This window comes from Halopiger aswanensis, from assembly GCF_003610195.1.
Lineage (GTDB): Archaea > Halobacteriota > Halobacteria > Halobacteriales > Natrialbaceae > Halopiger > Halopiger aswanensis.
Genome location: NZ_RAPO01000002.1, coordinates 1,120,940 through 1,232,120 on the forward strand (window position 1 = coordinate 1,120,940; position 111,181 = coordinate 1,232,120).

Sequence of the window (111,181 nt, forward strand, 5' to 3'; positions counted from 1 at the left end):
TGCAGCGTTCCGGCGCCGTCGATCGCCAGCAGCGTCGGGTGGCCGACGACGTCGTACCGATCGCCGAGTCGCCGGTCCGGATCGTAGCCGAGGACCCACTGCCCGTCGTTTTCGGCCCACCAGTCGCGAAGTTGGTCGGGCATCCCCTGGGACGTGGCCGAGAGGACGGTCAGCGCGTCGCCGTAGTCCGCACGAAGTTCTTCGCGCGCCGCCGCGAGTTCGGGCAGCAGCGCCCGACAACGGCTACAGACCGGCGAGAAAATCATCGCGAGCGTAACGCCGTCGTTCGGAACGGACAGTGTATCGGTCGCGGCCGCGTCGCCGCGCTCGTCCTCGAGAACGTCGACGGCGAGGGGATCGATCCCGCTGTCGTCGCCGTCGTCCGCGGTCTCCTCTGCCGGCCCGTCGTCCCCGAACGGAAGCCCGCGCTGCAGGACCGCGACGCCGGTGCCGAGCACGCCGACGCTCGCGACGCCGGCGACGGCCTCGCGGCGATTCACGGACGGATCACCGCCGGCGCCGATGCCGTTCCGTTCCAGCGAACGCCTCGAGTCATCCTGCGGGGGGCGAGCGAACGAACGATCATAGGACCGCGGACCACGACCAGCGGAAAATAACCACGGGCGGCGGGAGCCGGGTCCCCCTGATTCGACGGCGGCAGTGCCGGAAGTATCTAACCTACAAGACCGCTCCGCCCATCTCTGGAACCGTGACCGACGATCGAGACGACCGCAAGCGGTGGAACGAGCGGTACAACGACGCCGACTTCGAGCTCCCCAGCGACCCGATTCCGGCCCTCGAGCGCCGCCTCGAGACGCTGCCGGACGGCCGCGCGCTCGACGTCGCGACCGGCACCGGGCGCAACGCCGTCTTCCTCGCCGCCGCGGGGTACGACGTCGACGCGGTCGACGTCTCGGACGAAGCCCTCGAGCGCGCGCAGCGGCGAGCCGCGGAGCGCGGCGTCGACGACAACGTCGACTGGGCCCGCGCCGATCTGGCCGAGTACGACTTCGAACGCGATACCTACGACGTCATCGCGATCGGCTTCTTCGCCGCGCTCGAGCACCTCCCCGACATCAAGGAGGCGTTGGCACCGGGTGGCGTGTTGGTCTACGAGCACCACCTCCGCTCGAGCGACCCGGTCGACGCGGGTCCGTCGGGCGACCGCTATCGGTATCGATCGAACGACCTCCTGCGGGCGTGTCTGGACCTGACGGTGCTGTCCTACGAGGAGCGGCGGCGCACCGTCACCGACGGCACCGCCGCAGTTGCAACCATCGTCGCGCGCAACTCGAGCGGCGGCGCGCAGTCGTATCCACACCTCGAGTCGGAGGGTTTCGAGTCGGGGGACGCCGATCCCGCGTAACGTCGACCCCAACCTCGCGGGCAGCCGACAAGCGGTAAGCCGCGCTCGAATCCGAACCCTTTCGCCGGCCAGCGGGTAACAACCCACCGTGACGTCGCCTCGAGAGCGCCCGGACGGTCGCCGGAGTTGGATCGTCGCCCTCGTCGGCGCGGTCGCGATGATCTTCACGTTCGGAACGCCGCTGTCCTACGGCATCTTCCGCGAGCCGTTCGCCGAGACGTTCGCCGTCTCGACGGTCGCGATGTCGACGGTCTTCTCCGTCATGCTGTTTACCTTCTTCATCGGCTCCGGGCTCGTCGGCGTCCTCGCCGCGCGGATCTCGGCGCGGGCCGTGCTCCTTACGTGTGCGGCGGCGTCGGCGGTACTCGCGCCGTCGCTGTACGTCGTGGACTCCTACCCGGCCCTCGTGGTCGTCTTCGCGGTGCTCGGCATCGCGTTAGGGACGGTATTCGTCCTGACCGCGTCGATCGTCCCGCGGTGGTTCGACGAGCGCCGCGGCGCCGCGACGGGGTTGATCTTCGTGGGCAACGGCCTGGGACTAACTGTTCTGCCGCCGATCTGGCAGTTCGCGATTTCGACGTTCGGCGTTCGCCGAGGCTTCCTCGCTATCATGGCGGTCACCGCGGTCGCGTTCGCCGTCGCGGGCGTCGTCTGCCGGCGGCCGGCGTGGGCCGAGCAGTCGGCGACGTCGATGGGCGAACTGCTCGCCTGGGTCCGCCAGCTAGCCGGCACCCGTACCTTTCAGCTACTGTTCGTCGGGATGAGCCTCGCGTTCGCGTGGTACCAGCTGCTGGCCGCCTACGCGGTCGACTTCTTCGCCGCGCGCGGGCTGACCGACGCGGCCGCCTCGACCGCGTTCGGCCTCATCGGCGGCGTCAGCATCATCTCCCGGATCGGCGGCGGGTACGTCGGCGACCTCGTGGGCTCGAGGCGGGGCTTTCTGGCCTCGCTGGCCTGCGCGGCCCTCGGGGTCGGCCTGCTGGTCGTCCCGCAGTTCGCGATGCTCGCGCTCGGCGTCTTCTTCGTCGGGCTGGGCTTGGGCGGCTCCGCGACGCTGTACATTCCGCTGTTGATGGAGATCTTCGATCCCGAGAAGGACACGGCGGTCATCGGGGTGTTCAACGTCGCCGCCGGCATCGGCGCGCTCGCGATGCCGCCGCTCGGAACGGCGACCGTCGCGTACACGGGCAGCTACACCGTCGCGATCCTGTTGACGCTCGTCGTCGTCCTCGGGGCCTTCTGGCTGGTCGTGACCGGCACGCGGATTCGGTGAGCGCCGGCGCCGGTGCATCGTCGAGCGGTACCGGGACGACCGCGCCTCGAGGTCGCCGTCCTTTTCACATCGCGAACCCCACTTAAGGGCGAGAACGCGTGTCGATACTCACGACTGCACTCGCAGGAATCGTCTTCGGACTGGCGCTGGCGGCGCCGCCGGGACCGATGAACGCCATTATCGCCGAGGAGAGCGTCGTCCGCGGCTGGATTGCAGGCTTCTGGGCCGGCCTGGGCGCGATGCTGGCGGACGCGCTCTTTTTCGTTCTGACGCTGGCCGGCGTCGTCGCCGTGATCGACCGCTATCCGTTCGTCCGGCCCGCGCTCTACCTCGCGGGCGGGCTGCTCATGCTGTACTTCGCTATCGGCGCGATCGAAGAAGCCCGTGCGACCGCGTCGTTTACCGACGAGGCCGAGCACGACGCCGCCGCGGCGAACGCGAAGGGGTTTCGCAAGACGTTCGTCCTCTCGCTGACCAACCCCTACCAGATCGGCTTCTGGCTCACGGTCGGCGTCGGTCTCCTCGAGACGGGGACCCTCGACGTCTTCTCGCACGTCCCGGCCGTCGGCGAGCAACTCGCCGGGACGCTGCTCGTCCAGACCGGTTCCCCGGCCCTGTTGGTGGGCTTTTTCGGCGGGATCGCGATCTGGATCGTCACCTACCCGGCGGCGCTGTCCTCGGCGGGAAAGCGCGTCGACGCGCTCGCGCCGGCGGTCGCCGCCGGAAGCGCGGCCGTCCTCGTCGGCTTCGGCCTGCTCTTTCTGGCTGTCGGCACGATGAGCGTCCTGTGAGTTGCACTCGTGTTTGATCGGGACGTACCGCCGCTCCGTAACTCGAGGAGTACCGATCGAGAAAAGCCACCGGAGCAAACCGCCAGTACCAACTCTTCGTCCGTGGCGTCTCCGAGGTCCGTCGAGGGCCTCCGCAGTCGAGTCGCGGATCCAGCGCCGAACTCGAGGCTCGCTGTCCGTCTTAGCCCATCGCCGCGATTTCGTCTTCCATCCACTCGCTGAACCACTTGACGCGCTTGAGCCGCTGGTGGGCGATGCCCTCGGCGGTGTCGCTTTGAACCCGCGAGGCGGCGTCGTACCCTCGCTCGAGGACCCGCTCGACCATCTCGTCGCAGTCCATGTGCGTGCGGGCCTCGTAGCCCATCCGCAACAGCATGAGGGCGGTGCCGTTTGCACCGACCTTGTCCAGCATGTCGGCCTCGATGAGACACTGGGTCTCCAGCGCCAGGTCGGTCAGGTCGCCCTGATACGAGTGGTGTTCGATCGCGCGACACACCTGCGTGATGAACGATTCCGGGTAATCGACGCGAGATTCGAGGTACTCTCGGGCGACGCGAGCGCCGGCCTCGGCGTGGAGTTCCTGATCGGTCTCGAGTTTGGCCACGTCGTGAAAGAGGGCGGCGACGCGGGTGACGTCGACGTCGGCGCCTTCCCCCTCCGCGATCTCCGTGGAGAGGTCGACCACGTTGAGGATGTGGTTGAACCGGTACTCCGCGGAGTGCCACGGGTACCAGCGCATGCGGCCGCCTTCCTCTTCTTTCTCGACGCTGGCCGCGAGATACTCGAAGACGAACTCCTTCATCGCCTCGAACTCGGCGTCGGTGACCCTGGTTTCTTTTATTTCGACGCCCACGAGAGATCCCTCCGCAATAGACGAACGATAGTCATTGACAGAATGTTCGGTAGTTTCGCTCTTTAGCCTTTGGTTCGTTCGAGTTACCGATTCGGCGAGCGTCGCGGGAACCGGAGAGTGACAGCCGTTGTGGGGTTCGTTCCAACTCGAGCAGTACCGAATGGACTCGACACCACCACCGGCGCAGGGATAGTCAGCCCCGGTCGCCTCGAACCGAGCGGACGGGTTCGAGTCGCGATAATGTTCAGTAACGTCCGTTAAAGTCAAACGGACGGGCGAGGAAGGGAGCGTATGAGCAGCCAACAGGAAGGGGAATCGATCCGGTGTCTCGTCGCCAAGGTCGGCCTCGACGGCCACGACCGCGGCGCGCACGTCGTGTCGCGGGCGTTTCGGGACGCCGGCTTCGAAGTCATCTACTCCGGCCTCCACAAGTCGCCGGAGGAGATCGTGCAGGCTGCGGTTCAGGAGGATGTCGACGTGCTGGGCATTTCCATTCTGTCCGGCGCCCACGATACGCTCGTCCCGAAAGTCATGGACGGCTTAGCGGAGTACGGCGCCAAGGAGGACACCCTCGTCCTCGTCGGCGGCGTGATCCCCGAGGAGGACCGCCCCGAACTCAAGGAAGCGGGCGTCGCGGCCATCTTCGGTCCCGGCACGTCGATCCAGGAGACCGTCGAGTTCGTCCGCGAGAACGCACCCCGCCGATGAGCGGTGACGAGTCCGATCGCCCGACGCAGTCGCTCAGTGACGACGACCGGGCGCTGCTCGAGGACCTGCTCGCGGGGAAACACCGCGCGCTGGCGCGGGTCATCTCGAAGATCGAGGACCGGTCGCCGGGCTACCGCGCGCTGGTCTCGGAACTCTATTCCCACACGGGCGAGGCCGACGTCATCGGAATCACGGGCAGCCCCGGGGCCGGCAAGTCGACGCTGGTCGACAAACTGGCCGAAACCTACCGCGAGCGGGGCGAAACGGTCGGCATTATCGCGATCGATCCGTCCTCGCCGTTCTCCGGCGGCGCGGTGCTCGGCGACCGCATCCGGATGGCCTCCACCGTGGGGGATATGGACGTCTTCGTGCGCTCGATGAGCGCCCGCGGGACGCTCGGCGGACTGTCGACGGCCACCGCGGACGCGGTCAAGGCGATGGACGCCTTCGGCAAGGACAAGATCATCATCGAGACCGTCGGCGCCGGCCAGAACGAGATCGACATCGTCCGCACGGCCGACACCGTCGCCGTCCTCGTCCCGCCGGGCTCGGGCGACGACGTCCAGACGCTGAAGGCCGGCATCCTCGAGATCGCCGATATCTTCGTGGTCAACAAGGCCGATCGCGACGGCGCCGACCGCACGGTCCAGGAACTGCGCGAGATGATCAACCTCGGCGAGGATGGCGGGGCCGGGCCCGGAGCGGGCGCCGGCCACCACGGCGTCGGCGCGACGACCGAGTCCGAGAAACCCAACGCAGGTGCCGACGAGGACGACAGCGACGGCGACGCCGACGACAGCTGGCGCCCCCCGATCGTCGAAACCGTCGCCACCACCGGCGACGGCGTCGCCGACTTCGTCGACGAACTCGCCGCCCACCGCGACTACCTCGTCGACTCCGGCACCCTCGCCGACAACGCCCGCCAGCGCTACGCCGAGGAGATCCGTACCCACCTCCGCGAGGACGTCCACGCCCTGCTCGAGGAGCAACTCGAGCGCGCCGGCGGCGTCGACGACCTCGCAGAGGCCGTCCGCCGCGGCGAGACGGATCCCTACTCGATCGTCGACGATGTCCTCGAGCCGGTCGAAGCCTGCGTGGGAGACCTCGAGACCGATCTCGCGGACGGCGAGCGCGGCGACCGCGGCGACGAGTAGGTCCGCAGACGGTGCGTGCCGACCGCACGCCTAAGGCCGATGCTATCGTACGGCCGTCTATGAAGGCCCGCACAGTCCTCGGAGCGGCGCTCGGAACCGTTGGTGCAGCCGTCCTCGGCAATCGCCTCCTGACGAGACGCGCCGGCGACCTCGAGAACCCGCTGGTCGGCGTCGAGCGAACCTACCGGTGGCGCGGGATCGAAACGGCCTACACGGTCGCCGGCGACCCGAACGATCCGGACATGCTCTTGCTCCACGGGATCTACACCGGCGCGAGTAGCCACGAGTTCGAGCCGGTCGTCGAGCAACTGGCCGAGGACTACCACGTGATCGCGGTCGACCTCCCCGGCTTCGGGCGCTCGGAGCGGCCGCCGCTTGTCTACTCGTCGACCCTCTACGCCGAGTTTATCCGGGACTTCGCGGCCGACGTCACCGACGAGCCGATCGTCGTCTCTTCCTCGCTGACCGGGGCGCTGGCCGTCGACGCCGCCGGCGAGGACGAAAGCGAGTTCGACCACCTCGTGCTCATCTGTCCGACCGACGAGACCACCGGGCAGCGACCGTGGGTCCGGACCCTGCTCCGGACGCCGATCGTCGGCACGACGCTCTACAATCTGCTGGCGAGCAAGCCGTCGATCCGGTACTTCTACGACCGCGACGGCTACTACGACAGCGACCGCATCGACGCGGAGGAGGTCCGGTACGCCTGGGACAGCGCCCACCAGCCCGGCGCGCGGTACGCTCCCGCGTCGTTCGCCGCCGGCATGCTCGATCCCGGCGCCGACTCGGCGTTCGACCTCAAGACCGAACTCGCGGCGCTCGAGACGCCGACCACGCTCGTCTGGGGCCGCGACGCCGAACTCGTCCCGCTGCGCGAGGGGCGGGATCTGGCCGAGGCCGCGGACACCGACCTCGTCGTCATCGATTACGCGACGCAGCTACCCCACGCCGAACACCCGGACAAATTCGTCGAGTACCTGACCGCGGAGCTGTTACACGCCGGTCCGAGCGCAGGTAGAGACGGCAATTTCGACGAGTAACGGCCGCGACGGTCGCAACGAGAAAGGGAAAGCGATAGCGGAATCGAACGCGACCGGTCAGTCCGAATCCGAGATATCGACCTCGAGGTCGTCCCGATCGACGGCCAGCCGGAACGTGGGGACGGTGCGGTACTCGACCTCGACGACGTCCTTGCGCCGCAAACTCTGCAGTCCCGAGCGGACGTCCTCGGCTTCGGGATCGACGTCGAACTCGTCGCGAAGCTTGTGCAGCACCGAGACGACGCTCTCCGATTCCTCGTCGGGGCCGGCCAGCACTTGCACGATCTGGGCCTGGAGTTCGGGGACGCGGATTCGGGAGGGCGCACCCTCGGCCTCCGGATCGCTCTCGATACCGGGCTCGACGTCGACGAGGTCGGCCGCCTCCGCCGTCGCACGGATCAGGCTGTTGTCGTCCCGGAAGTAGTAGTCGCTCAGTTCGTTCTCGAGGTACTGGTGGACCTCGCTGCCGCTTTCCATCCCCCACCGGTCCTGTAGCTCGGAATTTTTCGTCGGCTGTAGCTCCACCACGTCGGCCAACCGGTCCCTGGCCTCCTCGGAAAGGGTCATCGTCCGAGCGTATGCGGATCCGCTACTTTTGCGTTGCGTCCCGTCTCGCAGTTGCGGTCGCGCCGTCGTCTCTCGATCCTCGTCTCGAGTCGAGCGGACCGCTCGAGCGCCGCCCCCTCAATCGCCGCCGACGAACGGCAGCGACACCGACGCCGTCGTCTCGAGGGTTTCCTCGACCTGCGTGTAGACTAAAATCGCGCCAAGAGACGCGAGGACCGTTCCGAAGACGAACGGCGCGGCGAAGCCGTAGCCGACCAGCGCGCCCGAGGCGAACGGGCCGACGGCGATTCCGAAGCCGAAGGCCATCGTCAGCACGGAGAGCTTCGAGCCGGACTCGCCCTCCGGCGCGAGATCGCCCGCCAGCGCGAGCGCCGGCGCGAACACCATCGCCCCCGCAATTCCCTGGGCCAGTCGCGCCAGAAACATCGCCTCGGAGGTCAGCACGAACCCCTGTACGAGCGTCGAGGGGACGAGAACGATCATCCCGCCCAGAATGAACGGCCGCCGCCCGTACCGGTCGCAGGCCCGCCCGATCGGCGTCTGGAGGACGATCTGGGCGACGATGAAGGCCGCGAACTGCAGCCCGAACCAGGTCGAGCCCTGCTCGAGGCGGGCGTTGACTTGCGGCTGAATCGTCGCGAACAGGGCGATGGCCGCGGCCATGAACAGCGACACGACGCCCAGCGTGAAGATCGGGTCGAGCAGGTTCGAGCCCGATCGATCGAACACGTCGATCGAGAGGTCCGCGCCCGCGTTAGCCTGCGTGGACTCGGGATCGGTGATGAGGACGGTCACGAGCAGGAACCCGATCGTGGCCGTGACCGTGGCGACCGCGAACGCGGCGTCGAACCCGCCGAGCGTCAGGCCGCCCAGTCGGTAGGGGCCGAGGTTGACGACCGCACCGGCTGCAACCGGACCGGCGCCGAAGCCGATCAGCCGAAAGGTGTTGTAGACGCCCATGTTCCCGCCGCGGTCGTCCGTCGTCGCGAGTTCGTTGACCAGCGCGACCGACGCGGGAATGATGAAGGAAACGCTGACCCCCTGCAGCCCGCGGATGACGACCAGGGCGACGTACGTCTCCGCGAGGACGTACGCGAGATTCGTCACCGCGAGGCCGGCGAGCCCGACCAGAATGAACGGCTTGCGTCGACCGAACCGGTCCGAGAGCCGGCCCGTCAGCGGCTGAAAGCTGCTGTTGAGAAAGCCAAAGAGCGAGAGGATCACGCCGATGATCATCGACTCCGCGAGGCCGAAGGTTGGCCCGCCGACGACGTCGCTCGCGACGTACAGCGGGATGACGATAATCAGAAACGAGTTGCCGATCCCGTCGGCCATCCGGGCGAAGGCCAGCGCGAGGACGCGCCGGTCGACGGCGAACTGCGCGACCAGCCAGCCGACTAACTTCCGCATCGCCACGAACTGCGACGCCGCGTCGGATTATCGTTTCGAACCGAAACCCGAAACTGCGGTCGGAACGGGACCGGTCGAACGTATCGCGTATCGAGACTGTCGCCAGCGCCGGCAACGAGTTACAAGCACGCGGTCGGCGTACGATCAGGCATGGGTGGCGATACCACATCCGTGAAGCTCAACCAGGTCGAATCAGTCCTCGAGGACCTCGAGTACCCCGTAACGCGCGACGAGGCAGCAGCGGCGTACGACGACGTCACGCTCGTCCTCGCGGAGGGGGAGCGCAACCTCGGCGACCTCATCTCGAAAAGCAGTGACGACCAGTTCGACTCGGTCGACGACCTAGAGTCGGAACTGCACAACGTGTTGCCCCGAGAAGCCGTCGGCGAGCCGTACCAGTCGGAGGGGGAAGGTTGAGCCGCGGCCGCGAGTCGCCGCTCGAGCGGGGAGAACGACGAGCACGATGAGAACGACAAAAGCAACGAACACGACGACCGCTGCAGGCCCACCAAACGGGTCGCTTAAGTCCGTCGGCCAACGTATCCCGGACAACGATGGAATTCTGCGACGAATGCGGTTCGATGATGAAAGCCGACGACGGCCTCTGGAAGTGCGGCAGCTGCGGCTACACCGAGCCGAAAGGTGACGCGGACCAGTACATCGTCACCGACAGCCAGGAGGCCAGCGAGATCATCGAATCCTCCGAGGAAACCTCCCTGCCCGAAACCGACGCTCACTGTCCCGAGTGTGGCAACGACCGCGCCTACTGGTACATGCAACAGATCCGCTCGGCCGACGAATCCGAGACTCGCTTCTTCATCTGTACCGAGTGCGAGCACAAGTGGCGCGAAGACGACAACTAACAAACTTTTGCGCTGCGGGTGCGCTGCAGGCGCACCCTCGGCAAAACTTTGATGAAAAGCACTCCTCCTTCCGTTTCGTGACGCGTCGCGTCACTCCACATCAGTCGTCGGCCCGCTCGCAGCCTACGGCTGCTCGCGGTCGATAACGGTGCGGTAGCCTGCCCTTCCCCGAATCGCGGACTCCTCGCGGTGCTCGGAGCCCGCTCACGGCCAAAATGAGAGAACGGCTGCTACTCGTTGCGCGCGAACGTCAGATACCCCGTGTGGCCGACGGGCGCGGTCGAGGGCCTCGAGCCACGGTCGTCGAACTCCATCTCGCGCTGGATGGTCTCGCGCGTGCGGACGTTCGCGAGCCCGACCTCGCGAGCGGTCTCGGCGACCTCGCGAGTCGACTCGATGAACGGACTGTAGACGGCGACGAAGCCGCCGTCGACCAGCAACTCCGGCGCGCGGGCGACCACGTCCGCCGCGTCGGCCGTATCGAGCGTGATGACGTCGAACGACGAGGCCTCGAGTTCGTCGAGGTCCTCGCAGACGTCACCGGTTCGGATGTCGACCGCGTCGTCGACGCCGCCCAGCGCCATGTTCTCCCGGGCGACGTCGGCGAAGTCGGGGTCCTGTTCGTAGGTGACGACCTCGGCGCCGGCGCGGGCCATCGAGGCCGCGAGCACGCCCGTGCCGGTGCCGGCGTCGAGCACGCGGTCGCCGCGGGCGATGCCCGTCTCGCCGATCACCAGTCCGATGTCTCGCGGGACCATCGGCGCGCCGGTGCGCTCGAAGTGGTGGAAGAGGTCTGGCCCGCGCAGTCGGCGGACCTGAAATTCGTCGCCCAGATGCGTCTCGAGGGTGTCGCCGGGCTGGACGTCCTCGGGAACCTCGAGGACGCCGAGGTCGGTGCCCATCTCCGCGCCGGGTTCGACGAGGTACTCGCGGTCGCCCCGGACTAGCAGGACGGGAACGCGGTCGGGTTCGGCGTCACCGTCGGCGCTGGAATCGGCATCGGCGTCGCTGCTCTCGCCGCCGTCGGTATCGTGCTCGGTCACGCGAAGCCTCTACTCGAGGTCCTCGACCGCCGCGGCGAGGTCGCCGTCGTTCTCCTCGAGGGCGGCGCGGGCGTCGTCCTCGCTGACGCCGGCGCGGGTGGCGACGAGTTCGACGTCCTCGTCGGGGATCGACGCACCGGCGTCTTCGTCGGCGCCGGCATCAGCATCGGCGCTGCCTGCTGCACCGGACTCGACCTCCTCGGGCGAGCCGATGATCTGGTAGGTTTCCTGGCCGCGAGCGTCCATCTTCGTGACCTCAGGGTCGCTGAAGACGAGGTCGTGCTCGTCGGTCCGGATGATCACTTCTTCGGCATCGATGTCGTCGACGTCGATGCCCATCTGTTCCATCATCTGCTCCATTTTACGCGGATTGAGTCCGCCTCCGCCTCCTCCGAACATACCCGACACGTCGGCGTCGGCACTCTTTTACTCTGCGGTCTTTCCCGCCGGACGCTCGGCTGTAGTGACAGAACCGGGTTACTGCGTTACTCGCCGTCGAGAATCCCGCCGTGGCTGTGTTCGCCACGAATCGTATAGAGGAGGTAGTACGCCGCGATAGAACACACCGTCACGAACAGGAAGCCGGCGGCCAGCGCCGCGACGGTGACGGTCATGTTCCGGAACCAATCCGAGGCGGGGAAGCCGGCCACGTAGATGATCCCGACGACGGCCGCGCCGGACATCGTCACCGCCGTTCCGATGATCGCACTGGACGCGAGCACGTCGACGAGCCGGTGGGAGTACTCGAGTCCGGACTCGAGGAGCCGCTGTCGGTGCGAACGCTGGTCGTTCATCGGCTCACGGGTCACGGCGGCCGGTCGCGCCGAGGAGGGTAGTTTTCGCGCCTGACATTTTCGTACGCGAAACGTTCGCGTCAACTCATAATAAAGTCTAGCGTGAAGAATCAGCCTCAGCAAATACCGATGCCCGCGGGACGGCGGACGTTCGGCCGGCCGGGTACGGATCCGTCGTTGGAGACGACGCGGTACTCGTCACGGGGCAGCAGTCAGTACCGAGCGCTCAGTCCTCACTGCTCCGCAGGCGCACCTTCGCGAACGTTGACGGCCATCCCCGTCTCGAAATCGGCGATAGCCGCAGCGTCGAGTTCCGCACGCCCGACCGCGAGCAACTCGCCGCGCTCGTGGACGACCAGCACCTCGTCGCCCGGCCGGATCTCCGGCCCCGCCTCGAGGACGAACTTCGCGAAGACGTTCTTCTCCTCGCGGACGAACGGTTCGCTCTCGTCGTCGACGACGACGCGGTAGGCGGGATGCTCGAGGGCCCCGTCGAGTCGGCGACCGCCCTCGAGGCCCAGCGTGAACCGGCCGTCAGTGCCGAACGAGACGATACGGCCGGCCTCGGCGTGGACCTGCCGCGGCCGCCCCGACGACGTTCTGGTGATGTCGAGCGCGTCGGTTTCGGTGGGCGGAAAGAGCGCCGTTCCTGCCCCCGCACCGAACTGGTAGTCCGCGATCGTCCGAAGCGTCGCCAGATCCGCGTTCCCGTCAGCTACCTCGCTCATTGGGTCGCCGTTCGGCGCGGCCCGTCGAAAGCCCTTCGACCTGTCCCTGCGTCCGGTTTCGGAAGCCGATTCGCGCTCTGGACGGCCACTGGATTCAAACGGGATAGCTCTCAAACACCGTGCGAGTGCTGCTTCCCTCCGATTCCGGCGCTCGAGACGCATCATGACCATTATATACGGCGAGCGGATAGTCGAGGGCGATGGATCTGACGCAGATCGGCCTCGGACTCGGGCTGCTCGCGATTAGCGGCCTGACGTTCGCGGGGCCGGCGGCGCTCGACCCACCGCTCGTGTCGCTGCTGACGGGGACGGCGCTGGTCGCCGGGACGGGCGCAGTACTGACGACCGTCGCTCGAGAAGCGTAATCGGTCGGGAACTCGAGGGAGGCTGCGGGAAGCCGAAGACGAAACGGCGATCGATTGCGACGGATTGCGCGCTGTTCTCTCCGAACCTGAAACGCACACGAGCGACGCGTGGCTGCCGCGAGGACGACGGCCTTACAGCAGGAACGTTTCGCGCCGCTCGTCCAGATCGAGGAAGGAGTCGGCCGCGTCGATGAGTTCGTCGGCGGTCGAGGATTCGAAGGCCATCACTTCAACGCGGACGCCCTCGTGGCGCAGGTGCGAGCAGAGCCGCGAGAAGTCGCCGTCGCCGGTACAGAGGACGATCGTGTCGACGTGGTTCGCGAGCGTCACCGCATCGAGGCTCATGCCGACGTCCCAGTCGGCCTTCTTGGAGCCGTCGGCGAAGGTCTTGATCTCCTTGATCTTCGGCTCGAAGCCGATATCGACCAGTGCCTCGAAGAAACTCTCCTCTTCGGGGGCGTCCGCGCGGATCACGTAGGCGATCGCGCGGGTCAGCTGGCGGTCTTGGACGGCCTTCTCGAGCAACGACGAGTAGTCGATATTGCGGCTGTAGAGGCTCTGTGCCGTGTGGTAGAGGTTTTGGGCGTCGACGAGAACGGCGACGCGCTGGCCGGGATGAATTTCGGTCACGGCCTAACGTCCGGCGGCCACCCGTAAAAATCGCGGCGATCAGCGTCGGAGCGGTGGACCGCGGCGGCCCGAACGGGAAGAGTCCGAGCCAGCCGCGTTAGCTCCGGAGCTTCTCGATGCGCTTCTCCGTCGGCGGATGGGTCGAGAAGATTCGCTGGAGCATGCTGCGGTCGGCGTTGAAGATACACAGCGCGTTGACGCCGCTGTCCTCGACTCGCGACTCGCGACCCTCGGCGCCCGCGGAGATCTTCTCGAGGGCGCGCGCGAGCGGGTCGCCACTGCCGATGTACTGGCGCGCGGTGTCGTCGGCGACGTACTCGCGGTACCGCGAGATCGCCATCACGAAGAGCATCACGAGGAGGTTCGCGATGGTCGACGCGATCCACGCGACGATGAAACTCCCCGGAACGTCGTCGCCGAGCGCCTGGACGAGGAAGAACACGGCGTAGCTCACGATGGTCGCGATCGACTGCCCGAGGACCATCATAATCGTGTCGCGATTGTTGAGATGGGCGAGTTCGTGGGCGATGACGCCTTCGAGTTCGTCCTCGTCGAGCAGCCGCATGAGTTCGCTCGAGACGACGACGATGCCGGCTCCCTTGCGGCCGGTGGCGAAGGCGTTAGGGACGCCCATGTCGGCGACCATCAGCCGGGGCTTGTCCATGTTCATGTCCCGGCAGAGCGACTCGGTCATGTCGTGGACCCGTCGGTACTGCCCCTCTTCGGGCATATCCTCGGCGCCCGCGCTTCTGACCGCGAGCCACTTGCCGAGTTTGTACTGCCCTGCCGGTAGCAGCACGATGCTGATCAACAGGATGGGGAGCAACGAGACGCCGAACAGCGTCGAGAAGAACACTGCTGCGGCCAGATAGAGGCCGAACAGGATCGTCCCGACTACCGCCATCCGCAGTTGCAAGCCGGTTTTGTTCATGTGCGACGGCTAGTTCGTACTCACACCTATAAAATTCGTGCATCTTCAGCGAAAATGGCCATTACCGTTCCTTACAGCCGGGAAGCGGCGAATTACGCGTACAGTCACAACGGATAAGTTGGTTCGGCGTCGTCTATCGCGTATGCGCCGCGTCGCTCACTCGACCGTCGGTCGCGCCGTGAGCGGCGCCGCTCCTCGTTTTCCGAAACGCTCGAAACGGAAACGCCCGTGAGTGCGCTCGAGGCGAGCGTGGCGGCTCGTCCCGGGTGCGACCGCGATCGGGGTATCGAGCGTTCGATCGGCGTCGAATCCGGCACGACGGAGTTCGAATGCCGGCTGCCGGCGTTCACGATCGATCAACAACTACTACACGACCGCCGACCGACACACGAGACAACGACTACCACGACACATGAGTTCCACCGACATCGACCTCGAGGGCGTCTTCCCGGCGATGTGTACGCCCTTCGACGACGACGAACGCATCGACTTCGAAACACTGCAGCAGGACGCCCAGCGACTCGAGGCCGCAGGCGTCGACGGGCTGGTCCCCGTCGGCTCGACCGGCGAATCGGCGACGCTGACCCACGACGAGCACGTCCGCGTCGTCGAGGCCGTCATCGAGGCCGTCGACGATGTCCCCGTCATCGCGGGGACGGGGTCGAACAACACCCGCGAAGCGCTCGAACTGTCCGAGCGCGCGGCCGACGCGGGCGCGGACGGCCTGCTGCTCATTTCGCCGTACTACAACAAGCCCGAGCAGCGCGGCCTCGTCGACCACTACCGGACGATCGCCGACGCCGTCGACCTGCCCCAGATCGTCTACAACGTCCCGTCGCGCACGGGCCGCAACATCGAGCCCGATACGGCCGTCGAACTCGCCAGCCACGAGAACATCGCGGGCTACAAGGCCGCAAGCGGCGACCTCGGCCAGATCGGCGAGGTCGTCGAACGCACGCGCGACGAGGACTTCGCCGTTCTCTCGGGCGACGACGCGCTCACCCTGCCGATGCTCTCGGTCGGCGCCTCGGGCGCGATCAGCGTCGCCGCCAACATCGAACCCGAGCGCACCTGCGCGATGGTCGGCGCCGCACTCGACGGCGACTACCAGCGCGCTCGAGAACTCCACCACGAACTCGGGCCGCTGTTCCGCGAACTGTTCGTCGAGACCAACCCCATCCCGGTCAAGGAGGCCATGGAGATCCGCGGCTACGGCCCCGCGCGCCTGCGTCCGCCCCTGACGCGGCTCTCCGAGGAGTACCGCGAGGATCTCGAGGCCGTCCTCGCCGACCTCGAGGACTCCTCGACGGAGGTCGCCGACACGGGCACGGAGGGTGATCGATGACGACGCGGATCGGCGTCACCGGTTCGACCGGCCGCATGGGCCGGGAAGTGATCGCCGCCGTCACCGAGCGCGAGGACTGCGAGGTCGCCTTCGCGGTCAACCGGGACCCCGGCGGCGAGACGATTCAGGGCGTCGAGATCGAGCCTGCGGCCGAGTTCGACTCGCTGGTCGTCGACCGCGAGCCGACCGCCGTGATCGACTTCACCGGTCCCGAGTCGGCCGTCGACTACGCGCGGACCTCCGCCGACGCGGGCGTCGCCTTCGTCACCGGCACGACCGGCTTCGACGACGACCAGTACGAGGCCCTCGAGGCCGCCAGCGAGGACGTGGCCGTCCTCCACGCGCCGAACTTCGCCCGCGGCGTGCAGGCGCTGGTCAACGTCGTCGGCGAGGCAGTGCAGAACCTGCAGGGGTACGACGTGGAGGTCGTCGAGACCCACCACAACGCCAAGCGCGACGCGCCGAGTGGCACCGCCAACCGGCTGCTCGAGGAGATCGAGGCCAACGGCGACTTCAGCGAGCGAACGCACGGCCGCGAGGGCGAAGCCCCCCGCGAGGAGCGCGAGATCGGGGTCCACGCGCTGCGCGCGGGCGATATCACCGGCGAACACGAGATCGTCATCGCGGGCAACCACGAGGAGGTTCGGCTCACCCACCGCGCGGAGGACCGCGGCGTGTTCGCCGCGGGCGCGGTCGACGCCGCGGTCTGGCTCGTCGGCCGCGACGCTGGCTGGTACGAGTTCGGCGAGGTCGTCGACACGTAGCCGGTCGACCCGGTTCGGTTTACCCGGGCGGGTAGTCGCCTCGCCGAGACGAAAAGAGAGGACAGTCAGCGGGAGCGAAGAAGATCGGAGACGCGACGGCGTTTCGAGTCGCCTACAGCTGTTCGAGAGTCCACTTCTGGTTGTCGGCGCCGACGTACCCGTACTGGTGGACGTTCGCGCCGTCGCTGGTCGAGGCACCCTCGACGTCCAGGGCTTTCCCGCTGTGACGGGCGAGCAATCGGTAGCTGCCGTCGGCGTTCTCCTCGATGGCCCACTGCTGGTTCTCGCCGCCGCCGTACTCGTACTGGTGGACGTTCGCGCCGTCGCTGGTCGAGGCACCCTCGACGTCTAACGCCTTTCCGCTGTGGACGGCCTCCAGCTTGTAGTAGCCGTTGCCGAGGTCTGTCACGACCCACTGCTGGTTCTCGCTGCCGACGTACCCGTACTGGTGGACGTTCGCGCCGTCGCTGGTCGAGGCGTTCTCGACGTCCAGTGCCTTGCCGCTGTTGACGCTCCGGAGGACGTACGCCTCGCCCGAGACGATGTCGTTCGAGTCGCTGCCGTCCGAAGGGACGATGCGCATCGCCGTCCCGCCGCTGGCCCCCATCGAGAGGGTGACGCTGTCGCCGGCCGAGACGTCGTAGTCGCTGATCACGACGCTCGTCGGGTTGTTGTCGACTCCTGTCTCGCCAGCGTCGGCGTACTCGGTGACGGTCCAGCCGCCGTCCAGGCTCGAGAGGAAGTCGAGCGAGACGGTGACGTCGCGAGCGGTCTCGTCGGTCATCGCGCCGAGGTACCACTCGTCGCCGCTGCGCTTCGCCGTCACGATGTAGTCGCCGATCTGTCCGTCGACGGCGACCGTTTCGTCCCAGCTCACGGGGACGTTCTCGATGTAGTCGAAGGCGGGCTCTGTGTCGTAGTTCTCGTTGGCGGCGTGGCTCTCGGTGAAGTTCGTGTAGGCCGCGGGGAACGGTGCGCCAGCGCCGCTCTCGGTGACACCGACGGTGTTAACGTTGAATCCGCCGACGTCGTTGGCGCCGAGCTTGATCCCGATGCGGTTCGTTCCGGCCTCGAGATCGACAGAGACGGTGTGGACGCTCCACGTGTCCCAGTAGTCCGTGAACGCCGGCGTGAGAGACTGTTCGGTCCCGTTGACGATCAGCGTCGCCTCCGGGCTACCGTTGTCCTGAACCGCCGTCGAGTTGTCTTCCTGGTCGGCGGCGTACCGCAGATGCAGGTCGTACGTGCCCGCGCTGGAGACGTTCTTGACCGTGAACCAGACGGTCGCGCCGTCGGGTTCGCGGTTCGGGTCGACGGGGACGTAGTGAGCACCGAAGGCATTCCGCCACCGGTCGGCGGTGATCATGTCGTTCAGCGTCCCGGATTGGGCCTGGACGAACTCGCCGACTTCGAAGGACTCGTCGACGTAGGCTTCCATCCGATCGGCGGCCATCTGGATCCCCCCGAGGTAGTTGGGGTACATCGCCAGCTGCTTGGCCTTCGTCGTCTGTATCTGGTCGCCCTCGCTGTCGTTGAACGTGATGTCGAAGATGCCGGGCTGGTAGCTCGTCGGCCCCGCCAGCATCCTGGTAAAGGGGAGGAGGACGTGGTGATCCCGGCCGACGTTCGACCCGAGCGCGTCGAACCCGTCGTACTCCTGGGCCTTGACGACTTCGCGAGCCGCGACGTTCGGGTAGGTGCGGATCTCGCCGGTCGGCTTGATCCCCTCGTGGATCTCCAGCAGCTGGCGGTTCGCGGCCGCCTGCTCGATGACGAACCGGTGGTGGTTGACCGCCGTCTGGCAGTGCTGGTTATGCGATGCCGTGGAACCGTCACCCTCGAAACCGAGCCCCGGGTCAGAGACGTAGCCGTTCTTGATCGACCGGATCCCGGCGTCCTCGTACCCCGGGAAGATGTTGTCGTTGTTGATCTCGTCCTCGTAGTTGACGACGTTCCCGGCCGTCTCGTTGTGCACCGTCATCTCGACGGGATTCGAAAGGGTCGCGCCGTAGTCGGTGACCTCGACGACGTCGAAGTCCGGATACGACTCGCCGACGGCCATCTCCAGGCCGGTCCCGTCGCCGGGATAGGTGTCCCACCCCTTGTTCCACCCTTCCGCGAGCACGCTGTCGAACCCGTGTTCGGCGGCGAACTTCATGTACCGCTTCATCCGCTCGGTTCGCGCGCCGTGGATGTACTCGGCGGGGTCATTGCCGTTACTCTCGATCTCGCTGTCGCTCTTGTACTCCCAGTTGGCGCTCCCGGCGATCATCGTCCACCAGATCCCGGTGTACTTCCGGCCGTTCTCCAGCCAGCTCGTGTCGGTGTTGCCGTTCGAATCAGTCGGGAACACGCTCTCTTTCAGTGGATCGGCCAGCAGCGGGATCAGCTGTGATTCGACCAACTCGCCGGGCGACGTTCCGATCTGGACCGTCCGCCACGGTGTGACGTGTGGCGCCGACGCCGACACCTTGTTGCCGTCCGGGAGCGGTGCCAGATCGACGGCCATCTCCTTGCTCCCGCTGTCGGATTGTGCGGCCAGTGCCATCGTGGCGTAGTCGTCGAGGTTCGACTCGTGGACGCTGAGATACGTGCCGTCGCCGGCCCGCATCGTCAGCGGCGTGTGCGCACCCGCTCGTACGACGTTGTCGTTCGGCCGGATCGTCTTGTCGCCGGCGGGGATGTCGCTGAGCGGCGTCTCGCTGTACTCCTGCTCGAAGCGGGGATTGACGTACTCGTTCTCGATCCACCAGGACGTGTAGTCCCCGCTGAAGTTGAACTCGGTCGTCTCCGAGGCGATCGTGAAGTCGCCGAAGTCGTCGTCGAAGGCTACCCGGAACCCGAGTCCGTCGTTGAACACGCGCACCTCGAAGTTGGCTGATCGACCGGGGCTCTCCGTCTCTTCGAGCCCCAGCTTCAGGTAGTTGTAGTCTTCCGAAACGGACGCGAAGTCCCCCCACTCGGGCTCCCAGGTCTCGGTCTTGGTGCCGCTCTCGCTGCCGGTGACTGTGATATTCGGCCCGGAGCCGCTGACGGCCGTCCCGAAGGCCGCCTGGTTCGCGAACTCGAAACCGATCGGCGACGGGTCAATGTACGTCGTCCCGCCGAAGACCACGTCGTACTGCGGAACGCCCGAAGAGACGTCGACCGTCACTTCGATCGATCCGTCCGGAGACGTCACGCTCTGGACGTCCGAGTCGTCGCCGGAGGTTACCTGTGCCGCTACTCCCTCGGGTACTTCCATCGAGTAGGCCGCTGCTGCCAACAATCCCGAAATGCCACCGAGGAAACCGCGTCGGTGGACTGTCTCCCCGTAACTGTAATCGTCGAACATCCAAATAGCACATTTACAATGATAATAATAAATTCTTTTTAGATTGATTGTCATTAACGCGCCACATACCATGGAAACCTACAAAAGATAACACCACATGATTGTCACTTCCGTGGCCGACCGAGAGCACCTCGCTCCGCGCGGTCCGAAACCCCGACAATAATACCCTCCGGGAACTACGGGCGTGCATGAGTCTCCAAGCGGACGTTGAAGATCTGTGGCAGCGCAAGCAGGGCGGACTGACGGCGGTCGACGCGACCGACGAACACCTCGCCGTGCTCGACGAGTTCCTCGCGGCCCTCGAAGCGGGCGACGTGCGGGCGGCCGAAAAGTCGGGCGGCGAGTGGGAGGTCAACGAGTGGGTCAAGCAGGGGATTCTGCTCAACTTCGGCCTGCGCGAGACGGTCGCTCGCGAGCACGGCGGCGTCGACTACCACGACGTCCTGCCGCTGCGAGAGACCGGCGACCTGGGCGATCGGGGCACGCGCAACACGCCCGACGGGACGACGATCCGCCGGGGCGCCTACCTCGGCTCGGACTGCATCATGATGAGCCCGAGCTTCGTCAACATCGGCGCCTACGTCGGCGACGGGACGCTCGTCGACTCCTGCGACACCGTGGGATCGTGCGCCCAGATCGGCGAGAACGTCAAGCTCGGCGCCAACACCCTCATCGGCGGCGTCTTAGAGCCCGTCGAGAACGCGCCGGTCATCATCGAGGACAACGTCTCGCTGGGCGCGGGCTGCCGCGTTACCTCCGGCTTCGTCGTCGGCGAGAACAGCGTCGTCGGCGAGAACACGCTCCTGACGCCGCGCATCCCGGTCTACGACCTCGTCGAGGAGGAGGTGCTCTACGGCGAACTGCCCGCGAACCGCCGCGCGTTCACCCGGTTCGTCGAGTCCTCGATCAGCGACCACGACCTCTTCGACGGCGGCGCCTACAAGCCCGCCGTCGTCGCGACGGACCTCGAGACGGAGACGCTCGAGGCGACCGAGCGCGAGGACGCGCTGCGGGAGTAAGCGACCGCGGCGTCTCTCCCTCTGTGCAGCGCAAGTCGGAAGGTGCATCCGGTCTCTTCGAATACGTATCCATATATACTGTTCTCTCCCGGTACGTGTGAACCGATATCACTCCTAGCAAGGCTTTTCGGTCGCTCGAGTCCCTGTCCACCCATGGGAGAACGGATCCGCCGGGGATCGAACGAATCGACGCCGGACCGACTGTCCCCGACGGAATCGACCGGTACCGATCCGGCCACTGCGACCGAGTTAGACGAGCTGTTTTCCCTGCTGTCGAACCGCCGTCGACGGCGGCTACTGTACGCGCTGGCAAGCGCTGACCAGACGGTCGTCGAACGCTCGCAACTCGTCGCGTGGCTCGCCGACGTCGAGGCGAGTGGCGAGGCCGCGTCCAGCGAGACGCTCGAGGATCGGATCGCACACGACCTGCACCACAACCAACTGCCATGCCTCGAGGAAGCGGGAATCGTCGACTACGACCCGCGCCAGGGGACGATCCGAGACGACGGCCTGCCGTTCCGGACGGAGTGGCTCGAGCACGCCCATTACAAGGAAACGGGTGAGTTGCTGTCGGAAGCTGAAACGCGTCGATAAACGGTCATCGCCGTCGCGTAGTCTGGCGGATGGAACCGGAACCCAAACCCTTGAATTCTCGCGGTCACTTGCAGTCGACAATGACCGACCGCACGGATTCCCCGGCCGTTCGCCGGCTCGACGACTGGGATCTCGATCGCCTCGAGGCCCTCGCCGACGAGTACGACACCCCCCTGTACGCGATCGATCTCGATCGCGTCAAGGAGAACTACAGCCGCTTTTCGGCGGCGTTCCCCGACGCCCACGTGATGTACGCCGCGAAGGCGCACACGGGCAAGGCCGTCCTCGAGGCGGTGCTCGAGGCCGGCGGCACGATCGAGTGTGCGGCCTGGGGCGAACTCCAGCGGGCGATCGACGCCGGCGCGGACCCGAACGAACTCCAGTACACCGCCGTCAATCCGCCGGATCACGACCTCGACTACGCGGCCGACCTCGGCGCCGAGAATCCGGGCCTGACGATCACGATCGGCGCGACCGACACCCTCGAGCGCCTCAAAGAGCGCGGTTACGACGGCCGGATCGCCATCCGCATCAACCCCGGCATCGGCACCGGCCACCACGAGAAGGTCGCGACCGGCGCCGACGCGAAGTTCGGCATTCCCTACGAGCGCGTCCCCGAAGTCGCCGACCGCGTGCGCGAGGAGTTCGACCTCGTCGGCATCCACGCCCACGCCGGCAGCGGCGTCCTGACCGACGACCTCGAGGATCACTGCCGCGCAATCTCCCGCGTCGGCGACATGGCCCGCCGCGTCGGCGATTCGGACCTCGAGTTCGTCGACGTCGGCGGCGGCTACGGCGTCCCCTACCGCGAGGACGAGGAACCGCTGGACTTAGAGAAGACCTCGGACATGGTCCGCGAGGCCGTCGGCGACCTCGACGCGCAGCTCAAGCTCGAGCCCGGGCGCTACATCGTCGCCGATGCCGGGCTCATCCTCTCGGAGGTCAACACGATCAAGGAAGCGCCGGACACCACCGTCGTCGGCGTCGACGCCAGCCTCGCGACCCTCATTCGGCCCGCGATGTTCGGCTCCTACCACCCGATGTTGAACGTCAGCGCGCCCGACCGCGAGCCCCGTGAGGTAACCGTCGGCGGCCCCGTCTGTACCAGCGCCGACGTCTTCGCCCACGACCGGCCGATCGCCCGCCCGGAGCGCGAGGACGTCATCGCGATCGGCAATGCGGGGTCGTACGGCTACGAACTCGCCAGTCAGTTCCACTCCCAGCCTCGCCCCGCCGAAGTTGCCCTCGAGGACGGCGAGAGCCGCGTCGTCCGGCGACGCGAGACGCTCGAGGACGTGACGCGCGTGGAGCGGGAAGCGGAGCAGTCGGAGCGGTAAGATGGCCGGGGACGCAGACTTCGATCTCGCCGAGTTCCACGCCGAGGCCGTTCGAACGCCCTCCCACGAGGACGTCTCCGAGATGCGCGAGTTGTTGCTCGAGACGCTTCGGGATACAGGTCTCGAGCCCGAAGTGGACGAGTTGGGCAACGTGCTCGCGACTCGAGGCGGGCGCACGGACGGAGACGGCACCCACATCGTCCTGAACACGCACATGGACACCGTCGCTCCGCACGTCCCCTACGAGCGCGACGGCGACGTCGTCCGCGGACGCGGTGCCTGCGACGCGAAGGGACCGCTGGCCGCTCTGCTCGCCGCCTTCCTCCGGGTCGAGCCGACCGCCGGTCGGGTCACGCTGGCGATCACCTACGACGAGGAGACGCTGATGACCGGCGCCGCGGGGCTGCAGGAGCGACTCGAGGCCGACGGCTTCATCGTCGGCGAACCCACCGACCTCGACGTCTGCATCGCCGCCCGCGGCCAGTGCGAGGGGACGGTCACGATCCGCGGCGAGGGCGGCCACGCCGCGAAGGTGCCCGCCGAGCGCAACGCCGTCTACGGGCTCGCGAGCGTCCTCGAGGCGCTCCGAGCGTACGACGACGCAGCGGGGCCGGGCGCGGACGAGGTGCTCGGCGAGCCGAAACTGACGGCAACCATGCTCGAGGGCGGCGAGGCACCGAACCGCGTCCCCGAGGAGTGTCAAGTGACGTTCGACCGCCGGAGCGTCCCGCCCGAGACCGCCGACTCGTTCCGCGAGGATCTCGAGGCGTTCCTCGAGGCCGAAGATAGAGTACCGGACGACCTCGAGGTCGTGGTCGATCTCATCCGCCCCGATACCCCGTTCCCGAAAGCGTTCGTGACTGACAAGGACGACCAACTGGTGCGGACGCTGCAGGATGCGAGCGGCGGAACGGTACGGCCGTTCGGCGCGGCCACCGAAGCCGGCTTCTTCGCCGCCGAGGCGCCGACCGTCGTCTTCGGCCCGGGCGTCCTCGAGGACGACGAGGGCGGCGTCGCCCACTCCGAACGCGAGTACGTGCGGCTCTCGGACGTTCAGGCGGCGGCGGATGCGCTCGAGGAGACGCTCGTCGAACTCGTCGGCTGATACTGGGTTTTGACCCCTTAGATCGACATTAGTGCGATCGCGACCACGCTCAGTACGATAGCCGCGACCTTCCGCGGCGTGACGGTCTCGTCGAAGGCGACGATGCCGACCAGCGAACTGACGACGATGAACAGCCCGTAGATCGGGACCACGACGCTGACCGGACCGAGTTCCAGCGCCCGGTAGTAGGTGAGCAAGCCGACGCTCAGCAACACGCCCATCGCGACGATGTGCGGCGTTCGCGGGTGTCGGAGATAGGTTCGGATCGAGAGCCCGCGGTAGACGATCACCAGGCCGACGACGACGAGCATCACCGAGTTCGAGAGGAAAACCGCCACCGTGCTCGGGAGGTCGGTCATCGCGATATCGAGCAGCGGCGCGACCAGGCTGTAGGCCAAGCAGGCCACGATCGAAAGCGAGAGGTAGCGCCGCATCACTCCTCACCCCCGGCCGCGAGGTAGATCGCAAGGGCCGCCACGCCGATGCCGGCGGCGCGGGTCGCGGTTAGTTCTTCGCCCAGGAAGACGATGCCGATGATCGAACTGCCGACGATAAAGAGCCCGTAGATCGGCACGACGATGCTCACGGGGCCGATCTCGAGCGCCTGGTAGTAGGCGAGGATGCCCGTCGAGAGGAACAGGCCGGCGACGTAGACGTAGCCCGCGGACGGACTGACGGCGTCCGCGGGGTTGCCGGTCCCCGTCACGGCGAGCACGCCGGTGGTGACGCAGAGGAAGATCGTCGTGGAGAGAAACAGCGCGACCGCGGGCGGCACGTCGTTCGTCACCGAACTCGTCAGCGGGGCCATCAGCCCGTAGGTGAGAAACGCGACGACAACCCACAGCAGATACTCCATACCAGACCTCGGAACAGCGAGCCCAATACTGTCACGATTTCGAGATTGTGGCGCGGGGCGGAACTGCGCCGCTCCGGTAGTACCGTCCCGGTCGGGTTCTCGAGTGCGACCTGCCGTCGATTCGCTTACTCGGTCCGCTCGCGGTGCTGGAGGTCGTCGACCAACTCGTCGGCGACGCCGGTGTAGCCGGCCGGCGTCAGCTTCCGCAGTTCCTCGCGAACGCTCTCGTCGACCTCGAGGTCGTCGAACAGGTCGCGGAAGTCCGCGAGCGTGACGTCCTTGCCACGGGTGAGCGCCTTGACCTGCTCGTAGGCGTCCTCCTGGCCCTCGCGGCGGAGGATCGTCTGGACGGCCTCGCCGATGATCTCGGGGGTCGACTCGAGGTCCTCGCGCATGACTGGCTCGTTGGGGACGACCTTCTCGAGGCCGGCCCGCGTCTTGCCGTAGCCGATGAGGCAGTGCGCGAATGCCGCGCCGATGTTGCGCTTGACCGTCGAGTCCGAGAGGTCCCGCTGGAGCCGCGAGGTGGTGATATAGTCGGCGAGGAACTCGAGATCCGAGTTCGCTTTCGAGAGGTTGCCCTCGCTGTTCTCGAAGTCGATCGGGTTGACCTTGTGGGGCATCGTCGACGATCCAGTCTCGCCCTCGACGGCCTCCTGGCCGAGGTAGCGGTCGGAGACGTAGAGCCAGACGTCCAGATCCAGATCGAGCAGGACGTTGTTCGCGCCGCGGACGGCGTCGAAGACCGCCGCGAGGTCGTCGCAGGGGTTGACCTGCGTGGTGAGGGGTTCGAACGCGAGGCCCAGCCCGTCCGTGACGAACGCCTCGGCGAAGGCCTGCCAGTCGACGTCGGGGTAGGCCGCGACGTGGGCGGCGTAGGTTCCCGAGGCGCCGCCGAGTTTCCCGCTGAGGGCGTCGGTCGCTCGCCGAATGCGACCGGTCGCCCGGCCGAGTCGCGAGGCGTACACCGCCATCTCCTTGCCGAAGGTGGTCGGCGTGGCCGGCTGGCCGTGAGTGCGGGCCAGCATCGGAAGGTCGCGGTAGTCCCGCGCCATCTCAGCCAATTTGTCGCGGACCTCGTACAGTTCCGGCAGGAGCACCTCGTCGACCGCACCGCGAACGAGCAGCCGGTGGGCGAGGTTGTTCACGTCCTCGCTGGTCAACCCGAAGTGGATCCACGCCGAGGCGTCGCTGCCCTCGGGCAGCCGGTGGCGGACGAAGTACTCGACCGCCTTGACGTCGTGGTTGGTCGCCTCGAAGCCGGCGTGGCCCTCCGTCTCGAGTTTCTTGATGAGTTCGGCGTCCTCTTGGGCGAAGTGCTCGTACAGCCCCCGCAGGTGTTCGCGTTCCTCCGGATCGATTTCCAGCGGCGTGGCCTCGAGGTCGGCCAGCGCGATGAGGTACTCGACTTCGACGCGGACGCGAGCGCGCATGAGCGCGGCCTCGCTCGCGTACGGCGACAGCGGGGCGGTCCGGCTGCTGTACCGGCCGTCGAGCGGCGAGACGGCGTACAGTGCGTCTGTCTCGGTCATTGTGCGCATCTTTCCGGGGCGGTGCAAAAGCGTATCGAAACCGCAGCCCGGAACTATCACGAGCGTGCATACCTCGAGGGAACTCCGATCGATTACAGCTGTAGTAATGCGTATTCGTGTATACATCGGCGTCCGAGACCGCAACGGCTTTCCCCTTCGCGGGTGGGCATACGCCTATGACGCGAATCGCCGGGATGGCCGGCAACCGAGGGCGTAATCTGTTGAACATCGCCGACAGACGGCCGGGCGGCGCCGAACTCGCCGTCGTCCTGACGAACGACGCGGACGCGCCGGTGCTCGAGGCCGCCGCCGAGCGCGGGGTTCCGACCGAGGTCGTCCCGCTCGAGGACGGTATGAGCCGCCGCGAGCACGAGGAAGCCGTGCTCGAGGCCCTCTCGGAGTACGACTTCGACCTGGTCTGTCTCGACGGCTACATGCGCATCCTCTCGGACACCTTCCTTTCGGAAGCGCCGACGACGCTGAACGTCCACCCTGCCCTGCTACCGTCGTTCCCGGGAACGGACGCCTGGGGCGACGCGCTCGAGGCTGGCGTCTCGGTCACGGGCTGTACGGTCCACGTCGTCACTGACGCGACCGACGAGAACGGCGAGGTCGTCGAGTCGGAGGTCGACGCCGGCCCGATCGTCACCCAGGAGCCGATCCCGGTCTACGAGGGCGACGACGAGGAGACGCTGAAGGAACGGGTCCTCTACGAGGGCGAGTTCCGCGCCTATCCGCGGGCGGTAAAGTGGTTCGCCGAGGACGCCGTCGACGTGGATCTCGAGGCCGGCGAAGTGACGGTGGCGGCCGACGTGGCCGGCGTCGAGGACGCCGATCACGACGGCCTGCCGAATCGCCGTCTCGTCGCCGACGATCGGGCGGACACCCTCCGCTACGGGGAGAACCCTCACCAGGACGCCGCCGTCTACGCCGACTACACCTGCGACGAGGCCAGCGTCGTCCACGCCGACCAGTTGAACGAGGGCGCGAAGGCGCTGTCGTACAACAACTACAACGACGCCGACGGCGCCCTGAACCTCATCAAGGAGTTCGACGAGCCCGCGGCGGCGGTCATCAAGCACACCAACCCGGCCGGCTGTGCGACCGCCGATTCGCTGGCCGAGGCCTACGAGAAGGCCCTCTCGACGGACCCGATGAGCGCCTTCGGCGGCATCGTCGCGCTGAACCGCGAGTGCGACGCCGCGACGGCCGAGCAGATTATCGACTCGTTCAAGGAGGTCGTCGTCGCGCCCGGCTACACCGACGACGCCCTCGAGGTGCTCTTCGGGAAGGAGAACCTGCGCGTGCTCGACGTCGGCGAACTCGGCGAGCGAACGGAGCGGTTCACCGAGAAGCCGTTGGTCGGCGGCCGACTCGTGCAGGAACGGGACCTGCAGTCGATCTCCGTCGACGACCTCGAGATCGTCACCGAGCGCGAGCCGACGGAGGCGGAACTCGAGACGATGGTGTTCGCGTGGCAGACCCTGAAACACGTCAAGTCTAACGGGATCCTCTTCGCCGACGGCACGGAGACGGTCGGCATCGGCATGGGACAGGTGTCCCGCGTCGACGCGGTGCGGCTGGCGGCGATGAAGGCCGACGAGCACGCCGAAGGGAAGGACGCCGAGGGCGCGGTCATGGCCTCGGACGCCTTCTTCCCGTTCCCGGACGGCATCGAGGAGGCCGCCGAGGCGGGCATCGAGGCGGTGATCCAGCCCGGCGGCTCGGTCAACGACGAGGACGTGATCGAGGCCGCGGACGAGCACGGAATGGCGATGGCGTTTACGGGCCAGCGGTCCTTTAGACACGACTGAGCGTCAGCGAAGCGACCGAAATTCGCGCGTCGCACCTCTCGTCAGTCCGAAAGCACTTAGCTCTCCTTTCCGACGTCGCCGTATGAAACGCCGCCCGCTCCTCGCGACCGCCGGCGCCGCTGCGTGCAGTTTCACCGGTTGTCTCGGCGCGCTCTCCCGCGAGGAGGACGTCGAGTACGAGACGTGTCCCAACACGATCGTCCGCGTCGGCTCGCTCCCCGACCCCGCGGAAACGGCGGTCACCGCCGCCCTTGAGGACGGCAGCTACGAGACCGACGGTGAACTGGTCCTCACGAGGGCGATCGACGTCGACGAGTCGTACCTCCGATGGCACGACCGCTATTACGCGGCCGTGGTCGAACGCGACAACGGCACGACTCGGCTGCGACTCGAGGAGACCGCGCCGCCGGCCGATCCCGTGCGACTCGAGAACGGAACTGACGAGGACGCGACCCTCGAGGTCCGGATCGAATACGAGGGCGAACCCCTGCTCGAGCGGACGGTCACGGTTCCGGCGGACGAGTCGATCGCACTCGAGGGCCCGGACTACCGGTTCGGGAGCTACCGCGCCGAGATCGAACTCCCGGCGCGCTCGGAACGGATCGTCGACACCTGGACGGTCGACGAAGGACGCTTCCAGGCGTTCGTCGATATCGACGACGACGACCTACGGGTGGCACAGGGATACGCCCAGGTCGCCGGCTGCGAGTGGAACGAGAACGGGGATTTAGTCGACTCCTGAGTCCCCGCTCGTGCTCACTCGAGGTCGTAGAGGTCGGTCGAAAGGTACCGTTCGCCGGTGTCAGGCAGGACGGTAACGACCAGTTCGTCCGGGTGTTCGGCCGCGTAGTCGGCGGCGGCCGACAGCGCCGCGCCGGCGGAGATGCCGACCAGCAGCCCTTCGGTGCGACCCAGCGTCCGAGCGGCGTCCTTCGCGTCGGCCGCCTCGACCGCCCGGACCTCGTCGATCAGTTCGGTCCGGAGGATGTCGGGGACGAATCCGGGGCCGATCCCCTGGATGTCGTGGCCGTCGCTACTGAGTTCCGAGAGCGTCGGCGACTCGGCCGGTTCGACCGCCACCGATGTGAAGGCGGTTTCGCCCCGGTCCTCTTTTATGTACTCCGAGACGCCGGTGATCGTCCCGCCGGTGCCGACGCCGGCGACGACCGCGTCGACATCCCCGTCGGTCGCCGCCCATATCTCGGGGCCGGTCGTCTCCCTGTGGGCCGTCGGATTCGCCTCGTTCTCGAACTGGCGCGCCATGATCGCGTCGTCGCGCTCGGCGACGATCGCCTCGGCGCGCTCGTTTGCCCCGCCCATGCCGTCCTCGGCGGGCGTCAGTTCCAGTTCCGCGCCGAGCGCCCGCAGGAGCTGGCGGCGTTCAGTCGACATGGACTCGGGCATCGTCAGCACGCAGTCGTAGCCGCGGGCGGCGCAGACGGCCGCCAGCCCGATCCCGGTGTTGCCGCTGGTGGATTCGACGACGGTCCCGCCGGGCTCGAGCGCGCCCGCTCGCTCGGCCGCCCCGATCATCTCGCGGGCGATTCGATCCTTGACCGAGTAGGGGTTCGCCGCCTCGACCTTGCCGAAGAGGTTGTCGGCGAAGGCGTCCAGTCGAAGCAGCGGCGTGTTTCCGATCAGTTCGTCGACGCCGTTCGCGACCGCGAGGGTCGTCGCGGTATCGCTATCGTCGTTCATCGGTCGGACGGAGACACTGATCGGGAGTCCGACTTGTCCCGAACGCGTTCGCCGTCGCGACGGGAGCCGGGAGTTCGACGGTGAAAGCAACGTTTCACCTATCCAAGGTGCTTTTTGAGTGCCCGTCGATGGATCGACTATGGCTACGAATCGACGACAGTTCCTCGCGGCGTCGGGTGTCGGCATCGCAGCGGCGATGGCAGGGTGTGCGAGCAACGCGATGAGCGACGACGAAGGGGCACCGTCGACGAACGGAACCGGTTCCGACGACAGCGACGGCCGGGAAATTACCGTCAGCGCGAGCGGCGAGGTCGAGGCCGAGCCCGATAAGGCGACGATCTCCGTCGGCGTCGAAGCGCGCGGGGAAACCGCCGAGGCCGTCACCGACGAACTGGCGGCCGGCGCCGAGCAGCTACGGCAGGCCTTCGACGACCTCGAGATTCCGGAGGAAAACGTCGAAGAGGGCCGGTACCGCGTTAGACCCGAACCGAGTCGGGACGGCGAAAGCGAGGTGATCCGCGGCACCCACTCGTTCGAGGTGACCCTCGAGGACGTCGAGCGGGTCGGCGACGTGATCGACGCCGCCGTCGAGGCGGGGGCCGACGACATCGGTCGCGTCAACTTCACGCTGCAGGAGGAAACGCGCGACCAGCTCCGGAAGGAAGCGATCGATCAGGCGCTGGCGAACGCCGACGACGAAGCCGCGTACATCGCCGACAACCGCGGCGTCGAACTCGCCGGGACGAAATCGGTGACGACCAGCGACATGCAAGTCCACGGGGTGAGCCACGCCGTCGGCTACAGCGCGGGCGCTGCAGAGGACGCCGCAGCACCGCGGACCGAGATCGATGCCGACCCCGTGACCGTCTCCGCGAGCGTGACGGTCACCTACGCGTTCGACGAGGGCGCGTAGCGCCCGAACCTCTTCGGATAGTCGACGGGGGACCGATCCCTAACTGATTTCGCCGCTCTGAAATCGAACTACTTTTGCAGTATTAGGCCAGCCTAAACCACATGGACTCGCATCGGAACGGAGGACCGAGTCGGAGACAGTTCGTTGCAACGGGGATCGCACTCGGCGGCGCAGCACTCGCCGGGTGTGCAAGCGAAAACGACGGAAATGGGGAGAACGGGGATGGTAACGGCGACACCGACGGAAACGGTGGCGAGCAATCCTCGAGCGGCAACGGGTCGGAGAGTGGCTCGTACACGGCCTCGATGGCACCCGTCGGCGAGGTCGAGTTCGATTCCGTTCCCGAGAACCTCTTCGTCACCTACCCGCAGTACGCCGACATGGCGGTCGCGCTGGGCCACGACGAGGGCGTGAACACGCTGTTTGCGCCCGAGATGGCCGGCACGACGATGAACAAGTTCTACGAGCACCTCGAGGGCGTCTCCTTCGAGTGGGAAGGACTCTCGAACCCGCTCGAGGACGGACTCACTAAGGAGCAACTGTACGAACTCGACAGCGACATTCACTTCCTCGATCCGTCCTACCCGGTTAAGCACAACGACGACTGGGACGAAAGCGACGTCGACGAGATCGCTTCGTCGCTCGGCCCGTGGTTCGGGAACTTCCACAGCGGCGTTCACAGCGATCCCGCGGACGCCTACGCCGACGACTACGAGTACTACACGCTCTGGCAGATCTTCGAGCGCGTCGCGGCAGTCTTCCGGGAACAGGAGCGCTACGAGGAACTCAAAGCGGTCCACGACGACCTGCTCGCCCGGATCGAGTCGGACCTGCCGCCGGAAGAGGAGCGGCCGACCGCCGCACGAGTGACGCTGGGCGACGGCCAGTTCTTCACCTACCACCTCAACACGCCGGGCTTCTGGCAGGCCGAAACGCGGCCGCTCGGCGCCAACGACGCGCTGGCCGACCACGAGTGGTCCGGCGACTGGGGAACGATCGACTACGAGACGATGCTCGAGGAGGACCCGGACGTGATCCTCCACCTCTGGGGAATCACCTCCCGCTACTCGATCGACAACGTTCGCGAGACCCTCGAAGACCACCCCGTCGGGAGCGAGCTGACGGCGGTGCAAAACGACCGCGTCGTCGCCGGCGGGATGCGCTATCAGGGACCGATCATGAACCTCTTCCAGCTCGAGATGACGGCCAAGCAGCTCTATCCCGACCAGTTCGGCGAGTGGCCCGGCTACGAGCCCGGCCAGCCGTACCCCGACATCCCGAGCGACGAACAGCTGTTCGACCGCGAGCGCGTCGCCGAAATCGTCCGCGGGGAGTTCTAGGATGCCCGGAGGCGGGACCGACGACCGCGCGGCCGACGCGGATACGGACGCAGATACGGATGCGGACGACGATGCCGCGATCACTGCCGCCGAGACCGATGTCGACGTCGCCATCGTCGGCGGCGGCCCCGCCGGCTGTGCCGCCGGCGTCTTCACCGCCCGATACGGCCTCGAGACGGTCGTCTTCGACCGCGGCCCGTCCTCGCTCCGACGGTGTGCATCCCTCGAGAACTACCTCGGCTTCCCCTGCGGGATCGAGATCGAGACGTTCCTCGAGCTCGCGCAGGCCCACGCCGAGCAGGCGGGCTGTCAACTCCGGAACGACATGGTCGAATCGGTGTCGGCGCTCGAGGACGGCGAGGGCTTTCGAGTCGTGCCCCAGGATGGCGAGGCCGTCACGGCGCGGTTCGTCATCGCCGCCTCGAAGTACGACGGCTCCTACCTCCGCGGGTTGGACGACGACGAAACGATGTTCGTCACCCAGGAACACGACGGCGAGACCTCGGAGCGGTTCGACCGCGACTACCCGGACGACGACGGCGCCACGCCCGTCGACGGGCTCTACGTCGCCGGGCCGCTGGCCGGGAGCGGCGACCAGGCGATCATCGCGGCCGGTCACGGTGCGACGGTCGCCCGCACGCTGATCCGCGGGCTGCGAGAGGACGAGGGGTTCTGGGGCAAGTACGCGGGCAACTACGACTGGCGACGCAAGGTCGAGAACCGCCGCGAGGAGTGGATCGACCCCGAACGCTGGGTCGAACTGTTCGAGGAGAGCGCCCCCGACGACTACGATCACGTCACGGTCCGCCGCCTCGCAGAAACCTACGCCGACGAGTACGGCAGCGACTACGTCGAACCCGACATCGCCCAAGAGCGAGCCGAGCGCGGGCAGCGCCGCCTCGCCGCGGCCCTCGAGGACGAGATCGTTCTCGAGGCGGTCGACGACGACGCGATCCTCGAGCGAGCGCGGGCGCTCGAGGAATCGGCGACAAACGACTGATCCGACCGGCGATCGGGCAATCGGCCGCGAAACGCCGACCGATACTGTTTTTAGGTCTGCCTAAAACCAGGGGACGATGCGAGGGATCGAACCGACACGCAGGGAGCTCGTGGGCAGCGGCGCGGCGCTGGGCGGCGCGCTGCTGGCGGGCTGTCTCGGTGGCAGTGACTCGAGCGACGGAACCGACGAAACGAACAGTGACGCGAGCGATGGGACGAGCGAAACCGCGACCGCCTCGAGCGACGGCGACAGCGGGACGTACACCGTCGCGATGGAACCGATGGGGGCGGTCGAGTTCGACGGCCCGCCCGAGCGCTGGACCGCGCTGCTGCCGAGTTACGCGGACATGGCGTTCGCACTCGGCGGCGGGCAGACGCTCGGCATTCAAGGTCACAAGCGGTACGCGACGGAGGCCTACGACGAACTGCCGGGCATCGAGTACGACGAGAGCGAAATCCGGGATCTGAACCAGCAGGGCATCGACAAGGAACTATTCTACGAGATGGACGCCGACGTCCACTTCATGGAGCCCAACCAGCTCATCCACTGGTACGACTGGGACCGCTCCGACGTCGACGAGATCGCGAGCAACGTCGGTCCGTTCTTCGGAAACTTCGGTCGCCGCCGCAGCGACGAGTGGCACGACTACCGCTACTACGATCTCTACGAGGCGTTCGACCTGATGGCCGACGTCTTCCAGGAACGGGAGCGGTACGAGGCGTTCGTCGACCTCCACGAGACGATGCTCGAGACGGTCGAGCAGCGACTGCCGCCGGCCGACCAACGACCGAACGCGATGCTCGTTTACCCGGCCGACGAACCGCCGACGGAGTTCTATCCGTACCGGTTCGACGACGGTGGCATCAGCACCAAACAGTGGCGCGATCTCCGGCTAAACGACGCGCTCGCCGCCGAGGACGTGGGCCACTACACCGGTGACGGCGGCACGATCGACATGGAGACGGTGCTCGAGGTCGACCCCGAGATCCTGCTGGTGCGCGGCCAGGAAGGCGCGTCCGAATCGGCGTTCCGCGAGTCGATCATCGAACCGATGCAGGACGATCCAGTCGCGAGCGAGCTACAGGCCGTCCAGACCGAGGCCGTCTACAACGCCGGCTACCTGGATCAGGGACCGATCATCAACTTCTATCAGACGGAACGCGCCGCGAAGGACATCTACCCCGATGCGTTCGCAGACGCGACGCTGTTCGACCGCGAGCGGGTCGCCGAGATCGTCACAGGCGAGTTCTGAGCCGCTCGATTCCGGCGTAGGACCGGCCGTCAAACACCGCGGTTCTCGCTCGGAATGCGACCGGCTGTTTCATAACCGGGGTGTTCGATATTTTCGCCATGAAGCGGTTGGCACTCATACTAATTTTCATCGCTGTACTGGCGACGGCTGCGGGCTGTGCCGGCGTTCTCGAGGAGGAAACCGGCGCCAGCGGCGAGGTGGACGGCGGGGGAGACGAGACGATCGACCCCGAAACGAACGGCACTGATGCGGCGGACTATCCGTACGAGACCGACGACGAAGGGCTCGCCGTCGGCGACCTCGCGTCTCGGCAGGCGGCGATTTTCGACGGGGAATCGTACGTGATCGAAACGCGAGAGACGATAGAATCGGGAGACGGGGCCCACGAGGAGGTGACCACGCTGACCGTCGACGGCGACCGAACGCTCCAGAAAACGCAACGGGGATTCGAACCGGCGCCGAACGAGACGTGGCTCGACTCGACGACCGAGGAGACCTGGATCTTCGCGGAGTCGTCGGATGAGCGACTCGTCCGTCGAACCAGCGGTTCAGCGGAACGATACCGCGTCGTGACCGACAACTGGAGCTACGCGACGGACGAGCAGGACGTCCGCGACGATCTCGCTGCCGTGCTCCGAGTGGCAGGATACGAACGGACCGCGGTCGAGCAGGCCGACGGTGAGACGGTCGTTACCTACGAAGGCGCGGAGATCAGTCGCGATCTCGAGCGAATGTACCCGGCCGACGAGTACGACGCGTTCAACGCGACGATCACCGTCTCGGACGACGGGATGGAACGCTATGCCTACGAGTTCGACGCGACGACGGACGGCGTTACCGAGTCGATCGCGGTGGAAACGACGTTCGCGGACGTCGGCGAGACCGACCTCGAGCGGCCGGCGTGGGTTGACGACGGGTACGAGAAGGCTCCAGCGACATCGATATCGATCGACGAAGAGGCCATCGCAGTCGCGTTACACTCGGGCGACCCGCTTCCCGAAAACGCGACGGTCTCGCTGTCCATGCTCGAGGGAACCTACTACGGTGGGCAGCTAAACGAGTCGCTCGAGCCCGGAGAGACGCTGTATCTCGCCGTTCAGGACGACGGGGTAGTGGCGAACGTCGGCACTGAACCCGACGCCGGTGAGCCGATCGAGACAGAGTGGGTGACGATCAGCGTCCGGACCGAACACGGACTCGTTGCGTACAAAGACACGTACGAGACGTAACGACGGCGAGCCCGCCCGTAGAGATCGATGGAAAACAGGCGATTACCGACGATCGCCCTCGAGAATCCGAGCCGAACCGCTTAGTCGTCGGCGGGAACGGCCTGCGTCGTCGTCCGCTCGTCGGCCATCGCGAGGACGTCGTCGAAGAAGTCGAGGGTGTCCTCGGGGCCGGGATTGGCTTCGGGGTGGTACTGGCGGGTGATGACGTCGTACTCGATGCCGTCGATGCCCTCCGGCGTGTCGTCGTTGACGTTGATCTGGGTGACCTCGAGGTGCTCGCCCGGATCGTCGACGGTGTAGCCGTGGTTCTGCGTGGTCATGACGACCTGGCCGGACTCGAGGTCGAGGACGGGCTGGTTGACGCCGCGGTGGCCGAAGTCCATCTTGGTCGTCGTGCCGCCCAGAGCCTCGGCGACGATCTGCTGACCGAGGCAGATGCCGGCGACGGGCGTGTCCTCGACGAATTCCTCGACGAGGCTGATCGCCTGCTCGTAGTTCGCCGGGTCGCCGGGGCCGTTCGAGATGAACAGCACGTCGGGGTCGACGGCCTCGACGTCGGCGACGCTCGCGTCGTAGGGGAGGACGTGGACCTCGGCGTTGCGGGCCAGCAGCGAGTCGACGATCGAGCCCTTCGCGCCGCAGTCGACGAGCGCGACGGTCTCGCCGTCGTTGTCCGCGCCGTAGACTTCGACCTCGTCGACGCTGACCTGCGCGCCGATGTCGGTGTGTTCGCTCATCGCCTTGCACTGCTCGAGTTGCTCGAGGGCGTCTTCCTCGGTGACGTCCTCGCCGACGGCGATGCCGCACTTCATGGCGCCCTCGTCGCGGATGTCGGTGACGACCTCGCGGGTGTCGAGGTGGTCGACCGCCGGGACGCCCTCGGACTCGAGCCACGCGGCGACGTCGTCGGTGAGTTCCTTGGCCAGCACCGCTCGCGGGTGGACGCGGTCGTCCTCGAATCGCTCCTCTCGGACGCCGTAGTTGCCGATCAGGGGGTACGAGAAGGTCAGGACCTGCTCCTCGTAGGAGGGGTCCGTGAGACTCTCCTCGTAGCCGGTATAGGCTGTCGTGAAAACCAGTTCACCGCGAGCGGTACCCGGAGCGCGACCACGTCCCTCGATTACGTGGCCACCCTCCAGTGCAACGTAGGCCTCTGTCATTACGAACTACGTATTGAACCCACGACTATAAGTGTTGTCTTCGAAGCTCAGTTACGAAATTCGTAATCGGTAAGTCCCCGGTCCGCGTAGCCCCGTATCTCCATGGACGACCTGGACCGACAGATCCTCGATATCCTGCGGCGAGACGCCCGGACGCCCTACACCGAGATCGCCGACGAGATCGGGACGAGCGAGGGGACCGTCCGCAACCGCGTCGAGCGGATGATGGACGACGACGTCATCGAACGGTTCACGATTTCGACCCGCACCGGCAACGTACAGGCCATGCTCGAGATCAGCGTCGAGGTCGACGTCGACACGAAGGCCGTCGCCGATCGGATGGCCGAGTGGGACGAGATCGACTTCGTCTGGATGGTCTCTGGCGAGCAGGACATCGTGCTCGTCGTCGACGCCGCGGACACGCGCGGGGTCAACGATCTCATCACGAAGGCCCGCAACCAGGACGAGGTTATGAGCACGAAGACGCGGCTGATTCTCGAGGAACAGCTCGGCTGACGCGACCGTATTGGATCGGATCGCTCCTGACGGCGGACGAACGCGCAGCAATCGCCCTTCGCGCTAGTCGCTCGACTCGGGCGTCTCCTCCCCGGGCGGTTTGCCGACGCCGGGTGTCGGCCGTTCGATCGCGTCGATGACGCCTTTTCGGTTATGGATCGCCCGGTAGCCCCGCCGGAGGAACCGATCGAGCGGCGACCGGGAGATGCGAGCGCTGACGCGCCCGTCACGGATCGCGTCGACGACCGCCGACGGCGTGAGGTGATCGGCGTCGGTCTCGAGGACCGTGTACGCCCGGCCGACCTCGAAGGGGTAGTGAGCGTCGCTGCCGCCGACCAGCGGTAGGTCCCGCTCGCCGGCTAACTCCTCGACCAGCGGCTGCGAGCGCGGGTGTTTACCGTTGACCTCGATCGCGTCGAACGGGAGGTCCTCGAGTTCTCGAACCGTGCTGTTCCGAAACGGGTGGGCGACGATCGCGGCGCAGTCGCGGTCGTGGGCCAGCGCGACCGCCTCGCCCGGGGAGAGCGCCCCCGGCTTCGTCTCTCGCGGCGGATCCGGCCCGATGACGAGAACGTGGCCGCGGTCGGTCGTGATCTCGATACCGGGCAGCGTTTCGATATTCACAGCGGGGGAAAGCGGGGTGTAGTAGTCGTGGTTCGTCGTCGCGACCCCGTCGAGGCCCCGTCGCGCGGCGGCCTCGGCAAGCAGGCGAACGCCGAGGGGGTCGAACCGGTCCCCGAGTTCGCGGCGACCGTGGAAGAACCGCGTGTGTGCGTGAAGATCGACGGCGACGGTGTGCATACCGAGGCATACGCCGGGGTGGCCCTTTTGCGCAGGGCCGGCATAAACGGGGGTATGGACTCGGACGCCGCGGAGACCCCCGATGCCAGCGACGGAACCGGCGATCGCGTCCTCGTTCTCAACCCCGTCAGCGGCAGCGGCGATCACGTCGACGACGTCATCGAACTGGCCGCCGACCGCGGTTTCGAGATTCGAAGAACCGAGGAACGCGGCGACGCGAGGCGGTTCGCTCGAGATGCCGCGCCGAACGCCTCGCTCGTCGCCGCGGCGGGCGGCGACGGGACCGTCAACGAGGTCGTCAACGGCATCGCGGCCGCCGACGAACTCGAGACGACGACCCTCGGCGTCGTCCCCGCGGGCACGGGGAACAACTTCGCGTCGAACATCGGCATCGAGGGCCTCGAGCACTCCTTTGCGGTCATCGACGGTGGACGACGGCGCCAGATCGATCTCGGGACCGCGAACGAGCGGGCCTTCGTCAACTCCTGCGTCGGCGGCGTCACGGCCGAGGCCAGCAGCGAGACCTCCACGGAGAGTAAGGCGGAACTGGGGGTACTGGCCTACGTCAAGGAGACCGTCGATACGATCGGCTCGTTCGACGCGCTCCCGCTGCGGGTAAAGACGGCGGAAGGGCCGAACGGCGAGGCGGCGGGGATGTGGGAAGGCAACGCGCTGTTCGTCCTCGTCGGGAACTGCCGGCGTTTTACCGGCGCCCGAACGGCACAGGCGAACGTCGAGGACGGCCTGTTCGAGGTGACGATCGTCGAGGATGCCGCCACGACGGAGCTACTCGGCGGGGCGGCCCTCGAGGCCTTCGAGGGACTGTTCAGCCGGGACAGCGGGAGTATCGTCCGCCGGCGAACCCCATCGCTGGCGCTCGAGAGCCGGAAGGATGCCGTCGAGTACAGCCTCGACGGCGAGATGCTCGAGACCGAGCACCTGACCCTCGAGACGGATCCGAGCGCGCTGACGGTTGCGGTCGGGGACCGCTATCAGTCCGATCCCGACGACGGCGGCCGATGGCCGTTCCGCTCGTAGCCGGGGCACCGCGGCGACCAAGACGATACTGGTTTCAAGAGTCACCGTAATTGTGGAGGTATGAGTTCGCAGCAGGACAACCTGCAACACGAGAACGCCGGACAGGACGTGATCGCCGTCGACGCCGACGACAACGAGATCGAACTCGTCAACCGCCTCGAGGCCCACACCGGGGACGGAATTCGACATCGCGCGTTCACGTCGCTCGTGTTCGACGGCGAGGGCAACATCCTGCTCGCACAGCGAGCGCCCGACAAGCGCCTTTGGTGTACCTACTGGGACGGCACCGTCGCCTCCCACCCCGTCGAGGGCCAGAGCCAGGAGGAAGCGACCCGACAGCGACTCGAGGAGGAACTGGGCATCACGCCGGACCAGTACGACGACCTGCGCCTGACCGACCGCTTCGAGTACAAGCGCTACTTCGAGAACGAAGGCGTCGAACACGAGGTCTGTGCCGTTCTCAAAGTGACGCTGAACGACCGGAGCCTCGATCCCAACGAGGACGAGGTCGCGGGCCTGATGTGGGTCCCCTACGAGCGACTCCACTCGAATCCGGAGTGGTACCGACAGCTTCGACTCTGCCCGTGGTTCGAGATCGCCATGCGGCGCGACGTTCGAGAGTAACGCCGACGGTTCGCGACTGCGCACCGTTTTCCGCGCGACCCACTGCTCGAGCCGGAAACCGATCGACTGCGTCGACCGTGTCAATGGATAGCAAGCAACAAGGCTTATTACACCCCCGTTCGTAGCGTCGGACGAGGACCAACGGAATCGGTCCGTGTGACGAAATGAGTTCCCCATCACCGGAAACCGAGACGCACGAAATCGAGCTCGGAACGGACGAGCAATGGATCGCCCACCACGCCATCGTGACCCGCGTCGACGAACTGATCGACGAGGGCGACGAGCCGCCGACCTGGGCGATCGACGTATTCGATGCCCTCGAGTCAGCGGGTGAGACCGCGACGCTCACCGGCTATCAGGCACGACGGCTTCGGGAGCTACTGACCGACTACCTCGAGCGCGCGGACGCGCCGGACGAGGACGTCGAACACGGATCGAACGCGATCGAGCAACTCGAATCGGTACTCGAGAATCGGGCCTAACGGCGGGCTGAACTCGTTTTTCAGAAGCAGCGCAACGAATCAGGGACGGACTGTCGCCCAGACCGCCGTCAGCGCGAGCAGGACGGCCGGCGCGAGCGGCAAGATGAGCAGCGCGAACCGGTAGTTCGACGGCGGCAGCAGGATGATCGTCGCCGGCGCGATCAGGAAGGCGAAGACGATGACGCCGACGAGGGTCCAGCCGCGCCAGTCGAACTCGCGGTCGACCATCCCGGGGTGGATCGGGTCCTCGACCCAGTCGTCCCGGTCGGCATCGGGCGCGCGCTCGCCGGCCGCAGCGTCGGTATCGGCGGTACCGGCGGGCTCGCGGCGCTCGCCGTCCTCGTCGAACGCCCCGGGATCGTGCACGTAGCCGCCGTCGTCGCTCGAGGTCACAGCGGGAGTTGCGGAGGCGTGGTGAAAGTCCTCACGGTTCCGGTGCTACTGGAGGCCGACACCGAACCGATTCGGGGGTGGTGTTCAGGGTCGATACTCGAGCGCGCCAGGGGACCTGCCAGCCTTACAGTTCACTGTCCGGCCGCACGACGACCTTGCCGAATCCTTCGCGTCCCTCGATGATCTCGTGGGCGCGGGCCGTCTCGCTCATCGGCAGCACCTCGCGGATCGCGGGCTCGAAGGTGCCGTCCCAGACGAGTTCCATCACGTCGTCGACCTGGCCCGGCGATCCCATCGTCGAGCCGATAATGTGGAGTTGGTTCCAGAAGATGCGCGGAATGTCCGTCTCTGGGTTGCCGCCCGCCGTCCCGCCGCAGGTGACGAGCCGCCCGTTCTTGGCCATGCTCTTGATCGAATCGCGCCAGGTGCCGGCGCCGATGTAGTCGACGACGACGTCGACGCCGCGCTTGTCCGTCTCCTCTCGGATCCAGTCCGCGAAGTTTCGCTCCTCGTAGTTGACGACGTGATCCGCCCCGTGCTCGCGGGCGTACTCGAGTTTTTCCTCCGTGCTCCCGGTCGCATACACTTCCGCGCCCGCGTAGTCGGCGATCTGGAGGGCCGCGTGGCCGACGCCGCCGCTGGCGCCGAGCACCAGCACCGACTCGCCGGCCTCGAGGTCCGCGCGGTCGATCAGCATCCGCCAGGCGGTCTGGAAGACCAGCGAGGACGCGCCGGCGGTGACCCAGTCGACGCCGTCCGGCACGGGGATCAGGTTGTCCTCGGGGACCGCGGCGTACTCGGAGTGGACGCCGGTGACGTGCTCGCCCAGCAGGTGGAAGTTGACGCAGAGGGTGGGGTCGCCGTCGCGACAGAACTCGCACTCGCCGCAGCTGACGCCGGCGGTGACCGCGACGCGGTCACCCGGCTCGAACCGGGAGACGTCGGGGCCGACCTCCTCGACGACGCCGGCCGCGTCGCTGCCGGGGACGTGGGGCATCTCGAGGGACAGCGTCGGCAGCCCGCGGCGAACCCAGACGTCGAGGTGGTTGAGCGCGCCGGCTTTGACGTCGACGAGTACCTCGTCGCGACCGACCTCCGGGTCGGGGTACTCGCCGTACTCGATGACATCAGTATCGCCGTGTTCGGTAATTTTTACCGCCTGCATATACGGTAGCAGACGGATTCGTCATTTATAATTGTGGGTAGAAGAACTCGCCGCCGCCGCGCCGGACGGTCTCCCGTCGCTCGAAGCCGCGGGACAGGGAGGGCAGCGTTTTCCGCGCGGCTGCCGAAAGCGGGGTATGAGCGAGCGCGAGTCCGAGTCGGATGCTGAGCCCGCAAGCGAGACGGCAATCGAGAGCGAGGAGTCGTCCCTCGGTGCGAGTATCGTAACGATCGCCGCGGATCGGTCCCTCGACGACGACCCGGCCGGAACGGCGGTCGAAGACGCGCTCGAGGGGGCCGACTTCGACCTCGCGACCCGGGAGCACGTCGTCCCGAGTCACGATCGGGTGCAGTCGATCGTCCTGCGCATGATCGAACGGGACGACGTCGACCTCGTCATCACGGCGGGGGCGACGAGCGTCGAACCGGACGACGTCGTCATCGAGGCCGTCGAATCGCTGCTCGACAAGGAACTGACCGCCTTCGGGGAGCTGTTCACGTCGCTCGCCTACGAGGCGGTCGGCACCCGCGTCGTCGCCGCGCGGACCCTGGCCGGCGTCGCCGAGGGAAAACCCGTGTTCTGCCTCCCCGGCAGCGCCGATGCAGCCCGACTCGCGACCGAAGAGATCATCCTCCCCGAAGCGGGGCATCTCGTCGACCTCGCGCGCGTTGACGAGGAGGAGACGGACGAATCCGAGGAAATCGACCGGAACGGCGACGGCAACTCCCGCTAACTCGTCGCTGCACGTCGGCTCAGCCGCACTGATCCCTCGAGGTACTAGTAGCAGCGGCCACAAGGGCCGGTATGGACAAACAGGCGCTCCGCGAGCGCATCTGGGACGACCTCGAGGACAGCGGCGAGGCGCGGTTTCCGTTTCCGCCCCACGGACGCATTCCGAACTTCGCCGGCGCGGACGACGCCGCACAACGGCTCCAGGAGACCGACGCCTGGCAGGAGGCCGACGTCATCAAGGCCAACCCCGACGCACCGCAACTGCCCGTGCGACGGGCCGCGCTGCGGCAGGGGAAGACGGTCTACATGGCGGTCCCGCGGCTCCGCGACGAACAGTGTTTCCTCCGACTCGATCCCGACGAAGTCGAGGATATCGACCACGCGACGACGGTCGGCGGCTCCTCCGAGGTCGGCGTTCCGGTCCATCCGGCGGACGTCGATCCGATCGATCTGATCGTCTCCGGCAGCGTCGCGGTCACCGAGGCCGGCGCGCGGGTCGGCAAGGGCGAAGGATACAGCGACCTCGAGTTCGCGATCCTCGGCGAGTTCGACCTCGTGGACGACGCGACGGCCACCGCGACGACGGTCCACGAACTACAGGTCGTCGACGAGGACGTCCCGTTGTCGTCGCACGACGTGCCCATGGATCGGATCGTCACACCCGAGCGGACGCTCGAGACTGACGCGGCAGGGGGCGCGAAACCGACGGCTCTCGAATGGTCGGAATTGAGCGAGGAGCGACTCGCCGAGATTCCGATCCTCGAGCGGCTCCAACCGTCGGCCGACTAAGAGCAACGGAAGCGCCGTCGCTCGCAAGGAGTGAAAGTTCCCGAGGCGCGGTGGCGCCTCGGATGCCAGAACCGCAAGGAGTGACCCAGGCCGGTGCAGCAGCCCGCGTCGGAACGGTACGGCAATGGTGGGGGAAGGGTGCTGTGGTGGGATTGCTGGAAGTCACGGGAACAGGCGTGGGTGCCTACGGTGGAAGTGACCCGTCGACCTCCACTCGTTCGTAGGGGGGCGACCTACTTGAACGGGGGCGACGGTATACCCTTCTTACGCCGAATTCCGCCGAATTTAACTCGGATTTAATCCGCCGATATCGACCTCGAGACCGTTCACTACCGGCATCTAACTGCAACTGACGATTACGGCACGCAAAAACGGCAGTCGGCGACGACCGGCGGCGTGACGATCAGCCGAGCAGTTCCTCGGCGACGATCGCCGGCGTCAGCAACTTCGGGTCGACCGCGATATCGAGTTGCGCCTTGACGAACTCCGGGATCGAATCCTCGGTGTAGACGACGGTTCGGATCTCGTCGGTGAGATCGCAGACGATCGGAATCGTCGTCGCCTGCCCGACGTCGGTCAGGACGTACAGATCGGCGTCGACGATCCCGGCCTCCTCGAGTTGCGGGCGCGAGATAACGCCGTCGAGGCGCGTGACGTCGACGCCTTCGTTCTCGAGGGCTTCGCCGAGGCCGTCGGCGTCGGGGCCGGCGACGATCGCTCGCGTGGGCTGGGACTCCTCGCTCATTCGTACTCGATCGTCGCGGGCGGTTTGTGGGTGACGTCGTAAACGACGCGCGCGACGTTCTCGTTGGTCCCCGTGATCCGCGACTGGATGCGCTGGAGGGTCTCCCAGTCGATTTCCTGTGCGCGGGCGGTCATCCCGTCGCGGGACTCGACCGAGCGGACGGAGACGACCCAGCCGTGCACGCGGTTGTCGCCCTTAACGCCCGTCGCCTTGCCGATGACCGCCGCGAGAGCCTGCCACGGCTCGTACTCCTCGAGTTCCTCCTCGACGACGTGGTTGGCCTCGCGGGCGACCTCGAGTTTCTCCTCGGTGACTTCCCCGATAACCCGAACGGCGAGGCCGGGGCCGGGGAACGGCATTCGCTCGGCGACGATCTCCTCTAAGCCGAGGTGGCGTGCGACCTCGCGGACTTCGTCCTTGTAGAGGTCGCGAACGGGTTCGACGATCCCCTCGAAGTCGACGACGTCGGGGAGGCCGCCGACGTTGTGGTGGGACTTGATCCCGCCCTCGCTCTCGATGCGGTCGGGGTAGATCGTCCCCTGCACGAGGTAGTCGGCGTCGGCGTCTTTGGCCTCGCGCTCGAACTCGCGGATGAACTGCTCGCCGATGATCTCGCGCTTTTCCTCGGGGTCGGTGACGCCCTCGAGCGCCTCGAGGAACCGATCCTTGGCGTCGACGATCCGCAGCGACTCCATGTAGTCGAAGGTCTCGCGGATCTGGTCGGTCTCGCCCTTGCGCATCAGACCGGTGTCGACGTACACGGGCGTCAGGCGGTCGCCGATGGCCTCGTAGGCCAGGGCGGCCGCGACCGAGGAGTCGACCCCGCCCGAAAGGGCGATGACGGCGTTTTCGTCGCCGATTTCGTCTTCGATCTCTGCGACTGCTTCCGGAACGAACGTGTCTGTGTCTACCATCAGTGGGTGACCTCCGTTTCGGCGTCGGTGTCCGCGTCGGTCTCGCTTTCAGCCGCTACTCCCTCGTCGCCGCGCTGCTCGAGCACGGACTCGACGAGGCCGACGAACGGCGGGCTCGGCTGGCCGGGCCGGGACTTGTACTCGGGGTGGAACTGCGTCCCGAAGAAGAACGGATGATCCTCGTGCTCGAGGATCTCCATCCGGTTGCCCGCGGTGCCCGAGAACGTCAGCGGTTCGTCCTCGAACTGGTCGAAGTACTCGGGGTTGACCTCGTAGCGGTGGCGGTGTCGTTCCGAGCAGGACGTGTCGCCGTACAGCTCGTAGGCCAGCGTCTCGGGTTCGATGACGGTCGTGTGCTCGCCGAGCCGCATCGTCCCGCCCATATCTTCGACCTCGTACTGCTCGGGCAGGATGTCGATGACCGGGTGGGGCGTCTCCTCGTCCATCTCCGCCGAGTGGGCGCCCTCGAGCCCGAGGACGTTGCGCGCGTACTCGACGACGGCCATCTGGAAGCCCAGACAGAGTCCGAGGAAGGGGACGTCGTTCTCGCGGGCGTACTGGACCGCGCGGATCTTGCCCTCGGTGCCGCGCATGCCGAAACCGCCGGGGACGATGATCCCGTCGACATCGTCGAGTTGGTCGTCGTACTCGTCGGCCATCCCGTCGGCGTGGACCCAGTGGACGTTGACGTCGACGCCGAGTTCGAAGCCGGCGTGTTTCAGCGACTCGTGGATCGACATGTACGCGTCCTCTAAGTCGTACTTGCCGACCAACGCGATGTCGACCTCGGCCGTCTGGTCGGTGGTGACGATCTCGCGCCACTCGTTGGCGCGCTCACCCTCGGGCAGGGCCTCGTCGGCCAGCCCGAAGTGCTCTAAGACGTACTGGTCGAGTCCCTCTTCCTCGACCATCAGCGGGACGTGGTAGACGTCCTCGACGTCCGGGTTCGAGAAGACGGCGTCGGTGGGAATGTCACAGAACAGCGCGATCTTCTCCTTGGTCTCGGGATCGAGGCGGTCCTCGCAGCGGCCGACGATGATGTCGGGCTGGAGGCCGATCGAGCGCACTTCCTTGACCGAGTGCTGGGTCGGCTTGGTCTTTTGCTCGCCGTTCTTCGAGTACGGGACGAGCGTCACGTGCGTGAAGAGAACGTTCTCCTCCGGTTCCTCGTGGGCGAACTGGCGCAGCGCCTCGAGGTAGGGCATCCCCTCGATGTCCCCGACGGTGCCGCCGACCTCGACGATACAGACGTCGGTGCCTTCTGCCGCCTCCCGAATGCGGCGCTTGATGTCGTCGGTGATGTGGGGAATGATCTGGACGGTCTTGCCCAGGTAGTCGCCGGCACGCTCCTTCTCGATGACGTGCTGGTACGTTTTCCCCGTGGTGATGTTGTGATCCGAGGTCATGTCGACGTCGAGGAACCGCTCGTAGTTCCCCAGGTCGAGGTCGACCTCGCCGCCGTCCTTGAGGACGTACACCTCCCCGTGCTGGTAGGGGTTCATCGTCCCCGCGTCGACGTTCAGGTACGGGTCGATCTTCACGGCGGTCACGTCGAAGCCGGCGTTTTTCAGGAGTCGGCCGGTGCTCGCGGCTGTAATCCCCTTGCCGAGTCCCGACATGACGCCGCCGGTGACGAAGATGAACTTGTTCCCCAGTGTGGGGTCATAATCAGTGTCCGATTCCGTCGGCATACCGAGTGTCCGCGCGACCGATTGAAAACGATTTCGGGACCGTATCGCCTCCGACAGCCCTTGGCACGGTACGGCGTCGCTACTGGCTCGAGAGCCCTACACGGACTAGAAAAGGAGTTGCCGACCGGCGTCGCGACTCGCTCCCTACGGCTCCTCGTCCATCCTCGCCTTCCCGTGGGGTTCGTCCTCCTTCGAGACCTTTCCCTCGGCTTCGTCTTGAGGATTCAGATCCTGCACCTCGACGATCTCCGCCTGATCGAGGTACTCGATGCCGCCGCCCATCCGCAGCTGGATCGTTTTCCCGGGGAGGTCCGGGTCATCCGCGTCGGTCTCCTCTTTCGGGACGGAGACTGCGGTTACCCCCTCGATCGACACGTCGCGCTGCTGGATCGGATCGTCCTCGTACTCGATCGTCTCCCACGTCTCGAGGTTGAACTCGTCGATGCTTTCGCCGAAATACTCCTCGGGTTCCTTGTCGACCGTATCCTCCGTCTGGGACTCGCCGGTCGTCCGGTTGTCGTCGAACTGGACCTCTTCGTGTTTGTACTGGCGGAGATGCACGAGCATACGCGGACCAACCGGAACCACCTAGTTAATCGTTACAGTGGAAGTAGCAACCGTTTCATCACCCGACTGCAGCAGTTCGGCGGCGACCCGAATCCGGATCGGCCGTTCACGACCCGAACACTGTGATCAGCGCCGAACCCAGCCGTTCCCGGGCGTATTTATAGCTGGCCATGCAGAGTATCGAGCGTGGTGTCTCGCGACCAACACGTTTCCGACACCGACCTCGAGCCCGATCCGGACGACGTCGGCGAGCCCGACATCGGCTTTCAGGCCGGGTTCGGGTTTTACCTCGGGATCGTCGCGACCGGAACCGCGGCGATCGGCGGCCTCCTGGCGGGTGCGACCACGGCGACGCTGCTGGGGCTCCTTCCGAGCGCGCTCACCGCCGTCGCGGTCGTGGGACACATCCTCGCGAAGCGAGCCCACGGATTGCCCGAGCGGATCGGCGGGAGTCGGTGGCGACAGCTCGCGTCGTACCTCCCCGCCGCGGGGTTCGGCGCCGTCCCCTTCGGTCTCGGGGTCATCCCTGGTCTCGAGGGGAGCGGGCGGCTTGCCATCGCTGCGAGCGCGTTCGCCCTCCTGACCGGCGTCTCGGCGTTCGGCCTGAATCGCCTCTCTCGAAAGCGATACGCCGATGCAATCGCAGCTGACGAGCCGACCGCACGCTGGACCTGGCAGCGCTCCGGGTTCTTCTCCGGCGAAACTGCCACGGCCGCGCTCACGGCGGTAACGGTCGGCGGCGGCCTCGCGATGGCGGTAACCGGCTACTGGGTCGGGCTGTTCTGGGTCGTCTACGGGATCGCAATGTTCCTCGCGGAGCGCACCGACTGGGGCGGCTTGGACAGTATCGATCCGAACGAACGGTGGAATCCGCCCGAGATCAGCGCCCACGACGCCGGACTCGTAATCGGCGATCGAAAGTTTATCCCGTGGGACCAGATCGGTGACGTCCGCTTGACCGACGACGAACTCGTCCTCGAGCGCGAGGGCTACCACTTCGACATCCGCTGCGATCGCTCGGTCATCGACGACCCCGAAGCGGTGCTCGAGGGGATCGAACGCGCCCGGGCTCGAGCGGGTACCGACGCACCCGCGCACGACCGGCCGGATCAGCGCGAGCGCGACGCCGCCAGCGAGGGCGAGTCCGCGACGGAAACCGAGACCGAGACGCCCGACCTCGAGACCGAAACCGAGACTACGTAACCCGTCGCCGCCGTAGTCACGCTGTCGGCAGCGGTCAGTACTGCAAAGTATCGAGTGTTCGTTGCCCACCGTATGAGCGATCTCTCCGTCACCGTCGACGACCTCGAACTCGAGGCGGTCTGGACCGACGACGCGCCCGAAACCGAGCGGGCGCTCGCGGACGCGTTGCCGGTGGCCGGCGACGCCGTTCGGTGGGGCGACGAACTCTACATCGACGTCCCGCTCGACGCGCCGCTCGAGGACGCAAGCGAGGTCGTCCCCGAGGGTGCGATCGCCTACTGGCCCGCGGGGTCGAAACTCTGCCTGTTCTGGGGCCCCACGCCCGCCAGCGTCGAGGACGAGCCGCGGGCCGCCGCCCCCGTAACCGTCGTCGCGCGCGTCAGAGACACCGCTTCACTCGGTGCGATCGACGGTGGCGCACGATTCGGGCTCGAGATCGCTGAAGAGGACTGAGCTCGAATACGAGACGAAGAACGCAACGACGTCGTCTCCGAAGACCACCCGTCCGAGACGATCAGGACCGCTCCTGGGCCGTCGACTCGCTCTCGAGCACTCGCCCGTTACGCCGCGAGAGAATGAGCCACTGCGGGACGGCGAGGACGAGCAATACCGCCGCCAGCAGGACGAACAGATCCGTCGCCCCGATCGCGAGCGAGTAGAACAGTCCGGCGGCGAGGCCGACGTACGCCGCGACGAGCACCCAGACGAGACGGTTCATACTTCTTATAGGTGAGCAGCTATGATAAGAGCATTGGCCGGTGTCGTCGTCGGACGCGGCTTTCGACGAGTAGCGACAGAAAAGACGAGTACCCGATAGTTCTCGAGCGACGGAAAGAAAGCCGCGTTACTTGCCCCAGAAGGGATCGCGGCTGCGCTGCTTGTCGAGGTACATGTTCAGCGCCTCGAGTTCGTCGGCCGGGATGTCGTCGGCCAGTTCCTGCTCTAAGATCTTCGCGTGCTTTTCGGGAATCTCGATCCAGAGTTCGTCGTCCTCCTCGATCTGGCGACCGACGGTCGGACCGTCGATCGCGACCGAGACGCGGTCGCCCGCGCGGGCCTCGTCGACGTCCTCGCCCTGCTCTTGAATGCCCTTGATCTGGCCGACGCGGTCGGGTTCGTTGCCCTCGAACTTCACGACGTTCGCGTTGTTCTGGACGGTCCCGGAGTTCACTTCGACGCCGACGACCGCCGGATCGTTCTGGCGGAAGGTGTGATCCGGCAGGATGCGGAACCGGGCCGGCCGCGAGATGTTCTCGAGGATGGTCGACTGCTGGGCCTCCTCGATCTCCTCGACGTACTCCTCGTACTCCTCGATGAGTTGGTAGATGACCTCGTCGGTGAAGATCGTGACGTCGTCGGCCTCGGCCCGGCGCTCGGCGTCGGAGAGCGTGTCGACGTTAAAGCCGAGGATGACCCGCTGTTTCGGATCGTCGGCCGTCGAGGCGACCGAGACGTCACGGGGCGCGACGTCGCCGACCTCCGCGCGGACGATCGGCACCTCCGCCTCGTCCAAGGCGTCGGCCATCGCCTCGAGGCTGCCGAGGGTGTCGGCCTTGACGACGACACCCTCTTCGGCGGTATCGACGGCGATGTCGGCGAGTTCGGCCTCGACCTCGTGGACGACGTCGTCGAGGTCGCGGTCGCGGACGACCCGCACCGGCGCGCCGGCCATCGCCTCGTCGAGTTCGGGGGCGGCGACCTTGATACCGGCCGCGGCGCCGACCTCGTCGACTTTCTCGAATCGGCTCTCGGTTCGAATTTCGGCGAGCGGCCGGGGCTGGAGCAGCGCGCGGACGTCGGTGACGATCGGCTCGTTCTGTCCGCCGACGACGAGCTGGTCGTCCGCGCGGATCGTCCCGTCGTACAGCACCGTGTCGATCGTCGTCCCGAATCCCTTCTCGTCTTTGACCTCGAGGACGGTGCCGACGCCCGGCCCCTGGACGTCGATCTCCATCTCCTCTTTCATGTACCGCTGGGAGAGCCCCATCATGACGGCCAGCAGGTCCGGCACGCCCTCGCCGGTCATCGCGGAGACCGGGACGACGCCGACGTTGCGCTGGAAGTTCTGGACGCGCCAGTAGAGGTCGGCGGAGAAGCCCTCGTCCGAGAGGTTGCCGATGATCTCGTAGAGTTGCTCGTCGAGCCGCGAGCGGACGCGGTCGGACTGGGACTCGTAGGTGTCGTTGATCGGCGAGTCCTCGTTTTCGTTCCAGCCCGGCACGGTGTCGATCTTGTTCGCGGCGACGATAAACGGGGTTTCCGACCGTTTGAGGATGTCTAAGGCCTCGAGCGTCTGGGGCTGGAAACCGTCGTTGACGTCGACGACGAGAATAGCGATGTCGGCGAGCGCGCCGCCGCGAGAGCGCAGCGTCGTAAAGGAGTGGTGCCCCGGCGTGTCGATAAAGAGGAGCCCGGGCAGATCGAAGTCGTCGGGATCGACGAGATCGCCGGCGATCGAGGAGATAATATCGAGCGGGACGGCCGTCGCCCCGATGTGCTGGGTAATTGCGCCCGCTTCGCCCTCGATGACTGCCGAGCCGCGGATCTTGTCGAGCAAGCTCGTCTTGCCGTGATCGACGTGTCCGAGGACGGCGACGATCGGCGTTCGAAGGGATGTAGATGCGGGGTCGCGTGCGTTCGTCTCTGTATCAGTATCCGTATCCGACATGGTGAACCACCCGAGAAGGTCTTGCCTAGAGCGTCCGCAGGACGGTAGTTAAACCCATCGTCACGCCGGTCACCTCGATCGATTCGCAACGCAGGGTTGCGTCGCAGCGATCGAGCAACTCGCTCGAGTTACGGCGTCGCCTCACGAGACGGCTCGCCTCGAATCAGACGGTGCTTCGCTCCTCGAGCAACGATCGAACGATATGTCGCCGACGGGACGGCCGCGTCCCCGACCGAACCGACAGCCGTGCAACTCGAGTTCGCGATCGCCGATGTAATTGCACGCAATCCAGTTTAGCAAATCGTTTAATACCGATTAGTAAATACGGGTATGCATGAGCGATATACTCGCTGAGAACCTCTCGGGCAAATCCGTCATGGGTTCCGACGGGACGGAGCTCGGGCTGCTCTACAACATCACGATGGATCTGAAATCCGGAGAACTGCACGACCTCGTTATCGAGCCGGACGAAGAACTGCCGACCCGCTCGGTTGATTTCAACATCAACGAGGACGGTCGCTTTCTCGTGCCGGTCAGCCGCGTCCAAGCGGTGAAAGACTACATCGTCGTCCAGCGCTAACGGTATGTACGTTCTCGACTCCTCGGCTTTTATCCACGACTTTCACACGTCAGAACAGACTGCAACTATCCCCCTCGTCCGCGAAGAACTCGAGGACGAGAGCGCCTATCGCTACGACGCGATGGAGGGCTCGGGGATGCACATCCACATCCCGAACGACGACACCACCGAAAAGGTCCAGCGCGCGGCCCGCGAGTCGGGCGACCTCGAGGTCCTCTCGGAGACCGACGTTCGGCTCATCGCGGCGAGTTTCGAACTCGACGGGACGCTCGTCACCGACGACTACGCGATGCAAAACGTCGCCGAAAAGCTCAACGTCGCCGTCGAAGTGATCGCCCGCGAAGGCATCGACGAACAGCGCCACTGGCACTGGCAGTGTCAGGGCTGCGGCCGCGAGTTCGACGAGGAAAAGGATCGGTGTCCGATCTGTGGCTCGGAGTTAGCACGAAAGAACCCCTCGTAGTCGTCACCGACGAGCGAGAGGTCAATTTCTCGAGTACGGTCAAGCAGGGTCGATAAGCGGCGGGTGCGTGGTGTCCGTGGTGGCAGCAGCAGTTGCAGCGGTTAGACGTAGTTGAAGTAGAGGTTCGCGAAGACGACCGCGTTGTAGATGCCGTGGACGAGCGCCGGCACCAGCAGGTTGTCCGTGCGCTCGTAGACCGTTCCGAGAACGATCGAGAGACCGAAGACCGTTCCGAGGCTCGCGGCGACCTGCCCCGGGCCCGCGGTCCAGTAGGCCTGCGTGTGGATGATCGCGAAGATGACGCTGCCGACGACGACGGCCCCGTACCGCGAAAAGGTGCCGTACAGCGACTTCTGGATCACGTTCCGGTAGAGCAGTTCCTCGAACGGGCCGATGACCAGAATCGATGCCGGAATCAACACGAGCAGGATGGTCGGGTTCTCCGCGGCCTGCTGGGTCGTCCCGTGCTCGGCGCTCTCGACGCCGGCCGTCTGGAACACGAACGTGATCGCCATGATCGCGCCGAAGATGACGACGACGCCGCCGACGATCCACAGTACGTCTCGCTTCGAGGGGACGGATAGATCGATGTACGAGAAATCGAGATCCGACGCCGAGAGGTAGCCGACCGCGAGGACGGCCGTCCCGAGCGCCATCCCGAACTGACTGACCACGGTCAGTTGGACGTCCGACAGCGATTCGAAGGAAACACCGAGCACCATGATGACCGGAACGAGCAGCAACATCGTGGCGATCTGCGCGGCGAACAGTCCGCCGAAGCCGAGCAAGCTGAAGATCGCCGTCCGGAGGGACCTGGCTTTGAGCCCGCCGGGGCCGACGCCGAAATAATCCGCGACGCCGACACCGATGGAGAGCCCCGCCGTCACGAACGCGGTAAACACCAGTGAGACGGAGAGTCCGACGCCGGGAAGCTGAACTGACGCGGCGACCCCCTGATTGAGTGCGTAGCCGGCACACAGGAGGACGACGACGCTCGAGACGGCGGCGACCGCGGCGACCCGGCGGCCGACGGCGCGGTGACGGCGCGCGAGGAAGGCGAGGACGGCGGCGACGGCGAACGCGGCGGCTCCCCAGACGGCGGGGGAGTCGACGCCGCGGGTGACGGGAACGAGCGTCGCGGCCATCGTCACGGCTGCGAGCGCCATCCCGATACCGGGAACGGCGTCGGACGCGACCGGCGCGGCGTCGTCGGCCCGTGCAGTCTCTGTCATACCTACGTGTTCGTGCGAGCACTCATAGGAGCACCGCTACCGGACGATCCGAAGGGCGGCGACGCCGCCGTCAGCGGGACGGGCGACTCCGTCCTACCGTTCGACGCGCAACTCCGTCTTCTCGGCGACCGCCTCGGCCTCCTCGAAGTCGCCGCCGCCGAGCAGCCCGCGAGTCGCCTTCTTCGCCCACTCGACCGCCGGCTGCTCGAAGGTGTTGACGCCGTAGAGTTCGCCCGCGAGCACGCACGCGGCTTCCATCCCGTACAGCAGGCCGCCCAGTTCGTACTCGTCGACGCGGTCGATCTCGAGGCGGACGTTCGGTCGCCCGGCCGCCGCGAGGCTCGCCTCCGTCGCCTCGAACTCGGCCTCGAGCAACTCGCCGAGCGTCGAATCGCCGAGGTAGGCGAGTTCCTCGACGTCGGTGTCGGGGATCGACCGGTCCGACCGCTCCTGTGGGACGACGAAACTCACGAGCTTGTCCCGCGGTCCCGCGCGGTAGAGTTGCAGTTGCGAGTGCTGGTCCGTCACGCCGAGCGCGCGGGCCGGCGTCTGCCCGAGGTCGTCCTTCCCCAGGCTCTCAGCCCACAGCTGGGCGAACCACTCGGCCTGGGTCTCGAGCGACTCCGCGTAGGGCATTACGGCGTTGATCCCGGCGCCGCGCGCGTCCAGCGCGTAGGTCGTCGCCCCGTAGGCGTAGGCCGGACACTCGAACAGCGAGCCGGTCAGCGTCTCGCGCTCGGCGGCGGCTCCCTCGAGCAAGGCCTCGAGATCGTGGTCGCAGACGGCCGCGGCGACCATCCCCACGGCGGAAAGCGCGGAGAAGCGGCCCGGCACGCCGTCGGGGACCTTCAGCGACGGGAGATCGTGGCGGTCCGCGAGGTTCCGAAGGGGGCCGGACTCGCCGGTCGTGACGATCGTGCGCTCCGTCCAGTCGACGCCCGCCGACTCGAAGGCGTCGCGGACGACGAGGAAGTTCGCCAGCGTCTCCGCGGTCGTCCCCGAGCGCGAGACGACGTTGATCGCCGTCTCCTCGAGCGGGAGCGACTCGAGTCGTCGGGTGACCCACTCGGGGTCGACGTTGTCGAGGAAGACGGTCTCGGTGTCGCTCTCGTCTGCCAGCGCGTTCGTGATCGTCGCCGCACCCAGCGCGCTGCCGCCGATACCCACCGTGATCAGCGCCTCGGCGTCGGCGACGGGCTCGACCGCCGTCCGGATCTCGTCGGGATCGGTCCGTTGCGGAAGGTTGAGGGCTTCGTAGCCGTGCTCCGCGTTTTCCATGCCGCGCTCGATGCGCTCGTGGGCGTCCGCGACCTGTTCGTCCAACCGCTCGAGCGACTCGCGCGAGACGCCCGGCGAGGCGACCGACGCCAGGGCGTTGCCGATGTCGACGTTCATGGGCGAGACCGCAACTGCTTGGGACAAAGGCGTTCCGTCATCTCTCCGCGACTGGAGCCGCGGGCTCGAACGCCGATCGAACGTCGATCGAACGTCGATCGAACGCCGTCGGAAGCCGAAACCCGGAAAACGACGCTGCGCCTACGACCGTCCATGACCGAAAAGACGAGCACGTTCGTCGTCACCCACGCCGAGAGCGAATCGGCGGTCGTCCGGGACGTCGAGACCGCACAGGTCCACACCCTCGGGTCGAACCCCGGCCTCGAGGTCCACGACGTCCTCGAGGCGACCGTCGCGCCCGAGCCGCCGCTGGAAGTCACCTGGCAGGTGATCGACGTCGAGAACCGACGCTCGATCGACCTCGTCGACAGCGACCTCGAGCCGACCCAGCACGCGAAGGAACTCGCGGCGGACGCCGAGGTCGGCGATCTCATCCAGGAGGAGCGAGCCGGCACCGGCGAGATCCACGTCTTCCGCGTACCGGGCGAGGAGGCCGAAGACGCCGCCGAAGACGTCCTCGAGGACGAGGAGACGATCGCCCGCGCGGCCCGCCTCGAGGCGGTGCGCGTCGAGGTGCGACGGTCGGCCGACGACGGCGTGTTGAGCGTTCGGTACCTGCCGGACTGAGGGCCGTTCTCGACCGCGACGAGTAGTGACGCCCGGCGCGGGCTCAGGCGCTTTTCGGCCCGCCTTCGCTCTGTACCTGCCAGCTGCCCTCCATCTCGCAGGAGTCGCGGGTCTCGTACTCGATTTTCGTGTCCCGATCCGGCCGCGAACCGCCGTCGACGCGCTCGACCCGCAGCGGAACGTCCATCGCGCTGCCACAGCAGCCGACGTCGACGAACTCCTCCCAGACGTCCCCCACGCGGGCCTCGTCGTGGACCTTGCCCAGGTACGTCCGGAACGACGACATCTCGAGTTGATCGCGTCCCCAGTCGGAGAGATCCGCGGGGTGAGAGAGGACGATGCGCTCGGCGCGGTCGGACGTAGCGGACTCGGGATCGGTCGTCTCGTCCGCGCGTTCACGCCCGCCGGTCGGCGGCTCGGATTCCTGACTCATGGTCGAGAAAACGGACTCGAGCGGCTTCAAGCCACCGTAATGCCCGATAGTATTCGTCAGCGAACATGCTGGTGAAATTGAGAAGGCTTACCTCGAGTCGCTACGAGTGCTCGAGTATATGGGGTATTTCGACGTACCGGAGATCGATTACACCCGGTACACGGACCGCCAACTCGCGGCGGTACCGCTTGCGGTTCTCGCGGTTGCATTGCTCGTTCTCAGCGGGTCGTTTCTGGTGTACGGAACGCCAGTTCAGCTGGGAATGGACTTCGCTGGCGGCGCCGAGTTGACGGTACAGACGACGGCCTCGGAGGAACAGATCCAGTCCGCGTTCGATCGCGAACCGGACTCGATCCAGGCAGTCCAGGCGCCGGGCGCCGACAATCAGTACACCGTCCAGTTCAGCGGCGTCGACGACAACGCGGTGATTCAGGACCTGGCTACGCAGGCGGAAGATGCGGGGATGGACGTCCTCCAGCAGTCGACCGTCTCCCCGAGCTTCGCCGATCAGGCCCAGCAGACGGCGTTGCTGGGACTGGCCGTTGCCTTCCTCGGCATGAGCGCCCTCGCCTTCCTGCTGTTCCGGACGTTCGTGCCGTCGATCGCGATCGTCATCTCGGCGTTTTCGGATCTGGTGATCCCGCTTGCGTTCATGTCGATCGCGGGCATCTCGCTCTCGCTGGGGACCGTCGCCGGCCTCCTGATGTTGATCGGGTACTCGGTCGACTCCGACATCCTGTTGAACAACCACATCTTGCGCCGGCAGGGTGACTTCTACGAGAGCACGCTTCGCGCGACGAAGACCGGCGTCACGATGACCATCACGTCGATGACCGCGATGCTCGTGATGGCCGTCGCCGCCTCACTGTTCGGCGTCGAGTTGCTGCGGTCGATCGGTATCATCCTCTTCGTCGGCCTCGCGGCTGACCTGATGAACACCTACATGCTGAACCTGAGCTTACTTCGCTGGTACAAGTTCAAGGGGGTGCGATCGTAATGGGACCGATCGCCTTCGTCAAGGAGTACTGGCGGATCCTCCTGCTGGTCGTGTTCCTCACCGCTGCGCTCGTCGCGCTGTTTATCCCCGGCGGGATCATGGCAGACGACGACGCCATCGAGGCGAACCAGACTAGCGCGACGAACATCGAGTACGGAATCGGACTCGACGGCGGGACACGCCTCAGCGCGCCCGTCGTCGGGCTAACCGCGGAGAACCTCGACGCCGGCGCCGTCAGTGACGACGGACAGGTCGATCAGGACCGACTCACGGAACTCGAGACTGCCATCCGGGAGGACTTAGGCGTCGACAGACAGAACATGAGCATCTCCGTCAACGACGACGGCACGGTGTCTGCCGAAGTGTTCACCCGGGACGTCACCAAAGCGGAGTTCGCAGGCGTCCTGCAAGATCAGGGAATCGACGTCACCGAAGACGACATCCGCAACGGCGTCACGGAACAGACGCGCAACCAGTTGGTCCAGACGATTCAGGATAAGATCAACGCGGCGGGTCTCTCCGGCGGGAACGTCTACGTAGAGGACCGCGTCGGCGAGGGCAATTACATCGTGACTGAGGTGCCCAATATGGCCCCCAGCGAACTGCGGGAACTCCTCTCCGAGCGCGGGACCGTCGAACTCTGGGCCTACTATCCGGCCGAGAACGGCACGCACACGAACGAAACGATCCTCCTCGGCGAGAATATCGTCAATGTCGATCCGCCGACGCAGCGCGAACGCGGCTCCGGCTATCAGGTACCGGTCCAGGTTAGCGAGGAGGCCGCACCCGGCTTCCAGTCGCGGCTGAACGAACTCGGGTTCACGGGCGTCGGCCAGGGCCAGTGTAATATTCGCGGTGACGGGCAAGGGGTCAACTTCAACCACGAGGGGTCCCAGTACTGTCTGATCACCGTCGTCGACGGTGAACCCGTCGACGCACACAGTATGGGGCCGCGCCTGGCCGACAACATGCAATCAGGCACCTGGCAGGACGATCCGAGCTTCTTCATGGGCACGCCGACCTACGAAGAGGCTCAGTCGCTGTCGATCAACCTCCGCGCCGGGGCGCTTCCCGCACCGCTCGATTTCAACAACGAGCAGGTCTACTCGCTCCAGCCGTCCCTCGCGGATCAGTTCAAGCTCTACTCGCTGTTCATCGGCCTCCTGTCGGTAGTGGCCGTCAGCGGCGTCGTCTTCCTTCGGTACCGGGACCCGAAGGTCGCCGCGCCGATGATCCTGACCGCGACGGCCGAGGTGGCCATCCTGCTCGGCTTCGTGGCGGCGATACGCATGCCGATCGACCTCTCTCACGTCGCCGGGTTCATCGCCGTCATCGGGACCGGGGTCGACGACCTGGTGATCATCGCCGACGAGGTGATGGACGAGGGCGACGTCAGCTCCCAGCGGGTGTTCGAATCCCGCTTCCGCAAGGCCTTCTGGGTCATCGGCGCCGCAGCGGCGACGACGATCATCGCGCTGTCGCCGCTGGCCGTCCTCAGCCTGGGCGACCTGCGCGGGTTCGCCATCATCACGATCCTCGGCGTGCTGATCGGGGTGCTCATCACCCGGCCCGCTTACGGTGACATCCTTCAGCGGCTGCTGACGGACAAGTAACCGCTGGACGAGGCGCTTTCCGCAGAGCGCTACTCGAGCCGTCGTCTCTACAGTTTTCGCACCGCCGATGGAGAACAGTCCGGGTTCTGCGTTCGATACTCGTCGCTTCTCGCTCAGTAGACGTCAGTCACGATCGACAGCGCGGACACCAATCTACGGTGCCGTCGTCGCCGTGTGCGCGCACGAAGTCGAGCGAAACAGGGGTGTTGCAGTTCGTACAGACCGGCATACCAATTGCGGGAATACAGCGATGGCAAAAAGCGGCCGACCTGCCGTTGCAGGTCGAAGCAGGGTCGCGGCGCTGTCGCCACCGACTACAAGCAGCACTTCCCGGGCTGCTACCAGTCGATCGCGTAGTAGCCGAACGCAGCCAGGCCGGCGATACTTCCGACCGTGGCCAGGCCGGCAGTGATCGTCCCGGCGACGGACCGCGAGAGACCGATCGAGACGAGTAGATCGGTCCCGCCGGCCAGCAGGGCAACGACGGCGAAAGCGGGAATGCCGAGCACGAGAAGCAAGAGCAGTCGGCCGAACAACACGTCCACGAACGCACCCACGATCGATCGAAGCATAGCCCTACGATCCTACCACCGGATTGAAAAGTTTTCGAACAGTAAAATTATCCGAAGCGTCGGATCGTCAGAACTGCTCGAGGCCGGTCTGTTGGGCCGCCGCGAGCACGTCCTCGCAGGTCGACCACGACTCGCGGGCGAAGGGCGGCAACTCGCCGTGCTCGTCGACGTACGACTCGAGGAACTCGCGCGTGGTCGGATCGCTCGGGTAGCCGCTGCCGATGTCGCCGTACTCGTCGGCGATGGCGTCGATGTGGGCGTCGCGTTCGACCTTGGCGACGATGCTGGCCGCGCCGACCACTTTCGAGTCGTCGTCGGCGCCGTGGCGGGCGTCGATCTCGAGGGTCGCGTCAGGATCTCGCTCAATCTCGAGCGCGGACGCGCAGGCGTCGGTGACGCGGCGCGCGAACCGGTCGGCATCGGTGTCGCAGGCGTCACAGAGGCCGGCGATTTTGTCGCCGGAATCGGGGACGGCGGTCGCGATCGCCTCGGCGTGGGCCTGCACGGTCAGCGAGTTCATGTCCGTCTCCGGATCGTCGATCAACTCGGGCGGGATCTCGGCGACGCCGACGCCGATCCGGTCGTTCGCGCGGATCGTCGCCGCGAGTTCCTCCCGGCGCGCCGGCGCGAGTCGCTTCGAATCCGCGATCCCCTCCGGAAGCGCGTCGAGGTCGGGGTCCTCGAGGTGGACGGCCGCGGCGAACATCGACCCGAGAGCGGGCCCCTTGCCGGCTTCGTCGACGCCGAATGGCATACCACGATGTGCGGACGGGCGTCGAAATAACCGTTGTGACTCCGGGTTGCCGCGGCGAGCCGTCACGGACGACAGTCGCACACCACCCTGACGTTCATATGATAACGCGCTGAAATGAGTGGTATGGCTGCAGCCGAACTGCCGCTCGAGGCGTTCTACGATCTCACGCGTATTACGGACCTCGCGGTCTCGCCCGACGGTGATCGGGTCGCGTTCACCGCGACCGAGTACGACCAGCACGAGGACGAGTCCGTCGCCTCGCTGTTCGTCGTCCCGACCGACGGGAGCCGCGAGCCCCACCGGCTGACGACCGTCGCGGGCGCCTCGAGTCCGGCCTGGAGCCCCTCGGGCGAGGAACTGGCGTTCCTCGCTGCACGCGAGACTGACGTCGAGCGACGAGTGGGCTGGCAGCGAGATGAGGAGGAAGACGGCGAGGATGCAGACGCTGACGACGGCTCCGACGAACCGGATAGCGACACCGGCGACGACGGCAACAACGGCGCGGACGACGAACCGAAACCGCAGGTGTGGACCTTCGACCTCGTTCGCGGCGGCGACGCCCGTCAGGAGACCGACCGCGAGGAGGGCGTCTCGGGGTTCGACTGGTCGCCCGACGGCGACCGGTTCGTCGTCGCCGCGCGCGACCCGACCGACGAGGAACAGGAGCAACTCGAGCAGCGCCGCGAGGGCGGGCCGATCGAGACGACGCGGCTCCAGCACAAGGTCGACGGCGTCGGCTGGACGGACGAGGTGACGACCTACCTGTTCGTCGTCGACCGCGACTCCGGCGAAACCGAGCGCCTCGACGACGCCTACGGCGGCGGATCCTTCCAGGACCTGTACGGGATGGACCCGACCTGGGGCCCCGACGACCGCATCGCCTTCACCTCGTGTCGGCTCGAGCACCCCGACGACACGCACGTCCGGGACGTCTACGCGATCGATCCCGACGGCGACGGACTCGAGCGCCGGACCGACGGCGAGTTGCTCTGTACGGGTCTCAGTTGGCGGGACGACGGGGCGCTCGGTTTCGTCGGCAAGGATCCGGACGACTGGGTGCGCCCGGCGGCGGCGTTCGTCCACGACGGCGAACGGGTGCGGTCGCTGACGGCGTCGCTCGATCGGACCGTCGCCCAGCAGGGCGGGGTCAATTGGGTCGCCGACGATCTCTACGCGCTCGTCGGCGACGAGTCGCGGACGCGGCTGGTTCGCGCGACCGACGACGGAGACGACGGCACCGTCGAGCGCACCTTCGAGGCGCAGGGCGACGACCGCGCCATCGCCGCGTTCGAGGTGTCCGCGGACGGCTCGACCGCCGCGCTCGCGTTTTCTGATCCTCGAGAGGGACTGGACGTCTACGCCGTTGCCGTCGACGACCTCGCTGCCGCCGACCGGCCCGATTCGCTGCGACGCCTCTCGCGGGTCAATGCCGCCCTCACCGACGAGTATCCGATGCCGACCGTCCGGCGCGTCGAGTGGGAGTCGGACGGCTGGACGATCGACGGCGTCCTCTACCACGATCCGGACGTCGACCTCGATGCCGACGACCCCGAGCCGCTCGTGGTCGCGATCCACGGCGGCCCGCTGTCGTACGACGAGCCGGTGTTCCGGTTCGCACACGCCGCGCTGACGAGCCGCGGCTACGTCGTCTTCCGGCCGAACTACCGCGGCGGCGCGTCTCGCGGACGGGCGTTCGCCGAGGAATTGTACGGCCAGTGGGGCACGGTCGAAGTCGAGGACATCGTCGCCGGCGTCGACGCGCTCGCCGACCGCGGCTGGGTCGACCCGGATCGCGTCTTCGGCTACGGGTTCTCCTACGGCGGGATCGCGCAGGGCTACCTCGTGACGCAGACGGACCTGTTGACCGCAGCGGTGCCCGAACACGGCATCTACGACCTTCGGTCCGCGTTCGGCACCGACGACTCCCACAACTGGCTGGAAACGGAGTTCGGCCTCCCGTGGGAGAACCCCGACGCCTACGACGACGCGTCGGCGCTCCTCGAGGCGGACGCGATCGACACGCCGCTGCTGGTCGTGGCCGGCGGCGAGGACTGGCGCTGTCCGCCCTCGCAGTCGGAACAGCTCTACGTCGCCGCGCGGAAGCAAGACGTCGACGCGAAACTCGTCGTCTATCCCGACGAACACCACAACATCGGCGATCCGGATCGGGCGATCGACCGCCTCGAGCGGCTGCTGGAGTGGTACGAGCGACACGATCCGGCGCTCGAGGAGTCGGGCGGCTCCGAATCGAAGACCGAATAAGAGGAGGTTAGGCGTCGTCTTCGCGGGGCTCGTCCCGGAAGTACTCCTCGAGTTCGAAGGGTTCGTCCTCACCCTCGACGCCGGTGACGTCCAGCGCGGTCACCTCGGCGTCGGTGCCGACCAGGCCAGCCAGGCTCGGCTCCGTGCGGCCGTCGTCGCTGCTGATGAGTTCCTTGACGTAGAGGCCCCCCTCGCCGTGGAGTCGGACCTCCGCTTCGGTCGGCTCGAGCAGGTCGCCCTCGATGTCGTAGACCGTGCGCTCGCGGGTGAGACTCGCCCGCCGGTGGTCGACGCGCTGGGGCGTGTCCTGCTGGACGGTCGTGCCGGCGAGTTCATCGAGCGCGGCGTCGAAGGTGTCCTCGTCGACCGGTTCGGCGAATTCGACGTCCGCCCGGTAGCGTTTGCTCGCGTCGTGTTCCTTCACGCGCTCGACCATCTCGTAGGTCGCGAGTCGTAGCCCCTCGACCTCGACGCTGCCGTCGGCGGCGTCGTTGATCTCGCGCTCGAGTTCGGCGGGATCCGGATCGCGCACGCGGGGGCGCTTGACCTCGAGGACGAACGGGCGGCCCTCGCCGAGCATGCGGGCGTCGACGTCCTCGCGGCCGGCGCCGTGGAAGGTGCCCTCGTCGCCGTCCATGGCCGCGACGACGTGGGGTCTGACGGTCTGCTCGACGCTGGTGTCGTACATGTAGCCCGAGCCGCCGCAGTAGTCGCAGGGTTCCTCGCCCTCGTCGCCCAGTTGGACGCCGCTGCCGCCGCACTCGCGGCAGGACCACTCGGTCTGGGGAATGTCGCGCTCGAGTTTGCGGTAGCGGCCGTAGACGAACGCCGGGTTGATCTGGACGTCGACCGCGTGGCTCGTGACGCTCTCGTCGGCCGCGAGGTCGAGCGGGTCGAACGCCTCGAGGTCGATGACCGCGAGCACGTCGGGCCGGTCGAAGTCGACCTCGGCACCAGTTTTGGCGCCGACGCGACGGCCGACCTCGCGGTTCAGTTCGCGCTTGAGCGACTCGCCGGCGTCGGGCTCGAGACCCGCGTCCTCCCGCAGCAGGCGCTCGTTCTCCTCGGCCAGCGGCGGGACGCGGGTCCCGACCTGATAGGTCTCGAAGTCGACCCCCTCGAGGGCGTCGACGATGGTGTCGGCGATGGCGTCGAAGGCGCCGCAGTAGCCCTCGCAGACCCAGCAGTCGGCGGGGTCTGTCGGGTCGAAATCGGCGTCGTCCTCGAGGGCGATGGTCGTCCGCAGCGCCCGGCCGCGCTCCCCGTTGGTCAGGCCGAAGCTCCGGTCGGCGAAGGGGCGGCCGAGACAGGAGTCGCAGAGGGCGCCCGTCGCGAGCAGCGCGCGGGCGTCGTCCGTGATCATACCCGAACCGTCGAGCGTCGCGGGTAACACGTTTTCCCTTCGTCGGTCGGCGGCGCGCCGGCACTCGAGCGGTCGCCGTCGGGACTCGAGCCGGCCGCGCGAGCGGGATTCGACAGTCGGCCGCCGGGAACAGCCGGGGCGTTCAAATGGGTAGGGTCCTAGCCGTCGGCTATGGATACCGATCGCTGCGCTCGACGGCGCGTCCTCGCTGCGGCCGGCGCCGGCCTCCTCGGCGCCGTCGCCGGCTGTTCGGAGCCGAGCGGGACCTCGTCGATCGAGGGCGGCTCGACGCACGATATCGATCGCGACAACGTCGCGGACGGCTCGACGTACACCGACGTCTACGAGTCGATCATCGACTCGGTGACGCAGGTCCGGGTCTTCGGCGTCGAGGACCCGCTCACGCAGGCGGAAGGTCGCGGCCAGGGCTCGGGCTTCCTCTACGACGACTCGCACGTCGTCACGAACGAACACGTCGTCGCCGGCGGCGAGGCGGCCGACCTGCAGTACATCAACGGCGACTGGACCGGCACCCGCCTCGTCGGTACGGACTACTTCAGCGACCTGGCGGTCCTCGAGGTCGATCACGTGCCCGACGCCGCGACGCCACTCTCGCTCGCCGACGCGCGCCCCGCCGTCGGCCAGCAGGTGCTCGCGATCGGCAACCCCTACGGCCTCGAGGGGTCGATGTCCCAGGGGATCGTCAGCGGCGTGGAGCGAACGCTCGACTCGGGGCGGCAGTTCTCGTTCCCGGACGTCGTCCAGACTGACGCCGCGCTCAACCCCGGCAACAGCGGCGGACCGCTGGTGGACCTCGACGGGAACGTCGTCGGCGTCGTCAACGCCGGCGTCAACGGCGCGGACAACATCGGCTTCGCGATCTCGGCGCAGTTGGCCGACCGCGTCGTTCCCGCGCTCATCGACGACGGGGAGTACGAGCACTCCTACATGGGCATCGGACTGCGCTCGGTGGATCGGCTCGTCGCGGAGGAGAACCGCCTCGAGGAGGCGACCGGCGTCATCGTCAGCCGAGTGGTCGACGGCGGCCCGGCCGACGGCGTCCTCGAAGAGGCGGATGGGACCGTCCGCCGGCGGGGCGAACCGATCCCCGTCGGCGGCGACGTTATCTTCGAACTGGACGGTAAGCCGATTCCGGACCGGCACGCGCTCTCACGATTCCTCGCTCTCGAGACGAGTCCCGGCGAGACGATCGACATCCGACTGTGGCGCAACGGCGCCGAGACGCAGGAGTCGCTGACGCTCGGGACGCGAACGCCGCCGGAGTAAGGGAGGGGGTAGAGCGTCATTTCGGTTCGAGGCGCTGTCTCAACCCGTCCGTGACTGTAAGGAGTCGTTTCCGCCGCATCCGGACTGTAGCTCGTTCGTACAGGTCACCGCCGATTAACTTCTTTTTCAGCCGATGAAAGCGGCCGAATCGAACCGTGGAACTGCGCTACTGCAACCGTTCGCCCCGTTAAGAACTCGATAACTATGGGGGAGCGACCACGACGAACGGACGGCGAACCCGACCGTCGCCTGTCCCCCATGAGCTCCGATATCGATACCGACTCCCGATCGGCTCCGACCGCGTCGTCGTCGATCGCCCTCGAGTGCGTCGTCATCGAGAACGAGGACGCCCCCAACGAGTGTGCGGTCTATCCGCGAGACGCGGACAAAGACGAACTGATGACGACCTGGATCACCGCCCACGACGACGCGTTCGTCGAACTCGAGTCGATGCGCTGAGCCCATGACCGTGCACCTCGGCAGCGTCGTCAGCGCGCTGGGCTTTTGGGTCGGGGCCCTCTTCCCGATCGCGTACCTCCCCGTCTTCGTGGCCGGGATCGACTCGCTGGGCCGGCTCTCGCTGTTCCTCGGTCTCGTCGCGATCAACGTGCTCGCGCTGGTAGTCGGGCACGATTATCCGGCCTCGCGCACGAACGAGCGGCGCGGGTGAACGCAGGGTCGGCTCCGAAGCGCAAGCATCGACTCGCGTCCGCACCGATCGCTCGGGGTCGATCGATCGCTGCGAAAAATCGACGTCGCGAACCTCCCGATCAGGACGTCGTCCACACCTGCGCCCGCGGCGTGCCGCACTCGGCGCAGACGACCGCGTCCTTGTCCTTGTAGACGTCGCGCTCGAGTTCGCCGCCGCAGGACGGACACGAGCGTCCCTCGAGAATCGCGAGTACGGCCCCGCCGTCCTGCTGTTCCGCCGTCGACTGTGATTTCGCCATATCAGTACCGCCGCCCGGATCGGGGGAAACGGTTCGCCATGGCTGTGCAAGACCGCTACGTGTCTCGAGTCGAAGCACCTATTTCCCGGTCCCGAAAACCCCCGTTGAATGTGGCCCTGGGGACACCTCGCCGTCGCGTACCTGTTATACACCGCCTACGCGCACCGCCGGTTCGATCGCCCGCCGCTCGCCCTGCCGGCGCTCGCGGTCGCCGTCGGCTCGCAGTTCCCCGATCTCATCGATAAGCCGTTCGCGTGGAACTTCGACGTGCTCCCCGGCGGGCGGACGCTCACGCACTCGCTGCTGTTCGGTGCCGTCCTCTCGGTGCTCGTCCTCGCCGCTGCGGACCGGTTCGAGCGCCGCGACGTCGGCGTCGGCTTCCTGATCGGGCACTACTCGCATCTCGTCGCGGATATCCCACCGAGCGTCCTGCGCGGCGACCTCTCGGGTACCGAGTACTTCCTCTGGCCGGTGCTCGAGCCGCCGGCCGAGGACCCCGTCGCCGGCTTGCTGGACGCGATTCTCCACTACTACGAGCTGGGCCCCTACGAAATCGTGCAGTTCGGCCTGTTCGCGATCGGCGCTCTCGTCTGGTACCGGGACGGCATGCCCGGGCTCGCGTACGTGCTGGGGCTGCCCCGTCGCGCGCTTCAGGCGGCGACGTCCTGAGTCGCAGCGGCCGACTCGAGGCGCTCGAGCCCTGGAAACGGCCACTCGAGGCGACAGGTGCGGGCAAAACGGCAATCGGAAACCGTGGCGGCTATCCCTCCGGTCCCCCTCCCTTCGCTATGCGCCAGTTCGTACTCCTCGGTCACGACGTGCTGACCGAGCCCGACTTCTCGCTGGACGACCTCGCGAGCGGAGCCGGCCGCCTCGACGCGCTCTGTCGGTCGATCACCGCCTCCTTCGTCACCTCCCACGGCATCCGCGAGGACGTTTGCACCCACCTGATCGCGCAGGACGAACTCACGATAACCTTCGACGGAAGCGAGCTGCGGCGGCTCAACCCCGACGAGCGAAGCACCGCCGCGCTCGTCCGGAAGGCTCTCGAGCACCGCGACGAGGCCATCGGCGCGTTGCCTGCGGAGCCGAGCCCCGGCATCGAGGTCTACCGCCGCGGGTTCGAAGGAACGCTCGAGGAAATCGCCGACGACGGCCCGGTCGTCCAGTTGCACGAGGACGGCGACGCCGTGACGGACGTAGCTGCGTCAGAGCTTGCGGACGGGGTTTTCGTGCTCTCCGATCATCGGGACTTTACTGACGAGGAGGAAGGCCTGCTCGAGGACGCGGTCGACCAGCGGCTCCGCCTGGGGCCGGAACTGTTGCACGCGGATCAGGCGATCACGATCGCGCACCACTATCTGGACACGGACGGCTACGAGAAATTTTAGGGTGCCAGCGGGTCGTATGAGAGTGATCGAATCGCACGCCTGCGGCCCGACGATGCGCTTTCGGAAGCGTTAAACGATCGGACGCTCACTATCCGAGTGCGGGCCGGTGGGGTAGCTTGGTATCCTTCGGCCTTCGGGTGGCCGTAACCGCAGTTCGAATCTGCGCCGGCCCACTTTTCCCGCATTTCACGACGACGAGCGATGCGTGGCGCGGTAGCGTCACGGCAACGCGAACGGCGAAGCCGTGAGCGAAGCGAGCGGTCTTCGATGCGGGGAAATGGACCCAAGCAGATTCGAATCAGGGAGGAGCTTCGCTCCGACCGTGGTTCGAATCTGCGACGACCGACCTTACTGACTCTTCGTCATCGGTTCTTCCCGTTCTTCACCTCTCGGTTGTTCGTCGGTATCGACCCCTCTGTCGAGTATCGCATCACGTACCACCTCGTCCGTAACGCTGGTGGGTGGCACTTTCGGCGTAACCTCGAAGGTGCTAGTCGGTCGAACAATCGCCCAGAACGCACCTGCCGCGTGGAGTATCGCAACGACTGGAAGCGTGAGAAACAATCCAAGGAGCACTCGGAATCGTTCTGCATAGTACCAGTAGCCGAGGAATCCCCACGCGAAGAGGCAGACAACCTGAACGAGGATCCCGAGTTGATAGATACCCGGAAGGAAAACGACTGAAACAGGCGTCACTGCCGGAACCAGAAGTAGTGGAGAGAGCACCACGAGTCCCCACGCGGCGTTCCGGAGAAGCGACAGCGCTCGGTACCGCCTGGGCAGCAAATGTGAGTCGAGCGCCGCCCCCGAGATCCATCGCCGCCGTTGTGTGATCATAGCGCGTATCGAGGGCGGAGCCTGATTGAGTAACTTTACCGGCAACACTGCCATTTCGCGATCCGGGTCGGCAAACGCACGCCAGATAAAATTCGTGTCCTCCGTGACCGTCGGAACATCCCAGGTAACCTCGTTTTCTACGTTGGCTTTGACGGCGAAGCCACCGCCCCAAGCATATAGCGGATAGCAAAAGCGGGGGAACGTTCGTTGTTCAATTTGAAAGCCCATCCGGAATATTTCTGCAAAATAACACAGCCACGACCCGGTTCGGACCGGTCGCTCCATCAACTGAACGACATCGACGTCGGGGAACGGAGGCAGTGACGGGACGATGGTATCTTCATCGAGATAGAGAACGAATTCCTCGTCTACCGGAGCGTTTCGACGCGCCCACTCGACCGCTCTGGCCTTCCGTCTGGCTTCGCAGGTAAACTCCTCGGGAACGACGTGAACGGTCGCACCGTCGACATCGATCTCTCGTTCGGCAATCACTTGAACACCTCCAAGCCCGTCGGGAAGCGAATCCACGGTTCCCTGAACGACGTCCTGGGCGTCGATCGTGAGAACTCGAGCGTGAATTTCTGAGTGGTCGTACTCACCCGGACGTTTTCGTGCCTGTCCAACGACGAGTACTTCGATAATCCAAATCGCCGTTGCGGCGAAGAAGATCACGAGAACAGTCCAAGCGATTACCGAATATACAGTGTCGAGCAAAATAATACACCTAACCCACCATTCGTTTCGACTCCATCTAGATATAGCTATTTTGATATCCCACGAATTACCGACATTCGTACGCTCTATCCGAAGGGCAGAGCTGTATACGACAGTATGGGCGCTGCGGGTGACGCAGAGTTCACTCCACTACACCTACCAGGAGCGAAGGGACACGAGGTAGCGATGCGGTACTCGGGAACTGAACGGTACGAGACGGAACCAGATCTCTCCTGAAAGGGATGTTACAGTAACTTTATCCCGACAATGGGTGACAGACGTTAGCATGACAAATATCGCGTTCATCGGCGCCGGCAGCATGGTCTTCGCGAAGAACCTCGTGGGCGATATCCTCTCCTTCGAAGCCCTAAACGACAGCACCATCTCGCTGATGGACATCGACGAGCACCGCCTCGAGCAAACTGCCGAAGTCGCAACTGCCATGGTCGAAAACGGCCGCGTCGACGCGACGATCGAGGCCACGACCGATCGGCGCGAAGCGCTCGAGGGGGCCGACTACGTCCTGAACATGATCAACGTCGGCGGCACCGAGCCGTTCGAGAACGAGATCCGCATCCCCGAGAAGTACGGCGTCGAGCAGGCGATCGGCGACACGCTCGGCCCCGGCGGGATCTTCCGCGGACTCCGGACGATTCCGACGATGCTCGAGATCGCCGCGGACATGGAAGAACTGTGCCCCGACGCGCTCCTGCTGAACTACACCAACCCGATGGCGATCGTCTGCTGGGCGATGGACGAGGCGACCGATATCGAGACCGTCGGCCTCTGTCACAGCGTTCCCCACACCGCCGAAGCGATCGCCGAGTACGTCGGCGTCCCGAGCGAGGAACTCGAGTACTGGGTCGCCGGCATCAACCACATGGCCTGGTTCCTCGAGTGCGAGTGGCAGGGCGAGGACGTCTATCCGATGCTCGAGGACGCGATGGCGGACGACGAGACCTACGAGAAGGACGCCGTCCGGTTCGAACTCCTGAAACACTTCGGCGCGTTCGTCACCGAGTCGAGCCACCACAACTCGGAGTACCACCCCTACTTCCGCACCGATCCGGCGCTGATCGAGGAGTTGACCGGCACGAACTACGCCGAACGGATGCCGACCGCGACCTACCTCGAGGGCTGGAAGACCCGCTCCGCGGAGCGCGACGACGCGCTGGCGGACGTCGACCCCGCTGACGTCGAAATCGAGCGCTCCGAGGAGTACGCCTCGCGGCTGATCCACTCGCTCGAGACCGACACGCCCCGGCGACTCAACCTGAACGTTCCCAACGGCCCCGGACACATTCAGAACCTCGAGAACGACGCCTGCGTCGAGGTCCCGTGTCTGGTCGACGGGACGGGCGTCCACCCCTGCTCCGTCGGCGAGCTCCCGCCGCAACTGGCCGCGCTCAACCGCACGAACGTGAACGTCCAGCGACTGGCTGTGAAGGGTGCGCTCGAGGGCGACCGCGAGGCGGTTCACCAAGCGGTCAAACTCGATCCGCTCACCGCGGCCGAACTCTCGCTCGACGAGATCCACGAGATGACCGAGGAGTTGCTCGCGGCGAACGAGGCGTACCTGCCCGCGTTGAACTGATCGCTCGAGCGGTGACCGGTTCGGCTTCCGGCGGTTCGGCGACTCGAGCGCCGATGCCGGTTCACGCGCCGTCCCGTGCGCCATCGAACCGCGGGCGTGAGACGGTATCACTATATATCGAGGTGCAGGATGGACGCGTATGTCAACCGACTCCGACGGCGATTCGGCCGACCGAATCGTCGACTACGAACTGTTCGAGGTGCCGCCCCGTTGGCTGTTTCTGAAGGTCACGACCGCCGACGGCACCGTCGGCTGGGGCGAACCCGTCGTCGAGGGCCGCGCGAAGACCGTCCGCGCCGCCGTCGAGGAACTGATGGAGAACTACCTGCTCGGCAAGGACCCCTCGAGGATCGAGCACCACTGGCAGCGCCTCTACCGCGGCGGCTTCTACCGCGGCGGCCCCGTCCTGATGAGCGCCATCGCGGGCATCGATCAGGCCCTGTGGGACATCAAGGGCAAGCAGTACGGCCTCCCGGTCTACGAACTGCTGGGCGGTGCGGCCTGCGACCGCATCCGCGTCTACCAGTGGATCGGCGGCGACCGGCCCGCCGACGTCGGCGAGGCGGCCGCCGAAAAGGTCGACGCCGGCTTCACCGCGCTGAAGATGAACGCCACCCCTGAGATGCGCCGGATTGACAACCCCGCAGCCGTCGAGGCGGCCCAGAAACGGCTCGCCGAGGTTCGGAACGCCGTCGGCGACGAGGTCGACATCGGCGTCGACTTCCACGGCCGCGTCTCCAAGTCGATGGCCAAGCGACTCGTGGAAGCGCTCGAGCCCTACGAGCCGTTCTTCGTCGAGGAGCCGGTCCTGCCGGAGCACAACGACGCGCTCCCCGAAATCGCCCAGCACACGACGATCCCGATCGCCACGGGCGAACGCATGTTCTCCCGGTGGGATTTCAAGTCGCTGTTCGAGCAGGGCGTGGTCGACCTGATCCAGCCGGACCTCTCCCACGCCGGCGGCATCACCGAGGTCAAGAAGATCGCCAGCATGGCCGAAGCCTACGACGTCGCCATCGCGCCCCACTGCCCGCTCGGGCCGATCGCGCTGGCCTCGTGCATCCAGGTCGACGCCTGTACGCCGAACACGCTCATCCAGGAGCAGAGTCTGGACATCCACTACAACGAGACCAGCGACGTGCTCGACTACCTCGCCGACCCCTCGGTCTTCGAGTACGAGGACGGCTACGTGGACCTGCCCGACGAGCCGGGACTGGGCATCGAGGTCGACGAGGAAGTCGTTCGCGAGCGCGCCGAACAGGAGGTCAACTGGCACAACCCGGTCTGGGAGCACGACGACGGCAGCGTCGCCGAGTGGTAGCGGACGGACGTCTCGGCTTCACGACGCCTCGAGCCGAGATCTCGTCTCTGTTTTCGGGTTCGAATCGAGCGGAACCCTCGCTAAATCCGACGGTACCGTGAACACCTATATGCGAGAGTTCGAAACGAACGAGCAATGTCATCGCTGCTGACGTTCGGCGAAACGATGCTGCGGCTCTCGCCGACCCCCGGCGACCGCCTCGAGACGGCCCGACAACTGGACTTCCGCACCGCCGGCGCCGAGAGCAACGTCGCGATCGCGGCCTCGAACCTCGGCCTCGAGGCGACGTGGGCCTCCAAACTCCCGGACTCGCCGCTCGGGCGCCGAGTCACGCGAGAAGTGCAGAGCCACGGCGTCGAGACCAACGTCGCCTGGGACGACGACGGACGCCAGGGCGCCTATTTCATCGAACAGGGCGGCCAGCCGCGGGGCACGAACGTCATCTACGACCGCGCGGACGCGGCGGTCCAGACTGCGACGCCCGACGAGTTGACCGACGGGATCGACCTCGAGTCCGTCGACGCCCTCTACACGAGCGGGATCACCCCCGCGCTCTCCGACCGCCTCGAAGAGACGACCGAAACCCTCCTCGAGCGCGCGCAGGACGCGGGCGCAACGACCGTCTTCGACCTCAACTACCGCTCGAAGCTCTGGTCGCCCGCCGAGGCGCGAGCCTGCTGCGAGGGCCTCCTCGAGTCGGTCGATATCCCGGTCGTCGCGGCCCGCGATGCTCGCTCGGTCCTCGAGTTGTCTGGCAGCGACGAGGAGATCGCGGAGGAGATCGCGACGACCTACGACGCCGACGTGGTCGTCGTGACCCAGGGCGAAGACGGTGCGCTCGCCCTCGAGGCCGACGGGACCGTCCGCGATCAGCCGGCGTTCCCGGCGGAGACGACCGACCCGATCGGCACCGGGGACGCCTTCGTCGGCGGCTTCCTCGCGAGCTACCTCGCGGGCGAGGACCGCGACGTAGCCGACGCGCTCGAGTACGGCTCGGCGACGGCGGCCCTGAAGCGCACGATCAACGGCGACCTCGCCGTGCTCACGCCCGACGAGGTCGAGGGCGTGATCGACGACGCCGACGGCGGAATCGACCGCTAACGCGGCGAAAAGAGCGATTTTCGAACCGACGCGGCGCTACTGCGAGCGCGCCGCTTCGACGGCCTCGACGAACTCGGCCGCGTGCTCGCGGACCTGGTCCATGTCGCCGGCCTCGATCGCGTCGTAGTCGACGATCGCGCTGCCGGCGCCGACCGCGATCGCGCCAGCGTCGAAGAAGTCGTCGACGTTCTCGGGCGAGACGCCGCCGGTCGGCATGACGTCGACGTCGCCGAGCGGGCCCTGCAAGGCGCCGATGTGGCCCGGTCCGACGGTCGTCGCGGGGAACATCTTCAGCATGTCCGCGCCGGCTTCCATCGCCGTCACGGCCTCGGTCGGCGTCATCACGCCCGGAATCGAGAGCGCGCCCTGCCGGTTGCAGAGCTCGATCATCTCCGGGTTGCAGTCGGGCGCGAGGACGAACTCCGCGCCGGCGTCGATGACCGACTGGGCCGTCGGCGCGTCCAGCACCGTTCCGGCGCCGATGACGGCGTCCGTGTCGGCCAGTTCGCGGTCGACGGCCGCGATCTTCTCGCTCGCGCGCTTCCCGTCGGCGGTCACCTCGAGCGCGGTGACGCCGGCCTCGTGAATAGCCGTCGCCACGTCGGTGATCTGGTCCTCGTCGATGCCCCGCAGTACCGCGACGACACCGCTGTCAACGATCCGTTCTCTGACGGCGTTTGCCTCGGCCATGGCGGGAGTTGGCGTATCACCCCCTTTATGGCTTCGAAACTGCGGACTCGTTGGCGGCCAGCTCGGCGGTGATCTGCTCGGCGGCGGCCGATTCGCTGTCCGTCGACGCCCAGCTCCTCGAGCGCGCCGCTCGAGCGGGTACGAAAACGCGGGAGGGAATCTACGTCGCTCGCCGTTCGCCCGTCTCAGGGGTTGATGACGCGATCCGGCCGGATCCGCAGGATAACCCGCTCGGTCTGGATCGGGTTCGGATACTCGTCCTCGCCCATGTAGCGCTGGGCGAGTTCGTCGATGTGCTCGCGGGCACCCTCGGTCGTAATCTCGTCGACCTCGCCGATGATCGAGAGGTGCTGATACGGGTTGTCCGGATCGACCATGCTGATGCCGACGCCGGGGTTTTTCTGCACGTTGCGCTCCTTCTGGCGGCCGCGCTCGGTGTTGACGAGTATCCGATTGTCGTCGGCGTCGTAGTCGATCCAGACCGGCGTGACGTGGGGCAGTCCCTCGTCGGTCAGCGTCGCGACGTGCGCGAACGTTTCCTTCTCGAACAGGTCGTGAAACTCCTCGGGAATGGCAGCCATAGTGCGGCGGGAGGTTTTCCCGCGCCACACTTCTGTCTAGGGCCTACACTCGGTGGGTCTCGGCGGGCGCTGAGAAGCCGTCCCGCTGGGTCAGAGATCCTGCAGCCGAATCCCGTCCTGGACCAGCCGCGCGTTGCGCTCGCGCTCGAGGTGCTCGGCGAGTTCCTCGTGGTCGTACAGTTGGGCGACTACATCCGCGTACAGCGTCCGCCACGTGAGCGCGTAGATCGGCGACTGCCCCCACGCGCGCAGTTCGGGCACCAGTTCGTCGTAGGTCTCGTAGCGCTCCTCGAACCGGTCGATCGCCTCGAGCACGCGGCCGGCCGCCTCGCGGTCGTCGTCGGCTGCTTCGATCGCCTGGTTGAGCTTCTCTTCCCAACTCGCGACCGCCTGCTGCATGTCCGCCGCGGCGGCCTCGTCGTCGTCGGGCAGTCGCTCGAGCAGCGGTTGCGGAACGCCGAGTGAAATGTCTTCCATGCCAAAGGGTAGCGCGGCCACCGAAAAGAAACCTGAGGTCCCGGACGGCGCGGAACGGCTACTGCGGCGCGACCGTCGTCGACTCGTCGTTCGCGCGACCGGCGCCGTCGGTCTCCGACGTCTCGAACCGATCCAGCCGCGACGAGAGCGTCGCGGCCTGCTCCGCGAGGTCGCCGACGCTCTCGGAGACCTGCGTCAGCGAGGCGGTCTGCTCCTCGGCCGCCGCCGAGACGCTCTCGGCCTCGCTGGCGGACTCCTCGCTGCTGCTGGCGACGTCGTCGACCGCGGTGACGACCTCCGCCGTGGAATCGGCCTGATCCTCCGTCGCCGCGGAGATCTCCTGGACGCCCTCGTTCGTCTCGTCGGCGTACTCCGCGATCTCCTCGAGCGATTCGACGGCCGGCCTGACGGTCTCGGTCCCCTGCTGGACCCGCTCGCTCGTCTCCTCGACGACGTTGACGGACTGGTCGGTCCGCTCGCGGATCGTCTCGATGCGGTCCTCGATCTCCGCTGCCGCCTCCTTCGCGTCGGCCGAGAGGCTCTTGACCTCGTTCGCGACGACGGCGAACCCGTCGCCCTCCCCGCCGGCGTCGGCCGCCTCGATCGAGGCGTTCAGCGCCAGCAGGCTCGTCTGGTCGGCGATCTCCGCGATCGCGTCGACGAGTTCGTCGACCTGTTCGACCTCCGCCTCGAGCGAGCGGATCGTCTCGACGGCGTACTCGGCGTCGCTCTCGACGGCGGTCATCTCGTCGATCGCCCGCTCCGCGGCCTCGCTGCCGCGCTGGCTCGCCTCGACCGTCCGCTCGGCCGCGGTCGCCACGTTGGTCGCCGTCGACGCGATCTCCTCGGTGCTCGCCGAGAGGTCCGACATCTCCGACTCGATCGTCTGGAGTTGGACGCTCTGGGTCTCGGCGACCTCCGAAATCTGCTGGACGGATTCGGCGACCTGCTCGCTTGCGGTCCGGACCTGTTCGCTCGAGGCCGTGACCTCCTCGCTCTGGGCCGCGACGTCGACGGCGAACTGCTTGACCTCCTCGACCGCGCGCTCGATCTCGGCGAGCATCGCGTTGAACTCCTCGCCGATCGCGCGCATCTGCTCGTTGTCGGTGTCGACGGTCGCCCGGACGGTCAGGTCGCCGTCCGCGGCGGCCCGCATCGTCTCGCTGTACTGGTCGGCCGTCCGCTCGAGTTCTTCGGTCACCTCGGCCATCCGCTCGCGCTCGGCTTCGGCGTCGGCCTGCGCTTCCTCGGCTTCCGCCTGCGCGCGTTCGGCCTCTTCCTGCGCGGCCTCGGCGTCCTCCTTGGCCTCCCTGGCCTCGGTGATCTGCGCGTTGAGCGTCGTCCGCATCTCGTCGAACGCCCGGTAAAGGCGACCGACCTCGTCGATCCGATCCGTCTCGAGGTCGACGGTCAGGTCGCCATCTTCCATCCGCTGGGCGCGGTTGCGCAGGTCCTGCAGCGGCGTCACGGTCTGTCGCGCGAGGACGAGCCCGCCCAGCACCAGCGCGACCAGTCCCGTCCCGATGATCGCCAGCAGACTCTTCCCGACGGCGCTGCTCGCGGCGAACGCCTGTTCGGTCGGGACCGTCGTGACCGCGACCCAGTCGTTGTCCGCCGTCGCCCCGTAGGCGGTGACGAGGTCGCCGTCCCGCTCGAATCGCGTCCCGTCGCGGACGGTGCCGAGTTCCTCGACGATCTGCTCGTCCGGATCGCCCTCGAGATCGCTGCTCGCGAGGACGGTCCGGCCCTCGGTGTCGACGATCATCGTCTCCTGATCCTCGTGGAGCTGGCGGAGTCCGTCGACCCGATACTCGATCGTCCCGACGACGACCGCGATCCGCGCCTCGTCGCCTGCGACGGGGCTGGCGAACGAAATCACCTGGTCGTCGAGCGTGCCGTCCCGATAGGCCGTCTCCGACTGCCAGACGTCGTTGGCCGCCGTCAGATCGACGCCCGGTTCGATCTCGGTCCAGGGCTCGTCGACGCTGCCGAGCGACTGGCCGCGAAGTTCGCCGTTCGTGCTGGTCAGTACCTGATCGTTATTCGTGTCGACGACGTGGATCGCACGGATGTCGACCGGTAACGCGGCCTGGGACTGAATCACGTGCGCTTCGGTCGTCTCCGCGTCGGTCCCGGCTAACTCGGACGACGAGGAGAGCGACCGCGTGTGCGACTCCATCGAAATCGTCCACTCGTTGATCGAGTCGGCGTGCATGTCGACCGTCGCCGTCAGCTGCTGTTCGGCGTCGCGCTCGACGGTCCGCTCGGCGTCGACGTAGCCGGCTGCGCCGACGGCCGAGAGAACCACGATGATCGCGACGACCGAGATGACGAACTTCGCGCGGTAGCTCCCCCGAACCACCGACGGCACGAGCGGCTGGACGCGCCGCTCGAGGCTCGAGACGAACCGGTCGATCGAGCCGGATTCGGTTCCGGAGTCCGCCGTAGCGTCGGATTCGGCGCGATCGCCGGCGGGATCGTCGCTCATCGGGCCACCTCCTCGGGCGTCCGCTCGTCGATAACGTCGATCCCGTCGCTGCCGAAGGTGAAGTACTCGTACTCGACCGAGCCGCCGTCGCCGTTCTCGTCGAACTCGATCTCGCCGGCGGCGCCCCGGTACTGAACCGGCTCGCCGGCCGCCGCACGTTCGATTCCCGCGGCGAGGTCGCCCGGAAGAACCGCCTCGCCCTCGCCGGACGTGACCTCGCGCATCCGCGCCGCGATAGCGGCGCCGTCGTTCGCCCCTGCAGCGGCGTTCGCCAGCAGGATCGTCGCCGCGGCGTCGTAGCAGTTCGCCGCGAACAGGCCCGGATCGGCGCCGTACTCGTCGCGGTACAGCGAGACGAACGCGTCGCGACCGGGTCCGTTCGACCGCGGGGCCGTCCCGTAGACGTCGGTCATCGAGTGATCGACGCCCTCGAGAACCGCCTCGTCCTGCAGCCCGTCGCTGACGAATAGAATCTCGTCGCCGGCGTGGTCGCTGTAGTACTCCTCGAGCACCGGAATCCCGCTCTCGGGGTAACAGATCAGGAACAGGATGTCGGGATCGTCCGACAGCGCCTCGGACAGCGGGTCCGCGTACGACTCGCCTGGCGTGAACGACACCTGGTGCTGGATCTCGCCGTCGAACGACGCCGAGAACGCGCCCGAGAGCTGTCGGCCGTAGTCGCCCGCGGCGTACAGCGTCGCCGCCGAGTCGGCGCCGTGTTCGATGACCGCAAGTCGCGCCGCGATGACGGCCTGCAGCGAGTCGTCGGGTGCCGTGCGGAACGAGTAGCCCCGATCGTTCAGGATCGACATCGTCGGGGTCGTACTCGCCGGGGAACAGGAGACGACTTCGGACGGAATCGTCGCCTGCTGGGTCATCTGCAGCGTCACGTCCGATCCCGCCGCGCCGACGATGGCCGGATACGACTCGTCGGCCAGTTCAGCGGCGGCGTCGACCGCCGCGGACGGCGACGTTTCCGAATCGGCGACCGTATGGTCGATTTCGACCTCGATCTCGGACGCTTCGAGTTCGGTTGCCGGTAACGCCGCGCCGTTCGTCAGCGTCTCGCCGAACGACTCGAGTTCGCCGGACAGCGGCAGTACGGCGCCGTAGCGAAGCGTCCGGTCGGACAGTGCCGGCCGATCGCTGCCGTCGTCGTCCGCGCTACACCCGGCAACGACCGTCGTCGCACCGCCGGCGAGCGCTGCGAGGTACTGCCGTCGCGATGGGTCGTCTCTCATCGTCTCCCTCCAGGAATAGGTACAATGATCGCACTCCTCGTCCAGTCCATGGTCAACCGTCTGCAGTCGCGATTTTCAACGTTTTGGCCATTTGGGTGGATGGTTACCCAGTCACGCTCCCATAATACGGAATATGTTGTCCGAATGTCCGGATAGTATAATGAATTTCCACGAGTGGCGTTACCACGAGGTTTGCGGTTCAGTCGAGTATCGACGTGGATGCAGGACCGTGAGTGGACGAAAATCCGGCGGTGCCGACGATCAATCGGTCGAACTGGGTTTGTTCGCCCGATCAAATTCGATGCGGCCTGGGGAGCGGAAGGTGGCGATTCCATATCGCATTATGAGGTTTATGTGCTCGCCGATGGCGGAGCGCCAGTACAGCGACAGAGCAACCCGACAGGGCGTCAGGCGGCTGTACGACCTCAATCCGGCGCTCGTCGGTGATGACACAGTGCTCGAGGCGGGTGCATATCGCGCCGCAAGCGAGTCGACTCGAGATCGTGCCGGGAGGCTACGTCGAACGCAGCCGCCGAGAGACTTCAACGGTGGCACTACCTGTAATCAGCGCTGGCACTGACCGGTGACCTACGTACCGGGCCTGTCGGGCTCAGTGATGACTCACATCGTGAGCGCACTCGAGAGTATCTGCCCGGTTCGCGTCTCAGGCGGGAAGAACCGTGGCAGCGGCTCGTCCCTCACGATAGGCAACGGCCGTATCCGGCTGGTCGAACCAGATGAACGGCCGTCGGACGGTGGATCAGCTCGAGCAGCGCATCGAGGATGACACCGAGTCCAAGTCCGTGGGAGACCCAGCCAGTTCGGGACTGGAGCGCCGTCCAGTGTCACAATTCGGTCAGACGGTTCGCTCGAGCAGCCGGTACTCCAGCGGTTGATCGATCAGGTGCAACTGCGACGAAGCGGTCGCGGACGAGATGTCGTTCGCGCGAACGCGGATACCGCCGACAGCGCGGTGAGTACGTCTGCTTGTCCGGCGTTCGAAAGCGACGAGCGGCCACTGGTAAACCCTATAACGAGATATAAAATCTTGCTGTACTGTCTCGATCGGCACAACGTGAAACGTCGACGAGTTCCGTTACTGCCGGATCAGTCGGGGGCGAACCGTCCCGGTTCCCAGCGAGGAACTTGACGGTCGGTCAAAGATACAGTTCGAGCAGCCTGAAACAGTCCTCGCGTGATGTTTTGAGCATTACATTTATACTCGACAGCGGACTTGTGAGTAGCAATCGATTCATGGAAACCTCCGATCCCTCACCAGGCCGCCTTCGGTCCCGCGTCCGGCAACAGGAGGTCGTCGCCGAACTCGGGCAGCAGGCCCTCGAGACGGGCGATGTCGACCGGTTGCGCCGCGACGCGGTCGACGGCGTTCGAACGCAACTCGAGGTCGCCTACTGCGGCGTCTTCGAGGTGAGCGACCCCGAAACGCTGCGGCTGCGATCGGAAAGCGGGCGGGAGACGCTCGCGGTCGGCCCGACGGCGTCGGCCGAACCGGACTCGTTGCTGGGCCGAGCACTCGCCACCGACGACCCGATCGTCGAACACTCGCCGAGCGAGGCGGAAATCGGCGTGGTAGCGTGTCCCGAAAGTGATATCGAGACCGGTCTCGCCGTGGCCATCGGCCCTCGGGAGGAGCCGTGGGGCGCGCTCGGCGTCTATACGACCGAGCGTCGTGAGTTCGCAGCCGATACGCGCGAGTTCGTCAAAAGCGTCGCCGCCGTGCTCGCGTCGGCGATCGAAAACGCAGAAACTGAACGACGGCTCCGCGAGGAAGCCGCGCTGAACGATCGAATCGTCGAGACCAGTCCCGTCGGGATCGTCGTCACCGACGTAGACGGCACCGTCCGGTTCGCTAACGAGCGCGCCGAAACGATCACGGGCCGGGACCGGAGCGACCTCGTCGACCGCCCGCTCGCTGCGGGGTGGGACCCCGTCGACGACGATGGCGAACCGCTGTCGAACCGTCAATTACCCGTCGCCCGGGTGCTCGAGACCGGCGAGCCGGTCTGGGACGTCGAGTTCGGCATCCGAACGCCGGCCGGGGAGCGGGTCTGGATCGCGGCGAACGCCGCGCCGATGACCGCCGGCGACGCGTACACCGGCGTCGTCACGACCTTCGAGGACGTCACGGACGAACGTCACCATCGGCGCGAGAGTCGGCACATCTACCGGGCGCTCGAGACCGCGAGCGAGGGGATCAGCCTGCTCGACGAGGACGATCAGTTCACGTACGTCAATCAGGCCTACGCCGAGATGTACGGCTACGAGCCCGAGGAGATGATCGGCGAACACTGGGGGATCCTGTATCCGGACGGCGCGGCCGAGGAGGCTAACGAGGAGATCGAGGCCGAACTGGCAGAAACGGGGACGTGGTCGGGCGAAACGATCGGCCTGCGACGCGACGGGACGGAGTTCGTCGAGGACCACTACCTCGCACGTGTCGGCGACGGCGGCCTGGTGTGTGTCGTTCAGGACGTCACCGACGAGCGCCGGATCGAGGCCGAACTGCGCGACGAGCGGGCGCTGAAGGAACAGATCGTCGAGACCAGCCCCGTCGGGATCACCGTCATCGACACCGACGGGGACCTGCGCTTCGCGAACGACCGCGCGGCGGATATTCTGGGGTGCGACCGCGAGGCGATCGCCGGACTCTCGAGCGACGACTCCGACTGGGAGGTGCGAGACGCGGACGGACGGCTGCTGTCGGCGGCCGAACGGCCCTTCGACCGGGTTATCTCCTCGGGCGAGGCGCTGTTCGACGTCGAGTTGCGGCTTCGCCATCCCGACGGCCGGGAACGGTGGCTCTCGATCAACGGGGCGCCGCTGCGGGCCGACGAGACCGCGGACGTCGTTCCCGATCTGGAGTCCACCGCGGAGACGGACACAGCAGCGGGCGAGGACGCCGCCGAGGTAACCGGCGGCGTCTTCACCATCGAAGATATCACCGAACAGAAACGCCTCGAGAACGAACTCGAGGCGACGTTCAACCGGATCTCGGACGCGTTCATCGGGCTCGATTCGGACTGGACGATCACGTACGCCAACGACCGTGCGGAGACGCTGATCGACGCGGCCGGCGAGGGGATCGTCGGGTGCGACCTCTCGGCGGCGTTCCCGACGGCGGACGAGTCGACGTTCGAGGCGGACCTCCGGGAGGCGATGAACCGGCAGGAACCGACGTCGATCGAGGAGTACGTTCCCGCCCTCGAGACCTGGTTCGAGATCCACGTCTACCCCTCGCCGACGGGGCTGTCGGTCTACTTCCGGGACGTGACCGAGCGCAAGGAGATGGAGCGAGAGCGTCGGGCGACCAACCGGACGCTCCAGCGGCTGTACGCGATCACCGCCGACGGCGATCGCTCCTTCGACGAGAAAATCGACGAACTTCTCTCGCTGGGCCGGGAGCGGCTGGGACTCGAGACCGGGTTCTTGGCCGCGATCGATCCCGAAAGTGAGCGGTTCGAAGTGACCCACGCTGACGGCGAGGATCCGCGGCTCCAGCCGGGGTCGACGTCGCCGCTCGCTGAGACGTACTGCCAGCAGACAATCCAGACGGACGGGCTGCTCGCCTTTACCGACCGGCCGACGGAGCACGTCGACGACCGCGCGTACGAGGCGTGGGACCTCGACTGCTACCTCGGCGGACAGATCACGGTCGACGGCGACCGCTACGGGACGCTCTGTTTCGTCGACGACGAACCGCGGTCGACGCCGTTTACGCGGGCCGAGAAGTCCTTCGTCGAACTCGTGACCCAGTGGGTCAGCTACGAACTCGAGCGCCGGCGCCACCAGCGCCACCTCGAGGAGTCCGAACGCCGGTACCGGACGCTGGTCGAGCAGTTCCCGAACGGGCTCGTCGCGCTGTTCGACGATGAGCTGCGGTACACGCTCGGCGGGGGGCAGGCGCTCGAGGAGATCGATCTCTCAGTTTCGGAGTTCGTCGGGCAGACGGTCACGGAGCGATACGAGGGGGAGACCCGCGAACAGTTCGAATCGAACTTCCGGGCCGCGCTGGACGGCGAGCAGCGGACCTTCGAGTTCCAACTCCACGAGCGGGAGTGGCTCGCGTACGCGGTGCCGGTCGAGGACAGCCGCGGGGAGGTCTTCGCCGGCATGCTGATGGTACAGGACATCACCGAGCGCGTCGAGACCGAGCGCCAGCTCCGGGAGCGCGAGCGGCGCCTCGAGCAGTTCAAGCGCTACACCGACGACGTGCTGGACGCGATCGACGACGTCTTCTACGTCATCGACGAGGACGGCACCGTCCAGCGCTGGAACGAGAGCCTGCGCGCGCTGACGGGCCTGTCCGACGACGAACTCGAGGGGATCAATGCGCTCGAGTTCTTCGAGGGGGAGGACGAGGAACGAGTCGCGGCGGCGATCGACGAGGTCTTCGAGACGGGGAGTGCGCGCCTCGAGGCCGAGGTCGAACCGGAACCCGGCGGCCAGGCCGTCCCCTACGAGTTCGTCGCGAGCGCGCTCGAGGACCCCTCGGGCGAGCCGGTCCTGACCGGGATCGGGCGGGACATCAGCGAACGGCGGGAGCACGAGCGCCGACTCGAGGCCCTCGTCGACGACCTCGAGGAATCGAACGAGCGCTTGGAGCAGTTCGCCTACGCCGCCTCCCACGACCTCCAGGAGCCGCTCCGGATGATCTCGAGCTACCTCACGCTGCTCGAGCGACGCTATGCGGACGATCTCGACGACGACGCCCACGAGTTCATCGAGTTCGCGGTCGACGGCGCCACCCGGATGCAGGAGATGATCGACGGACTCCTCCAGTACTCGCGGGTCGACACGCAGGGGCAGTCGTTCCAGCCCGTCGAGGTCGACGAGGTGGTCACAGACGTCTGTACGGATCTCGAGATGCGGATCGAGGAGACCGGTGCCGAAATCGACGTCGGCGGCCTCCCGGAGGTACACGGCGACCCCGGCCAGTTACGGCAACTGTTCCAGAATTTGATCGATAACGCGATCACCTACTCGGGTGAGGAGACACCACGTATATCCGTATTCGCGGAGAAGAGAGAAGCAACGTGGGTCATTTCAGTTCGCGACCAGGGGATCGGGATCGATCCGGACGACGTCGACCGGATCTTTCGCGTGTTCGATCGGTTGCACAGCGTCGAGGAGTACGACGGGACCGGGATCGGGCTCGCGCTCTGCCAGCGGATCGCCGAGCGCCACGGCGGCACGATTCGGGTCGATTCCGACCCCGGCGAGGGATCGACGTTCTCGGTACACCTACCGACGCGAGCCGAACGAGAGGACGACAATGAGTGAATCACGACGCAACCAACCGGAGCCGGCACAGATTCTGCTCGTCGAGGACAACCCCGGCGACGTCCGACTGACCGAGGAGGCGTTCAAACAGGGCCGGATCGAGAACGACCTCCACGTCGTCTCCGACGGAACCGAAGCCCTCGAGTTTCTCACCCAGCGCGGCGAGTTCGGCGACGCGCCGCGGCCGGATCTCGTGTTGCTGGACCTCAACCTGCCCCGAACGGACGGGGAGGAGGTCCTCGAGGAACTCAAGAACGATCCGGAACTGCGATCGATCCCGGTGATCGTCCTGACGAGTTCGCGAGCCAACGAAGATATCGCTCGCTCGTACGAACTGCACGCGAACGCCTACCTCACGAAGCCGGTCGACCCGGACGAGTTCATCGAGACCGTCCGCGCGTTCGAGAAGTTCTGGTTCTCCGTCGTGCGGCTCCCCCCGGAGGTCGAATCATGAGCGAAAGCGACGCGTACACGTCTAACGGCGACGACGAGACTGAGACCGAGACTGAGACTGATACCGAGACCGCGGCCGACCGAGACGGCACCGGCGACGCGGCACTAGCCGGTCGCGGCCCGGCATCCGAATCCGACGAAACGCTTCGCATCCTCCTGATCGAGGACAACCCCGGCGACGCGCGCCTGATCGAGGAGATGCTCAAGGACACCGAGGAGCTCGCCCAGCGAGTCAGCTCCGACGAAGCCGCGGGCCGGACGCCCGATATCACCCGCGAGACGCGCCTCGAGGACGGCCTCGCGACGCTCGAGGCGGAGGCGACCGACGTCGTGTTGCTCGACCTGAACCTCCCCGACAGCGCCGGCCTCGAGACGCTCGAGGCGGTCCACGAGGAGAGCGAGACGACGCCGATCGTCGTCCTGACGGGCGTCCGCGACCAGCAGGTCGGCGTGCAGGCGATCCAGCGAGGCGCCCAGGACTTCCTCGTCAAAGACGAGGTGACGAGCGAACTCCTCGTCCGGACGATCCACCACGCGATCGAGCGGGCCCGCCAAGAGTACGAACGGCGGCGCCAGCGCGACCAACTCGAGGCGCTGAACCGGCTCAATCGGATCGGCCACGACATCACGCACGCGGTGATCACGACCGAGACGCAGGCCGAACTCGAGCAGCGCGTCTGCGACCGCCTCGTCGAGTCCGACGCCTACCGGTTCGCCTGGATCGGCGGCGTCAATCCGGGCAGCGATCAGGTCGTCCCCAAGGCCGCGGCCGGCGTCGAAGAGGGCTACCTCGAGACCGTCGACATCAGTGTCGCCGAGGACGATCCGAGCGGGCAGGGACCGTCCGGAAAGGCGATCCGGACGGGCGAGGTCCAGATCACGAACGACATTCAGACGGATAGCGGGTTCGAGCCGTGGCGCGAGGAAGCGAACGAGCGAGGCTACCGCTCCTCGGCCGCGATCCCCATCGTTCACGAGGACCTCGTCTACGGCGTCCTGAACATCTACGCCGAATCGCCGCGGGCGTTTACGGCGCCGGAACAGGAGATCCTCTCGCGAATCGGCGACATCATCGCCCACGCGATCACGGCGATCGAACGGCGCGACGCCCTCGTCAGCGACGCCGTCGTCGAACTCGAGTTCCGGGTCGAATCGATGGCCGAAGAACTCGTCTCCCTTTCCGCGACCGAATCCTGTACGATCGAGATCGAGCAACTCGTCCAGGGCGACGAGACGCTGCTGGTCTACGGCTCGGCGACCGGCGTCTCCCAGGACGAGTTCGAGGAGACCGTCGCCGAAACCGATGGGATCGACGACGTGCGCTTCCTCGCGGCCAGACGCGACGAATTCGAGTTCGAACTCGTGGCGCCGACCGCCATCTCGCTGTTCGAGACGATCGCGACCCACGGCGGACGCGTCGAGTCGGCGACGATCACCGACGGCGAGTTCCGCTTCGTCGTCGAACTCCCGCGGGGCCGCGACACGCGCCAGATGATCGAACTCATCAAGGACGAACAGTCCGACGTCACCTACCTCGCCCAGCGCACTACCGAGCGCAGCGAACCCAGCGGTGCGAGTTCCGCGTCGGTCCTCGAGGAAGATCTCACCGAAAAGCAACGGGCGGCCCTCGAGACGGCCTACTTCGCGGGCTACTTCGACTGGCCTCGCGAGAGTACGGGCGAGGAGATCGCGGATCGGCTGGGAATCGCGCCCGCGACCTTCAACCAGCATCTCCGGACGGCAGAGCGGAAGTTCTTCGATTCGGTGCTCGGCGAGTAAGGCACGTTTTTTCGTCGTTCTCTCCGTCGGTCAGAGCCCGACGCCCTCCGCAAGCAACTCGTGCGAGCGGACGACGTCCTCGTGCTCGGCGATCGTATTCTGCACGACCACGCTATCGACGGCGACGCGATCCGTAAGCTGCTCGAGCAGCGCCGAAAGCGTCTCCGGACTCCCCGAAATCGAGCGCGACCACTCGCCCTCGGGGAGCGGGTTCGGCGTCGGCTCCGGCACGCCGCCGAGTTCGTCGATCGCGGCCTCGACGGTCGGCGGCGAGCCGACCTCGCCGCGTTGCAGCCGCCTGTAGGTCGCCTCGGCCGTCGCCCGCTGTCGGGCCGCTTCCTGATCGGTCTCGGCGCAGGCGACGTTGATCGCGAGCATGCCCTGGGGGCTGTCCGGTCCCGCACCGACGTCCGAGGGCACGAAGTGCTCGCGGTACGTCTCGAAGGCCCGTTCGGCGAGATTCGGGCGGATGAACGCGGCGAAGCAGTACCGAAGGCCCAGTTTGCCCGCGATCTCGGCGCTCGAGGGGCTCGAGCCGAGGACCCACGCCTCGGGAACGTCGTCGGCCGAGCGGGGAAGCGAGATGTCGGCATAGGGGTGGTCCTCGGGGAAGCCGTCGTAGAGGTGGCTCACCGTCGCCTCGATCTTCTCGGCGTGGTCCTCGTCGGGATTCTGCTTGTGTCGGTCGGTCCCCAGCGCCTGATCAACTGCGGGGATGCCGGTCGCGCGGCCGAGGCCGAGGTCGACCCGCCCGGGCGCCATCGCGTCGAGCGACGCGAACGTTTCGGCGACCTTGAACGGCTGATAGTGGTTGAGCAGCACCGTCCCGGAGCCGATCCGTATCTCGTCGGTTTCGGCCGCGAGGTGGGCGATCAACGTCTCCGGCGTCGTGCTCGCGATGTGGTCGGCCATGCCGTGGTGTTCGGCCACCCAGAATCGGTCGTAGCCGAGGTCTTCGGCCCGCCGGGCGAGATCGGTCGTGTTCGCGTACGCGTCGGTCGCGGTCCCGTCCTGCGGAACGGGTGCGAGATCGACGATCGAGAGGTCCATACCGGCCGTCGGAATCCCGGCCCCAATAATCCGTTCGTCGCGGCGCCGGTTGCCGTCGCTCGAGGATCCTCGAGACATGCACAATAAAAGAAAGTTAGGCGCTGCGCGGTTCGGCCGCGGGCGGCGTCGACTCGTCGACGCGACGGCCCGAGATCGCGACGATACCCATCGAGAGGCCGGTCATGAACAGGCTGACGCCGACGAGGAGGCCGATCGCCCACGAGGCGGTGGCCGGGAAGCCGACCCAGAGGAGGCCGGCGAGGACCAGCGAGATGACGCCGCTGGCGACGATCGAAGTGCGTCCTGGCTGGCCGGCCATGCGCAGCCCCATCCACAGTTCCGCGACGCCGTCGGCCAGCAGGTAGCCCACTAACACGAGCGTCAGAGTCACGAGGCCGACGACCGGGTTCATGAAGGCGATAAGGCCGGCGAGGATCGCCACGACGGCGAGGGCTGCCTGCCAGATGCGTCCGCGCCATCCGCGGGCCGTAACGGCGTGTGCACCGTGGACGACGCCGCTCAGCACGAGGAGGGCGCCGAAACCCATCGTCAGCGAGAGACCGGTCGCGAGCGGAAACGCGATCGCGAGGAGGCCGAGGAGGCCGACGACGGCACCCGCTATCGCGAGCGTGCGCCAGCCGTGTGCGAGAGAGTAGCCGTACGATTCGCCGTCAGTTGTCATCGAGTTCATTTGACTCACCGGTAATAGCTACGCCGTCCGAGGAGATAAAACGAGTATACGGTTTGACAGTAGATCGCGGTTTCGGACCGGTCAGCGGACGGGAGCGACCGTCTCGAGGCCGGTAGCCGTGTTTCTCCGCATTCGTCGATTCTCACGCACCGATCGAGAGTAAATCAAATAACGATATATCGAATCATCCGATCGGCGACAAACGCCGACCCGATCGCGCACGTCGTTCGCGGCGCAGGTTTAGGTCGTGCGAAAAATTATAAGAATATTGAAAAGTTATAAGAGGGTACGGACCCAAGCTGTAGTTGTCATGAACACGCAGAAGACCGTCCAACAGGAGGCCGGCACCGTCGAGGAGAACGCACTGCGACTCGAGCCCGAGAAGGCCGAACAGATCGTCGAGGCGCTGAACCGCGACCTCGCGGACGCGTACGTCCTCTACCACCAGCTTCACAAGCACCACTGGAACGTCGAAGGCGCCGAGTTCCTCGACATCCACGTCTTCCTCCAGGAAGTCTACGAGGACGTCGAGGAAGCCGCCGACGACGTCGCCGAGCGGCTGCAGGCCCTGGGCGGCGTTCCGCACGCCAACATGACGACGCTCGCCGAGAAGGCGACCGTCGAACCCGAGGACGAAGACGTCTACGACATCCGCACCTCGCTGGCGAACGACCTCGAGATGATGGGCGACATCATCGAGAGCTACCGCGAGCACATCGAACTCGCCGAAGGACTGGGCGACCACGCGACGTCTCAGATGCTGCGCGAACAGCTCGAGACCATCGAGGAACACGCCCACCACATCGAGCACTACCTCGAGGACGATACGCTCGTGCTCGAGTCGGCGACCCACTAACGCTACCGGTTCTCGCGCTGCAACCAGTTTTTCTGCCGTTTTCGATCGGATCAGACGGAAAGACCTGAGGATATCACTGACTGCCGAACAGGCACAGTAACGCCGCTACCGAGAGACGTCGATCGTCGTATCGCTCGCGATCCAGCCCTCGGTGTTGTCCGCCTCGATGAAGATCGTCTGCCCCGGACGGCTCTCACAGATCGAGATGTCGGGAACGGTCCGTTCATCAGCTGGACCGTCTCGATCCTGAGCGTCGTCCGTGTCGTGTGGTCGGGTAGCGTTCGTCATTGCGAGTGTTTAGGTGGGCCTAAAACAAAAGCGTATGGGTCGTCGCCGTAGATTGCGAGCCGATCGCTGCAATCGGCCGGACACGGCGGAGACGGTGGTGTCAGGACCCCTCGAGGGGCGACTGAACTACGTCGTCGTCGATCGACTCGGCAGCGTCGCCCTCGAGCAGCGTCTCGGCGACCCGCTCGGTGACGACGGGACTGACGCTGCCGGCGAGTTCCAGCGCCTCCGCCTCGGGGTTCTCGAGGTCGAGCACCTCGCGGAAGAACTGCGACAGCACGGCGTACGTTTCGTACAGTTCTTCGGCCGTCTCCCGGCCCTCCGCTGTGAGCGTCGCGCCCTCGTAGGGTTCGTACTCGAGGAGCCCTCGCGTCTCGAGTCGCTGGAGCATCTCGGTCGCGGCCGCTGGGGACCGGTCGAGTGCGTCGGCGACGTGGCCCGGCGAGACCGGCTCGCTCCGGGTTCTCGAGGCGCGATAGATGACGAGCAGGTACTGGGATTCACTCGTCATGCGACCCCGCGGCGGTACTCGATGCTGGTTCGGGAGTATCGGTGCGGGAGTCGGCCTCGCGAACGGGAACGCGTCCGAGCGTAACGCGCTCGTCGGTCCGCACGATGTCGGCGGTCAGAACGGCGCCCGACGCCGTGGCTACTGTCCGTCACAGGAGCGCCTTCCATGTGATTTAGGCACCCCTAAACAACCAAAGTAGTTTCGGATTTTAGGCCACCCTAAACCACCGGTGTTCGATAGCGGTGATGTTGTCGAACGCATGACGCGACGTCGCCAAGCCGATAACCAACGAAACGACGAGGGTGCTCGAGCGAGAACGAACGGGCGTGACCGGGAGCGAAGAGAGAGCCGACGGGGACGCGGACGGAAGCGGGCAAGACCGCCAAGAACGGCGTAAGTGCGATCTCTGCGGCGCGGACGTACCCGCGGCGAGCTATCACGAACATCTGCTCAAGGAGTGTCCGGGGCGGTGACCGAACCGACGTTCGAAGACGCTACTTCTCCTCGACGTGGCGCACTTCGGCCGCGATGCCGCGCGTACTTTCGGCCATCTCCCGGCCGAACATCTCGGCGCGGCCGACGGCGAAGGCCCTCGGCCCCTCGACGATGACCTCGTCGCCGACGCGGATGTCTTCGTCGGCGTCGACGACGCCCGGCGCGAGCACGCTACCGTGGGGGACGAAGCCGTCGATCTCGACGCGCTTGACCGGCGCGTCGCTCTCGAGCCAGCGGCGCGCGCCCTCGAGCGTAAAGGAGAGGGTGCCGTACTGCGGCACCATCGTCGCGAGTTGCTCGTCGTCGCCGTCCCGAACCTGGATCTTCGGGTAGCGACTCGTCGTCTGGATGTCCTCGAAGAGGTCGTCGCCGGCGCCGTCGCCGAGCAGGTAGTCCGCGATGGCGCGGACGGTGTTGTGCTCGCGCTCGCGCTTGGAGTACTTGAGTTCGCCCGACAGCGCCGTTCCGAGGTTCGAGAGGGACTCGTCGTCGGTCGGGTGCTCCGCGACGGTGTAGGTGATATCGAGCTCGAGTTCGTCCTCGACGCGCTCGACGATGTCGCGGTAGCCCTCGTCCGGAACGTGGGCGATGATTTCGGGGTACTCGTTGCGCTCGAGGTAGCGTCGCAGCACCTCGCTGACGAACCGCTTCTCGTCTTCGGACCAGCGGCCGGTGACGACGGTGTCGTAGTGTTGAGCCGGGTAGGTCGTCTCGAGTTCCTGCGGGACGACGCCGATCGGCGAGGTCATCGAGACGAGGTGGGCGCGCCACTGGATGATGTCGTGGAACTGCCGGTGGCTCTGGGACTCGCTGTAGGGCTTGGTGGCCGAGCAGGGCACCAGCACGAGCGGGTTGTCGAAGCGGTTGCGGTACCTCGTGGTCACGCGGTCGGCGAAGCGCTGGATCTCGACGCGCCGGAGGGTGTCCTCGGTCGCCGCCGAAATCTGGGCGTCCCGGAGGATGGGCGTGCGCTCCTCGAGGTACCCCCACTGGTCGTCCAGTTCCCGCATGGCGGCGGTGAGCCACTGGTCGTGGCGGGCCTGGCCCTCGACGTAATCGCGAAGCCGGCCGTCCCGAATCCGCCGGCGGACGATCGCCAGTTCCGACTCGAGGGCGTTGCGGTTGTGCTCGGCGCAGTCCTCGCGGGTGAACTCCTCGCGGGGTTGCTGGCATGCGGGGCAGTTACAGGGCAGTTCCTCGAGGTCCTCGAGGAAGTAGGCCTCGTCGGTGGTGAGATAGCGCCCCTCCGTCCCCTTCACGACGGCCGCCGTCGCGTCGAAGATGTCGACGCCGACGTAGGCCAGCAGGGCGACGTTGCGCGGCGTCGCGACGCCCGAGAACAGCAAGGCGGTGTCGGTCGGGATCTCCTCGCGGACGTTCACGACGGTCTCGACCAGCGCCGCGCCGTGGCCCATCGCGGACTGGACGTCCGAGACGGCGTAGGCGTCGGTGCCGTGATCGTCGACGTGGTCGCTCGAGACGACGGCGACGCTGGGGTAGTCGACGTCGGGGTAGTCGACGGCGAAGGATTCCTGCACTTCGTCGGCGGTGCCGCCGGGGAACGCGCGGTGCGGAAGGACGGTGAGTTTCGAGTCGTCACCCTCGGGGATCTCGCGAGAGTTGCTCCACAGCGAGCCCGCGTCCTCGAGCAGGTCGTCGACGAGCGCGGGGGTCGTGTGGGACTCAGTGAGTCGCAACTCGCCCACGCGCGCGGCCCCGTCGCGCTCGTGTACTTCGAAATACTCGGTCATACCCGAACTGGGTGGGGGAACGCGAAAGAGGCTGTCGGTCGCGTCCGACGGCGGCTACAACCGCTCACCCGCCGAACGTCGCGAAGACGAAGACCAGCCCCAGGTAGGCGACGACGATCCCGACTGCGACGAGGGGAATCGTCTCGAGGACGCCGTAGGAGCCGTTGCCGATCGAGCGGTCGCGCCGGGTCGCGGCGTCGCCGCTCGCGGGTTCGGTATCGACGCCGCCGTCGATCTCGTCGGTCGTCGGCATCACCTCGGGCAGCCCCTTCCGGTTCGCGTCCCATTTGTTGAGCGCGACTACCGCGACCGCGGTCGCGATGAACGCGAACGGCAGCAGGACGAACGGCGACGTGAGTCCGATGCCGTACAGCAGGAGCGTCACGACCGTGATGCCCGCGGCGGTACACGCGAACGGAATCTGCGTGTTGACGTGGTCGATGTGGTCCGACCCCGCGAAGATCGAGGACATCACCGTCGTGTCGCTGATCGGCGAGCAGTGGTCGCCCCAGATAGCGCCGCCGAACAGGACCCCGAGGACGACCGGCAGGATCGACGCGTCGGCGAGTTCGTACCCCAGCGGAATCGCCAGCGGCGTCAGGATGGCCATCGTCCCCCACGAGGTGCCGGTCGTGAACGCGACGAACATCGCCGCGGCGAAGATCAGGATCGGGAGGAAGGAGCCGGGGACGCCGCTCCCGACGAGCACGTCGACGATGAAGTCGGCGGTGCCGACCTGATCGGCGGCGTGGCCGATCGCCCACGCGAGGACGATGATCGCGACGGCGATCATCATCGTCTTGAAGCCGTCGATGATCGTATCGCTGGCCTCCTCGAGGCTCATCGTCCGGAACGCAAGCGCGCCGGCCATCCCGACGACCATGAACGCGAACGCGCCGTAGAGCAGGCCGAGCGCGACGTCGGTCTCCTGGAAGGCGGTCGCGACGTCGACGCCGGGCTCGTGGCCGCCGCCGAGCCACCACATCGCGACCAGCCCGACGACCAGCAGCGCCAGAATCGGCGCGAAGAAGTTAACCAGCGTCGGGTTCTGCTCGCTCGGCTCGCCGACGTCGCTCGAGACGTCCGACAGCGGCGTCGCGTCCTCGCGGATCGTCTCCTTCCGGCTGCGGGCGCGCCACTCGGCGTCGAGCATGGGGCCGTAGAACCGCTGGGTGATCGCGATGAACCCGACCATGAAGAAGGCGAGCAGACAGTAGATGTTCCACGGGATGCTCTGGAGGAACAGGCCGAACGCCGACAGTCCGAGGTCGTCGAGGGTGACGCGGGCGGCCTCGAAGCCGACGATGATCATCGAGACCTGGTAGCCGATCCAGTTCGAGACCGGGCCGAACGTGGTCACGGGCGAGGTCGTGGAGTCGAGGGCGTACGCGTGCATCTCGCGGGAGCTGTAGTTGTCTTCGGCGAGTTCCCGCGTCGCGTTGCCGGTGACGATGGTGCTCGTGTACGAGTCGAAGAAGATGAAGATCCCGATGAGCCACGTCAGGATCTGGGAGTCTCGAGCCGTGTTCACGCGGTGGCCGATCCAGTTCTGCAGCGCGATGACGCCGCCGGAGCGGTAGATGAAGGCCGCGCCGGCGCCCATGAACAGGATCAGGATGAGGAACCGCGTGTCGAACGGATCGCGGACGACCTCGACGATCCAGTCGATCGACAGGGCCGTCGCGGCGATCGGATTCCAGCCGGCGACCATCAACGCGCCGATCCAAACGCCTGCGAACAGCGACACCAGCACCTGCCGCGTGTACATCGCGAGTCCGATCGCGAGCAGCGGCGGTGCCAGCGCTAGTACACCGTATTCCGACATACGATCCGTGATTTTTAGAGGGACATAATAAGTGTGTGGTGTGTTGGCTAGCGAGAGTTTGACAAGTCAGTTCGCGGTGCCGCCGAGACGGCGTACCGCGTTGGCAGCGCTCGAGGGCAGAAGGGAACGTGAAGACCGAGAGAAAGACGGCAGCGAACGGACGTAACCGACCACACCGTCGGATCAGGCAGTCTCGAGGAACCGCGCCGTCGCCGACGTGTGCCCGCGGTTGAACGAGAGGATCTTGATCTCGATCACGTCGCCCGCCGCGACGCTCGAGGGGACGTCCTCGACGAAGACGACGAACCCCTCGATCTTGCAGACGGCGTGACGATCACCGGAGTGGTGCTCGGTGAACTCGTGGACGGCGACCGCTTCCACGTCGCCGATGTCGACCGGCGGCTCGCGCTCCTGAGCCTCGCGGTGGCGTCGCCACGATTTGAGGCGGTCCGTCGACCGGAGCCCGCCGACGACGCGGGGCAGGAGCCACGTCGCAACGACGAGGGCGACGACAAGCACGAGGACGGCAGCCACGAGCCCGAGCATCGTTCTCGTGCGTGTCAGAGAGCCCCACCACCTTGGACGTTCTGATCCGTTGGCTGGACCCGGCTGGCGGTATCGCTCACAGCCGACGAACCAAAAGCGCTTCTCGCTGGACGAAAAACGGAGCCTATGGGGTTCGAACTCGACGATATCGATAGGGGGATCCTCCATCGACTGCAGGACGACGCGCGACACACGACGGCGGCCGATATCGCCGGCGAGGTCGGCGTGACCGCCAACACCGTCCGGAACCGGATTCAGCGCCTCGAGGAGGCGGGCGTGATCGCCGGCTACGTACCGCTGATCGACTACGAGCAGACCGAGAAATCGATGCACATGGTGGTCCAGTGTACGGTGCCGATCCACGAGCGCGGCGAGGCGGCCGCGACGGCCCTCGAGTTCGACGGCGTCGTCGCGGTCCGCGAACTCATGACCGGCGACCGGAACCTACGGATCGACCTCGTCGCGGCGGATACCGACGAGATCACGGCGATCGTCAGTCGACTCCAGCGGGCCGGAATCGACGTCAGCGAGGAGGAACTCCTCAAAGCCGAATATCGACAGCCGTTCGATCACTTCGGCGCGGATACGGTCGAGGAGTAGGACAGCGTTCGGGAGTGTTGCTCGAGGTGAGACGATCGAGGACCATCGAAACGCCGAACGGTCCCGGGTGGTATTACGAACGATATTGCATTATAGATTCGGAAAACGAAACTAGATCGAGAAATTTCGACTCAAAGTGAGAATGCCCGCTATCCTTTTATGTGCCGGAGCGTTTGAGTAGATCGTGAATCACTCATCTATCGGTTCGACTGACGGCGGCTTCGAGGAGCCCGTGAGCATCACTGTCATCACGGCAGTCGCGGCACGGCGCGGCGTCGAACCGACGGCACTGCCGCCCTTATACGAGTGGATCGATCCGGATGCCCTCGATTCGCTGTTCGAGCCGACTCGAAGGGGCGGTCCGCGAGGTGGCCGGGTCTCGTTCGTCTACGATGAGCACGATATCGTCGTCGCGTTCGACGACGGCCTCGAGATCACGATCGACGGAACGACGGCCGAGATCACCGCAGCCGAACCGGCGGCGCCAGTCCTCGAGTCGGACGAGTTCCGGTCCGGCGTCTAACGCCGACTCACCCCGCCACCCGCCGTCAGTTCCGCCGACGTCGGTTCGGCCCTGCGGATGCGAATACGTCTCTTTCGTTTTTCGGCTCGACCGTGAGCGGCTGTGCTGGCGCCGTTACGCCCCTGTAAGATCGATCAGGTCGACCGAGTCGGGAACGCGCTCGAGGACGTCGGCCGGCCAGCCGCGGTGTGCGAGCGCGAGATCGGTGTCGGGGTTCGCCGCGGCGAGTTTGGCGACGCCGTCGGCGGCGGCCGCCTGTGCCGCACGATCGGTCCGTGCAGGCACTTCGGCGGTGAGCGGGTAGCTCTTCGAGAGCGCCCGCGGGAACGGGCCGAAAGGCGGTTCGACCCGCCAGGAGTCGTCGTACTGGTCGCCCCGCGGCGCGTCCCCCTCCGTGAGCAGGAGCGAGTCCGGCACCGAGAGCCGCTCGAGGCGCTCGTGGTGCCGGAGAACCTCGGGACGGCGCGCGCTCTCGTGGGAGACGTGGAAGAACGCGCCCTTCGAGACGGGATCGGACCGCTCGAGTTGCGCGGCGTGGTCGAGCAGCGTCCGGTAGCCGTCGAGCATCGTCGGGTGGGCGCGGGCGCGCTGCTCGACGAGTTCGAGGAGGTTGCCGGCGCGGATGGCCTGTTTGACGCGGCGGATCTCCTCGAAGGTGACGTGGAGGTTGTGCGCGGCGAGTTCCTCCTCGCGAGCGCGGTCGGGCAGCGCGCGGAGGTCGTCGGGCGAGTGCTCGGTGCAGACCGGACAGGAACAGGGCAGGTACTCGAGGTCCTCGAGTTGGCGGGTTCCGCGGACGGTGAGGTAGCGGTCGTCGCGAGCGTACAGCGCGTAGGCCGCGGAGTCGAACAGGTCACAGCCCATCGCGACGCCGAGCGCGAACATCATGGGGTGGCCGGCGCCGAAGAGGTGGACCGGCGCGTCGGCGCCCAGGCCGCGCTTGGCGGCGGCGACGACGTCGACCATGTCGTCGTACCGGTAATCGTTCATCAGCGGGACGACCGCACCGACGGGGAAGACGTCGAGGGCCGTCGCGTCGGCGTGGCGGCCGGCCTCCTCGCGGAGGTCGGGGTAGGTCGATCCCTGGACCGGCGCGGTAACCAGCATGTCGCCGGTGTCGACGGTTTCGGCGACCTCGAGTCGTTCCTGCGTGGTCGCGAGTTCGTCCTCGGCGCGCTCGCGGTCGACGTCCGGCGGCGTCGGAATGTCGACCGGCGTGCCGATGTCCGAGCCGATCCGGTGCTGGAACTCGAGGATCTCCTCGGTGGTGACGTCGATCTCGCCGTACTCCGACAGCTGGAACGAGCCGGAGTCGGTCATGATCGCGCCGGGGAAATCCAGCACCTCGTGGAGGCCGTCCTCGAGGGCCCGCTCGCGGACGTCCTCCGTTCCGTGGATGATGTAGGAGTTCGTGATGAGAATCTCGGCGCCGAACTCCTCGGCCATGCGGCGCGGACTGATCGTGTCTAAGTTTGGGTTGATCACCGGCAGCAGGGCCGGCGTCTCGACGGTGACGTCCGCGCGGGGAACGGTGAGTTCGCCGATTCGCCCGCCGGCGTCGGTGTCCCGGATCTCGAAGCACTCGCGCATCGGCCGTCCGTTGGCGGGGCCGACGTAAGTCAGTGCAGGTTTCGACCGACCGTCCGGTCGCCGTCCGGTTGGTGTCAGTTCGCGATAGTCGGGCAGCTGATCGCGCGGTAAATATTCCGTTTTCCGGCGGTTTCAGCCCTCGAGCAGCAATCGCAGGCACAATCCGGATTTGCTAGGCGATCGGAACGGATGTCGAGTTCGATTACGGTCATCGATCCCGATACGGTGAAACGCCGATTAGCGACCGTTGCAGGATTCAAACTGGCTGTTTCTTCGGGACAAGCCCGTAACAGTCACCTCGTTTTAGCCGTCCGACGGCGGTAGCACCGGGTGCATGGTTTCACGATCACAGCAACTCGGTGTGGTCTTCATGGCACTGCTAGTCGCCATCTCGGGGGGTCCCGCCCTCGCAGGTGCGACAACAACAGCCGACGACGCCGAGGCGGGAGACGTGAGCGCAACGCTCGAAAACGTACAGGTCGAAACCCTCGATCTCGATAACGTGACGGTCGAGAACGCGACGATCGAGGAGCTGAACGTCGAGGAGTTCGACGCCGACACGTCCGAACTCGAGGACGAGCTCGACGCCGGTGGCGAGAACGAGACCGACGCGGCCGACGATAACGAAACTGACAACGAAACCGCGTCCGCCGGCGAGGAAGTGACGATATCCGACATCCAGCTCGAACAGCTCGAACTCGAGAACGTCTCGATCGAGGAACTCGAGCAGGACGGCGATAACGAGACCGACGCTGCCGACGACAACGAGACTGATGTTGCTGTCGACGAAGACGACAACGAAACTGACGTCGCCGTCGACGAGGATGAGAACGAGACCGACGTCGCCGTCGACGAGGAGGACAACGAAACGGACGCAACCGACAACGAGAGCAGTCAACAGAGTCTGATCGACGAGGGCACGAGCGAGCTCACCGTCCAGGAGCTCACCATCGAGACGATGGACGTCGAGCAGCTTTCGATCGACGAGATCACCGTCGAGGACGGCACGGGCACCGACGAGATGGCGGACAACGAGAGCGACGATAACGAGACGGACGTCACTCTCGACGAAGACGACAACGAAACGGACGTCGCTATCGACGATGACGACAACGAGACGAACGTCAGCGTCGATGAAGACGATAACGAGACCGACGCGACCAACGAGAGCAGCAGCGAGCAGCAGTTCGAGGAGCTGACCATCGAACAGTTCGACGTCGACGAGATCAGCATCGACTCGATGACGGTCCAGCAGGTCGAGGAAGGAACCGCGGCTGACGATGGTTCGGACGGTCTCGACAACGAGACGGACGATAACGAGACGAACGTTAGCGTCGACGACGACAACGAGACCGACGTCGCCATCGATGAGGACGACAACGAGTCCGAAACGGAAACGATGACCGACGACGCGGACAACGAGACCGCGTCCGACGGCGAGACTGAGACCGTCTCGCAGGCGTCCGCGTCCATGATCGAGATCGGCAACGCGACCACCGACACGCTGACGCTCGGCGACGCCGCCGACCTCGAGAACATCGGACAGACCGACGACACTGAGACGAACGATACCGAGACGGACGTCGGGATGGACGACGAAGACGACAACGACACCGAGACGACGAACGACAGCGAGCTCGGTGACGACGACAACGAGAGCGACACCGAGCTGGCCGCCATCCTGCACTGATCGCCCGGTCGTTCACGCGGGACAACGCACGCGACCGGTCGGTCGGTCGACTGGTCACCCGGCTATCTTTTTCGACGCGTACTGTCGCCCCAGTAAAATATTGTTTTCTGAGGAGTTCTATAAGGCGGTAGCGGTCGCAGGCAGAACGCTGAGGGCGCTCGAACGAACGTTCAAACTCGCCGTTCGAGACACTCATCGAAACGGAAACGAGGAACGGACGATTAGGGCGCTTCGGGCGGATTCTAACGCCGTGTTTCTGCGAGATAACGCCGTAACAGTCGCCTCGTTTTAGCCGGGATACGCCGGTAGGAAGGTAGTGCATGGTTGCACGATCGCACAAAATCGGTGTAGTATTCGCGGCGCTGATGGTTGCCCTTTCATTTTCGGGGGGTTCCGCCCTCGTCGGTGCGACGACAGGGACAACCGCGACTGCGAACGACGCTGAAACGGGAGACGTGAGCGCGACGCTCGAAAACGTACAGGTCGACGTTCTCGAACTGGAGAACGTTACCGTCGAGAACGCGACGATCGAGGAGTTGAACGTCGAGCAACTCAACGCCAGTACGGAGCAACTCCAGCAGGAGCTCAACGCGAGCGAGGACGGCAACGAAACGAACGCAACTGACAACGAGACGAACGCGACGACCGGCAACGAAACGAACGCCACCGGAGAGAGCGTGACGCTTTCCGGCATCGAGATCGAGCAGCTCGCGTTCGAGAACGTCTCGTTCGAAGAGCTCGAGCTGGATAGCGGTGAAATGGCGGCTGACAACGCGACGGACGACAACGAAACCGACGACAACGAAACTGACGACAACGAGACCGGCATGACCGCCGGCGACATGAACGAAAGCAGCGGGCAGGATCTGATCGAGGAAGACACGAACGAGCTCGCGGTCCAAGAGCTCACCATCGAGACGATGGACGTCCAGGAGATGTCCGTCGAAAGCCTCGAGGTTGAGGAAGGTGGCGGCATTCTCGGCCAGATCGGCGACTTCATCGGCGGCATCTTCGGCGGCGACGGAGACGGCGGCGGTGACGAGAACCAGAGCGGCAACGAGACGAACGCGACCGCCGGCAACGAATCCGCACAGGAGATCGACGAGCTCACGATCGAGCAGTTCGACGTCGACGAGGTCGTGATCGACCAGATGTCGATCCAGAGCCTGCAGGAAGGTGACGCGGCTGCCGGCAACGAGACGGCCACCGAGAACGAGACTGGCATGGAGTCCGAGAACGAGACGGCCAACGAGACCGAGATGGACACCGAGATGGACACCACGAGCGGCGAAACCATCTCGCAGGCCTCCTCGGCACACGTCGGCATCGAAACCCTCGAGGCCCAGAACATGACCATCGAGGATCCGAGCGACCTCGAGGACGTGACGGCGAGCAACGAGACGAGCGGAAACGCGACGGACGAGAACGCGACCGGCGAGAACGAGACCGGCAACGAGTCGGCCAACGAAAGTGAAGAAGTCGGTGGCGTAGACAGCGCGAGCGACGATGAAGAGGCCGGACAGTAATCGATCGCTCGAGTAGGCTAACCGGCGAATCGCTGACCGCTCCCGAGCGGTCATACCGAGGACTCGATCATTTTTGCAGTCCGTCGTGCGAAGGCGCGCAGCAGCGCCGTAACTATAGTCGACGGACCGACTGTGGACACCGTGGACACTCCCGGCGTTGATGTGGCTAACTGAGCGACCGCAACGGCGAGCGTGGAAGTCGACGGGCACCGACGACCGAAGCGCTCGAAAAGAGCGGCCGTCGCAGAACCAGAACCGAACCTGGCCGAAGATTACGCCGTCGCCTCGAGCAACTGGTAGTACGACAGCGCGAGTACCGTGCGGCCGTCGCGGATCTCGCCGTCGCGGACGGCTGCGAGCAGGTCGTCGAACGCCAGCGGCGTCACTCTGATGCTCTCGTTGTGATCGAGTTGCTGGTCCGCGCTCGGCCGACAGCCGCGGGCGACGAAGAAGTGGACCACCGAGTCGGCGATGCCGTTGGCCGGCTCGACGGTCACCAGCGGCTCCAACTCGTCGGCTTCGTGGCCGGTTTCCTCGCGGAGTTCGCGTCGGGCGGCCGCCTCGAGGTCGTCGTCCTCGGGTTCGGTGCCGCCGACGGGGAGGCTGCGGTTGACCCGGTCGACGGCCTGGCGCCACTCCTCGATGCAGACGACGTCCCCGTCGGGCGTGAACGGAAGGATGGAGACGCTTTCGGGCTCGGAGACGTAATCGAAGTCGGTTTCGGTCCCGTCGGGGAGGCGAACGGACTCGTTAACGACGTCGAACCCCGGACAGGAGTAGACGACGTCCTGCTCGAGGGTGTCCCAGGCGAGCGGATCCGATGACATACCGACCCGTACGGACGGTGGGCTGAAAAACGACCCGTCACGGAACGGACCGGTATGGACCGGAATCCGTCCCGGTTAGCGGACCATATTCGCCCTACGTACCGCGTTCTCGGTCGCGGTCGGGACGTACCAGCTCTATAACAAAGCCACAGATCGGTGAACGTTAGGACTCAGAGGGTGATCCATGGATCAACTAACTGGATTCCAGCGTGACTTGCTGTACGTCATCGCAGGGAAAGACCGTCCATCAGGACAAGAGATTCTCGACGACATCAACCGCTACATCGATCAGCCGGTGACCCACGGCCGGCTGTATCCGAACCTCGACACGCTCGTCGAGAAGGAACTCGTCGAGAAGGGCCAACTCGATCGACGGACGAACTACTACGCGCTGACCCCGAAGGGCCGGCGCGTACTCGAGCAGCGCCAGGAGTGGGTCGACCAGTACGTCGACGTCTAACTCCTGGTTTTCGGCGCTATTCTGACCGGTTCCGGTGCAGTGGTCGATGTAGAGACGGCGGCCTCCTGACGCTCGTTAGTTCTCAGGAGGGGGACAGGAGTCGCACCTCTCGAGTGCGGTGGAGCTGTCGGTCGTCACTATCGTCGATCGAGAGCACGACGGACGATCTCGTCGAGCGCAAACGACCGGTGGCTCGAGCCGTCACCCAATCCGTGTCGGTGGTCCCGCAATCGATAGCAGTGGTAGTGGTGGTAGTGAGGACGGGCGCGGTAAGATGGATGGCGAGCGGGGACGGCAGTGCTGACTCGTTGCTGCATCCGTCATCGTCGGACTCGAGTACGAAACCAGAGCAGTCCGATTGCGGATGCAGTGAGACCGGTCCGTAGGGTGAGCGAACCAGCAGAAAAGGCCCCCTACAACCGACCGTAGCGACTGTATGTCGCGGTTTATGCAGGGGCAAACGGCACAGAGCGCTCCGGGAGCGCGACAGGGGCCGTGTTACCGAAAGAAGGCGCCGTCAGTGTGGCAGCGCAGCGTCAGCGACGGGTGACGGACAGCACCGGTCAGTAGTCGCTGTCGTCGCTCTCGTTGGTCACTGACTCGTTGTCGACGTCCGACTCGTTGCCGACGTCCGACTCGTTGCCGACGTCCGACTCGTTGCCGACGTCCGACTCGTTGCCGACGTCCGAATCGTCGTCAAGCGCGGATTCGGACTCAGTATCCGCGTCGTCGGCGTCCTCGTCGTCACCCATCGGCTCTTCGTCCATCTCCTCGGCCGAGTCGTCATCGACGTCGTCGGCGTCGTTCGCATCCATCGTCCCGTCGAGGAGGATGGTCGTGTCGAACGAGCGGTCGTCCTCGTCGGCCGATCCGTCGTCCGACTCGTCGCTGCTGCCGAGGTCCGAATCGGTCTCGGTCCCGTTGTCGTCGTCCGTTTCGTTGCCGATGCCCGCGGTTTCGTTACCGGCGTCGTCAGTCCCGTTGGCGTCGACATCGGCTTCCTCGTCGGATGCGTCGCCGCCGAGGTCGTCGGCCGGCTCGAGGTAGCCGATCGCGTAGATCGTGTAGCCCTGCCCCCGGTCGACCTCGAGGTCGACGGAGGCGACGGGTTCGGGGTCCTCGGTGCCGATCGCGTCGGACTCACCGTCCGCATCGCCAGCCTCGTCGTCGCTGGCGTTGAGGCCGGACTCGTCGTCGCTGGCGTTGAGGCCGGACTCGTCGTCGCCGTCGGCTTCCATGCCACCGATGACGGGGCCGTCCACGTCGGCGGCGTCGTAGATATCGAGCGTCACGTCGCCGGCGGAAACGCCGATGTATCCGGACGGTTCGGTGTACCCGACATCCTCGAAGAGCACCTGCCCGGAATCGACGGCGACGGCGACGTTCGGGGCGTCCGGCGAGGCGTGGACCAGTCGGACCTGGCCGGCGTCCTCGCCCTTGATCGCGTTGTCGACCTCTTCCTCGGGTCGGTCGACCAGCAGGAGGACGTCGAACGTGCCCGTCTCCCCGAGCGGGTCCTCGTCAGCGGCGCCCTCGTCGTCGGGCTCGACGACCTCGTCGTCCGTAGCGTTGTCGTCGCCGTCCGTTTCGTTGGCGACCGACTCGTTGCCGTAGTCGCCGGCCTCGGAGTCGGTGCTATTGTCGTCGCTATCGGACGAGAGAGCGTCACCTTCGTCAGCGCCGAGGCCGCCCGCCTCGTCCTCGAGTTCGAGTTCGCCGATCGCGGCGGCCGTGTAGTAGCCCGAGCCGACGTTGATCTGCTGTTCGTAGACGACGGCTTCCTCGTCGCCCGCGGCCGTTATCGTCAGGGTATACGTGCCCGGGATGATCTCGAGATACGGCGAGACGTCGTCGTACGCGACGTCCGTGAGGATTTGCTGGTCGTTAACGTAGACGTCCACCTCGGGCGCGTCGGGCGAGAAGTGGGCGACGCGGATCGCGCCCGTCTCCTCGTCCTCGTCGGCCTGTGCGGATTCGTCTCGCTCGTCGTCCTCGTGCTGGTTGACCGCGAGGACCGAGTTCGAGAGGGCCGATCCTGCGCCGACTACGCCGATCGTCTTGATGGTCGAGCGTCGTGAGAGTGTCATACGGCAGTCGGAACCGGGGGTCTCGAGACGAAAAACAGGCCAGTCAGTTACCCTGATTGTCGGCTCGTTTATTCAGTCCGGCTCAGCGTAGCGGTCTCGTAACGGATCGAAACGCCAACCTACGCACGAATATGGGGACGTTTGGCGCACGAGCCGTGGCCGACGGAATCGGCAGTGGCCCGTGCCACCCCGGGGTGACGGTACAGCCACACTAGCGTGTCACAGCGGTGGCACCAATCGAGCGGAGACAGGCAGCGGGCAGACGATAGCGCTGGAACTCGAGAGCCAGGCGGAGCTAAGCGAGTTGTCTGATAGCACGACACAATCGAGAGCAGCGACACGAGGGCTCAGCCGCGCACCTCCGCGTCGACGGCGGTCCGAACGACGCGAGCGAGGCCGAGCGTAGCGACGAACGTTCCGGCGAGCACGAGGAGCACGAACAGCACGACACCGAGACCGACCGCACCGAGATTCGAGTAGGCGAACAGCGGCGCGGTAACCGTCTGGGCCAGCGCGATCACGAGCAGGCCCGCTGCGATGCGGATCGACGCGCGCCAGTAGGCGCCGTATTCGTCCGGCGAGAGTTCCATGCGCCGTCGTGTGAACCCCGCCGTCAAAAACGCTCGTGTCTCGACTACTCGTTCGGCCGGTCGACGCCCCGAACGCCGGCCGCGATATCGCCGGCGACCCGCGCCGTCGTTTGGCGGTCGATCCGCCGCGTCTCGAACACGTCGTGAGCGCTCTCGGCTGCCTGCTCGTCGATCTCGAACTCGAGGTCCGGATAGTCGACGCCGGTCAACACGAGCGGCTCCGGCGGCGCGGGCGGAATCCCCTCGTGGCCCGGCAGTGACTCGGACGCCAGCGCTCGGTCGACGGCCTCGAGCGACGCCTCGCCGGTGCCAACGCGACGGGCGAGCGAAACGAGTCGTCGGACCAGTTCGCGAGCGAAGCCGTCCGCCGTCACGGTGATGACGAGGTAGTCACCGTCGCGGGTCGCCTCGAGCGCCGGCGCCCGCTCCGTATTGTGTTCGTCCGGCGTGAGATTGTGGAAGTCGTGCGGGCCGGAGAGGGCGTCGCAGGCCGCGACGAAGCGGTCGTCGTCGACGCTCGAGGGCGGGGCGTGGAGGTGGTAGGTGTACTCCCGACGAGTCGCGTGGTGAGTCGCGTGGAAGCCGTCGGGCGCCGCCGCCGCTGCCCACGCGCGGACGTCGGCGGGGAGTTCGCCGTTCAGCGCCCGCGGTGTGAGCCAGTCGGGCGCTTCGAAGGCGATCGTCTGGGCGAGCGCCGAGACGCCCCGATCGGTGCGGCCGGCGGCGGCGTAGCCGGCGGGTTTGTCGGCGTCCGCGTCGAGCACCTCGAGCGAGCGCAGGGCGTCGAAGACGGCGTCCTCGACGGTCGGGACGTCGGGCTGGCGCTGGAACCCGTAGTAGTCGGTGCCGTCGTAGGCGAGCCGGAACGCGCGCATCGAGGCCATCGGTGGATACCTCGAGCCACGGGCGGTGACGTGTTAGGGGCGTCGAACTCGAATGCGAGCGCCGTTCGGCGGGCGAGGTATCAGGACTGCTCCTGAGTCGTCTCTCGATCGTCGTCCGTAATATCGGCGATCCAACTCAGCGCGGCCATCGCCTGCGGGAAGCCGGCCGTCGGAATCGAGAGCACGGCGACCTGTTTGAGCGCCTCGGGCGGGATATCCTCCTCGAGGCCGCGCCGGACGTGGGAGTGGACGGCGCCTTCCGATTGGACGGCGACGGCCATCCCGAGTTTGACGAGGCGCTTCGTCTCGTCGTCGATCGGCCCGGCTTCGGCGGCGGCCGCGCCGAGGTCGGCGTAGGCGTCCCAGACGTCCGGGTACTCCGCGGCGAGGTCGCCGGCAGTTGCGGGCAGTTCCTCCGCTGGATTCTCGAGGTCGTCTGCCATAGCGGTGGCGACGACACCGCGGGTGACGTTAATGGTTGGCGGGTCGCGCGGACACCCGTCACCTCCCGCCCGGCGGTTTATTGGCGGCGACCTCCGACGATTCCCTATGACGACGCGCCCGGTGCTGATCGACACGGACCCCGGCTGCGACGACGCCGTCGCGCTCCTGCTGGCCCTCGAGAACGCCGCCCTCGAGGTCGTCGGGCTGACGACCGTCCACGGGAACGCGTCGGTCGCGGAGACGACGGCGAACGCCCGCGGGATCCTCGAGTTGATCGATCGGACCGGCGTGCCGATCGCGGCGGGCGCGGACCGGCCGCTGAACGTCCCGCTCGAGACGGCCGAAGAGATCCACGGCGAGGGCGGCATTCGGGGCGAGCTGCCGGAGCCGAGTCCGGCGACGCAGCCAGCCGACGTCCACGCCGCGCAGTTCATCGTCGAACAGGCGCGAGCGCACGACGGCGACCTCGCGCTGGCGGCGATCGGCCCGCTGACGAACGTGGCGCTGGCCCACGCCCTCGAGCCGGACCTCCCCGACCTGCTCGACGAACTGATCGTCATGGGCGGGGCCGCGTTCGCGCAGGGCAACGTCACGCCGCTGGCGGAGGCGAACTTTCACGCCGATCCGCACGCGGCTCGGCGGGTCGTCCGGGACTGCGAACCGACGCTGGTCGGACTCGACGTGACGACGCAGGCCACCGTCCCGCCGGATCTTCTCGAGTCGCTTTCGGAGTCCCGGGACGGCCCGCTCGCGCAGTCGATCGACGAGTGGCTCACCTACTACGACACGGCCCATCGCGACCGGTACGGGATCGAGTCGGCGGCGCTGCACGACGCGCTCGCGGTCGCCGGACTGATCGACGGGGATCTTCTCGAGACCGAGTCGTCTCCGCTCGAGGTCGGCGCCGACGGCGACCTCGCTAGGGGCGCGCTGGCGGTCGATTCCCACGGCGTTACGGACGCGCCGCCGAACGGAGCCGTGGCGCTCGAGGCTGACTACGAGCGCTTTCGCGAACTGGTTGTCGAGTCGCTCGAGCGGTACCTACGGTGCGCCAACGCGGAAGCGACGGGATAGCGTCGCGACCGGCGGCGCTCAGCGTCGGCCGTCCTCCGTCCACGGGTGCGCATCGTCCACGTCGTTCGGCAGCACGGGTTCCTCGAGGAGCGGATCGCCGGTCGCCGCCATCCAGTCCCCCAACTCTCTTCGGAGACGCTCGTGTACCTCCGCGACCGCAGGGTCGTCCGAGCCGTCGTCCGCGATCAGGTTCTCCCGCTCGAGCGGATCGTTCTCGAGGTCGTACAGTTCCTCGTGGGATCGCTGCTCGTCGTAGAACTCGTCGCGGACCTCGCGGCCGGCGTCGCTGCAGTAGATGTCGTTCGTCAGGTAGACGTCCGGGAGGTTCCAGAAATTCCGGATGTACTTCCAGCGGTCGGTTCTGATCGCTCGGACCGGGTTGTAGCGGTCGTGCCAGGTCATGCCGGCGAAGATTCGATCGCGGGGCTCGTACGTCCCGTCCTCGAACAGGAGCGAGGCGAAACTCTCGCCGGCGATCTCCTTCTCGGGCTGGGGCGCGTCCGCGATCTCGAGCAGGGTCGCGAAGACGTCGACGTTGCTCACGAGGGCGTCCTCGACCCGCCCGCCGTCGAACCCGTCCGGATAGCGAACCGCGAACGCGGCCTCGATCCCGGGATCGAAACAGGTCCCCTTAGCCCGGGGCATCGCGAGCCCGTGTTCGGTCGTGAAGACGACGAGCGTCTCGTCGGTCAGCCCCGCGTCCTCGAGCGCGTCGAGGACGCTCCCGACGCCGTCGTCGATCGCTCCGACCATCCCCTGGATCTGGGAAATGTCGGACCGGATACCGGGGTCGTCCGGGAGGAACGCGAGCGGGTCGACGTCGTCGGGATCGGGCGTGTCGTAGCGGTCGTCCGCGAAGCCGAACCCGTCGGCCTCCTCCATGCGGTGGACCTCGAAGAAACCGATGGAGGCGAAAAACGGTGTCTCGAGGTCACCGGCCGCCAGCGTGTCGGCGAAGTCGTCGGCGACCTCTCGAGCGCGGGCCGACTCGTGGACGGACGGCGGTCCGTCCGTGGTCAGGGAGTTCTCCGAGTGAATCCGGTCGTAGCCCAGCCGGTCGGGGTACTCGGTGATGTGCTGGAGTCCGAAGAGGTGGGTCTCGTACCCCGCCGCGCCGAGCAGTTCGGGAAGCAGCTGCTCGTCCTCGTCGATCTCCCAGCCGGCGTGTGCGAGCCCCAGCATCCCGTTCTGGTGAGGGTGGCGCCCGGTCATCAGACTCGAGCGGCTCGGCGAACACTGGGGCGCGGTCACGAAGTGGCGATCGAACCGGACGCCGTCGGCCGCGAACGCGTCGATCCGGGGCGTGTCGACGGCCGCGCCGTAACAGCCCACGTACTTTCCGAGGTCGTGGCAGTGAATCAGAACGACGTTGGGCTGTTGCTGGGGCTGAGCCATGAGGAATTGGATGTAACTGCATCCACAGTAACCCCCTTTCCCCGGCATATTCGGGGCGGGTGGCCTTCCCCGCGAGGGGCGAACGTCTATCAGGTATGGACGAGTCTAACGGAAGTGAATCGACGTCACATTCGACCGTTCAGAACGTCGTTCTCGTCGTTCTCGATACGGCCCGGGCGAAAAGTATCGGCGAGCGGACGACTCCGACGCTGTCTCGACTCGCGGCGGAGGGAACCGCCTTCGACAACGCCTTCGCGGCCGCGCCGTGGACGCTGCCGTCCCACGCCTCGATGTTTACCGGGACCTACCCGTCCGAGCACGGGACCCACGGCGATCACCTCTTTCTCGACGACGAGCTCCGGACCCTCCCCGAAGCGTTCGCCGAGAACGGCGTTCAGACGATCGGCGTTTCGAACAACACCTGGATCACCGAGGAGTTCGGTTTCGACCGCGGGTTCGACGATCTCCGCAAGGGCTGGCAGTACATCCAGTCCGACGCGGACATGGGCGCCGTCGTCCGCGGCGAGGACCTCCGGGAGAAGCTCGCCGCGACCCGCGAGCGGCTGTTCGACGGCAATCCGGCCGTCAACGCGGCCAACATCCTCTACAGCGAGGTCTTCCAGCCCGCCGGCGACGACGGCTCCGATCGCTCGACGACCTGGATCCGCAACTGGCTTACCGAGCGGGACGACGAGCCCTTCTTTCTGTTCTGTAACTTCATCGAACCCCACGTCGAGTACGATCCGCCCCGCGAGTACGCCGCCGAGTTCCTCCCCGACGGCGCGAGCTACGAGGAAGCGACGTCGATCAGGCAGGATCCCCGCGCCTACGACTGCGAGGATTACGACATCTCCGAGCGGGAGTTCGCCATGCTGCGCGGGCTCTATCGAGCCGAACTCGCCTACGTCGACGACCAGATCGCCGCGCTCCGGTCGGCTCTCGAGGAAGCCGGCGAGTGGGAGGATACCCTGTTCGTGGTCTGTGGCGACCACGGCGAACACGTCGGCGAGCACGGCTTCTTCGGTCACCAGTACAACCTCTACGACACGCTGATCAACGTCCCGCTGGTGCTCCACGGCGGCCCGTTCACCGACGGCGGTCGCCGGCGAGAGTTAGTCCAGCTGATCGACCTGCCCGACACACTGCTCGAGACGGCCGGCATCGACGATCCGGAGCTGCGCGAGCAGAGTTCGGGTCGATCGCTCCACCCCGAGTCCGACGCCGAGCGTCGCGAGGCCGTCTTCGCGGAGTACGCCGCTCCGCAGCCCTCGATCGAGCGCCTCGAGGCGCGCTTCGGGGAGATTCCGGATCGGGTCCGCGAGTACGACCGCCGACTGCGCGCCGTCCGGACCCGCGAGTACAAGTACGTCCGCGGGGACGACGGTTTCGAGCGCCTGCACCACCTCGAGACCGATCCGCGAGAACAAACTGACGTCTCGGACGCCGAACCCGACGTCGTCGAGCGAATGCGCGAGCACCTCGAGAGCCGATTCGAGCCGCTCACGAAACCGGACGCGGACGAGGCGGGGACCGAAGACGTCGACATCCGGGAGGGGACGAAGGATCGGCTGGCCGATTTAGGCTACCTCTGAGGGGCCGACGGGCGCCCAATTGAGCTCGAAATCCGACGCCAGTATCAAGCGGACAGTCGTGCAGGCGGGGATCTTTCCGGCACCCCTTGCAACCCGGTCCCGTGTCTTCCGTTCCCACGACTACATCGGCGTTTCCGACCCAGCGGACGTACGACCGATCGACCGGTGAGTTGACGATCGCCGTCGACGCCCTCCCGGCGTCGATCGACGACGTGACCGTCGCGGTCGGCTCGAGTCGGCTCCGGATCCGCATCGAGCACCACGGCCGCGTCTACGATCGGACGGAGACGCCGCCGCGGGCCGACCGCGCGTTCGCGTCCGACGGGACGGCCGTCTACAACAACGGCGTTCTTACCGTCACCGTCGCGACGACGCGGGACTCGCGGTAGCGCTCGAGCGCCGGTGTAAGAACACGCGCCGAGCGACGACCCGCTCGAGCGGAGCTGGGGGTCGCGCTCGCCTGCAGCACGCTTTTGGCCGCGAGTCCGGGAGAATGCGTGCACACAGCAGACAGCAGCGTCTACGACGCTTTCACTCGCCATGTCCACGCACGAGGGCAACTCGGCGGTCGCCGACGACGGGTTCGTCCCCTTCTTTCGCCGCTACACGAAGACGTGGGTCCACGCCGTCGCGACGGCCGGGCTTACGGCGTTCGGGACGCTGACGTTCGTCAACCGCTGGTTCGCCGTCCTCGCGCTCGGCTCCTACGTCGTGCCGCCCGTAGTGCTCTACCTCTCTGGCGGGCTCGGCGCGACTCGAGACAACCGACCGCACAGCGAACGGGCCGACGACGGTGGAAGTACCGGCGCCCAATCAGCCGCTGAACGGAGATCCGACCGGGACCGCGAGGAACCATCGCTCGAGGAATCCCCCTCTGCCGGCAAGCGCGATGTCGAGGCCCGTCAAACCGAAGAAATCGAGAGCGAGAGAGCGAGCGCCGACGAGACCGCGACTGCATCCGCCGAATCCGAGACCGAAGCGCCGCCGGCAACCGACGACCCGCGGGCGTCAAACGAAACGCCCGCTCGAGGCGACGAAGATGGCGAAGACGCCGACGAACACGACGGGGAGTGGCGACCCGTCGACGTCCCGGCGACCGAAACGCTGTTCGACGCGGTCGTCACCGAGGCCGGCGACGCGTACGCGGTCGGCAGCGGCGGCTGCGTCGTCGCGGACCGCGGGCAGGGGTGGACGACCGTCCTCGAGGCCGGCCCCGCCGCGCAGGACAACGACCTGCGGGGTATCGACGCAACCGCCGACGGCGAAGCGGTATGGGTCGCCGGCGACAGCGGCGCGGTCGGCCGGATCGACGCCGAGACGGGCCGCCACACCGATCACACGGCGCCCGCCGATCTGACCGACAACCTGCTCGGGCTCGCCGTCGGCGGATCGGCCGGCGACGAGACCGTGTTACTGATCAACGGCTCCGGCGCGGTGCTCAGGGGCCGGTACGCAGGCGGAAGCAACGCCGGAAGCGACGGGGCGCCTCTCGAGTGGGACGAGCCGGTCAAACCCGGCAGCGGCTCCAGCCTGGCGGGCATCGCGCTCGCCGACGACGCGGTCGGCTACTGCTGCGACACCAACGACGGCGTCTTCGAGACCACGGACGGCGGCCGGTCGTTCGCTCGAATCGGCCTCGAGGGCGCCGACGGGACGCTCGAGGATATCGCGACGGGCGGCCCGGACGACTGTCTGGTGAGCGCGGACGACGGCGTCGTCCACCGGTATGGCGGCGCGTCAGGAACAGGAACAGGAACGGGAACGTGGACGCCCGAACGGGTCGCGGACGTCGCACTACCGGGGCTCGCGCGCCGCGGGAATCGGACGGTCGCCTGCGGCGCTGACGGCGCGATCCACGAGCGCACCGCGGAGACGGCGTCGTGGGAGCGGATCGAAACCGACGCAGATGCGACGCTGCTGGGCGTTTCGATCGGCGCCGACCGCGCCGTCGCCGTCGGCGAGGAGGGAACGGTGCTCGAGCGGCGGTTCTAATCGTCGGAGACTGGCGGGAGATCACTCGGCCTCGAGGGACAGCGTCGCGTCGCAATCGGGACACTCGAAGTCGACATCCTCGCGACGCGAGATGCGCATGTTGTCGCGGCCGCAGTCCGGACAGTCGACGCTCCGGTCGTCCAGCACCGGAATCTGTGAGATGCGAACGTCCTCGCTTTCGCGGGGTGCGCCGAGCGCGAGTGCGACCAGTTGCTCGTCGGCGGCGTTGCGGCCGGACTGGAACTCGCCCGGCGCGAATCGA

The 111,181-nt window shown here is 66.4% G+C and carries 111 protein-coding genes and 1 tRNA gene (2 of these 112 cut by a window edge); 58 read left to right on the forward strand and 54 right to left on the reverse strand.

Going from position 1 to position 111,181, the window contains the following annotated elements; all coding sequences use genetic code 11:
* Positions 1-500 carry the 5' portion of a TlpA family protein disulfide reductase gene (locus ATJ93_RS12405; protein WP_120244930.1) on the reverse strand. Its footprint begins 97 nt before the window's first position, so 500 of the gene's 597 nt are visible here — the first part of the coding sequence; its start codon is at positions 498-500; its stop codon lies off the left edge, out of view.
* Positions 501-709: 209 nt separating this feature from the next.
* Here ATJ93_RS12405 and ATJ93_RS12410 point away from each other — a divergent pair, with 209 nt between their 5' ends.
* The 3 genes from ATJ93_RS12410 to ATJ93_RS12420 all read left to right on the forward strand — a co-directional run bounded on the left by ATJ93_RS12410 (position 710) and on the right by ATJ93_RS12420 (position 3,430).
* Positions 710-1,366: a class I SAM-dependent methyltransferase gene (locus ATJ93_RS12410; RefSeq protein WP_120244931.1), complete on the forward strand. Its 657-nt coding sequence runs from the start codon at positions 710-712 to the stop codon at positions 1,364-1,366.
* A gap of 157 nt (positions 1,367-1,523) precedes the next feature.
* Positions 1,524-2,639: an MFS transporter gene (locus ATJ93_RS12415; RefSeq protein ID WP_245977571.1), complete on the forward strand. Its 1,116-nt coding sequence runs from the start codon at positions 1,524-1,526 to the stop codon at positions 2,637-2,639.
* A 98-nt stretch (positions 2,640-2,737) separates the two neighbouring features.
* Positions 2,738-3,430, forward strand: coding sequence for a LysE family translocator (locus tag ATJ93_RS12420; protein WP_120244933.1), 693 nt, complete (start codon positions 2,738-2,740; stop codon positions 3,428-3,430).
* 181 nt (positions 3,431-3,611) lie between these two features.
* On the opposite strand, the gene ATJ93_RS12425 is transcribed toward ATJ93_RS12420, so the two are convergent.
* Complete coding sequence (locus tag ATJ93_RS12425) at positions 3,612-4,283, reverse strand: HD domain-containing protein (RefSeq protein ID WP_013881174.1); 672 nt, start codon at positions 4,281-4,283, stop codon at positions 3,612-3,614.
* A 291-nt stretch (positions 4,284-4,574) separates the two neighbouring features.
* Between ATJ93_RS12425 and ATJ93_RS12430 the strand changes: the two genes are divergently transcribed.
* The 3 genes from ATJ93_RS12430 to ATJ93_RS12440 are packed head-to-tail and all read left to right on the forward strand — an operon-like array spanning position 4,575 to position 7,185.
* Positions 4,575-4,991, forward strand: coding sequence for a cobalamin B12-binding domain-containing protein (locus ATJ93_RS12430; protein WP_120244934.1), 417 nt, complete (start codon positions 4,575-4,577; stop codon positions 4,989-4,991).
* Positions 4,988-6,145 carry a methylmalonyl Co-A mutase-associated GTPase MeaB gene (gene meaB / locus ATJ93_RS12435; RefSeq protein WP_120244935.1) on the forward strand — a complete coding sequence of 386 codons (1,158 nt, stop codon included), beginning with the start codon at positions 4,988-4,990 and terminating at the stop codon, positions 6,143-6,145. The genes ATJ93_RS12430 and meaB overlap by 4 nt, the downstream gene beginning before the upstream one ends.
* Before the next feature lie 59 nt (positions 6,146-6,204).
* A complete protein-coding gene (locus ATJ93_RS12440) occupies positions 6,205-7,185 on the forward strand; it encodes an alpha/beta fold hydrolase (protein WP_120244936.1) in 981 nt (326 codons plus the stop codon).
* A gap of 57 nt (positions 7,186-7,242) precedes the next feature.
* Here the strand turns inward: ATJ93_RS12440 and ATJ93_RS12445 are convergent, their stop codons facing one another.
* The gene (locus ATJ93_RS12445) at positions 7,243-7,752 is read right to left on the reverse strand and encodes a DUF5797 family protein (protein WP_120244937.1); all 510 of its coding nucleotides are present in this window, start codon (positions 7,750-7,752) and stop codon (positions 7,243-7,245) included.
* 117 nt (positions 7,753-7,869) lie between these two features.
* Positions 7,870-9,162, reverse strand: coding sequence for an MFS transporter (locus ATJ93_RS12450; protein ID WP_120244938.1), 1,293 nt, complete (start codon positions 9,160-9,162; stop codon positions 7,870-7,872).
* 150 nt (positions 9,163-9,312) lie between these two features.
* On the opposite strand from ATJ93_RS12450, the gene ATJ93_RS12455 reads away from it, so the two are divergent.
* Together ATJ93_RS12455 and ATJ93_RS12460 are read left to right on the forward strand one after the other, a co-directional pair.
* Positions 9,313-9,579, forward strand: a complete 267-nt coding sequence (locus ATJ93_RS12455; protein WP_120244939.1) for a DUF5789 family protein — start codon at positions 9,313-9,315, stop codon at positions 9,577-9,579.
* Positions 9,580-9,716: 137 nt separating this feature from the next.
* A complete protein-coding gene (locus ATJ93_RS12460; protein WP_013881164.1) occupies positions 9,717-10,025 on the forward strand; it encodes a transcription factor S in 309 nt (102 codons plus the stop codon).
* A gap of 230 nt (positions 10,026-10,255) precedes the next feature.
* On the opposite strand, the gene ATJ93_RS12465 is transcribed toward ATJ93_RS12460, so the two are convergent.
* The 4 genes from ATJ93_RS12465 to ATJ93_RS12480 all read right to left on the reverse strand — a co-directional run bounded on the left by ATJ93_RS12465 (position 10,256) and on the right by ATJ93_RS12480 (position 12,590).
* Positions 10,256-10,975 (reverse strand): methyltransferase domain-containing protein, encoded by a 720-nt coding sequence (locus ATJ93_RS12465; RefSeq protein ID WP_120245272.1) that lies wholly within the window; start codon positions 10,973-10,975, stop codon positions 10,256-10,258.
* Between the two features lie 102 nt (positions 10,976-11,077).
* Entirely contained in the window at positions 11,078-11,467 is a 390-nt protein-coding gene (locus ATJ93_RS12470) for a nascent polypeptide-associated complex protein (protein ID WP_120244940.1), read from the reverse strand.
* 86 nt (positions 11,468-11,553) lie between these two features.
* On the reverse strand, positions 11,554-11,862 hold the full coding sequence (locus ATJ93_RS12475) for a hypothetical protein (protein WP_120244941.1): 309 nt from the start codon (positions 11,860-11,862) through the stop codon (positions 11,554-11,556).
* A 233-nt stretch (positions 11,863-12,095) separates the two neighbouring features.
* Positions 12,096-12,590 (reverse strand): PUA domain-containing protein, encoded by a 495-nt coding sequence (locus ATJ93_RS12480; protein ID WP_120244942.1) that lies wholly within the window; start codon positions 12,588-12,590, stop codon positions 12,096-12,098.
* 200 nt (positions 12,591-12,790) lie between these two features.
* On the opposite strand from ATJ93_RS12480, the gene ATJ93_RS23685 reads away from it, so the two are divergent.
* Positions 12,791-12,955 carry a hypothetical protein gene (locus tag ATJ93_RS23685; protein ID WP_170155567.1) on the forward strand — a complete coding sequence of 55 codons (165 nt, stop codon included), beginning with the start codon at positions 12,791-12,793 and terminating at the stop codon, positions 12,953-12,955.
* Between the two features lie 132 nt (positions 12,956-13,087).
* Here the strand turns inward: ATJ93_RS23685 and ATJ93_RS12485 are convergent, their stop codons facing one another.
* On the reverse strand, positions 13,088-13,585 hold the full coding sequence (locus ATJ93_RS12485; RefSeq protein WP_120244943.1) for a LabA-like NYN domain-containing protein: 498 nt from the start codon (positions 13,583-13,585) through the stop codon (positions 13,088-13,090).
* A 97-nt stretch (positions 13,586-13,682) separates the two neighbouring features.
* The gene (locus ATJ93_RS12490) at positions 13,683-14,516 is read right to left on the reverse strand and encodes a M48 family metallopeptidase (RefSeq protein WP_120244944.1); all 834 of its coding nucleotides are present in this window, start codon (positions 14,514-14,516) and stop codon (positions 13,683-13,685) included.
* A 412-nt stretch (positions 14,517-14,928) separates the two neighbouring features.
* Between ATJ93_RS12490 and dapA the strand changes: the two genes are divergently transcribed.
* Both dapA and dapB read left to right on the forward strand, forming a co-directional pair.
* Positions 14,929-15,861, forward strand: coding sequence for a 4-hydroxy-tetrahydrodipicolinate synthase (dapA, locus tag ATJ93_RS12500; RefSeq protein ID WP_120244946.1), 933 nt, complete (start codon positions 14,929-14,931; stop codon positions 15,859-15,861).
* The gene (dapB, locus tag ATJ93_RS12505) at positions 15,858-16,625 is read left to right on the forward strand and encodes a 4-hydroxy-tetrahydrodipicolinate reductase (protein ID WP_120244947.1); all 768 of its coding nucleotides are present in this window, start codon (positions 15,858-15,860) and stop codon (positions 16,623-16,625) included. The genes dapA and dapB overlap by 4 nt, the downstream gene beginning before the upstream one ends.
* 112 nt (positions 16,626-16,737) lie before the next feature.
* Here the strand turns inward: dapB and ATJ93_RS12510 are convergent, their stop codons facing one another.
* Positions 16,738-19,959, reverse strand: a complete 3,222-nt coding sequence (locus ATJ93_RS12510; protein WP_120244948.1) for a glycoside hydrolase family 97 catalytic domain-containing protein — start codon at positions 19,957-19,959, stop codon at positions 16,738-16,740.
* A 188-nt stretch (positions 19,960-20,147) separates the two neighbouring features.
* On the opposite strand from ATJ93_RS12510, the gene ATJ93_RS12515 reads away from it, so the two are divergent.
* From ATJ93_RS12515 to ATJ93_RS12530, 4 genes are all read left to right on the forward strand, one after another.
* Positions 20,148-20,978 (forward strand): 2,3,4,5-tetrahydropyridine-2,6-dicarboxylate N-succinyltransferase, encoded by an 831-nt coding sequence (locus tag ATJ93_RS12515; protein ID WP_120244949.1) that lies wholly within the window; start codon positions 20,148-20,150, stop codon positions 20,976-20,978.
* A gap of 153 nt (positions 20,979-21,131) precedes the next feature.
* The gene (locus tag ATJ93_RS12520; protein ID WP_120244950.1) at positions 21,132-21,572 is read left to right on the forward strand and encodes a DUF7344 domain-containing protein; all 441 of its coding nucleotides are present in this window, start codon (positions 21,132-21,134) and stop codon (positions 21,570-21,572) included.
* Positions 21,573-21,652: 80 nt separating this feature from the next.
* Positions 21,653-22,909, forward strand: coding sequence for a diaminopimelate decarboxylase (gene lysA / locus ATJ93_RS12525; protein WP_120244951.1), 1,257 nt, complete (start codon positions 21,653-21,655; stop codon positions 22,907-22,909).
* A 1-nt stretch (position 22,910) separates the two neighbouring features.
* Positions 22,911-24,014, forward strand: a complete 1,104-nt coding sequence (locus tag ATJ93_RS12530) for a M20 family metallopeptidase (protein WP_120244952.1) — start codon at positions 22,911-22,913, stop codon at positions 24,012-24,014.
* Positions 24,015-24,031: 17 nt separating this feature from the next.
* On the opposite strand, the gene ATJ93_RS12535 is transcribed toward ATJ93_RS12530, so the two are convergent.
* The 3 genes from ATJ93_RS12535 to purB form a co-directional block, all read right to left on the reverse strand.
* Positions 24,032-24,448 carry an EamA family transporter gene (locus ATJ93_RS12535; protein ID WP_120244953.1) on the reverse strand — a complete coding sequence of 139 codons (417 nt, stop codon included), beginning with the start codon at positions 24,446-24,448 and terminating at the stop codon, positions 24,032-24,034.
* The gene (locus tag ATJ93_RS12540) at positions 24,448-24,870 is read right to left on the reverse strand and encodes an EamA family transporter (RefSeq protein ID WP_120244954.1); all 423 of its coding nucleotides are present in this window, start codon (positions 24,868-24,870) and stop codon (positions 24,448-24,450) included. Before ATJ93_RS12540 ends, ATJ93_RS12535 begins: the two co-directional genes overlap by 1 nt.
* A 125-nt stretch (positions 24,871-24,995) precedes the next feature.
* Positions 24,996-26,402 (reverse strand): adenylosuccinate lyase, encoded by a 1,407-nt coding sequence (gene purB / locus ATJ93_RS12545; RefSeq protein WP_120244955.1) that lies wholly within the window; start codon positions 26,400-26,402, stop codon positions 24,996-24,998.
* Between the two features lie 176 nt (positions 26,403-26,578).
* On the opposite strand from purB, the gene purH reads away from it, so the two are divergent.
* Both purH and ATJ93_RS12555 read left to right on the forward strand, forming a co-directional pair.
* Positions 26,579-28,216: a bifunctional phosphoribosylaminoimidazolecarboxamide formyltransferase/IMP cyclohydrolase gene (gene purH, locus ATJ93_RS12550; RefSeq protein WP_120244956.1), complete on the forward strand. Its 1,638-nt coding sequence runs from the start codon at positions 26,579-26,581 to the stop codon at positions 28,214-28,216.
* Between the two features lie 82 nt (positions 28,217-28,298).
* Positions 28,299-28,958, forward strand: coding sequence for a hypothetical protein (locus ATJ93_RS12555; RefSeq protein ID WP_120244957.1), 660 nt, complete (start codon positions 28,299-28,301; stop codon positions 28,956-28,958).
* Between the two features lie 14 nt (positions 28,959-28,972).
* Here ATJ93_RS12555 and cysK read toward each other — a convergent pair whose 3' ends face one another.
* On the reverse strand, positions 28,973-29,914 hold the full coding sequence (gene cysK / locus ATJ93_RS12560; protein WP_120244958.1) for a cysteine synthase A: 942 nt from the start codon (positions 29,912-29,914) through the stop codon (positions 28,973-28,975).
* A gap of 139 nt (positions 29,915-30,053) precedes the next feature.
* On the opposite strand from cysK, the gene ATJ93_RS12565 reads away from it, so the two are divergent.
* From ATJ93_RS12565 to ATJ93_RS12585, 5 genes are all read left to right on the forward strand, one after another.
* The gene (locus tag ATJ93_RS12565; RefSeq protein ID WP_120244959.1) at positions 30,054-30,827 is read left to right on the forward strand and encodes an SIMPL domain-containing protein; all 774 of its coding nucleotides are present in this window, start codon (positions 30,054-30,056) and stop codon (positions 30,825-30,827) included.
* Positions 30,828-30,928: 101 nt separating this feature from the next.
* Positions 30,929-32,167 carry an ABC transporter substrate-binding protein gene (locus ATJ93_RS12570; RefSeq protein WP_120244960.1) on the forward strand — a complete coding sequence of 413 codons (1,239 nt, stop codon included), beginning with the start codon at positions 30,929-30,931 and terminating at the stop codon, positions 32,165-32,167.
* A 1-nt stretch (position 32,168) separates the two neighbouring features.
* On the forward strand, positions 32,169-33,167 hold the full coding sequence (locus ATJ93_RS12575; RefSeq protein WP_120244961.1) for an FAD-dependent monooxygenase: 999 nt from the start codon (positions 32,169-32,171) through the stop codon (positions 33,165-33,167).
* A 280-nt stretch (positions 33,168-33,447) separates the two neighbouring features.
* Positions 33,448-34,419, forward strand: coding sequence for an ABC transporter substrate-binding protein (locus ATJ93_RS12580; RefSeq protein ID WP_120245273.1), 972 nt, complete (start codon positions 33,448-33,450; stop codon positions 34,417-34,419).
* A 98-nt stretch (positions 34,420-34,517) separates the two neighbouring features.
* The gene (locus ATJ93_RS12585) at positions 34,518-35,648 is read left to right on the forward strand and encodes a DUF7537 family lipoprotein (RefSeq protein ID WP_120244962.1); all 1,131 of its coding nucleotides are present in this window, start codon (positions 34,518-34,520) and stop codon (positions 35,646-35,648) included.
* Positions 35,649-35,728: 80 nt separating this feature from the next.
* Here ATJ93_RS12585 and carA read toward each other — a convergent pair whose 3' ends face one another.
* Positions 35,729-36,808, reverse strand: a complete 1,080-nt coding sequence (carA, locus tag ATJ93_RS12590; protein WP_120244963.1) for a glutamine-hydrolyzing carbamoyl-phosphate synthase small subunit — start codon at positions 36,806-36,808, stop codon at positions 35,729-35,731.
* Positions 36,809-36,910: 102 nt separating this feature from the next.
* Here carA and ATJ93_RS12595 point away from each other — a divergent pair, with 102 nt between their 5' ends.
* Positions 36,911-37,324 (forward strand): Lrp/AsnC family transcriptional regulator, encoded by a 414-nt coding sequence (locus tag ATJ93_RS12595; RefSeq protein ID WP_013881140.1) that lies wholly within the window; start codon positions 36,911-36,913, stop codon positions 37,322-37,324.
* Between the two features lie 63 nt (positions 37,325-37,387).
* On the opposite strand, the gene ATJ93_RS12600 is transcribed toward ATJ93_RS12595, so the two are convergent.
* Positions 37,388-38,125: a PHP domain-containing protein gene (locus tag ATJ93_RS12600; RefSeq protein WP_120244964.1), complete on the reverse strand. Its 738-nt coding sequence runs from the start codon at positions 38,123-38,125 to the stop codon at positions 37,388-37,390.
* Positions 38,126-38,179: 54 nt separating this feature from the next.
* On the opposite strand from ATJ93_RS12600, the gene ATJ93_RS12605 reads away from it, so the two are divergent.
* The 3 genes from ATJ93_RS12605 (at position 38,180) to ATJ93_RS12615 (ending at position 40,269) form a co-directional block, all read left to right on the forward strand.
* Positions 38,180-39,163: a diacylglycerol/lipid kinase family protein gene (locus ATJ93_RS12605; protein ID WP_120244965.1), complete on the forward strand. Its 984-nt coding sequence runs from the start codon at positions 38,180-38,182 to the stop codon at positions 39,161-39,163.
* Positions 39,164-39,223: 60 nt separating this feature from the next.
* The gene (locus ATJ93_RS12610; protein ID WP_120244966.1) at positions 39,224-39,787 is read left to right on the forward strand and encodes an NUDIX hydrolase; all 564 of its coding nucleotides are present in this window, start codon (positions 39,224-39,226) and stop codon (positions 39,785-39,787) included.
* A 164-nt stretch (positions 39,788-39,951) separates the two neighbouring features.
* The gene (locus ATJ93_RS12615; RefSeq protein WP_120244967.1) at positions 39,952-40,269 is read left to right on the forward strand and encodes a DUF7853 family protein; all 318 of its coding nucleotides are present in this window, start codon (positions 39,952-39,954) and stop codon (positions 40,267-40,269) included.
* Positions 40,270-40,308: 39 nt separating this feature from the next.
* Here ATJ93_RS12615 and ATJ93_RS12620 read toward each other — a convergent pair whose 3' ends face one another.
* Both ATJ93_RS12620 and ATJ93_RS12625 read right to left on the reverse strand, forming a co-directional pair.
* Positions 40,309-40,662, reverse strand: a complete 354-nt coding sequence (locus ATJ93_RS12620) for a hypothetical protein (RefSeq protein WP_120244968.1) — start codon at positions 40,660-40,662, stop codon at positions 40,309-40,311.
* Between the two features lie 124 nt (positions 40,663-40,786).
* A complete protein-coding gene (locus ATJ93_RS12625) occupies positions 40,787-41,827 on the reverse strand; it encodes a zinc-binding dehydrogenase (protein ID WP_120244969.1) in 1,041 nt (346 codons plus the stop codon).
* 136 nt (positions 41,828-41,963) lie between these two features.
* Between ATJ93_RS12625 and ATJ93_RS12630 the strand changes: the two genes are divergently transcribed.
* Together ATJ93_RS12630 and ATJ93_RS12635 are read left to right on the forward strand one after the other, a co-directional pair.
* Complete coding sequence (locus ATJ93_RS12630; RefSeq protein ID WP_120244970.1) at positions 41,964-42,560, forward strand: MogA/MoaB family molybdenum cofactor biosynthesis protein; 597 nt, start codon at positions 41,964-41,966, stop codon at positions 42,558-42,560.
* A 71-nt stretch (positions 42,561-42,631) separates the two neighbouring features.
* Positions 42,632-43,348, forward strand: coding sequence for a 5-formyltetrahydrofolate cyclo-ligase (locus ATJ93_RS12635; protein WP_120244971.1), 717 nt, complete (start codon positions 42,632-42,634; stop codon positions 43,346-43,348).
* Between the two features lie 403 nt (positions 43,349-43,751).
* On the opposite strand, the gene ATJ93_RS12640 is transcribed toward ATJ93_RS12635, so the two are convergent.
* The 4 genes from ATJ93_RS12640 to ATJ93_RS12655 form a co-directional block, all read right to left on the reverse strand.
* A complete protein-coding gene (locus ATJ93_RS12640) occupies positions 43,752-44,093 on the reverse strand; it encodes a DUF7126 family protein (RefSeq protein WP_120244972.1) in 342 nt (113 codons plus the stop codon).
* Complete coding sequence (gene guaA, locus ATJ93_RS12645) at positions 44,090-45,007, reverse strand: glutamine-hydrolyzing GMP synthase (RefSeq protein WP_120244973.1); 918 nt, start codon at positions 45,005-45,007, stop codon at positions 44,090-44,092. Before guaA ends, ATJ93_RS12640 begins: the two co-directional genes overlap by 4 nt.
* Positions 45,007-46,698, reverse strand: a complete 1,692-nt coding sequence (gene pyrG, locus ATJ93_RS12650) for a glutamine hydrolyzing CTP synthase (protein ID WP_120244974.1) — start codon at positions 46,696-46,698, stop codon at positions 45,007-45,009. Before pyrG ends, guaA begins: the two co-directional genes overlap by 1 nt.
* A gap of 144 nt (positions 46,699-46,842) precedes the next feature.
* Positions 46,843-47,265, reverse strand: a complete 423-nt coding sequence (locus tag ATJ93_RS12655) for a hypothetical protein (protein ID WP_120244975.1) — start codon at positions 47,263-47,265, stop codon at positions 46,843-46,845.
* A 186-nt stretch (positions 47,266-47,451) separates the two neighbouring features.
* Here ATJ93_RS12655 and ATJ93_RS12660 point away from each other — a divergent pair, with 186 nt between their 5' ends.
* Together ATJ93_RS12660 and ATJ93_RS12665 are read left to right on the forward strand one after the other, a co-directional pair.
* Entirely contained in the window at positions 47,452-48,468 is a 1,017-nt protein-coding gene (locus ATJ93_RS12660; RefSeq protein ID WP_120244976.1) for a PH domain-containing protein, read from the forward strand.
* Between the two features lie 72 nt (positions 48,469-48,540).
* Positions 48,541-48,921, forward strand: a complete 381-nt coding sequence (locus tag ATJ93_RS12665; protein ID WP_120244977.1) for a cyclophilin-like family protein — start codon at positions 48,541-48,543, stop codon at positions 48,919-48,921.
* Between the two features lie 61 nt (positions 48,922-48,982).
* Here the strand turns inward: ATJ93_RS12665 and ATJ93_RS12670 are convergent, their stop codons facing one another.
* Positions 48,983-49,186: a hypothetical protein gene (locus ATJ93_RS12670; RefSeq protein WP_120244978.1), complete on the reverse strand. Its 204-nt coding sequence runs from the start codon at positions 49,184-49,186 to the stop codon at positions 48,983-48,985.
* A 126-nt stretch (positions 49,187-49,312) separates the two neighbouring features.
* On the reverse strand, positions 49,313-51,136 hold the full coding sequence (gene infB / locus ATJ93_RS12675; RefSeq protein ID WP_120244979.1) for a translation initiation factor IF-2: 1,824 nt from the start codon (positions 51,134-51,136) through the stop codon (positions 49,313-49,315).
* A gap of 334 nt (positions 51,137-51,470) precedes the next feature.
* Between infB and ATJ93_RS12680 the strand changes: the two genes are divergently transcribed.
* Together ATJ93_RS12680 and ATJ93_RS12685 are read left to right on the forward strand one after the other, a co-directional pair.
* Positions 51,471-51,716, forward strand: a complete 246-nt coding sequence (locus tag ATJ93_RS12680) for a PRC-barrel domain-containing protein (protein WP_013881124.1) — start codon at positions 51,471-51,473, stop codon at positions 51,714-51,716.
* Between the two features lie 4 nt (positions 51,717-51,720).
* Positions 51,721-52,179, forward strand: a complete 459-nt coding sequence (locus tag ATJ93_RS12685) for an NOB1 family endonuclease (RefSeq protein WP_013881123.1) — start codon at positions 51,721-51,723, stop codon at positions 52,177-52,179.
* Positions 52,180-52,280: 101 nt separating this feature from the next.
* On the opposite strand, the gene ATJ93_RS12690 is transcribed toward ATJ93_RS12685, so the two are convergent.
* Both ATJ93_RS12690 and ATJ93_RS12695 read right to left on the reverse strand, forming a co-directional pair.
* Entirely contained in the window at positions 52,281-53,411 is a 1,131-nt protein-coding gene (locus tag ATJ93_RS12690) for a CPBP family intramembrane glutamic endopeptidase (RefSeq protein WP_120244980.1), read from the reverse strand.
* A gap of 93 nt (positions 53,412-53,504) precedes the next feature.
* Complete coding sequence (locus ATJ93_RS12695; protein WP_120244981.1) at positions 53,505-54,806, reverse strand: glucose-6-phosphate isomerase; 1,302 nt, start codon at positions 54,804-54,806, stop codon at positions 53,505-53,507.
* A gap of 153 nt (positions 54,807-54,959) precedes the next feature.
* On the opposite strand from ATJ93_RS12695, the gene ATJ93_RS12700 reads away from it, so the two are divergent.
* Positions 54,960-55,433: a DUF5812 family protein gene (locus ATJ93_RS12700; RefSeq protein ID WP_120244982.1), complete on the forward strand. Its 474-nt coding sequence runs from the start codon at positions 54,960-54,962 to the stop codon at positions 55,431-55,433.
* 43 nt (positions 55,434-55,476) lie between these two features.
* Here ATJ93_RS12700 and ATJ93_RS12705 read toward each other — a convergent pair whose 3' ends face one another.
* On the reverse strand, positions 55,477-55,866 hold the full coding sequence (locus ATJ93_RS12705; protein WP_211334055.1) for a hypothetical protein: 390 nt from the start codon (positions 55,864-55,866) through the stop codon (positions 55,477-55,479).
* A gap of 118 nt (positions 55,867-55,984) precedes the next feature.
* On the opposite strand from ATJ93_RS12705, the gene secF reads away from it, so the two are divergent.
* Together secF and ATJ93_RS12715 are read left to right on the forward strand one after the other, a co-directional pair.
* Entirely contained in the window at positions 55,985-56,863 is an 879-nt protein-coding gene (gene secF, locus ATJ93_RS12710; protein WP_120244984.1) for a protein translocase subunit SecF, read from the forward strand.
* Complete coding sequence (locus ATJ93_RS12715) at positions 56,863-58,476, forward strand: preprotein translocase subunit SecD (RefSeq protein ID WP_120244985.1); 1,614 nt, start codon at positions 56,863-56,865, stop codon at positions 58,474-58,476. Before secF ends, ATJ93_RS12715 begins: the two co-directional genes overlap by 1 nt.
* 127 nt (positions 58,477-58,603) lie before the next feature.
* Here the strand turns inward: ATJ93_RS12715 and ATJ93_RS24675 are convergent, their stop codons facing one another.
* The 3 genes from ATJ93_RS24675 to rnhB form a co-directional block, all read right to left on the reverse strand.
* The gene (locus ATJ93_RS24675; RefSeq protein ID WP_449405097.1) at positions 58,604-58,705 is read right to left on the reverse strand and encodes a DUF7563 family protein; all 102 of its coding nucleotides are present in this window, start codon (positions 58,703-58,705) and stop codon (positions 58,604-58,606) included.
* A 109-nt stretch (positions 58,706-58,814) separates the two neighbouring features.
* Complete coding sequence (locus ATJ93_RS12720) at positions 58,815-59,048, reverse strand: hypothetical protein (RefSeq protein WP_120244986.1); 234 nt, start codon at positions 59,046-59,048, stop codon at positions 58,815-58,817.
* Positions 59,049-59,115: 67 nt separating this feature from the next.
* Positions 59,116-59,802: a ribonuclease HII gene (rnhB, locus tag ATJ93_RS12725; protein WP_120244987.1), complete on the reverse strand. Its 687-nt coding sequence runs from the start codon at positions 59,800-59,802 to the stop codon at positions 59,116-59,118.
* A 123-nt stretch (positions 59,803-59,925) separates the two neighbouring features.
* Between rnhB and ATJ93_RS12730 the strand changes: the two genes are divergently transcribed.
* The gene (locus ATJ93_RS12730) at positions 59,926-62,064 is read left to right on the forward strand and encodes a S9 family peptidase (protein WP_120244988.1); all 2,139 of its coding nucleotides are present in this window, start codon (positions 59,926-59,928) and stop codon (positions 62,062-62,064) included.
* Positions 62,065-62,071: 7 nt separating this feature from the next.
* On the opposite strand, the gene ATJ93_RS12735 is transcribed toward ATJ93_RS12730, so the two are convergent.
* Positions 62,072-63,427 (reverse strand): tRNA pseudouridine(54/55) synthase Pus10, encoded by a 1,356-nt coding sequence (locus tag ATJ93_RS12735; protein WP_120245274.1) that lies wholly within the window; start codon positions 63,425-63,427, stop codon positions 62,072-62,074.
* A 171-nt stretch (positions 63,428-63,598) separates the two neighbouring features.
* Between ATJ93_RS12735 and ATJ93_RS12740 the strand changes: the two genes are divergently transcribed.
* From ATJ93_RS12740 to ATJ93_RS12750, 3 genes are all read left to right on the forward strand, one after another.
* Positions 63,599-64,714 (forward strand): S1C family serine protease, encoded by a 1,116-nt coding sequence (locus ATJ93_RS12740; RefSeq protein ID WP_120244989.1) that lies wholly within the window; start codon positions 63,599-63,601, stop codon positions 64,712-64,714.
* Positions 64,715-64,972: 258 nt separating this feature from the next.
* Entirely contained in the window at positions 64,973-65,173 is a 201-nt protein-coding gene (locus ATJ93_RS12745; RefSeq protein WP_120244990.1) for a DUF7511 domain-containing protein, read from the forward strand.
* Positions 65,174-65,183: 10 nt separating this feature from the next.
* The gene (locus ATJ93_RS12750) at positions 65,184-65,384 is read left to right on the forward strand and encodes a hypothetical protein (protein WP_120245275.1); all 201 of its coding nucleotides are present in this window, start codon (positions 65,184-65,186) and stop codon (positions 65,382-65,384) included.
* Between the two features lie 100 nt (positions 65,385-65,484).
* Here the strand turns inward: ATJ93_RS12750 and ATJ93_RS12755 are convergent, their stop codons facing one another.
* Positions 65,485-65,664 (reverse strand): HVO_A0556 family zinc finger protein, encoded by a 180-nt coding sequence (locus ATJ93_RS12755; RefSeq protein WP_120244991.1) that lies wholly within the window; start codon positions 65,662-65,664, stop codon positions 65,485-65,487.
* 108 nt (positions 65,665-65,772) lie between these two features.
* Here ATJ93_RS12755 and ATJ93_RS12760 point away from each other — a divergent pair, with 108 nt between their 5' ends.
* The 3 genes from ATJ93_RS12760 (at position 65,773) to ATJ93_RS12770 (ending at position 67,228) form a co-directional block, all read left to right on the forward strand.
* Positions 65,773-66,333 (forward strand): metal-dependent hydrolase, encoded by a 561-nt coding sequence (locus ATJ93_RS12760; RefSeq protein WP_120244992.1) that lies wholly within the window; start codon positions 65,773-65,775, stop codon positions 66,331-66,333.
* A gap of 119 nt (positions 66,334-66,452) precedes the next feature.
* Positions 66,453-67,055 (forward strand): tRNA (pseudouridine(54)-N(1))-methyltransferase TrmY, encoded by a 603-nt coding sequence (trmY, locus tag ATJ93_RS12765; protein WP_120244993.1) that lies wholly within the window; start codon positions 66,453-66,455, stop codon positions 67,053-67,055.
* A gap of 100 nt (positions 67,056-67,155) precedes the next feature.
* Positions 67,156-67,228: transfer RNA gene (locus ATJ93_RS12770), tRNA-Pro, on the forward strand.
* Between the two features lie 175 nt (positions 67,229-67,403).
* Here the strand turns inward: ATJ93_RS12770 and ATJ93_RS12775 are convergent.
* Positions 67,404-68,606, reverse strand: coding sequence for a glycosyltransferase family 2 protein (locus ATJ93_RS12775; protein WP_170155568.1), 1,203 nt, complete (start codon positions 68,604-68,606; stop codon positions 67,404-67,406).
* A 286-nt stretch (positions 68,607-68,892) separates the two neighbouring features.
* Here ATJ93_RS12775 and melA point away from each other — a divergent pair, with 286 nt between their 5' ends.
* The 3 genes from melA to kdgK1 all read left to right on the forward strand — a co-directional run bounded on the left by melA (position 68,893) and on the right by kdgK1 (position 72,622).
* A complete protein-coding gene (melA, locus tag ATJ93_RS12780; RefSeq protein WP_120244995.1) occupies positions 68,893-70,200 on the forward strand; it encodes an alpha-glucosidase/alpha-galactosidase in 1,308 nt (435 codons plus the stop codon).
* Between the two features lie 139 nt (positions 70,201-70,339).
* On the forward strand, positions 70,340-71,521 hold the full coding sequence (gene dgoD, locus ATJ93_RS12785) for a galactonate dehydratase (protein WP_120244996.1): 1,182 nt from the start codon (positions 70,340-70,342) through the stop codon (positions 71,519-71,521).
* 135 nt (positions 71,522-71,656) lie between these two features.
* Positions 71,657-72,622: a bifunctional 2-dehydro-3-deoxygluconokinase/2-dehydro-3-deoxygalactonokinase gene (gene kdgK1 / locus ATJ93_RS12790; protein ID WP_120244997.1), complete on the forward strand. Its 966-nt coding sequence runs from the start codon at positions 71,657-71,659 to the stop codon at positions 72,620-72,622.
* Between the two features lie 36 nt (positions 72,623-72,658).
* On the opposite strand, the gene ATJ93_RS12795 is transcribed toward kdgK1, so the two are convergent.
* The 5 genes from ATJ93_RS12795 to ATJ93_RS12815 form a co-directional block, all read right to left on the reverse strand.
* Complete coding sequence (locus tag ATJ93_RS12795; RefSeq protein ID WP_120244998.1) at positions 72,659-73,312, reverse strand: bifunctional 4-hydroxy-2-oxoglutarate aldolase/2-dehydro-3-deoxy-phosphogluconate aldolase; 654 nt, start codon at positions 73,310-73,312, stop codon at positions 72,659-72,661.
* Between the two features lie 185 nt (positions 73,313-73,497).
* Complete coding sequence (locus tag ATJ93_RS12800) at positions 73,498-73,893, reverse strand: PPOX class F420-dependent oxidoreductase (RefSeq protein ID WP_120244999.1); 396 nt, start codon at positions 73,891-73,893, stop codon at positions 73,498-73,500.
* A gap of 90 nt (positions 73,894-73,983) precedes the next feature.
* On the reverse strand, positions 73,984-74,370 hold the full coding sequence (locus ATJ93_RS12805) for a hypothetical protein (RefSeq protein ID WP_120245000.1): 387 nt from the start codon (positions 74,368-74,370) through the stop codon (positions 73,984-73,986).
* A gap of 58 nt (positions 74,371-74,428) precedes the next feature.
* Positions 74,429-76,858, reverse strand: coding sequence for a methyl-accepting chemotaxis protein (locus ATJ93_RS12810; RefSeq protein WP_120245001.1), 2,430 nt, complete (start codon positions 76,856-76,858; stop codon positions 74,429-74,431).
* Positions 76,855-78,099 carry an ABC transporter substrate-binding protein gene (locus tag ATJ93_RS12815; protein ID WP_120245002.1) on the reverse strand — a complete coding sequence of 415 codons (1,245 nt, stop codon included), beginning with the start codon at positions 78,097-78,099 and terminating at the stop codon, positions 76,855-76,857. Before ATJ93_RS12815 ends, ATJ93_RS12810 begins: the two co-directional genes overlap by 4 nt.
* A gap of 1,254 nt (positions 78,100-79,353) precedes the next feature.
* Here ATJ93_RS12815 and ATJ93_RS12820 point away from each other — a divergent pair.
* From ATJ93_RS12820 to ATJ93_RS12830, 3 genes are read left to right on the forward strand one after another with little or no spacing between them, the layout of a single operon-like run.
* Entirely contained in the window at positions 79,354-83,400 is a 4,047-nt protein-coding gene (locus tag ATJ93_RS12820) for a PAS domain S-box protein (RefSeq protein ID WP_120245003.1), read from the forward strand.
* The gene (locus ATJ93_RS12825; protein WP_120245004.1) at positions 83,393-83,854 is read left to right on the forward strand and encodes a response regulator; all 462 of its coding nucleotides are present in this window, start codon (positions 83,393-83,395) and stop codon (positions 83,852-83,854) included. Before ATJ93_RS12820 ends, ATJ93_RS12825 begins: the two co-directional genes overlap by 8 nt.
* Positions 83,851-85,632, forward strand: coding sequence for a bacterio-opsin activator domain-containing protein (locus ATJ93_RS12830; protein ID WP_120245005.1), 1,782 nt, complete (start codon positions 83,851-83,853; stop codon positions 85,630-85,632). The genes ATJ93_RS12825 and ATJ93_RS12830 overlap by 4 nt, the downstream gene beginning before the upstream one ends.
* A 30-nt stretch (positions 85,633-85,662) precedes the next feature.
* On the opposite strand, the gene ATJ93_RS12835 is transcribed toward ATJ93_RS12830, so the two are convergent.
* Complete coding sequence (locus ATJ93_RS12835; RefSeq protein WP_120245006.1) at positions 85,663-86,682, reverse strand: LLM class flavin-dependent oxidoreductase; 1,020 nt, start codon at positions 86,680-86,682, stop codon at positions 85,663-85,665.
* A gap of 94 nt (positions 86,683-86,776) precedes the next feature.
* Positions 86,777-87,373 (reverse strand): HdeD family acid-resistance protein, encoded by a 597-nt coding sequence (locus tag ATJ93_RS12840; protein ID WP_120245007.1) that lies wholly within the window; start codon positions 87,371-87,373, stop codon positions 86,777-86,779.
* A gap of 310 nt (positions 87,374-87,683) precedes the next feature.
* Between ATJ93_RS12840 and dpsA the strand changes: the two genes are divergently transcribed.
* Positions 87,684-88,229 carry a DNA starvation/stationary phase protection protein DpsA gene (dpsA, locus tag ATJ93_RS12845; protein WP_120245008.1) on the forward strand — a complete coding sequence of 182 codons (546 nt, stop codon included), beginning with the start codon at positions 87,684-87,686 and terminating at the stop codon, positions 88,227-88,229.
* Between the two features lie 105 nt (positions 88,230-88,334).
* On the opposite strand, the gene ATJ93_RS12850 is transcribed toward dpsA, so the two are convergent.
* The 5 genes from ATJ93_RS12850 to ATJ93_RS12870 all read right to left on the reverse strand — a co-directional run bounded on the left by ATJ93_RS12850 (position 88,335) and on the right by ATJ93_RS12870 (position 93,645).
* Positions 88,335-88,517, reverse strand: coding sequence for a DUF7331 family protein (locus ATJ93_RS12850; protein ID WP_120245009.1), 183 nt, complete (start codon positions 88,515-88,517; stop codon positions 88,335-88,337).
* A 100-nt stretch (positions 88,518-88,617) separates the two neighbouring features.
* On the reverse strand, positions 88,618-89,028 hold the full coding sequence (locus ATJ93_RS12855; RefSeq protein WP_120245010.1) for a metal-dependent transcriptional regulator: 411 nt from the start codon (positions 89,026-89,028) through the stop codon (positions 88,618-88,620).
* Positions 89,029-89,522: 494 nt separating this feature from the next.
* Positions 89,523-91,274, reverse strand: a complete 1,752-nt coding sequence (gene arcS, locus ATJ93_RS12860; RefSeq protein ID WP_120245011.1) for an archaeosine synthase subunit alpha — start codon at positions 91,272-91,274, stop codon at positions 89,523-89,525.
* A gap of 64 nt (positions 91,275-91,338) precedes the next feature.
* Positions 91,339-93,099, reverse strand: coding sequence for a Na+/H+ antiporter NhaC family protein (locus ATJ93_RS12865; protein ID WP_120245012.1), 1,761 nt, complete (start codon positions 93,097-93,099; stop codon positions 91,339-91,341).
* Positions 93,100-93,282: 183 nt separating this feature from the next.
* The gene (locus tag ATJ93_RS12870) at positions 93,283-93,645 is read right to left on the reverse strand and encodes a TRAM domain-containing protein (protein ID WP_120245013.1); all 363 of its coding nucleotides are present in this window, start codon (positions 93,643-93,645) and stop codon (positions 93,283-93,285) included.
* A 126-nt stretch (positions 93,646-93,771) separates the two neighbouring features.
* Here ATJ93_RS12870 and ATJ93_RS12875 point away from each other — a divergent pair, with 126 nt between their 5' ends.
* Positions 93,772-94,245 (forward strand): Lrp/AsnC family transcriptional regulator, encoded by a 474-nt coding sequence (locus ATJ93_RS12875; protein WP_120245014.1) that lies wholly within the window; start codon positions 93,772-93,774, stop codon positions 94,243-94,245.
* A gap of 184 nt (positions 94,246-94,429) precedes the next feature.
* Positions 94,430-94,768, forward strand: a complete 339-nt coding sequence (locus ATJ93_RS12880) for a HalOD1 output domain-containing protein (protein ID WP_120245015.1) — start codon at positions 94,430-94,432, stop codon at positions 94,766-94,768.
* A gap of 114 nt (positions 94,769-94,882) precedes the next feature.
* Here ATJ93_RS12880 and tgtA read toward each other — a convergent pair whose 3' ends face one another.
* Positions 94,883-96,358, reverse strand: a complete 1,476-nt coding sequence (tgtA, locus tag ATJ93_RS12885; protein ID WP_120245016.1) for a tRNA guanosine(15) transglycosylase TgtA — start codon at positions 96,356-96,358, stop codon at positions 94,883-94,885.
* A gap of 334 nt (positions 96,359-96,692) precedes the next feature.
* Between tgtA and ATJ93_RS12890 the strand changes: the two genes are divergently transcribed.
* Together ATJ93_RS12890 and ATJ93_RS12895 are read left to right on the forward strand one after the other, a co-directional pair.
* On the forward strand, positions 96,693-98,048 hold the full coding sequence (locus tag ATJ93_RS12890) for a midas domain-containing protein (RefSeq protein WP_211334056.1): 1,356 nt from the start codon (positions 96,693-96,695) through the stop codon (positions 98,046-98,048).
* Positions 98,049-98,503: 455 nt separating this feature from the next.
* Positions 98,504-99,574, forward strand: coding sequence for a putative sodium/potassium/calcium exchanger (locus ATJ93_RS12895; protein WP_245977557.1), 1,071 nt, complete (start codon positions 98,504-98,506; stop codon positions 99,572-99,574).
* A gap of 272 nt (positions 99,575-99,846) precedes the next feature.
* Here the strand turns inward: ATJ93_RS12895 and ATJ93_RS12900 are convergent, their stop codons facing one another.
* Entirely contained in the window at positions 99,847-100,401 is a 555-nt protein-coding gene (locus ATJ93_RS12900; protein WP_120245019.1) for an NUDIX hydrolase, read from the reverse strand.
* A 184-nt stretch (positions 100,402-100,585) separates the two neighbouring features.
* Here ATJ93_RS12900 and ATJ93_RS12905 point away from each other — a divergent pair, with 184 nt between their 5' ends.
* Entirely contained in the window at positions 100,586-100,861 is a 276-nt protein-coding gene (locus ATJ93_RS12905; protein WP_013881082.1) for a PadR family transcriptional regulator, read from the forward strand.
* A 563-nt stretch (positions 100,862-101,424) separates the two neighbouring features.
* Here the strand turns inward: ATJ93_RS12905 and ATJ93_RS12910 are convergent.
* From ATJ93_RS12910 to ATJ93_RS12925, 4 genes are all read right to left on the reverse strand, one after another.
* A complete protein-coding gene (locus ATJ93_RS12910) occupies positions 101,425-102,948 on the reverse strand; it encodes a DUF4397 domain-containing protein (protein WP_120245020.1) in 1,524 nt (507 codons plus the stop codon).
* 347 nt (positions 102,949-103,295) lie between these two features.
* Positions 103,296-103,538, reverse strand: a complete 243-nt coding sequence (locus ATJ93_RS12915; protein WP_120245021.1) for a hypothetical protein — start codon at positions 103,536-103,538, stop codon at positions 103,296-103,298.
* A 44-nt stretch (positions 103,539-103,582) separates the two neighbouring features.
* Complete coding sequence (gene truA, locus ATJ93_RS12920) at positions 103,583-104,413, reverse strand: tRNA pseudouridine(38-40) synthase TruA (RefSeq protein ID WP_120245022.1); 831 nt, start codon at positions 104,411-104,413, stop codon at positions 103,583-103,585.
* Between the two features lie 89 nt (positions 104,414-104,502).
* Entirely contained in the window at positions 104,503-104,865 is a 363-nt protein-coding gene (locus tag ATJ93_RS12925) for a carboxymuconolactone decarboxylase family protein (RefSeq protein WP_120245023.1), read from the reverse strand.
* Positions 104,866-104,971: 106 nt separating this feature from the next.
* Between ATJ93_RS12925 and ATJ93_RS12930 the strand changes: the two genes are divergently transcribed.
* A complete protein-coding gene (locus ATJ93_RS12930; RefSeq protein ID WP_120245024.1) occupies positions 104,972-105,940 on the forward strand; it encodes a nucleoside hydrolase in 969 nt (322 codons plus the stop codon).
* Positions 105,941-105,958: 18 nt separating this feature from the next.
* On the opposite strand, the gene ATJ93_RS12935 is transcribed toward ATJ93_RS12930, so the two are convergent.
* Entirely contained in the window at positions 105,959-107,335 is a 1,377-nt protein-coding gene (locus ATJ93_RS12935) for a sulfatase family protein (RefSeq protein ID WP_120245025.1), read from the reverse strand.
* A gap of 95 nt (positions 107,336-107,430) precedes the next feature.
* Between ATJ93_RS12935 and ATJ93_RS12940 the strand changes: the two genes are divergently transcribed.
* The 3 genes from ATJ93_RS12940 to ATJ93_RS12950 all read left to right on the forward strand — a co-directional run bounded on the left by ATJ93_RS12940 (position 107,431) and on the right by ATJ93_RS12950 (position 110,919).
* The gene (locus ATJ93_RS12940; RefSeq protein WP_120245026.1) at positions 107,431-108,927 is read left to right on the forward strand and encodes a sulfatase; all 1,497 of its coding nucleotides are present in this window, start codon (positions 107,431-107,433) and stop codon (positions 108,925-108,927) included.
* Between the two features lie 101 nt (positions 108,928-109,028).
* Complete coding sequence (locus ATJ93_RS12945; protein WP_120245027.1) at positions 109,029-109,316, forward strand: Hsp20/alpha crystallin family protein; 288 nt, start codon at positions 109,029-109,031, stop codon at positions 109,314-109,316.
* A gap of 151 nt (positions 109,317-109,467) precedes the next feature.
* A complete protein-coding gene (locus tag ATJ93_RS12950; RefSeq protein WP_120245028.1) occupies positions 109,468-110,919 on the forward strand; it encodes a putative sodium/potassium/calcium exchanger in 1,452 nt (483 codons plus the stop codon).
* Positions 110,920-110,940: 21 nt separating this feature from the next.
* Here the strand turns inward: ATJ93_RS12950 and ATJ93_RS12955 are convergent, their stop codons facing one another.
* A protein-coding gene (locus ATJ93_RS12955; protein ID WP_120245029.1) for a cupin domain-containing protein crosses the window boundary here: on the reverse strand, positions 110,941-111,181 show its end. The gene runs 287 nt beyond the window's last position; only the last 241 of its 528 coding nucleotides appear in the window; the start codon falls outside the window, past its right edge — the gene reads right to left on this strand; it ends in the stop codon at positions 110,941-110,943.

Coding starts and splice junctions, on each gene's coding strand:
- ATJ93_RS12415 (WP_245977571.1), top strand. CDS start 1,524: ATGATCTTCACGTTCGGAACGCCGCTGTCCTACGGCATCTTCCGCGAG.
- ATJ93_RS12430 (WP_120244934.1), top strand. CDS start 4,575: ATGAGCAGCCAACAGGAAGGGGAATCGATCCGGTGTCTCGTCGCCAAG.
- meaB (WP_120244935.1), top strand. CDS start 4,988: ATGAGCGGTGACGAGTCCGATCGCCCGACGCAGTCGCTCAGTGACGAC.
- ATJ93_RS12440 (WP_120244936.1), top strand. CDS start 6,205: ATGAAGGCCCGCACAGTCCTCGGAGCGGCGCTCGGAACCGTTGGTGCA.
- ATJ93_RS12445 (WP_120244937.1), bottom strand. CDS start 7,752: ATGACCCTTTCCGAGGAGGCCAGGGACCGGTTGGCCGACGTGGTGGAG.
- ATJ93_RS12450 (WP_120244938.1), bottom strand. CDS start 9,162: ATGCGGAAGTTAGTCGGCTGGCTGGTCGCGCAGTTCGCCGTCGACCGG.
- ATJ93_RS12455 (WP_120244939.1), top strand. CDS start 9,313: ATGGGTGGCGATACCACATCCGTGAAGCTCAACCAGGTCGAATCAGTC.
- ATJ93_RS12460 (WP_013881164.1), top strand. CDS start 9,717: ATGGAATTCTGCGACGAATGCGGTTCGATGATGAAAGCCGACGACGGC.
- ATJ93_RS12470 (WP_120244940.1), bottom strand. CDS start 11,467: ATGTTCGGAGGAGGCGGAGGCGGACTCAATCCGCGTAAAATGGAGCAG.
- ATJ93_RS12475 (WP_120244941.1), bottom strand. CDS start 11,862: ATGAACGACCAGCGTTCGCACCGACAGCGGCTCCTCGAGTCCGGACTC.
- ATJ93_RS12480 (WP_120244942.1), bottom strand. CDS start 12,590: ATGAGCGAGGTAGCTGACGGGAACGCGGATCTGGCGACGCTTCGGACG.
- ATJ93_RS23685 (WP_170155567.1), top strand. CDS start 12,791: ATGGATCTGACGCAGATCGGCCTCGGACTCGGGCTGCTCGCGATTAGC.
- ATJ93_RS12490 (WP_120244944.1), bottom strand. CDS start 14,516: ATGAACAAAACCGGCTTGCAACTGCGGATGGCGGTAGTCGGGACGATC.
- dapA (WP_120244946.1), top strand. CDS start 14,929: ATGAGTTCCACCGACATCGACCTCGAGGGCGTCTTCCCGGCGATGTGT.
- dapB (WP_120244947.1), top strand. CDS start 15,858: ATGACGACGCGGATCGGCGTCACCGGTTCGACCGGCCGCATGGGCCGG.
- ATJ93_RS12510 (WP_120244948.1), bottom strand. CDS start 19,959: ATGTTCGACGATTACAGTTACGGGGAGACAGTCCACCGACGCGGTTTC.
- ATJ93_RS12515 (WP_120244949.1), top strand. CDS start 20,148: ATGAGTCTCCAAGCGGACGTTGAAGATCTGTGGCAGCGCAAGCAGGGC.
- ATJ93_RS12520 (WP_120244950.1), top strand. CDS start 21,132: ATGGGAGAACGGATCCGCCGGGGATCGAACGAATCGACGCCGGACCGA.
- lysA (WP_120244951.1), top strand. CDS start 21,653: ATGACCGACCGCACGGATTCCCCGGCCGTTCGCCGGCTCGACGACTGG.
- ATJ93_RS12530 (WP_120244952.1), top strand. CDS start 22,911: ATGGCCGGGGACGCAGACTTCGATCTCGCCGAGTTCCACGCCGAGGCC.
- ATJ93_RS12535 (WP_120244953.1), bottom strand. CDS start 24,448: ATGCGGCGCTACCTCTCGCTTTCGATCGTGGCCTGCTTGGCCTACAGC.
- ATJ93_RS12540 (WP_120244954.1), bottom strand. CDS start 24,870: ATGGAGTATCTGCTGTGGGTTGTCGTCGCGTTTCTCACCTACGGGCTG.
- purB (WP_120244955.1), bottom strand. CDS start 26,402: ATGACCGAGACAGACGCACTGTACGCCGTCTCGCCGCTCGACGGCCGG.
- purH (WP_120244956.1), top strand. CDS start 26,579: ATGACGCGAATCGCCGGGATGGCCGGCAACCGAGGGCGTAATCTGTTG.
- ATJ93_RS12555 (WP_120244957.1), top strand. CDS start 28,299: ATGAAACGCCGCCCGCTCCTCGCGACCGCCGGCGCCGCTGCGTGCAGT.
- cysK (WP_120244958.1), bottom strand. CDS start 29,914: ATGAACGACGATAGCGATACCGCGACGACCCTCGCGGTCGCGAACGGC.
- ATJ93_RS12565 (WP_120244959.1), top strand. CDS start 30,054: ATGGCTACGAATCGACGACAGTTCCTCGCGGCGTCGGGTGTCGGCATC.
- ATJ93_RS12570 (WP_120244960.1), top strand. CDS start 30,929: ATGGACTCGCATCGGAACGGAGGACCGAGTCGGAGACAGTTCGTTGCA.
- ATJ93_RS12575 (WP_120244961.1), top strand. CDS start 32,169: ATGCCCGGAGGCGGGACCGACGACCGCGCGGCCGACGCGGATACGGAC.
- ATJ93_RS12580 (WP_120245273.1), top strand. CDS start 33,448: ATGGGGGCGGTCGAGTTCGACGGCCCGCCCGAGCGCTGGACCGCGCTG.
- ATJ93_RS12585 (WP_120244962.1), top strand. CDS start 34,518: ATGAAGCGGTTGGCACTCATACTAATTTTCATCGCTGTACTGGCGACG.
- carA (WP_120244963.1), bottom strand. CDS start 36,808: ATGACAGAGGCCTACGTTGCACTGGAGGGTGGCCACGTAATCGAGGGA.
- ATJ93_RS12595 (WP_013881140.1), top strand. CDS start 36,911: ATGGACGACCTGGACCGACAGATCCTCGATATCCTGCGGCGAGACGCC.
- ATJ93_RS12600 (WP_120244964.1), bottom strand. CDS start 38,125: ATGCACACCGTCGCCGTCGATCTTCACGCACACACGCGGTTCTTCCAC.
- ATJ93_RS12605 (WP_120244965.1), top strand. CDS start 38,180: ATGGACTCGGACGCCGCGGAGACCCCCGATGCCAGCGACGGAACCGGC.
- ATJ93_RS12610 (WP_120244966.1), top strand. CDS start 39,224: ATGAGTTCGCAGCAGGACAACCTGCAACACGAGAACGCCGGACAGGAC.
- ATJ93_RS12615 (WP_120244967.1), top strand. CDS start 39,952: ATGAGTTCCCCATCACCGGAAACCGAGACGCACGAAATCGAGCTCGGA.
- ATJ93_RS12625 (WP_120244969.1), bottom strand. CDS start 41,827: ATGCAGGCGGTAAAAATTACCGAACACGGCGATACTGATGTCATCGAG.
- ATJ93_RS12630 (WP_120244970.1), top strand. CDS start 41,964: ATGAGCGAGCGCGAGTCCGAGTCGGATGCTGAGCCCGCAAGCGAGACG.
- ATJ93_RS12635 (WP_120244971.1), top strand. CDS start 42,632: ATGGACAAACAGGCGCTCCGCGAGCGCATCTGGGACGACCTCGAGGAC.
- ATJ93_RS12640 (WP_120244972.1), bottom strand. CDS start 44,093: ATGAGCGAGGAGTCCCAGCCCACGCGAGCGATCGTCGCCGGCCCCGAC.
- guaA (WP_120244973.1), bottom strand. CDS start 45,007: ATGGTAGACACAGACACGTTCGTTCCGGAAGCAGTCGCAGAGATCGAA.
- pyrG (WP_120244974.1), bottom strand. CDS start 46,698: ATGCCGACGGAATCGGACACTGATTATGACCCCACACTGGGGAACAAG.
- ATJ93_RS12655 (WP_120244975.1), bottom strand. CDS start 47,265: ATGCTCGTGCATCTCCGCCAGTACAAACACGAAGAGGTCCAGTTCGAC.
- ATJ93_RS12665 (WP_120244977.1), top strand. CDS start 48,541: ATGAGCGATCTCTCCGTCACCGTCGACGACCTCGAACTCGAGGCGGTC.
- ATJ93_RS12670 (WP_120244978.1), bottom strand. CDS start 49,186: ATGAACCGTCTCGTCTGGGTGCTCGTCGCGGCGTACGTCGGCCTCGCC.
- infB (WP_120244979.1), bottom strand. CDS start 51,136: ATGTCGGATACGGATACTGATACAGAGACGAACGCACGCGACCCCGCA.
- ATJ93_RS12680 (WP_013881124.1), top strand. CDS start 51,471: ATGAGCGATATACTCGCTGAGAACCTCTCGGGCAAATCCGTCATGGGT.
- ATJ93_RS12685 (WP_013881123.1), top strand. CDS start 51,721: ATGTACGTTCTCGACTCCTCGGCTTTTATCCACGACTTTCACACGTCA.
- ATJ93_RS12690 (WP_120244980.1), bottom strand. CDS start 53,411: ATGACAGAGACTGCACGGGCCGACGACGCCGCGCCGGTCGCGTCCGAC.
- ATJ93_RS12695 (WP_120244981.1), bottom strand. CDS start 54,806: ATGAACGTCGACATCGGCAACGCCCTGGCGTCGGTCGCCTCGCCGGGC.
- ATJ93_RS12700 (WP_120244982.1), top strand. CDS start 54,960: ATGACCGAAAAGACGAGCACGTTCGTCGTCACCCACGCCGAGAGCGAA.
- ATJ93_RS12705 (WP_211334055.1), bottom strand. CDS start 55,866: ATGAGTCAGGAATCCGAGCCGCCGACCGGCGGGCGTGAACGCGCGGAC.
- secF (WP_120244984.1), top strand. CDS start 55,985: ATGGGGTATTTCGACGTACCGGAGATCGATTACACCCGGTACACGGAC.
- ATJ93_RS12715 (WP_120244985.1), top strand. CDS start 56,863: ATGGGACCGATCGCCTTCGTCAAGGAGTACTGGCGGATCCTCCTGCTG.
- ATJ93_RS24675 (WP_449405097.1), bottom strand. CDS start 58,705: ATGCCGGTCTGTACGAACTGCAACACCCCTGTTTCGCTCGACTTCGTG.
- ATJ93_RS12720 (WP_120244986.1), bottom strand. CDS start 59,048: ATGCTTCGATCGATCGTGGGTGCGTTCGTGGACGTGTTGTTCGGCCGA.
- rnhB (WP_120244987.1), bottom strand. CDS start 59,802: ATGCCATTCGGCGTCGACGAAGCCGGCAAGGGGCCCGCTCTCGGGTCG.
- ATJ93_RS12730 (WP_120244988.1), top strand. CDS start 59,926: ATGGCTGCAGCCGAACTGCCGCTCGAGGCGTTCTACGATCTCACGCGT.
- ATJ93_RS12735 (WP_120245274.1), bottom strand. CDS start 63,427: ATGATCACGGACGACGCCCGCGCGCTGCTCGCGACGGGCGCCCTCTGC.
- ATJ93_RS12740 (WP_120244989.1), top strand. CDS start 63,599: ATGGATACCGATCGCTGCGCTCGACGGCGCGTCCTCGCTGCGGCCGGC.
- ATJ93_RS12745 (WP_120244990.1), top strand. CDS start 64,973: ATGAGCTCCGATATCGATACCGACTCCCGATCGGCTCCGACCGCGTCG.
- ATJ93_RS12755 (WP_120244991.1), bottom strand. CDS start 65,664: ATGGCGAAATCACAGTCGACGGCGGAACAGCAGGACGGCGGGGCCGTA.
- ATJ93_RS12760 (WP_120244992.1), top strand. CDS start 65,773: ATGTGGCCCTGGGGACACCTCGCCGTCGCGTACCTGTTATACACCGCC.
- trmY (WP_120244993.1), top strand. CDS start 66,453: ATGCGCCAGTTCGTACTCCTCGGTCACGACGTGCTGACCGAGCCCGAC.
- melA (WP_120244995.1), top strand. CDS start 68,893: ATGACAAATATCGCGTTCATCGGCGCCGGCAGCATGGTCTTCGCGAAG.
- dgoD (WP_120244996.1), top strand. CDS start 70,340: ATGTCAACCGACTCCGACGGCGATTCGGCCGACCGAATCGTCGACTAC.
- kdgK1 (WP_120244997.1), top strand. CDS start 71,657: ATGTCATCGCTGCTGACGTTCGGCGAAACGATGCTGCGGCTCTCGCCG.
- ATJ93_RS12795 (WP_120244998.1), bottom strand. CDS start 73,312: ATGGCCGAGGCAAACGCCGTCAGAGAACGGATCGTTGACAGCGGTGTC.
- ATJ93_RS12800 (WP_120244999.1), bottom strand. CDS start 73,893: ATGGCTGCCATTCCCGAGGAGTTTCACGACCTGTTCGAGAAGGAAACG.
- ATJ93_RS12805 (WP_120245000.1), bottom strand. CDS start 74,370: ATGGAAGACATTTCACTCGGCGTTCCGCAACCGCTGCTCGAGCGACTG.
- ATJ93_RS12810 (WP_120245001.1), bottom strand. CDS start 76,858: ATGAGCGACGATCCCGCCGGCGATCGCGCCGAATCCGACGCTACGGCG.
- ATJ93_RS12815 (WP_120245002.1), bottom strand. CDS start 78,099: ATGAGAGACGACCCATCGCGACGGCAGTACCTCGCAGCGCTCGCCGGC.
- ATJ93_RS12820 (WP_120245003.1), top strand. CDS start 79,354: ATGGAAACCTCCGATCCCTCACCAGGCCGCCTTCGGTCCCGCGTCCGG.
- ATJ93_RS12825 (WP_120245004.1), top strand. CDS start 83,393: ATGAGTGAATCACGACGCAACCAACCGGAGCCGGCACAGATTCTGCTC.
- ATJ93_RS12830 (WP_120245005.1), top strand. CDS start 83,851: ATGAGCGAAAGCGACGCGTACACGTCTAACGGCGACGACGAGACTGAG.
- ATJ93_RS12835 (WP_120245006.1), bottom strand. CDS start 86,682: ATGGACCTCTCGATCGTCGATCTCGCACCCGTTCCGCAGGACGGGACC.
- ATJ93_RS12840 (WP_120245007.1), bottom strand. CDS start 87,373: ATGAACTCGATGACAACTGACGGCGAATCGTACGGCTACTCTCTCGCA.
- dpsA (WP_120245008.1), top strand. CDS start 87,684: ATGAACACGCAGAAGACCGTCCAACAGGAGGCCGGCACCGTCGAGGAG.
- ATJ93_RS12850 (WP_120245009.1), bottom strand. CDS start 88,517: ATGACGAACGCTACCCGACCACACGACACGGACGACGCTCAGGATCGA.
- ATJ93_RS12855 (WP_120245010.1), bottom strand. CDS start 89,028: ATGACGAGTGAATCCCAGTACCTGCTCGTCATCTATCGCGCCTCGAGA.
- arcS (WP_120245011.1), bottom strand. CDS start 91,274: ATGACCGAGTATTTCGAAGTACACGAGCGCGACGGGGCCGCGCGCGTG.
- ATJ93_RS12865 (WP_120245012.1), bottom strand. CDS start 93,099: ATGTCGGAATACGGTGTACTAGCGCTGGCACCGCCGCTGCTCGCGATC.
- ATJ93_RS12870 (WP_120245013.1), bottom strand. CDS start 93,645: ATGCTCGGGCTCGTGGCTGCCGTCCTCGTGCTTGTCGTCGCCCTCGTC.
- ATJ93_RS12875 (WP_120245014.1), top strand. CDS start 93,772: ATGGGGTTCGAACTCGACGATATCGATAGGGGGATCCTCCATCGACTG.
- tgtA (WP_120245016.1), bottom strand. CDS start 96,358: ATGCGCGAGTGCTTCGAGATCCGGGACACCGACGCCGGCGGGCGAATC.
- ATJ93_RS12890 (WP_211334056.1), top strand. CDS start 96,693: ATGGTTTCACGATCACAGCAACTCGGTGTGGTCTTCATGGCACTGCTA.
- ATJ93_RS12900 (WP_120245019.1), bottom strand. CDS start 100,401: ATGTCATCGGATCCGCTCGCCTGGGACACCCTCGAGCAGGACGTCGTC.
- ATJ93_RS12905 (WP_013881082.1), top strand. CDS start 100,586: ATGGATCAACTAACTGGATTCCAGCGTGACTTGCTGTACGTCATCGCA.
- ATJ93_RS12910 (WP_120245020.1), bottom strand. CDS start 102,948: ATGACACTCTCACGACGCTCGACCATCAAGACGATCGGCGTAGTCGGC.
- ATJ93_RS12915 (WP_120245021.1), bottom strand. CDS start 103,538: ATGGAACTCTCGCCGGACGAATACGGCGCCTACTGGCGCGCGTCGATC.
- truA (WP_120245022.1), bottom strand. CDS start 104,413: ATGCGCGCGTTCCGGCTCGCCTACGACGGCACCGACTACTACGGGTTC.
- ATJ93_RS12925 (WP_120245023.1), bottom strand. CDS start 104,865: ATGGCAGACGACCTCGAGAATCCAGCGGAGGAACTGCCCGCAACTGCC.
- ATJ93_RS12930 (WP_120245024.1), top strand. CDS start 104,972: ATGACGACGCGCCCGGTGCTGATCGACACGGACCCCGGCTGCGACGAC.
- ATJ93_RS12935 (WP_120245025.1), bottom strand. CDS start 107,335: ATGGCTCAGCCCCAGCAACAGCCCAACGTCGTTCTGATTCACTGCCAC.
- ATJ93_RS12940 (WP_120245026.1), top strand. CDS start 107,431: ATGGACGAGTCTAACGGAAGTGAATCGACGTCACATTCGACCGTTCAG.
- ATJ93_RS12950 (WP_120245028.1), top strand. CDS start 109,468: ATGTCCACGCACGAGGGCAACTCGGCGGTCGCCGACGACGGGTTCGTC.